The 115,343-nt window shown below is 37.1% G+C and carries 112 protein-coding genes and 1 riboswitch (1 of these 113 running past the window's edge); of the genes, 39 read left to right on the forward strand and 73 right to left on the reverse strand.

Going from position 1 to position 115,343, the window contains the following annotated elements; all coding sequences use genetic code 11:
- The 9 genes from sdhA to DM558_RS08260 form a co-directional block, all read right to left on the reverse strand.
- On the reverse strand, nucleotides 1-734 hold the 5' end (the start) of the coding sequence (sdhA, locus tag DM558_RS08220) for a succinate dehydrogenase flavoprotein subunit (protein ID WP_127163387.1). Its footprint begins 1,039 nt before the window's first position; the window shows 734 of its 1,773 coding nt (coding positions 1-734); its start codon is at nucleotides 732-734; its stop codon lies off the left edge, out of view.
- Nucleotides 735-740: 6 nt separating this feature from the next.
- Entirely contained in the window at nucleotides 741-1,109 is a 369-nt protein-coding gene (gene sdhD / locus DM558_RS08225; RefSeq protein ID WP_127163389.1) for a succinate dehydrogenase, hydrophobic membrane anchor protein, read from the reverse strand.
- On the reverse strand, nucleotides 1,103-1,480 hold the full coding sequence (gene sdhC, locus DM558_RS08230; RefSeq protein WP_109704298.1) for a succinate dehydrogenase, cytochrome b556 subunit: 378 nt from the start codon (nucleotides 1,478-1,480) through the stop codon (nucleotides 1,103-1,105). Before sdhC ends, sdhD begins: the two co-directional genes overlap by 7 nt.
- A gap of 315 nt (nucleotides 1,481-1,795) precedes the next feature.
- Nucleotides 1,796-2,725 carry a protein translocase subunit SecF gene (gene secF, locus DM558_RS08235; RefSeq protein WP_177412519.1) on the reverse strand — a complete coding sequence of 310 codons (930 nt, stop codon included), beginning with the start codon at nucleotides 2,723-2,725 and terminating at the stop codon, nucleotides 1,796-1,798.
- 14 nt (nucleotides 2,726-2,739) lie between these two features.
- A complete protein-coding gene (gene secD, locus DM558_RS08240) occupies nucleotides 2,740-4,614 on the reverse strand; it encodes a protein translocase subunit SecD (protein ID WP_127163393.1) in 1,875 nt (624 codons plus the stop codon).
- Between the two features lie 64 nt (nucleotides 4,615-4,678).
- Nucleotides 4,679-5,017, reverse strand: a complete 339-nt coding sequence (gene yajC, locus DM558_RS08245) for a preprotein translocase subunit YajC (RefSeq protein WP_109702170.1) — start codon at nucleotides 5,015-5,017, stop codon at nucleotides 4,679-4,681.
- Between the two features lie 30 nt (nucleotides 5,018-5,047).
- Nucleotides 5,048-6,163 (reverse strand): tRNA guanosine(34) transglycosylase Tgt, encoded by a 1,116-nt coding sequence (gene tgt, locus DM558_RS08250; protein WP_127164843.1) that lies wholly within the window; start codon nucleotides 6,161-6,163, stop codon nucleotides 5,048-5,050.
- Between the two features lie 22 nt (nucleotides 6,164-6,185).
- Complete coding sequence (queA, locus tag DM558_RS08255) at nucleotides 6,186-7,214, reverse strand: tRNA preQ1(34) S-adenosylmethionine ribosyltransferase-isomerase QueA (protein ID WP_127163395.1); 1,029 nt, start codon at nucleotides 7,212-7,214, stop codon at nucleotides 6,186-6,188.
- A gap of 95 nt (nucleotides 7,215-7,309) precedes the next feature.
- Nucleotides 7,310-8,851 carry an alpha/beta hydrolase gene (locus DM558_RS08260; RefSeq protein ID WP_228411716.1) on the reverse strand — a complete coding sequence of 514 codons (1,542 nt, stop codon included), beginning with the start codon at nucleotides 8,849-8,851 and terminating at the stop codon, nucleotides 7,310-7,312.
- Nucleotides 8,852-8,961: 110 nt separating this feature from the next.
- Between DM558_RS08260 and DM558_RS08265 the strand changes: the two genes are divergently transcribed.
- Nucleotides 8,962-10,245 carry an MFS transporter gene (locus tag DM558_RS08265; RefSeq protein ID WP_127163397.1) on the forward strand — a complete coding sequence of 428 codons (1,284 nt, stop codon included), beginning with the start codon at nucleotides 8,962-8,964 and terminating at the stop codon, nucleotides 10,243-10,245.
- 37 nt (nucleotides 10,246-10,282) lie between these two features.
- On the opposite strand, the gene DM558_RS08270 is transcribed toward DM558_RS08265, so the two are convergent.
- The 3 genes from DM558_RS08270 to DM558_RS08280 all read right to left on the reverse strand — a co-directional run bounded on the left by DM558_RS08270 (nucleotide 10,283) and on the right by DM558_RS08280 (nucleotide 12,511).
- Nucleotides 10,283-11,056, reverse strand: coding sequence for a toxin-antitoxin system YwqK family antitoxin (locus tag DM558_RS08270; protein ID WP_127163399.1), 774 nt, complete (start codon nucleotides 11,054-11,056; stop codon nucleotides 10,283-10,285).
- A gap of 153 nt (nucleotides 11,057-11,209) precedes the next feature.
- Nucleotides 11,210-11,815: an OmpA family protein gene (locus tag DM558_RS08275; protein WP_127163401.1), complete on the reverse strand. Its 606-nt coding sequence runs from the start codon at nucleotides 11,813-11,815 to the stop codon at nucleotides 11,210-11,212.
- 114 nt (nucleotides 11,816-11,929) lie between these two features.
- A complete protein-coding gene (locus DM558_RS08280) occupies nucleotides 11,930-12,511 on the reverse strand; it encodes a DUF1287 domain-containing protein (RefSeq protein WP_228411717.1) in 582 nt (193 codons plus the stop codon).
- A 116-nt stretch (nucleotides 12,512-12,627) separates the two neighbouring features.
- Between DM558_RS08280 and miaE the strand changes: the two genes are divergently transcribed.
- On the forward strand, nucleotides 12,628-13,242 hold the full coding sequence (gene miaE / locus DM558_RS08285; protein WP_407644311.1) for a tRNA-(ms[2]io[6]A)-hydroxylase: 615 nt from the start codon (nucleotides 12,628-12,630) through the stop codon (nucleotides 13,240-13,242).
- 60 nt (nucleotides 13,243-13,302) lie between these two features.
- Here the strand turns inward: miaE and DM558_RS08290 are convergent, their stop codons facing one another.
- Both DM558_RS08290 and DM558_RS08295 read right to left on the reverse strand, forming a co-directional pair.
- Nucleotides 13,303-14,274 (reverse strand): L,D-transpeptidase family protein, encoded by a 972-nt coding sequence (locus DM558_RS08290; RefSeq protein WP_109704295.1) that lies wholly within the window; start codon nucleotides 14,272-14,274, stop codon nucleotides 13,303-13,305.
- Between the two features lie 147 nt (nucleotides 14,275-14,421).
- Nucleotides 14,422-15,039 carry an arylesterase gene (locus DM558_RS08295; RefSeq protein WP_127163405.1) on the reverse strand — a complete coding sequence of 206 codons (618 nt, stop codon included), beginning with the start codon at nucleotides 15,037-15,039 and terminating at the stop codon, nucleotides 14,422-14,424.
- Nucleotides 15,040-15,050: 11 nt separating this feature from the next.
- Between DM558_RS08295 and DM558_RS08300 the strand changes: the two genes are divergently transcribed.
- From DM558_RS08300 to cydB (DM558_RS08350), 11 genes are all read left to right on the forward strand, one after another.
- Nucleotides 15,051-15,731 (forward strand): ABC transporter ATP-binding protein, encoded by a 681-nt coding sequence (locus DM558_RS08300; RefSeq protein ID WP_127163407.1) that lies wholly within the window; start codon nucleotides 15,051-15,053, stop codon nucleotides 15,729-15,731.
- A complete protein-coding gene (locus DM558_RS08305; protein ID WP_127163409.1) occupies nucleotides 15,728-18,235 on the forward strand; it encodes an ABC transporter permease in 2,508 nt (835 codons plus the stop codon). The genes DM558_RS08300 and DM558_RS08305 overlap by 4 nt, the downstream gene beginning before the upstream one ends.
- Before the next feature lie 3 nt (nucleotides 18,236-18,238).
- A complete protein-coding gene (gene greB / locus DM558_RS08310; RefSeq protein ID WP_127163411.1) occupies nucleotides 18,239-18,733 on the forward strand; it encodes a transcription elongation factor GreB in 495 nt (164 codons plus the stop codon).
- A complete protein-coding gene (locus DM558_RS08315; protein ID WP_127163413.1) occupies nucleotides 18,733-19,473 on the forward strand; it encodes a ComF family protein in 741 nt (246 codons plus the stop codon). Before greB ends, DM558_RS08315 begins: the two co-directional genes overlap by 1 nt.
- Nucleotides 19,474-19,548: 75 nt before the next feature.
- Nucleotides 19,549-20,520 (forward strand): septum site-determining protein MinC, encoded by a 972-nt coding sequence (minC, locus tag DM558_RS08320; RefSeq protein WP_127163415.1) that lies wholly within the window; start codon nucleotides 19,549-19,551, stop codon nucleotides 20,518-20,520.
- Nucleotides 20,521-20,606: 86 nt separating this feature from the next.
- Nucleotides 20,607-21,422, forward strand: coding sequence for a septum site-determining protein MinD (minD, locus tag DM558_RS08325; protein WP_109702155.1), 816 nt, complete (start codon nucleotides 20,607-20,609; stop codon nucleotides 21,420-21,422).
- Complete coding sequence (gene minE / locus DM558_RS08330; RefSeq protein ID WP_109702154.1) at nucleotides 21,419-21,688, forward strand: cell division topological specificity factor MinE; 270 nt, start codon at nucleotides 21,419-21,421, stop codon at nucleotides 21,686-21,688. Before minD ends, minE begins: the two co-directional genes overlap by 4 nt.
- Before the next feature lie 46 nt (nucleotides 21,689-21,734).
- Nucleotides 21,735-22,370 carry an RluA family pseudouridine synthase gene (locus DM558_RS08335; RefSeq protein WP_127163416.1) on the forward strand — a complete coding sequence of 212 codons (636 nt, stop codon included), beginning with the start codon at nucleotides 21,735-21,737 and terminating at the stop codon, nucleotides 22,368-22,370.
- 188 nt (nucleotides 22,371-22,558) lie between these two features.
- On the forward strand, nucleotides 22,559-22,909 hold the full coding sequence (locus DM558_RS08340) for a multidrug transporter (RefSeq protein WP_127163418.1): 351 nt from the start codon (nucleotides 22,559-22,561) through the stop codon (nucleotides 22,907-22,909).
- 73 nt (nucleotides 22,910-22,982) lie between these two features.
- Nucleotides 22,983-24,524 (forward strand): SEL1-like repeat protein, encoded by a 1,542-nt coding sequence (locus DM558_RS08345; RefSeq protein WP_127163419.1) that lies wholly within the window; start codon nucleotides 22,983-22,985, stop codon nucleotides 24,522-24,524.
- Between the two features lie 492 nt (nucleotides 24,525-25,016).
- Nucleotides 25,017-26,150, forward strand: a complete 1,134-nt coding sequence (cydB, locus tag DM558_RS08350) for a cytochrome d ubiquinol oxidase subunit II (protein ID WP_127163421.1) — start codon at nucleotides 25,017-25,019, stop codon at nucleotides 26,148-26,150.
- A 132-nt stretch (nucleotides 26,151-26,282) separates the two neighbouring features.
- On the opposite strand, the gene cydX is transcribed toward cydB (DM558_RS08350), so the two are convergent.
- The 8 genes from cydX to clpA form a co-directional block, all read right to left on the reverse strand.
- A complete protein-coding gene (cydX, locus tag DM558_RS08355) occupies nucleotides 26,283-26,396 on the reverse strand; it encodes a cytochrome bd-I oxidase subunit CydX (protein ID WP_127163423.1) in 114 nt (37 codons plus the stop codon).
- Between the two features lie 12 nt (nucleotides 26,397-26,408).
- Nucleotides 26,409-27,545 carry a cytochrome d ubiquinol oxidase subunit II gene (cydB, locus tag DM558_RS08360; RefSeq protein ID WP_127163424.1) on the reverse strand — a complete coding sequence of 379 codons (1,137 nt, stop codon included), beginning with the start codon at nucleotides 27,543-27,545 and terminating at the stop codon, nucleotides 26,409-26,411.
- A 21-nt stretch (nucleotides 27,546-27,566) separates the two neighbouring features.
- On the reverse strand, nucleotides 27,567-29,111 hold the full coding sequence (locus DM558_RS08365) for a cytochrome ubiquinol oxidase subunit I (RefSeq protein ID WP_127163426.1): 1,545 nt from the start codon (nucleotides 29,109-29,111) through the stop codon (nucleotides 27,567-27,569).
- Nucleotides 29,098-29,292 (reverse strand): cytochrome oxidase putative small subunit CydP, encoded by a 195-nt coding sequence (gene cydP / locus DM558_RS08370; protein WP_127163428.1) that lies wholly within the window; start codon nucleotides 29,290-29,292, stop codon nucleotides 29,098-29,100. The genes DM558_RS08365 and cydP overlap by 14 nt, the downstream gene beginning before the upstream one ends.
- 144 nt (nucleotides 29,293-29,436) lie before the next feature.
- A complete protein-coding gene (locus tag DM558_RS08375; RefSeq protein WP_127163430.1) occupies nucleotides 29,437-29,916 on the reverse strand; it encodes a DUF2946 domain-containing protein in 480 nt (159 codons plus the stop codon).
- Between the two features lie 155 nt (nucleotides 29,917-30,071).
- Nucleotides 30,072-33,821, reverse strand: coding sequence for a pilus assembly protein (locus tag DM558_RS08380; protein WP_127163431.1), 3,750 nt, complete (start codon nucleotides 33,819-33,821; stop codon nucleotides 30,072-30,074).
- A gap of 449 nt (nucleotides 33,822-34,270) precedes the next feature.
- Complete coding sequence (locus tag DM558_RS08385) at nucleotides 34,271-34,879, reverse strand: hypothetical protein (RefSeq protein ID WP_127163432.1); 609 nt, start codon at nucleotides 34,877-34,879, stop codon at nucleotides 34,271-34,273.
- Nucleotides 34,880-34,898: 19 nt separating this feature from the next.
- Nucleotides 34,899-37,163 carry an ATP-dependent Clp protease ATP-binding subunit ClpA gene (gene clpA / locus DM558_RS08390; RefSeq protein WP_127163434.1) on the reverse strand — a complete coding sequence of 755 codons (2,265 nt, stop codon included), beginning with the start codon at nucleotides 37,161-37,163 and terminating at the stop codon, nucleotides 34,899-34,901.
- A 381-nt stretch (nucleotides 37,164-37,544) separates the two neighbouring features.
- Here clpA and DM558_RS08395 point away from each other — a divergent pair, with 381 nt between their 5' ends.
- Entirely contained in the window at nucleotides 37,545-38,762 is a 1,218-nt protein-coding gene (locus DM558_RS08395) for an MFS transporter (RefSeq protein WP_109702141.1), read from the forward strand.
- 24 nt (nucleotides 38,763-38,786) lie between these two features.
- On the opposite strand, the gene DM558_RS08400 is transcribed toward DM558_RS08395, so the two are convergent.
- The 7 genes from DM558_RS08400 to DM558_RS08430 form a co-directional block, all read right to left on the reverse strand.
- On the reverse strand, nucleotides 38,787-39,221 hold the full coding sequence (locus tag DM558_RS08400) for a hypothetical protein (protein WP_109702140.1): 435 nt from the start codon (nucleotides 39,219-39,221) through the stop codon (nucleotides 38,787-38,789).
- 158 nt (nucleotides 39,222-39,379) lie between these two features.
- Nucleotides 39,380-40,711, reverse strand: a complete 1,332-nt coding sequence (locus DM558_RS08405; protein ID WP_127163436.1) for a deoxyguanosinetriphosphate triphosphohydrolase — start codon at nucleotides 40,709-40,711, stop codon at nucleotides 39,380-39,382.
- 101 nt (nucleotides 40,712-40,812) lie between these two features.
- Nucleotides 40,813-41,241: a hypothetical protein gene (locus DM558_RS08410; protein ID WP_109702138.1), complete on the reverse strand. Its 429-nt coding sequence runs from the start codon at nucleotides 41,239-41,241 to the stop codon at nucleotides 40,813-40,815.
- A gap of 149 nt (nucleotides 41,242-41,390) precedes the next feature.
- Nucleotides 41,391-41,795 (reverse strand): hypothetical protein, encoded by a 405-nt coding sequence (locus DM558_RS08415; protein ID WP_127163438.1) that lies wholly within the window; start codon nucleotides 41,793-41,795, stop codon nucleotides 41,391-41,393.
- 809 nt (nucleotides 41,796-42,604) lie between these two features.
- On the reverse strand, nucleotides 42,605-42,898 hold the full coding sequence (locus DM558_RS08420) for a hypothetical protein (protein WP_127163440.1): 294 nt from the start codon (nucleotides 42,896-42,898) through the stop codon (nucleotides 42,605-42,607).
- Nucleotides 42,891-43,268, reverse strand: coding sequence for a phage holin family protein (locus DM558_RS08425; protein WP_127163442.1), 378 nt, complete (start codon nucleotides 43,266-43,268; stop codon nucleotides 42,891-42,893). The genes DM558_RS08420 and DM558_RS08425 overlap by 8 nt, the downstream gene beginning before the upstream one ends.
- Before the next feature lie 17 nt (nucleotides 43,269-43,285).
- Complete coding sequence (locus DM558_RS08430; RefSeq protein ID WP_127163444.1) at nucleotides 43,286-43,627, reverse strand: DUF883 family protein; 342 nt, start codon at nucleotides 43,625-43,627, stop codon at nucleotides 43,286-43,288.
- A 417-nt stretch (nucleotides 43,628-44,044) separates the two neighbouring features.
- Between DM558_RS08430 and rpmB the strand changes: the two genes are divergently transcribed.
- From rpmB to dacB, 4 genes are all read left to right on the forward strand, one after another.
- Entirely contained in the window at nucleotides 44,045-44,281 is a 237-nt protein-coding gene (rpmB, locus tag DM558_RS08435) for a 50S ribosomal protein L28 (RefSeq protein WP_109702133.1), read from the forward strand.
- An 11-nt stretch (nucleotides 44,282-44,292) separates the two neighbouring features.
- Entirely contained in the window at nucleotides 44,293-44,448 is a 156-nt protein-coding gene (gene rpmG / locus DM558_RS08440) for a 50S ribosomal protein L33 (protein WP_003253507.1), read from the forward strand.
- Between the two features lie 191 nt (nucleotides 44,449-44,639).
- Entirely contained in the window at nucleotides 44,640-45,398 is a 759-nt protein-coding gene (locus DM558_RS08445) for an SDR family NAD(P)-dependent oxidoreductase (protein ID WP_127163446.1), read from the forward strand.
- Between the two features lie 170 nt (nucleotides 45,399-45,568).
- Nucleotides 45,569-47,014, forward strand: coding sequence for a D-alanyl-D-alanine carboxypeptidase/D-alanyl-D-alanine endopeptidase (gene dacB / locus DM558_RS08450; protein ID WP_127163448.1), 1,446 nt, complete (start codon nucleotides 45,569-45,571; stop codon nucleotides 47,012-47,014).
- Between the two features lie 42 nt (nucleotides 47,015-47,056).
- On the opposite strand, the gene DM558_RS08455 is transcribed toward dacB, so the two are convergent.
- Nucleotides 47,057-48,019 (reverse strand): magnesium transporter CorA family protein, encoded by a 963-nt coding sequence (locus DM558_RS08455; RefSeq protein ID WP_127163450.1) that lies wholly within the window; start codon nucleotides 48,017-48,019, stop codon nucleotides 47,057-47,059.
- Between the two features lie 110 nt (nucleotides 48,020-48,129).
- Between DM558_RS08455 and DM558_RS08460 the strand changes: the two genes are divergently transcribed.
- Nucleotides 48,130-50,313 (forward strand): heavy metal translocating P-type ATPase, encoded by a 2,184-nt coding sequence (locus tag DM558_RS08460; protein WP_127163452.1) that lies wholly within the window; start codon nucleotides 48,130-48,132, stop codon nucleotides 50,311-50,313.
- A gap of 170 nt (nucleotides 50,314-50,483) precedes the next feature.
- Here the strand turns inward: DM558_RS08460 and dsdA are convergent, their stop codons facing one another.
- The 5 genes from dsdA to thiI all read right to left on the reverse strand — a co-directional run bounded on the left by dsdA (nucleotide 50,484) and on the right by thiI (nucleotide 57,975).
- A complete protein-coding gene (gene dsdA / locus DM558_RS08465) occupies nucleotides 50,484-51,842 on the reverse strand; it encodes a D-serine ammonia-lyase (RefSeq protein WP_127163454.1) in 1,359 nt (452 codons plus the stop codon).
- Between the two features lie 16 nt (nucleotides 51,843-51,858).
- On the reverse strand, nucleotides 51,859-53,196 hold the full coding sequence (locus DM558_RS08470; RefSeq protein WP_127163456.1) for a GntT/GntP/DsdX family permease: 1,338 nt from the start codon (nucleotides 53,194-53,196) through the stop codon (nucleotides 51,859-51,861).
- A gap of 200 nt (nucleotides 53,197-53,396) precedes the next feature.
- A complete protein-coding gene (gene dsdC / locus DM558_RS08475; protein WP_127163458.1) occupies nucleotides 53,397-54,419 on the reverse strand; it encodes a DNA-binding transcriptional regulator DsdC in 1,023 nt (340 codons plus the stop codon).
- A 174-nt stretch (nucleotides 54,420-54,593) separates the two neighbouring features.
- On the reverse strand, nucleotides 54,594-56,411 hold the full coding sequence (typA, locus tag DM558_RS08480) for a translational GTPase TypA (protein WP_109702125.1): 1,818 nt from the start codon (nucleotides 56,409-56,411) through the stop codon (nucleotides 54,594-54,596).
- A 112-nt stretch (nucleotides 56,412-56,523) separates the two neighbouring features.
- Complete coding sequence (thiI, locus tag DM558_RS08485; RefSeq protein ID WP_127163460.1) at nucleotides 56,524-57,975, reverse strand: tRNA uracil 4-sulfurtransferase ThiI; 1,452 nt, start codon at nucleotides 57,973-57,975, stop codon at nucleotides 56,524-56,526.
- 132 nt (nucleotides 57,976-58,107) lie between these two features.
- Between thiI and DM558_RS08490 the strand changes: the two genes are divergently transcribed.
- The gene (locus DM558_RS08490; protein WP_127163462.1) at nucleotides 58,108-58,506 is read left to right on the forward strand and encodes a PA3611 family quorum-sensing-regulated virulence factor; all 399 of its coding nucleotides are present in this window, start codon (nucleotides 58,108-58,110) and stop codon (nucleotides 58,504-58,506) included.
- Nucleotides 58,507-58,509: 3 nt separating this feature from the next.
- Here DM558_RS08490 and DM558_RS08495 read toward each other — a convergent pair whose 3' ends face one another.
- Together DM558_RS08495 and xseA are read right to left on the reverse strand one after the other, a co-directional pair.
- Complete coding sequence (locus DM558_RS08495) at nucleotides 58,510-58,821, reverse strand: Nif3-like dinuclear metal center hexameric protein (RefSeq protein ID WP_127163464.1); 312 nt, start codon at nucleotides 58,819-58,821, stop codon at nucleotides 58,510-58,512.
- 258 nt (nucleotides 58,822-59,079) lie between these two features.
- The gene (xseA, locus tag DM558_RS08500) at nucleotides 59,080-60,462 is read right to left on the reverse strand and encodes an exodeoxyribonuclease VII large subunit (RefSeq protein WP_127163466.1); all 1,383 of its coding nucleotides are present in this window, start codon (nucleotides 60,460-60,462) and stop codon (nucleotides 59,080-59,082) included.
- Nucleotides 60,463-60,594: 132 nt separating this feature from the next.
- Nucleotides 60,595-60,775: riboswitch (yybP-ykoY riboswitch) on the forward strand.
- On the opposite strand from xseA, the gene DM558_RS08505 reads away from it, so the two are divergent.
- Nucleotides 60,739-61,353, forward strand: coding sequence for a TMEM165/GDT1 family protein (locus tag DM558_RS08505; RefSeq protein ID WP_407644289.1), 615 nt, complete (start codon nucleotides 60,739-60,741; stop codon nucleotides 61,351-61,353). Its footprint overlaps the riboswitch before it by 37 nt.
- Nucleotides 61,354-61,396: 43 nt before the next feature.
- On the opposite strand, the gene DM558_RS08510 is transcribed toward DM558_RS08505, so the two are convergent.
- On the reverse strand, nucleotides 61,397-62,233 hold the full coding sequence (locus DM558_RS08510; RefSeq protein WP_127163468.1) for a M48 family metallopeptidase: 837 nt from the start codon (nucleotides 62,231-62,233) through the stop codon (nucleotides 61,397-61,399).
- Nucleotides 62,234-62,394: 161 nt separating this feature from the next.
- Nucleotides 62,395-62,604: a cold-shock protein gene (locus DM558_RS08515; RefSeq protein ID WP_109702119.1), complete on the reverse strand. Its 210-nt coding sequence runs from the start codon at nucleotides 62,602-62,604 to the stop codon at nucleotides 62,395-62,397.
- Nucleotides 62,605-62,916: 312 nt separating this feature from the next.
- On the opposite strand from DM558_RS08515, the gene DM558_RS08520 reads away from it, so the two are divergent.
- The 3 genes from DM558_RS08520 (at nucleotide 62,917) to DM558_RS08530 (ending at nucleotide 66,415) form a co-directional block, all read left to right on the forward strand.
- Entirely contained in the window at nucleotides 62,917-63,951 is a 1,035-nt protein-coding gene (locus DM558_RS08520; RefSeq protein WP_127163470.1) for a quaternary amine ABC transporter ATP-binding protein, read from the forward strand.
- Nucleotides 63,941-64,972, forward strand: coding sequence for an ABC transporter permease (locus DM558_RS08525; RefSeq protein ID WP_228411718.1), 1,032 nt, complete (start codon nucleotides 63,941-63,943; stop codon nucleotides 64,970-64,972). The genes DM558_RS08520 and DM558_RS08525 overlap by 11 nt, the downstream gene beginning before the upstream one ends.
- 168 nt (nucleotides 64,973-65,140) lie before the next feature.
- Nucleotides 65,141-66,415 (forward strand): mechanosensitive ion channel family protein, encoded by a 1,275-nt coding sequence (locus DM558_RS08530; RefSeq protein ID WP_127163472.1) that lies wholly within the window; start codon nucleotides 65,141-65,143, stop codon nucleotides 66,413-66,415.
- 33 nt (nucleotides 66,416-66,448) lie between these two features.
- Here DM558_RS08530 and DM558_RS08535 read toward each other — a convergent pair whose 3' ends face one another.
- The 6 genes from DM558_RS08535 to recQ form a co-directional block, all read right to left on the reverse strand.
- On the reverse strand, nucleotides 66,449-67,789 hold the full coding sequence (locus tag DM558_RS08535; RefSeq protein WP_127163474.1) for an OprD family outer membrane porin: 1,341 nt from the start codon (nucleotides 67,787-67,789) through the stop codon (nucleotides 66,449-66,451).
- Between the two features lie 10 nt (nucleotides 67,790-67,799).
- Nucleotides 67,800-68,966 (reverse strand): DUF1624 domain-containing protein, encoded by a 1,167-nt coding sequence (locus tag DM558_RS08540; RefSeq protein WP_407644312.1) that lies wholly within the window; start codon nucleotides 68,964-68,966, stop codon nucleotides 67,800-67,802.
- A gap of 551 nt (nucleotides 68,967-69,517) precedes the next feature.
- Nucleotides 69,518-70,078 carry a hypothetical protein gene (locus tag DM558_RS08545; RefSeq protein ID WP_127163476.1) on the reverse strand — a complete coding sequence of 187 codons (561 nt, stop codon included), beginning with the start codon at nucleotides 70,076-70,078 and terminating at the stop codon, nucleotides 69,518-69,520.
- Nucleotides 70,079-70,189: 111 nt separating this feature from the next.
- The gene (locus DM558_RS08550; RefSeq protein WP_127163478.1) at nucleotides 70,190-70,666 is read right to left on the reverse strand and encodes a DUF2726 domain-containing protein; all 477 of its coding nucleotides are present in this window, start codon (nucleotides 70,664-70,666) and stop codon (nucleotides 70,190-70,192) included.
- Between the two features lies 1 nt (nucleotide 70,667).
- Complete coding sequence (locus DM558_RS08555; protein WP_127163480.1) at nucleotides 70,668-71,375, reverse strand: tyrosine-protein phosphatase; 708 nt, start codon at nucleotides 71,373-71,375, stop codon at nucleotides 70,668-70,670.
- A 9-nt stretch (nucleotides 71,376-71,384) separates the two neighbouring features.
- Nucleotides 71,385-73,502: a DNA helicase RecQ gene (recQ, locus tag DM558_RS08560; RefSeq protein WP_127163482.1), complete on the reverse strand. Its 2,118-nt coding sequence runs from the start codon at nucleotides 73,500-73,502 to the stop codon at nucleotides 71,385-71,387.
- Nucleotides 73,503-73,655: 153 nt separating this feature from the next.
- Here recQ and DM558_RS08565 point away from each other — a divergent pair, with 153 nt between their 5' ends.
- From DM558_RS08565 to DM558_RS08605, 9 genes are all read left to right on the forward strand, one after another.
- Nucleotides 73,656-74,231, forward strand: a complete 576-nt coding sequence (locus tag DM558_RS08565; RefSeq protein ID WP_407644313.1) for a UPF0149 family protein — start codon at nucleotides 73,656-73,658, stop codon at nucleotides 74,229-74,231.
- Nucleotides 74,232-74,378: 147 nt separating this feature from the next.
- Complete coding sequence (locus DM558_RS08570; RefSeq protein ID WP_109702111.1) at nucleotides 74,379-75,338, forward strand: AAA family ATPase; 960 nt, start codon at nucleotides 74,379-74,381, stop codon at nucleotides 75,336-75,338.
- Nucleotides 75,339-75,344: 6 nt separating this feature from the next.
- Nucleotides 75,345-76,283, forward strand: a complete 939-nt coding sequence (locus tag DM558_RS08575) for a DUF58 domain-containing protein (RefSeq protein WP_127163486.1) — start codon at nucleotides 75,345-75,347, stop codon at nucleotides 76,281-76,283.
- 11 nt (nucleotides 76,284-76,294) lie between these two features.
- Nucleotides 76,295-76,792, forward strand: coding sequence for a DUF4381 domain-containing protein (locus DM558_RS08580; protein ID WP_127163488.1), 498 nt, complete (start codon nucleotides 76,295-76,297; stop codon nucleotides 76,790-76,792).
- On the forward strand, nucleotides 76,785-77,780 hold the full coding sequence (locus DM558_RS08585; protein ID WP_127163490.1) for a VWA domain-containing protein: 996 nt from the start codon (nucleotides 76,785-76,787) through the stop codon (nucleotides 77,778-77,780). The genes DM558_RS08580 and DM558_RS08585 overlap by 8 nt, the downstream gene beginning before the upstream one ends.
- Entirely contained in the window at nucleotides 77,777-79,702 is a 1,926-nt protein-coding gene (locus DM558_RS08590) for a VWA domain-containing protein (protein WP_127163492.1), read from the forward strand. Before DM558_RS08585 ends, DM558_RS08590 begins: the two co-directional genes overlap by 4 nt.
- 1 nt (nucleotide 79,703) lies before the next feature.
- Complete coding sequence (locus DM558_RS08595; RefSeq protein ID WP_164731428.1) at nucleotides 79,704-81,332, forward strand: BatD family protein; 1,629 nt, start codon at nucleotides 79,704-79,706, stop codon at nucleotides 81,330-81,332.
- Nucleotides 81,333-81,480: 148 nt separating this feature from the next.
- Nucleotides 81,481-82,218 (forward strand): spermidine synthase, encoded by a 738-nt coding sequence (locus DM558_RS08600; protein ID WP_127164849.1) that lies wholly within the window; start codon nucleotides 81,481-81,483, stop codon nucleotides 82,216-82,218.
- An 86-nt stretch (nucleotides 82,219-82,304) separates the two neighbouring features.
- A complete protein-coding gene (locus tag DM558_RS08605) occupies nucleotides 82,305-83,876 on the forward strand; it encodes a hypothetical protein (RefSeq protein ID WP_127163496.1) in 1,572 nt (523 codons plus the stop codon).
- A 26-nt stretch (nucleotides 83,877-83,902) separates the two neighbouring features.
- Here the strand turns inward: DM558_RS08605 and DM558_RS08610 are convergent, their stop codons facing one another.
- The 3 genes from DM558_RS08610 to DM558_RS08620 are packed head-to-tail and all read right to left on the reverse strand — an operon-like array spanning nucleotide 83,903 to nucleotide 86,200.
- Nucleotides 83,903-84,313, reverse strand: a complete 411-nt coding sequence (locus tag DM558_RS08610; RefSeq protein WP_127163498.1) for a roadblock/LC7 domain-containing protein — start codon at nucleotides 84,311-84,313, stop codon at nucleotides 83,903-83,905.
- Between the two features lie 5 nt (nucleotides 84,314-84,318).
- Entirely contained in the window at nucleotides 84,319-84,846 is a 528-nt protein-coding gene (locus DM558_RS08615) for a GTP-binding protein (protein WP_127163500.1), read from the reverse strand.
- Between the two features lie 7 nt (nucleotides 84,847-84,853).
- Nucleotides 84,854-86,200 (reverse strand): hypothetical protein, encoded by a 1,347-nt coding sequence (locus DM558_RS08620; RefSeq protein WP_127163502.1) that lies wholly within the window; start codon nucleotides 86,198-86,200, stop codon nucleotides 84,854-84,856.
- A gap of 290 nt (nucleotides 86,201-86,490) precedes the next feature.
- Between DM558_RS08620 and DM558_RS08625 the strand changes: the two genes are divergently transcribed.
- Nucleotides 86,491-86,985, forward strand: a complete 495-nt coding sequence (locus DM558_RS08625; RefSeq protein ID WP_127163504.1) for a pilin — start codon at nucleotides 86,491-86,493, stop codon at nucleotides 86,983-86,985.
- An 11-nt stretch (nucleotides 86,986-86,996) separates the two neighbouring features.
- Here the strand turns inward: DM558_RS08625 and clpS are convergent, their stop codons facing one another.
- Complete coding sequence (gene clpS / locus DM558_RS08630) at nucleotides 86,997-87,359, reverse strand: ATP-dependent Clp protease adapter ClpS (RefSeq protein WP_127163506.1); 363 nt, start codon at nucleotides 87,357-87,359, stop codon at nucleotides 86,997-86,999.
- Between the two features lie 75 nt (nucleotides 87,360-87,434).
- Nucleotides 87,435-88,310 carry a 50S ribosomal protein L11 methyltransferase gene (gene prmA, locus DM558_RS08635; RefSeq protein ID WP_127163508.1) on the reverse strand — a complete coding sequence of 292 codons (876 nt, stop codon included), beginning with the start codon at nucleotides 88,308-88,310 and terminating at the stop codon, nucleotides 87,435-87,437.
- A 224-nt stretch (nucleotides 88,311-88,534) separates the two neighbouring features.
- Here prmA and DM558_RS08640 point away from each other — a divergent pair, with 224 nt between their 5' ends.
- Entirely contained in the window at nucleotides 88,535-88,801 is a 267-nt protein-coding gene (locus tag DM558_RS08640; protein WP_127163510.1) for a hypothetical protein, read from the forward strand.
- A gap of 87 nt (nucleotides 88,802-88,888) precedes the next feature.
- Here DM558_RS08640 and accC read toward each other — a convergent pair whose 3' ends face one another.
- From accC to DM558_RS08705, 13 genes are all read right to left on the reverse strand, one after another.
- The gene (gene accC, locus DM558_RS08645; RefSeq protein WP_127163512.1) at nucleotides 88,889-90,235 is read right to left on the reverse strand and encodes an acetyl-CoA carboxylase biotin carboxylase subunit; all 1,347 of its coding nucleotides are present in this window, start codon (nucleotides 90,233-90,235) and stop codon (nucleotides 88,889-88,891) included.
- 18 nt (nucleotides 90,236-90,253) lie between these two features.
- A complete protein-coding gene (gene accB, locus DM558_RS08650; RefSeq protein WP_127163514.1) occupies nucleotides 90,254-90,709 on the reverse strand; it encodes an acetyl-CoA carboxylase biotin carboxyl carrier protein in 456 nt (151 codons plus the stop codon).
- A 17-nt stretch (nucleotides 90,710-90,726) separates the two neighbouring features.
- The gene (aroQ, locus tag DM558_RS08655) at nucleotides 90,727-91,173 is read right to left on the reverse strand and encodes a type II 3-dehydroquinate dehydratase (protein ID WP_127163516.1); all 447 of its coding nucleotides are present in this window, start codon (nucleotides 91,171-91,173) and stop codon (nucleotides 90,727-90,729) included.
- 195 nt (nucleotides 91,174-91,368) lie between these two features.
- A complete protein-coding gene (gene dsbD / locus DM558_RS08660; RefSeq protein WP_127163518.1) occupies nucleotides 91,369-93,198 on the reverse strand; it encodes a protein-disulfide reductase DsbD in 1,830 nt (609 codons plus the stop codon).
- Between the two features lie 105 nt (nucleotides 93,199-93,303).
- Nucleotides 93,304-94,200 carry a GTPase Era gene (gene era, locus DM558_RS08665; protein WP_109702093.1) on the reverse strand — a complete coding sequence of 299 codons (897 nt, stop codon included), beginning with the start codon at nucleotides 94,198-94,200 and terminating at the stop codon, nucleotides 93,304-93,306.
- The gene (rnc, locus tag DM558_RS08670; protein WP_109702092.1) at nucleotides 94,197-94,889 is read right to left on the reverse strand and encodes a ribonuclease III; all 693 of its coding nucleotides are present in this window, start codon (nucleotides 94,887-94,889) and stop codon (nucleotides 94,197-94,199) included. The genes era and rnc overlap by 4 nt, the downstream gene beginning before the upstream one ends.
- 6 nt (nucleotides 94,890-94,895) lie before the next feature.
- Nucleotides 94,896-95,888 (reverse strand): signal peptidase I, encoded by a 993-nt coding sequence (gene lepB / locus DM558_RS08675; protein WP_127164850.1) that lies wholly within the window; start codon nucleotides 95,886-95,888, stop codon nucleotides 94,896-94,898.
- Between the two features lie 191 nt (nucleotides 95,889-96,079).
- Nucleotides 96,080-97,879, reverse strand: coding sequence for a translation elongation factor 4 (gene lepA / locus DM558_RS08680; protein ID WP_127163520.1), 1,800 nt, complete (start codon nucleotides 97,877-97,879; stop codon nucleotides 96,080-96,082).
- Between the two features lie 194 nt (nucleotides 97,880-98,073).
- Entirely contained in the window at nucleotides 98,074-99,036 is a 963-nt protein-coding gene (locus DM558_RS08685) for a MucB/RseB C-terminal domain-containing protein (protein ID WP_127163522.1), read from the reverse strand.
- 89 nt (nucleotides 99,037-99,125) lie between these two features.
- The gene (locus tag DM558_RS15950) at nucleotides 99,126-99,632 is read right to left on the reverse strand and encodes a sigma-E factor negative regulatory protein (protein ID WP_323368253.1); all 507 of its coding nucleotides are present in this window, start codon (nucleotides 99,630-99,632) and stop codon (nucleotides 99,126-99,128) included.
- 36 nt (nucleotides 99,633-99,668) lie between these two features.
- Nucleotides 99,669-100,247: an RNA polymerase sigma factor RpoE gene (gene rpoE, locus DM558_RS08695; RefSeq protein ID WP_109702088.1), complete on the reverse strand. Its 579-nt coding sequence runs from the start codon at nucleotides 100,245-100,247 to the stop codon at nucleotides 99,669-99,671.
- A gap of 135 nt (nucleotides 100,248-100,382) precedes the next feature.
- Nucleotides 100,383-100,820, reverse strand: coding sequence for a protein YgfX (locus DM558_RS08700; RefSeq protein WP_127163523.1), 438 nt, complete (start codon nucleotides 100,818-100,820; stop codon nucleotides 100,383-100,385).
- Nucleotides 100,804-101,061, reverse strand: coding sequence for an FAD assembly factor SdhE (locus tag DM558_RS08705; RefSeq protein WP_127163525.1), 258 nt, complete (start codon nucleotides 101,059-101,061; stop codon nucleotides 100,804-100,806). The genes DM558_RS08700 and DM558_RS08705 overlap by 17 nt, the downstream gene beginning before the upstream one ends.
- Nucleotides 101,062-101,216: 155 nt before the next feature.
- Between DM558_RS08705 and ygfZ the strand changes: the two genes are divergently transcribed.
- Nucleotides 101,217-102,158 carry a CAF17-like 4Fe-4S cluster assembly/insertion protein YgfZ gene (ygfZ, locus tag DM558_RS08710; protein ID WP_127163527.1) on the forward strand — a complete coding sequence of 314 codons (942 nt, stop codon included), beginning with the start codon at nucleotides 101,217-101,219 and terminating at the stop codon, nucleotides 102,156-102,158.
- 43 nt (nucleotides 102,159-102,201) lie between these two features.
- Here the strand turns inward: ygfZ and DM558_RS08715 are convergent, their stop codons facing one another.
- From DM558_RS08715 to DM558_RS08745, 7 genes are all read right to left on the reverse strand, one after another.
- Complete coding sequence (locus DM558_RS08715; RefSeq protein WP_177412506.1) at nucleotides 102,202-102,987, reverse strand: penicillin-binding protein activator LpoB; 786 nt, start codon at nucleotides 102,985-102,987, stop codon at nucleotides 102,202-102,204.
- 10 nt (nucleotides 102,988-102,997) lie between these two features.
- Nucleotides 102,998-103,591, reverse strand: a complete 594-nt coding sequence (gene lpoB, locus DM558_RS08720; protein ID WP_109702083.1) for a penicillin-binding protein activator LpoB — start codon at nucleotides 103,589-103,591, stop codon at nucleotides 102,998-103,000.
- 28 nt (nucleotides 103,592-103,619) lie between these two features.
- Nucleotides 103,620-103,982 carry a YcfL family protein gene (locus DM558_RS08725; protein ID WP_109702082.1) on the reverse strand — a complete coding sequence of 121 codons (363 nt, stop codon included), beginning with the start codon at nucleotides 103,980-103,982 and terminating at the stop codon, nucleotides 103,620-103,622.
- Nucleotides 103,983-104,035: 53 nt separating this feature from the next.
- The gene (locus DM558_RS08730; protein ID WP_127163529.1) at nucleotides 104,036-105,358 is read right to left on the reverse strand and encodes a COG3014 family protein; all 1,323 of its coding nucleotides are present in this window, start codon (nucleotides 105,356-105,358) and stop codon (nucleotides 104,036-104,038) included.
- Nucleotides 105,359-105,413: 55 nt separating this feature from the next.
- On the reverse strand, nucleotides 105,414-105,902 hold the full coding sequence (locus DM558_RS08735) for a C40 family peptidase (protein WP_127163530.1): 489 nt from the start codon (nucleotides 105,900-105,902) through the stop codon (nucleotides 105,414-105,416).
- Nucleotides 105,903-106,020: 118 nt separating this feature from the next.
- Nucleotides 106,021-106,641, reverse strand: coding sequence for a C40 family peptidase (locus tag DM558_RS08740; RefSeq protein WP_109702079.1), 621 nt, complete (start codon nucleotides 106,639-106,641; stop codon nucleotides 106,021-106,023).
- A gap of 199 nt (nucleotides 106,642-106,840) precedes the next feature.
- Nucleotides 106,841-108,118 carry a bifunctional O-acetylhomoserine aminocarboxypropyltransferase/cysteine synthase gene (locus DM558_RS08745; RefSeq protein WP_127163532.1) on the reverse strand — a complete coding sequence of 426 codons (1,278 nt, stop codon included), beginning with the start codon at nucleotides 108,116-108,118 and terminating at the stop codon, nucleotides 106,841-106,843.
- 183 nt (nucleotides 108,119-108,301) lie between these two features.
- On the opposite strand from DM558_RS08745, the gene DM558_RS08750 reads away from it, so the two are divergent.
- Both DM558_RS08750 and DM558_RS08755 read left to right on the forward strand, forming a co-directional pair.
- Complete coding sequence (locus DM558_RS08750) at nucleotides 108,302-109,312, forward strand: AI-2E family transporter (RefSeq protein WP_127163534.1); 1,011 nt, start codon at nucleotides 108,302-108,304, stop codon at nucleotides 109,310-109,312.
- A 48-nt stretch (nucleotides 109,313-109,360) separates the two neighbouring features.
- Complete coding sequence (locus tag DM558_RS08755; protein ID WP_127163536.1) at nucleotides 109,361-109,897, forward strand: toxin-antitoxin system YwqK family antitoxin; 537 nt, start codon at nucleotides 109,361-109,363, stop codon at nucleotides 109,895-109,897.
- Nucleotides 109,898-110,023: 126 nt separating this feature from the next.
- Here DM558_RS08755 and pepN read toward each other — a convergent pair whose 3' ends face one another.
- Genes pepN through DM558_RS08770 form a run of 3 tightly spaced genes read right to left on the reverse strand, consistent with a single transcriptional unit; the run spans nucleotide 110,024 to nucleotide 113,835 of the window.
- Nucleotides 110,024-112,672 (reverse strand): aminopeptidase N, encoded by a 2,649-nt coding sequence (pepN, locus tag DM558_RS08760; RefSeq protein ID WP_127163538.1) that lies wholly within the window; start codon nucleotides 112,670-112,672, stop codon nucleotides 110,024-110,026.
- Nucleotides 112,673-112,729: 57 nt separating this feature from the next.
- The gene (locus DM558_RS08765) at nucleotides 112,730-113,578 is read right to left on the reverse strand and encodes a DUF2797 domain-containing protein (protein WP_228411720.1); all 849 of its coding nucleotides are present in this window, start codon (nucleotides 113,576-113,578) and stop codon (nucleotides 112,730-112,732) included.
- The gene (locus DM558_RS08770) at nucleotides 113,578-113,835 is read right to left on the reverse strand and encodes a YeaC family protein (protein ID WP_127163540.1); all 258 of its coding nucleotides are present in this window, start codon (nucleotides 113,833-113,835) and stop codon (nucleotides 113,578-113,580) included. Before DM558_RS08770 ends, DM558_RS08765 begins: the two co-directional genes overlap by 1 nt.
- Before the next feature lie 200 nt (nucleotides 113,836-114,035).
- On the opposite strand from DM558_RS08770, the gene DM558_RS08775 reads away from it, so the two are divergent.
- Nucleotides 114,036-115,322: a citrate synthase gene (locus DM558_RS08775; protein WP_127163542.1), complete on the forward strand. Its 1,287-nt coding sequence runs from the start codon at nucleotides 114,036-114,038 to the stop codon at nucleotides 115,320-115,322.
- The last annotated feature ends 21 nt before the right edge of the window (nucleotides 115,323-115,343 follow it).

The following is a 115,343-nucleotide window of genomic DNA, read 5'->3' on the forward strand; positions in this document are numbered from 1 at the left end:
TGGAATTGCCACATTTCAATATCTTGCACAGGAACACCCGCACGTAATGCCATACCAATACCATCACCTGTATTGATGTGAGCATTGGTGGTTGATGCATAGATACGACCAGCACCACCTGTCGCTAATACCACAGCTTTTGAGCGGATATAAACTGTTTCACCTGTTTCCAAGCAGATGGCAATAATTCCAACAATAGCACCGTCTTGGTTTTTTACTAAATCAACTGCATACCATTCAGTTAAGAAGGTTGTTTTATTTTTTAAATTATTTTGATAAAGCGTATGCAATAAAGCATGACCAGTACGGTCAGCTGCTGCACAAGTTCTGGCTGCTTGACCGCCCTCACCAAAATTTTTAGACTGTCCACCGAAAGGACGTTGATAAATGCGACCTGTTTCTGTTCGAGAGAAAGGTAACCCCATATGCTCTAATTCAAAAACAGCTTCAGGGCCGACTGAACACATATATTCAATAGCATCTTGGTCACCAATATAGTCTGAACCTTTTACAGTATCATACATGTGCCAACGCCAATCGTCATTAGGGTCAGCAGAACCTATTGCACAGGTAATTCCACCTTGCGCAGACACCGTATGAGAACGTGTTGGAAATACTTTTGTTACAACGGCTGTTTTATAGCCTGAACTTGATAATTGTAACCCAGCGCGCATACCCGCGCCGCCGCCACCTACAACAATGGCATCAAAAGAAAGAGTGCGTATAGTAGACATAGTTTATTAGAAACCCCACAGAATCTGTATTCCCCAGACAAAAATCACAAACATTAACATACCGCATAGTGCTTGCACGAGAAAGCGAACACCTGTCGCCCACTTACCTAAAGCCATACGTGTTAAATAGTCTGTTGTAATTGTCCACATACCAACCCAAGCATGGATACTTAAGCAAAATAGTGCAAGTAAACTATAAATACGCATCCATTTGTTATTAAAAAGGTTATGCCATTGCGCATAATCTAGGTTGGGATGAAAAAGCACAAATCCTATTAAAAAAACAAAATAGGTGGCTAAAATAACGGCTGATACACGTTGAGCCATCCAATCAAATAAGCCTGAGCGCGAGAAGTTTGTTACATTGGTTACCATATGATCCAGACTCCTGCAATAAGGATAAGAACAGCAGAGACAATAAGTACTACTTTAGCGCCTAAACGGCCTTTTTCTAATGTCTCACCAATACCTAGATCCATGATTAAATGGCGTGTACCTGCTACAAAATGGTAAATCAAAGCAGAGAGCATGCCCCATACAATAAACTTCACAAAAAAGTTAGACATCCATGATTTAACTATCGCAAAGTCTTCAGCAGAAGAAAGCGATTTACCTAATAAAAAAAGTGCAATGATAAGGGATACAAAAAGAATTACACCCGTTATACGGTGTAAAATAGACGCATAAGCGGTAATTGGTAGCTTAATTGTCCTAAGGTCAAGATTGACAGGTCTTTGGCTATTCACGTTTTTATTCATCTTTATAAGCTCCCAATAGTGGAGCGGTTATTGGAAAGAATTAAACTAATTAAAAGTTAATTGTTATTAAATTTTGCTAAAATTACTATTTTACAGAGAACCTAATAGCTAATTATGCAATAGTTAGCTGCTTTTTATTATTGGCCACTAAATGCATCACTAAGTTCAAGATATTTAATATTACTAATGTTCCTCCTTAAATTATTTTATTATTTTCAATTCGGACAGGAAGCATTATAAACTAATTAGGAAATAATGAGAAGAAGCTTCCTTGCATTTTCTATGCAAGGAAGCTTTGTATTACTAGGAATTTGTATCTTTAAGCTCTGTATTGGCAGGAGGTAATAAATCTTCTCTAGAAAGTTTTAACCACACAAGTACTGGGCCTGCAATGTAAATAGATGAGTAAGTTCCTACTACCACACCAATTAACATAACCAAGGCAAAACCACCCAATGAAGGACCACCAAAAATTAATAAAGCAATCAATGCCATAGCAGTTGATACTGAAGTAGCAATTGTTCTCAATAGCGTTTGAGTAACTGACTTATCAATATTTTCAATAAGGTCTGCCTTTCTTAATACCCTAAAATTCTCACGAATACGGTCATAAATAATAATCGTATCATTAAGAGAGTAACCAATCATTGCTAATAATGCAGCAAACACCGTTAAATCGATAGGAATTTGAAAAAAGGCTATAATACCTAACGTTACTACTAAGTCATGGAATAACGAGGCAATTGCCCCAATACCAAACTTCCACTGAAAACGAAAGGCTAAGTAAATTAAAATACCTGCCAAAGCTAATAGACAAGCTATACCACCCTTATCAAGTAATTCTTTACCTACTTGAGCCCCTACCGTTTCAGCACTAATTAACTCAAACTTATTATTAGGGTCGATACTGTGTAATTTAGCAGCAACCACATTACCTATATTAGGTTCATCATTTTTTAAGCGAATTAACACACTTTCACTCGAACCAAAACTTTGAACAATCGCGTCCTCAAATTCAGACTTCTTCCCCGCCTCACTCGCAACAAGCTCTGTACGAATCTTGTCTAAATCTGCGGGATGCTCATAACGCAATTCAATCGAGGTTCCCCCCGTGAAATCCAAACCTAAATTTAGCCCTTTATGGAACAAACTAAATAGGCCAATAACCGTAATCAAAACCGTAATGGCAAATGCTATATTACGGATTTTCATAAAATGAATGGTTGATTTAATCATAATGATTCACCTTATATCCATAATTTCTTAACATTACGACCACCAAACAACAAGTTTACAATTCCGCGAGTTACCATAACGGCTGTAAATAAGGAGGTAATAATACCGAGTGAAAGGGTAACAGCAAAACCTTTGATAGGCCCTGTTCCCATTTGGAATAAAATTGCACCTACGAGCAATGTCGTCAAGTTACTATCAATAATAGCAGAATAGGCACGGTCGAAACCTTCATGTATGGCACGTTGTATTGACAAGCCATTACCCAACTCTTCTCTAATACGTGAGTAAATTAATACGTTAGCATCAATAGCCATACCCAGTGTCAACACAATACCCGCAATACCTGGTAAGGTCAGTGTTGCCCCAATAATAGACATCAACCCTGTTAACAGTACTAAGTTAAAGGCTAAAGCAACTGTTGCGATAATACCAAAGAACTTGTAGATAATGACCATAAAGATAGCAATTAGAATCATTGCCCAAATAGTCGAATCAATACCCATTTTGATATTTTCTTCACCCAAACTTGGTCCTAATGTGCGCTCTTCTACGAAATGCATAGGTGCAGCTAAACCGCCCGCCCGTAGCAATAAGGCAAGTTCTGAAGCTTCTTTGGTCGACTTAGAACCAGTAATTACAAAACGACTACCTAACACACTTTGAATTGTCGCTAAACTGATGACCTTTTTGTCTTCAATATAACCTTGAATAGCTTTCTCTTTATCACCACTTACAGCGCCACCTGTTGTTGTGTTATCACTTTTGTTAACAATAGGTCGTTGTTCAATAAAGATTACCGCCATGCCACGCCCAACATTCCCTTGGGTCGCTTTAGTCATAAGATCACCACCATGGCCATCAAGCTCAATCTCAACTTGTGGTTTATTGCTTCGTTGATCAAATCCAACTTTAGCACTGGCCACTTGATCACCGGTTAAGATGACCGAACGCTCTAACGGAACCTTACGTCCTTCATAATCAAATCGTTCAGTAGTAGCTTCAGGGCTATCAGCCATCGCAGCTAGGCGAAACTCTAAGTTTGCTGTTTTACCTAAAATACGCTTTGCTTCAGCTGTATCTTGAACCCCAGGAAGCTCTACAACAATACGGTTAACGCCTTGTTGCTGTACAACAGGCTCGGCAACACCTAACTCATTAACACGATTACGAACCGTTTGTAAGTTTTGAGTAACAGCATATGCTTCTAAATCAGAAATAACGGTAGGTAATAAGCTAAGCTGTAATATTTGCTTATCCCCTTCTGTTAAGTTTTCAATATTAAATTGATTAAATTTAGTAGTAATCGCTTTTTGTGCTTTCGCAGCTGTTTCTGGGTTATTAAAACTAAAAGCAATGACTTGATCATTCTTTTTATTTGTTACACGACGATAAAGAATGCGATTTTCACGTAACAATGATCTAATTTCACTGTCATAAATGCTAAGGCGTGTTTGTATTGCCTTATTAATATCAACTTCTAGTAAGAAGTATACACCCCCAGATAAGTCAAGCCCCAACTTCATGGGTCGGGCACCAATACTGGTCAACCAATGAGGAGTCGTCGGTGCTAAGTTTAGTGCTACCACATAATCATCGCCCAAGGTTTTTTGTAATAACGCCTTTGTCGGTAATTGACTTGATAACTTATCTAAACGAACCAATACAGCACTATGTTCTATAGCAACAGATTTAGCATGAATATTAGCATCTGCCAATATGCCTTTAACTTTCTCTACTGTCGTATCATTAACTGTTGTATTGATGTTAGTACTTGTAATTTGAATTGCTGGATCATCAGGGTAAAGATTAGGTGCAGAGTATAATAACCCTATCACTAATACTACCAAGATTAAAAGGTATTTCCATAATGGATATTTGTTAAGCATGCTGCCAACCGTCTATCAAAAAAATAAATAATCACTCTTAGGCTAAAATAAATAAGTGATGTTCTTACTCATCATCAATTGCTTTGATTGTGCCTTTTGGTAAAGTAGCTGCAACCGCCGCTTTTTGAAACTTCAACTGTACACTTTCTGAAATTGACAACACAACAAACTCATCAGTTACCTTTGTCACACGCCCTACAATACCACCTGTAGTGACTACTTCATCACCTTTTTGTAAAGCACTTAATAAATTTCGTTGCTCTTTACCACGCTTCATTTGCGGACGCAAAATCATAAAGTAAAAAACAACAATAAATCCACCTAAGAAGATCCACGTTACCATTGTATTAGGCTGGGCAGCGGCCGCTTCTTGAGCATAGGCAGCAGAAATAAAAAAACTCATAAATTACAACTCCTTATATTAAACTTTAATTTAATTTAGTGGGGGTGTTATTAAACCGCGCTTATTATAGAATTCATCTACAAAAACGGTCAATTTACCCTGTATAATAGCATTACGCAAATCATTCATTAACTTTTGATAAAATCTCAAGTTATGGATACTGTTCAACATTGCACCTAACATTTCGCCGCATTTATCCAAATGATGTAAATACGCTCTTGAAAAATTCTGGCAAGTATAGCAATCACAAGTAGGATCTAATGTTGTATCATCATGTTTATGAGTAGAGTTTCGAATCCTGACTACTCCTGTATCTACAAATAAATGACCATTACGCGCATTTCGTGTCGGCATAACACAGTCAAACATATCGATACCACGCCTCACCCCTTCAACCAAATCTTCTGGTTTACCTACGCCCATCAAGTAACGTGGCTTATCCGCTGGAATTTGAGGGGGTAAAAAATCCAACACTCGAATCATTTCTTCTTTAGGTTCGCCTACTGATAAACCGCCAATAGCTAAACCATCAAAACCGATATCACATAGCCCTTCTAATGAACGCATTCTTAAGTCTTCATACATACCGCCTTGTATAATTCCAAACAATGCAGCAGGGTTATCAGCATGGGCTATTTTTGAGCGTTTTGCCCAACGTAAAGAAAGCTCCATCGATTGCTCAGCAGTTTTTTTATCAGCAGGATAAGGCGTACACTCATCAAAAATCATGACAATATCAGAACCTAAAGCACGCTGAACCTGCATAGACTCCTCAGGACCCATGAAAACTTTAGCCCCATCAATTGGTGAGGAAAAGGTAACACCCTCTTCTTTAATTTTACGTAAAGCGCCAAGGCTAAAAACCTGAAAACCACCCGAATCGGTCAAAATAGGCTTATCCCATTGGATAAAATCGTGTAAATCACCATGTTCTTGGATAATTTTTGTACCGGGTCGCAACCATAAATGAAAGGTATTACCTAAAATAATCTCGGCACCTATTTCTTTAATATCACGAGGTAACATACCCTTGACTGTACCATAAGTACCTACGGGCATAAACGCAGGCGTTTCAACAGTTCCTCTTGGAAATGTCAAGCGGCCACGTCTAGCTTTTCCATCAGTAGCTAATAATTCAAATTGCATAAAAGACATTAAGTTTTTTTCCTCATGCCAATGGGTTACGCGTAATAAACATCGCATCTCCATAACTAAAAAAACGATACTGCTCAGCAACAGCCACTTTATAAGCATTCATTGCATGGTTATAACCAGCAAAAGCAGAAACTAACATTAATAAGGTGGATTCTGGTAGATGAAAATTAGTTACTAACGCATCCACAACATGAAAAGACTTCCCAGGATAAAGAAAAATTTCTGTATCTCCTGTAAAAGGCTTTATCTCACCCGTTAATGCTGCCGTTTCTAATGAACGAACACTGGTTGTACCTACTGCAATCACTCTTCCACCACGCTTCTTACAAGCTTTCACTGCTTCAACGGCGGCAGGTGAAACTTCAAGCCACTCTTTATGCATATGATGCTCTTCGATAGTTGAAACGCGAACAGGCTGGAACGTTCCTGCGCCTACATGGAGCGTTACAAATGCAGTGTCTATGCCTTTATCTTTAAGCATAGCCAATAGTGTTTCATCAAAGTGCAAACCAGCCGTAGGTGCTGCTACTGCCCCCTCACTTTTAGCATAAACCGTTTGATATCGCTGTTTATCTTCTAGCTCGTCACTACGATCAATATAAGGAGGCAAAGGAACATGCCCTATTTTGTTTAGAACATCAAGCACAGGTAAATTAAAAGATAACTCAAATAACGTATCATGCCTCATCAGCATAGTTGCTGTTACTTGCTCATCAAAAATAATGACATTACCTTCTTTAGGCGCTTTACTAGCTCGCACATGAGCAAGTACTTTATAAGTATCTACTATTCTTTCAACTAATACTTCTACTTTACCACCCGTTTCTTTTTGTCCAAATAACCGCGCAGCAATCACTTTTGTATTATTAAACACCATTAAATCACCTGCTCTCACATAGTCGATCAGGTCTGAAAAATGTTTATGCTCAAGCGCCCCTGTTTTTCCATCAAGCACCAATAAACGGCTCGCCGTCCGTTTCGCTAGTGGATAACGTGCAATTAAATGATCGGGTAAGTCAAAATTAAAGTCAGCAACTTGCATGGATAAAGTAGTAGTTTAGAAAATAAGGCGCAATGTTAACGATGATTGTTTAGAACAACAAGCAAAGAATAATTATTTTACAAATAAAATCTAATTTATTGTATTTTTTTATTTAATGTAGCCTCTACTCTTTGGTCTATTTGCTGAATTAGAAATGAATAAAAGGGATTATATGACGCCCTTAACAAATTATCTAAAGAAGTTACTAGCACCTCCCTTTCTCCACGAATCGCTAATGCCCCTATGCTGATACCAAACTCATTTAACAGCATTGGTTTTTCTCCATACAAAGAGTCAGTCACAGGAAAGGGTAAAGCAATATGAGATAATGAATAAAGATCTGATGGATAAGCCGTGTTTAAAGCCTCTTCAGTTGCTTTTATTTGCTGTGCTTTCGTTATATAAGCTACGGCCTCTTTGCTATCAGGGGAACGATTTGTTACAACAATGGTTTCATAATTTCTAGGTAATTTCGGAAGCAAATCCTCAATCGCGTAATACGCTTTATCTTTCAATAATGGCCCAAGTTTAACATTACGATTCACATCAAATACCACAAGCTCATGATGATGACTAGGAAGAAGATTATAAAATTCAATGGCCGAACGAGTATTAACCGTACTATCAACAACTGATAAAAAAGTGAGAATGGAGGGTAGCTTTGTTAGCTTCTGTTTCTCTAGTGAGACGACTTTTTTTTGCAAAGCGACTGTTAATTCATAAGATTGACGGGCACCATTAATAGGAAAAGAGTTATATTTAAACGGATTATATTCAGGAATGATATTAACCCATGCGGCTTTTGCAAAAGGAGGAAAAATAGCTGGCAAACCTGCTAATCCTGCAAAGCGGGCAAAACTTGTGACCCCAATCATAGGAGAGATTAAAATGACCTGATCAGGTTTAGCTAAAGCCGAATTATCTATAGAATCTAGTGTATACATCAAAGCTAAAGCACTACCATTAGAATAGCCCACAATATGTAATGGCTGTTCTTTTTCTATATAGCTTGATGCTGTTCTCACCGCCAAATACGTTGCTGCAAGCCAATCCTCCCATTTTACCGAAACTAATGCAGAGGGGGTTGTACCATGGGCAGGCATACGAATAGCAACGACCACAAAACCTTTTTTCTGATAATATAATGCAATATGTCTTAAACTATAGGGGGAATCAGTTAAACCATGAAGTAAAACAACTGCTCCCAACGGTTTATGATCAGGTTTTAATATAAAAGAGCGATTCCAATTGGTCTTAAAATTATCAGGATTGGTCGGACTGTTAATAGCGTAACGATTTAAGAGTTGTCGCTTATCTTTTGTTAATTGGTCTGTTACCTTTTGCTTTAACTCATCAAATAGCGCTTGCTCGGCTAATAAGTAGTCATCCCAATTAGCGTTCTCGATTTGTTTCGATGCTAACTCATTAAGATGAACCGTATGCCATAACTCTAGAGGTTCACCTTTTTGACTGTCATAAACCCTAATAGCAAGTAATGTTAACGCAATAATGGTAACAATCTGCGATAACCGCTTTATCCACTTTTTTGACTTAGCCCATACTAGCACGTCATACATCCCTAGAAACATCATATTCATTTTATAAGCAAGATTAATATCATAGCATTTATTTTCCATACATTATAAATACACAAACGTAAAATAGCAGAGATTGAATTCTAGACAAACAGATATTGACTTTTTATACTGCCAAACTAATTAAATACAGAGCCTGCTATCCACTCATTATGTCAAAACCATCACCACTTACTAGAAATGATGTTAAAACCCTCGCGTTAGCTAGCCTTGGTGCTATGTTAGAGATTTATGACTTTGTTATTTTTATATTCTTACTCAATGAGTTAGGGCAGTTATTCTTTCCCTCAGACATACCAAATTGGATTGTTCGACTGCAAAGTATAGGTATTTTTGCAGCAGGTTTTTTAGTACGCCCTATTAGTGGAATTATTATTGGTCATTTTAGTGATAAACAAGGCCGTAAAAAAATGTTTATCTTTACTATCTTACTAATGGCACTCCCTACACTAGGCATCAGCTTATTACCAACCTATCAAGCAATCGGCATTGCAGCACCATTATTATTACTTACAATGCGTATTATGCAAGGTATCGCCATAGGAGGGGAAATACCTAGTAGCTGGGTATTTGTTGCGGAGCACAGTGCAAAACAACGCCATGGCTTAAGTTTGGGATTATTAACTTGTGGTATCTCGGGTGGTTCATTATTAGGGGCTTTGGTATTGCTTTGCCTAAAATCAAGTTTAGATCAACAGCAAATTCTAGCTTATGGTTGGCGAATTCCATTTATGATAGGTGGTTGTCTAGGGTTAATCACTTTTTATTTACGCCAACATCTTGCAGAAACACCTGTATTCCAAGAAATTTTATCTAAACGCCAATTAGCTAAAGAGTGGCCATTAAAAACTGTCTTAAAAAACTATCTTCCTGCCACAGCACTTTGTGGTGTAATGACATGGAGCACAGCATCAGTTGTTATTATTATTATCTTATTACTTCCTGCGCAGCTTCAGCAGTTAAACCTATCAAGTACTCTTATATTTAAAGCCAATGCGCTCGCCACACTAATGATGGTATTTGGAAATATTTCGTTTGGTTGGCTGAATGATCGCCTCAACCTACGTAGCACTTATCTTTTTAGCTGGGGCGGTGTAATTGTTGCAGGCTACTACTTCTTTAGTCAACTTAGCCCAGCGATTAGTAATGCGCAATTAATAATAAACTATATGTTTATTGGCTATTTTGCTGGGGTGACTGTAACGATGCCTATCTTAGGTATTACACTCTTTCCATCAACAATAAGAGTCAGTGGTATATCCTTTGCCTATAACCTGACTTTTGCAATAACTAGCTTGATTACGCCTGTTATTATCACTCTATGGGGCCACTATAACAATATGGCATCTGCTTATTATTTAATTATTGCATCCGTCGCATCAATTGCTACAGGTTTAATTGCTTATAGGGTAAAAGGATCAGCTTTATATGAATGATATGTATCTTAAAAGATACATACTTGATTAAAACTTTTTATAAGGTTGCGTTGCCCTCTGCATCCGTTTCTTTAATTTCACTTTTCACTAAAGAACCTTTATCATTCCAATAATTCCAACGCTCGACTCGATAATCGTCATTATAACGCCCAGCTTCTTTCTTTTTCCCATTAATATCATACCAATAGATCCACACGCCTTCCCTTCTATCTGCTTGGAAATAACCCTTTTGCATTCTATTGCCTGATTGATACCAAACAGTCCATGTTCCTTCTTTTAGACCATTTTTATAGTGACCTGAGGATCTCTTTTGACCATTATCGTACCACGTAACCCATAACCCTTTACGTTTGCCTTGATCAAAAACCCCTTTTCTCTCAACTTGTCCATTATTAAACCAAGTAATTAACAAGCCGTTAATAGCCATTTGATCATAGCTGAGTAGATCAAAATTATCTTGTTTAGCTTTTTCTATATCAGAGACTAAAAAAGGTTCTGTTCTTTTTTCACCAGAAGCATAAAAATCTTGCACAATAAAGAACATTCCCTTTGGACCTTTACTAACACGGTAAAAATCTTTATCTCTTGCTAAAATGGTGGATTGTGAAGGGCTGTTATTTTTTTCAGTAGCAGTATTTTTCTCATCCAAAGGTAGTGTTGCTTCAGAGAACTCAGCTATATTACAATTTGTTTCAGCACGTAGACTATTAATTTGAATATCAGCTAATGTTGTACTATTAAGTGATTCTTGTGCTGATGAAAAGCCAATAATAAAATAAGAGATAGAAACAGTGACTAATAATTTATTCATATCACCCGTTTCCTATAGTCGCCTATCTATTAAACAGCAAGATTGTTCTAACATATTGATATCATATAAAATTAAAATAACAAGCACTGATAAAGACCTTTCAGTACTAAATTCGATGCCAATTAATAATAAACCAAAAAAATACTTCTGTTCTTAATAATTTGTTACGGCATATAAATTAGGTAATGTATCCATACTTCTGGAAGAACGAGGAGCAATAATTAACTCAACTCGTCTGTTTTGTTCACGCCCTTTTGCTGTTTTAGCGGAGGAGATTGGCTGATTAGAACCAACACCTGTTGCATACATCCTACTGCGTGGTAATCCCGCAACAGAAAAAACAGATCCAACACTTTTAGCTCGTTGAGCACTTAGGGTATTATTAGCCAGTGCGGTTCCCGTTGCGTCCGTATGCCCCACAATGATCATCACTTTACTTGTATCTTGCTTAACCAACTTAGCTATTTTAGTCAAAGGGGTTAATGTAACAGGCATCAAAACATCCGGTCTTTTAGGATTAAAACTCCCTTTAACCGGCATAATAACAACAATGCTATCGCCTCTTTCTACAACCTCAAAGTTTGACTCTGCTACCGCTTGTTTAACCAATATAGTATTTAAACCTATAGAGGTATAAGTTACGTTGCCCCTTTTAACTTGGACAATTTCTTTAGGCTTTTGCTCTGAGTTAGAGCAAGCTACCAATAAAAAAGAGACAGTGCTGATAATTGCGTATTTAGTAAAATTTAATTTAATCATGATATCTTATACAAGAAAGAACAAATGGCCATAACATAAGAGGGCTATATTATCATACAGGAAAAATGTGCTTAAGCTTTGTAAGATTATTTTTGTAACAAAGCGTGCTTTACTCTAATTTTTATAGTAGCGATAATGCCCTATCATTTTCCACTCAAAAAGCACATCCTCTTCTCGAACTCCTGCCCCAATATTATGGATGACCAATGGCCTTTTAGTATTTGCCACTTTATTCATTGAAACGATACCAATATGCGGTAATCCATTATCTAGGCGCCATGAGATAATATCCCCTGCATGATAGCTTTTTCCATCTAGTGTAACTGGCAGACTTTTGCCTTGCCGCTTGAAAAAAACTTCTAAATTTGGCACACGTCTATGATCAATATTTTTATCTGTTCGTATAAGCCCCCATGAGTTAGGGTACTGATTAAAATGTTGACTCATATCCTCATGTACCAATACTTGTAAGTCAACCTGATTTACCCTTAGGGCGCGAATAACCACATCGGAGCAAACCCCTGCAACCTCAAGGACATCTCCCATAGGGTAAGCTAATTTAACATAACGGGGGTCATATTGTATGGTTTTACCTATTTGCTTTCTAGCCGCTTCAGCAACTTGTAAATTATTTGACCATGCAGCACCAGAAACAAAAAACACACCCAACACAGCTACTTTGATAATTTTTAACACGCTCCCTCCGGTTGATATACATTATCCTACATTAATAAATAGCCATGAAAACTACTTATTTTTCATTAGTTAACATGTTAAACTTCCGACGTTTAAATAAACGTTATTTTTATACCATGAAAGCACAATTACTGCCAGAGATTGAAACGTTTTTACTCTGCCCAACACCAGAGGGCTGGATAGAACAAGCGAAATTAAAAGAGAATGAATCAATCCTTTTAATTGACCATGCTAACTGCGAAAAGAAAGCAGCCTTTACTGCACTTAATCTTATTGTTCGTTACACTGAGCTTGGAGATTTACAGTACAAACTATCTCGCTTAGCCAGAGAAGAACTCCGTCATTTTGAAAAAGTCGCAGCAATCATGAAAAGGCGGGATATACTCTACGCTTATTTAGAGGCTGCACATTATGCAAAACGGCTACGTCATCATTTAAGAAAACCTGAACAGGAACGCTTAATCGATACGCTCATTATCGCCGCGTTCATTGAAGCACGCTCTTGTGAACGTTTTTACCGTGTAGCACCTTATGTTGATGAAGAGTTATCTACTTTTTATTTATCATTATTAAAATCAGAAGGGCGTCACTATCAAGATTACCTGGCACTAGCCGCACAATACTCCCCTACCCCTATTGATGAACGTGTTACTTTTTTTGCTGAAATTGAAAAAGAAGCCATCTTAACGCCTGATGATGAGTTCAGGTTTCATAGCGGTGCAACTGCTTAGTTAGCAGTTAATAAAAAAGCGGTTATTAATAACCGCTTTTTTTAATTATTTACTCATCTCTTAATTTTCATGAGATATTTCTGTGCCTGTCTGCCCAGCAGTATCGACTTGGTCATTGGCTTGCGTTGTCGCTACTTCTTTGACAGGTTGTTTTACAGGAATACCTTCTGTATTACCAATTTGAACTGGAATACCATCATGATGCTCAGCAACTAATTGAGCAACCGAGTAATCGATAATAAATTTAGGATTATTACCATGCTTTGCTAAGAAATCATTAAGAAACTTATGCAAGTCTGGCGCAGGATGTTCGTCTAACGCTTGATGCGCCTCAAAATAAATTTTACCATCCTCAATCCCTATCTTATAAGGTTGTGTCACAATATTAACATTGGTTCCCATTGGTAAAATACTGTACAAGAATGTCACATCAGGATTTAACATTCTGAAACAACCATGGCTTGTACGTGTACCAACGCCGAACTTTTGATTAGAACCATGAATTAAATAGCCACTAAACCCTAATTGCATTTTATAAGGCCCTAAAGGGTTATCAGGACCAGCAGGAACAACTGCAGGTAAAATATCACCATCTTTGGCATGCTCTTTACGTATAGAGGCAGGTGGTGTCCATGTAGGGTCTTTAACCTTTCCTACAATTTTAGTATTACCTAGTGGAGAACTCCAACCTTCGCGCCCAATACCTAAAGGAAAGGTATAAACCGTTTTTCCATCTTTAGGGTAGTAATAAAGTCGATACTCTGGCAAGTTAATGATAACACCTGTACGTGGAGCATCAGGTAAAATATAACGTGTTGGTAATAAGATATCTGTCCCAGTGCCTGGCAACCAAGCATCGACCCCTGGATTTGCCGCTACTAATTGACTATAACCTAAACTATAAGTATCACCAAGATCAGCAAAGGTATCTTCATACTTTGCTTTAATCACCTGCATACGTCCAATGAGATCATTTCCACCACGGGGCGATGTATATTGTACAGCTAACGCATTAGTCACTAGCCCAAACATCAAAAAGCCACCAACAGCTACTTTCAACAAACGCACTATAAAAACTCCACGCCAGCCATAATTAACCAGCCATCTAAATTTAATTTTAAAAAAGTCGCCTATTCTAACGGTTTTATCATGAACCATATAGTAAAAAATCGTAATAATCTATAATTTATTTGGCTTACCTAATAAAGGAACTAACTTTTCCCAAATATCATTAAGTATGATAGGTTGTCCTTTCTCATTTGGATGAACACCATCTGATTGCATCAAGTCGGGATTGCCTCCTGTGTTTTTCACAATTGAATCTAGCAAGGCTACTTGTTGTTCATTTGCAATGGCAGGATACATGGCAGTAAACCGCGATAAATACTGCTCGCCATAATTAGGAGGTAATTGAATACCAATTAATAACACATTACTATGCTGTTTTGCTTGTTGAACCATCTGGGTTAAGTTTTGTTGAATAAGCTTAGGCGATGTCCCCCTTAAACCGTCATTTCCTCCCATTTCAATAATCACAACCGCAGGGTGATACTTCTCTAACAATGCAGGTAATCGTGCAGCGCCATTACTGGTCACATCGCCTGAAATAGAAGCATTAATCACTTCGTAGTCATAGTGCTTATCTTTTAAACGCTGCTCTAGTAGCTTGACCCAACCTTTTGATATATCAACACCATACCCTGCACTGATGCTATCGCCAACAATTAATAACGTTTTTCCACTAGCAACAGATACAGCAAATAATGCTATGATAACGAATAGGATTTTTTTAAACATTTAGGCACCTTATGAAAAATATTATCATAAATGTACAGCAAGTTGGAAAAGTTGTTAAGGGTGAAGAGGATCTCATCATTTTGCAAGATATTACATTTGCACTCGATGCAGGTGATAGCCTCGCCATCATCGGTAGTTCCGGCTCTGGAAAATCCACGTTACTTGGTTTACTCGCTGGCTTAGATACCCCCACGTCGGGCAATATTATACTCGCAGAGCAACCACTTAATCAGCTCACTGAGGATCAGCGTGCAGCCATTAGGGCTGAACATGTAGGGTTTATATTTCAGTCATTTCAATTACTAGATACCCTTACAGCTTTGGAAAATGTCATGCTTCCTCTTGAATTAAAAGGCAATACACAAGCTATAAAAGAAGCACAACAGTTATTAGAACGTGTTGGTTTAGAAAAACGTTTACGACACTATCCAAAACAACTCTCAGGAGGAGAACAACAACGTGTCGCGATAGCAAGAGCCTTTGCCTCCCATCCTAAAATTTTATTTGCAGATGAGCCAACAGGAAATTTAGATACACACACAGGGGAACACATTAGCAACTTATTATTTGAGCTAAACCAAGAGCAAGCAACAACACTCGTCCTCGTTACTCATGAGGAGCGTTTAGCCAAACGTTGCCATCGCCAAATTCAAATCGAAGCGGGCAAAATTGCCAATGAGAGCGCTCAATGAAACTCTCTCTCAATAAACTGGCTAGCCTAGCCCTACGTCAAGTCATAAGGGACATTAAAGCCGGTGAACTACGCGTTTTATTTTTTGCTTTAATGATTGCCGTTATTTCAAGCACAGCCATTAGTTATTTTAGTACGCGCTTGCAAGTATCAATGGAAACACGAGCAGGCGATTTTTTAGCAGCCGACCTAGTCATTCGTGGCACATCACCGGCTAGCCCAGAACAAATTGATATTGGCGAAAAACTGCACTTAAAACAAGCAAAAACCATCTCTTTTAGTACAGTCGTTATTAATGAAGAAGATATGCAGCTGGTCAGTATTAAAGCTGTCGACCATAATTACCCATTGCGCGGACAATTAAAATACAAAGAAAATAATGAATCCCCCGAACAATTCGCACTAAAAGCGCCTGCTGAGGGAGAAGCATGGGCTGAAAATCGCTTATTCGTTGCATTAAATCTAAAGCCCGGCGATACCATTTCTATTGGTAATGCTAAGATACGCTTGACCAAAATATTAACCTACGAACCTGATCGTGCGATAGACTTCTATACACTTAACCCGCATATTTTAATGAACATCGCCGACTTGCCTAAAACCAATGCCATACAAGCAGGTAGCCGTGCGAGTTATCGTCAACTTTGGGCGGGAACAACGAATGCAATTACACAATACAAAGCGGCCATCGAAAAAACATTGGCGCCTAATCAAAAAATACTGACAGGCAAAGACGGCAATATTCAACTCAACAATACCCTTAACAAAGGAGAAAACTATCTTAATTTAGCGAGTCTTGTAGCTATTCTTTTAGCAAGTGTTGCCGTTGCATTATCAGCCAATCAATTTGCGACAAAACGCTTTGATAGTAGTGCTATGCTGCGCTGCTTAGGGCTTTCTCGCAATCAAGTACTCAGTGTTTACACCTTGCAATTAGCCTATATTGGCCTAATGGCAACTATTATAGGTGCGTTTATTGGCTGGCTCGTTCAAATAGGGCTTTTTAAGCTACTGTCTGGTTTGGTTAATGACACGCTTCCATCGGGAGGAGTTAAACCAGCCCTAGCGGGGATCATGACAGGACTTATTACTTTAGCAGGTTTTGCTATCCCTCCACTGGCTAGTTTAGGTAATACCCCACCGATCCGTGTTTTACGTCAGGACATATTTCCAACCCCTATTCATAGTTGGTTTATTTATGGTCTGTCACTTTTAACGCTCTCTATTATTATGTGGAGACTTAGCCTTGATATTAAGTTAACTTTGTCTCTCATGGGCGGTGGTATTATTGCCACACTTATTTTAGGTAGCCTACTCTTTTTAAGTCTAAAAGGTTTACGAAAATTATTGGCTAAAGCCCCTTTACCTTGGCGACTTGGATTAGGCCAGTTATTACGCAATCCAATACGCGCTATCGGACAAATTCTTGCCTTTGGTATTATCTTAATGGCAATGTCAATGATTGTCCTCTTGCGGGGTGAATTACTAGACACTTGGCAAAAACAACTTCCGGAAAAAGCACCTAACTTTTTTGCCATGAATATTTCAGAAACAGAGCTCTCTAACTTTAAAGAAAGTGTTGCTAAACTTTCTGACAACATGGCACCCTACTATCCGATTATTACAGGACGATTGGTCGCAGTCAAAGGGACACCCATCAATGAACTAGCACTTAAAGGACGTGGAGAAAATGCGACCCAGCGTGATCTTAATCTAACATGGTCAGACCAACTCCCCAATGAAAACAAAATCATTCAAGGACAATGGTGGCAAAAAGACAAGCCATCCCCTGAAGATCGTATTAACATTTCAATTGAAGAAGAACTCGCCAATAGTTTAGGTGTAACCGTTGGTGATGAGCTAACATTTGTTATCAGCGGCGTTGTGTATAAAACCATTGTCCATAATACTCGCAAAATAAACTGGGATAACTTTCAACCTAACTTCTTCGTTATCTTCGAGCCCAATAGCTTAAATAAAATACCTACCACTTACTTAACCAGTTTTCATATCCCCCAAGGAAATGATAAAGAAATTATTCAACTCGCTAAAAACTTCCCAACCATTACCTTGTTAGATATCGATGGTTTATTAAAACAGCTAAATCAAATTCTTGGGCAAGTCACCATTGCTGTTGAATATATTCTATTTTTTGTATTATTAGCAGGGATCACCGTATTACTCGCAGGGCTGCAATCCACACTGGATGGTAGAATTCGCCAAGGAGCATTACTAAGAGCACTAGGAGCCAATCGTCGCCTATTAAAACAAACACAACTGGCTGAATTCAGTTTGCTTGGCTTTATGTCTGGCTTACTTGCCGCTATCGGTTGTGAGTCAATTAGTGCGCAACTTTATCATTATGTGCTCGATATCCCTTGGTTTTTCCACCCTAACTTATTAACATTACCTTTTATTGGTGCAATACTCATTGGTAGCATAGGTATATGGGGGACTCGGCGCACAATTAACACCAGCCCATTACATATTTTACGCGAAGGTTAACCTATGAGCCGTTATCGCCCTCCTCGCAAAGCAGGAACCGCACTAATCACTCCTGAAGGAGAAGCAAAGTTAAGAGCAGAATTGCATGAGTTATGGCATGTTAAACGCCCTAAGATTACTCAATCTGTGAGTGAGGCAGCAGCACAAGGTGATAGATCAGAAAATGCTGAATACATCTATGGCAAAAAAATGCTTCGTGAAATTGATAGCCGTGTTCGCTTTTTAACCAAGCGTTTAGAAATTCTTAAGGTTATCGATCAAGTACCTGCTGACCAGTCTAAAGTCTACTTTGCCGCCACTGTTTATTTAGAAGATGAAGAAGGCACAGAAATGTGCTGCAAAATTGTTGGCCCTGATGAACTAGATTTAAAGAAAAATCATATCAGTATTGACTCACCATTAGCTCGGGCATTAGTAGGCAAACCGTTGGACGCAGAGATCACCGTACAAACACCTACGGGAGTTAAGCGTTGGTATATTACAGGCATTGATTATTAGTGTTTACCTCCTTTGCTTCTTTACTACAAAAAATACCCCCCACATGGTTAACACCACCAATACACTGTTTGTTATGCCTAACAATCATCCCCAAGGGGAAAATAGCGCTGTGCGATGATTGTAGAGCGGACCTCCCTGTAATAAACCAGGGTTGCCAACACTGCAACCTACCCTTACCCTACGATGGCATTTGTGGGCAGTGCTTACAAAAAACACCTGTCTTTTTTCAAGCCATCACACCTTATCGTTATGACTTCCCTATTGCACAGCTAATCACGCTATTTAAACACCACAAACAATGGCCTACAGGCCATTCACTTTCACAACTACTTAGCCAACACCTATCTTATCGCTATCAACAAGGGCTTAAAAAGCCTGACTACTTAATCAGTGTTCCTTTGCCGGGAAAACGGCTACGAGAGAGGAGTTTTAACCAAACCGAAATGATGGTGAAATGGCTTGCAAAAGAGCTTAAACTCGACTACCAAACAAACCTCATCAAACGTATTACCAATACTTTTCCCCAACAACAATTGTCTGCAAAAGAGCGCGCTAAAAATCTAGCCAATGCATTTACTATTGATTCTAAGATAAAATTAACTAACCATCACATTGCTATCATCGATGATGTTATCACCACAGGAACCACAGCAAATAAATTGGCTGAACTTCTTTATCAGCAAGGGGCTAAACGGGTAGATATTTATGCTATTGCCAGAACACCACAACGAATTAAATAAAGCGTAACGTTGTTATCAAATACAAAGCAATTTATACTATAATTTGCAATTATTTTTTATCAAAATGGATGGACTATGAGTACCCTGTTGTCGAATGCCTCTAAACAGCCAACTTTTCAGTTAAAAGGTACAATGCTGGCTATCACTGTATTTGAGCTTACTCATTTCAATATTGAACGCCTGACGCAAGAGCTTGAAAAAAAAGTAAAAGAAGCCCCTGAGTTCTTTGGTACAATCCCTATGGTATTAGGTATCGACAAGCTAGAGATCCCATTAACTAGAGCTGAACTAAAAGGCATCATGAATATTTTTCAAGAATTTAATATTCAACTGATGGCAATACGTACTGATAACGAAAAAATTATCGCAATAGCACACAAGCAAGGCATTGTGGTACTCCCTCCCACAGGTGCACGCGAAAAACTGATTGAAATTGCTATTAACCGACCAGAGCCAATCCAAGTAACAGAGGAAATGCCCTCACCAACTGATACAGAGACACCTACTCAAGTATTAGAAGAGACTCAACAGCAACTTCTCATCGATGAAATCAATCCCCCTCTACTTGAAGCACAAGAAACACAAAATAATGATATTGTCTCAGAACAGGTCGTATCGGTGACTGATGATAATGCCATTGAAAATACACTAGATACAAAAGAACAGGCAGCTGAAGCACCAGAAAAAAACAAACCAACAATCAAACACCAAACAACACAGGCGCTTGTTATTTCTACCCCCGTACGCAGTGGCCAACAAATAACTGCATTTGATACAGATCTTATCGTCACATCAAATATCAGTACAGCAGCAGAACTTATGGCCGACGGTAATATTCATATATATGGCAACATGCGTGGCCGTGCCATGGCGGGGTTTCGTGGCAATAGTTCTGCACGCGTATTTTGCGCTAAACTAACAGCGCAACTTATTTCAATTGCAGGACAAATGATAACAGAAGAAGAGTTGAGGCATCACCCATTGTGGGGTAAGCCTGCACAACTCTCATTGGTTGATAATCAACTCGTGATATCCCCATTAAGCTAAGTATAATTATAGCTTTAAAACCTATACGTAAAAGGTTATTATAGTAAGCATTTTAAATCTATAAATTAACAAATTGAGGTGAGAGCTTGGCCAAAATTATTGTAGTCACTTCTGGTAAAGGTGGTGTAGGCAAAACAACTACAAGTGCAGCAATGGGTACAGGATTAGCCCTGCGCGGTTTCAAAACGGTTATTATCGACTTTGACGTAGGCTTAAGAAACCTTGACTTAATTATGGGTTGTGAACGCCGTGTCGTTTATGACTTTGTTAATGTTATTAATGGTGATGCATCTATTACTCAGGCATTAATTAAAGATAAACGTATAGATAATTTATACATTCTAGCAGCAAGCCAAACACGTGATAAAGACGCTCTAACACAAGAAGGTGTTGGCAAAGTTATTGATGAACTTAAAGAAACTTTTGACTATATTATCTGTGACTCTCCTGCGGGTATTGAAAAAGGCGCCTTCCTTGCTATGTACTTTGCAGATGAGGCCATCATTGTAACAAACCCTGAAGTATCTTCTGTGCGCGACTCTGATCGTATGCTAGGCATTTTATCAAGCAAATCTCGTCGTGCTGAACAAAATGAATCGCCTATCAAAGAACATCTTTTAGTCACCCGCTACTCACCTGAGCGCGTAGCTAATGGTGAAATGCTAGGCATTGAAGATGTTAAAGAAATATTATCGATTGAACTTATCGGTATCATTCCTGAATCAAAAGCTGTGCTCAAAGCATCTAACCAAGGTATTCCCGTTGTTTTAGACGACCAAAGTGATGCAGGACAGGCTTATAATGATGCTGTTGATAGACTCTTAGGTAAAACAGTGGCTTATCGTTTCTTAGATTTACCCAAGAAAGGGATTCTACAACGCTTATTTGGAGGTAACGAATGAGTATTCTTGATTTCTTTAGAAGCAAGAAGCAAAACAGTAGCGCCTCCATTGCGAAAGAACGTTTACAAATTATCGTTGCTCATGAAAGAGGCCAACGCTCACAACCAGACTATTTACCTCAATTGCAAAAGGATTTACTAGACGTCATTCGTAAGTACATCCCGATTGATCAAGAACAAATACAAGTTGAGCTAGCGAATCAAGGCAATTGTTCTGTGCTTGAATTGAATATTACTCTTCCAGATCCAGATTCTGACGGGCGTTAATCATTAACGCCTTTTAAAATACCAGCCCTCTCTATAAAAGATATATATGCCGTTATCCTCCATTGAAATTATTCATGAGTGTGAACACTTTCTCATCGTTAATAAACCACCTTATCTACTGTCTGTACCAGGTAGAGCTGAAGATAATAAAGATTGTCTCATTACTCGCCTCCAACAACATAGCTATCCTGAAGCACTCATTGTACACCGTCTTGATTGGGAAACATCTGGCTTACTAGTCATTGCTAGAGATCCTAATACGCATAGAGAACTTTCTAGGCAATTCCAAGATAGAGAGACACATAAATCTTATACAGCTTTAGTTTGGGGCTCTCCTAATCTAAATAGCGGTTATATTGACTTGCCTCTACGCTATGACCCCGAACATAAGCCACGCCATATTGTTGATCATAAGCACGGACGACAAGCATTAACGTTTTGGAAAGTATTAGAACGATTCGATCACTATACACGGCTTGAACTCACACCTATTACAGGAAGATCCCATCAACTCAGAGTTCATCTCCTCAGTATAGGCCACCCAATTTTAGGTGATAAGCTCTATGCTCATGAAGCAGCACTAGAGGGTCAAGAACGACTTTATCTACATGCTACAAAACTATCCATCAATCATCCCATTACCGAAGAAACATTATTTTTTGAAAATCAACCGCCCTTTTAAAAAAAGGGCTACATAGTTTTGCATGTATCTCAACTATAAAAACAATAAATTGATGTAAAATATTGACTTGTATACTATAATCGAATCTAAGTCATCCTCTAAACGAGGATAAAAATAGTTACTTAATATTAATTTATGTTATTATATATGAAAGGTTTCTGAATTATTCTTAAAGAAGGATCGAGTTAATGAATACTCTTCGCCAAATTGCTACAACACTCACACTTGCTTTCACTATGGTGGTTACACCTATTGCCATGGCATCTCAATACACGAATGATGAAAATTATGATGACCCACGTTTTGATGTTAATGCTCCTCCTGCCTACGCAATGGTTGGGGACCTTCTTATCGCTAGACCTTTAGGACTTATTTTCACTGCAGTTGGCACAGGTGTTTTTGTTGTTACATTACCTTTTTCAGCATTAGGCGGAAACGTTGGCGAAGCTGCTGATGCACTTGTTGTAACTCCAGCAAAAACAACTTTCGTTCGTTGTTTAGGTTGCACAGAAGGCAGAAAGCGCTCTAATGAAGAATAATTTTATTATTTTTAAAAAAAGCTGTTTATGAATAAACGGCTTTTTTTATACTTCTTTTTCTATTTTAACTATTATGATTTCTTTACTTTTATCACCACTCAAAGAGTTATTGATTTGCCCTAAAAAAGAAAGACTAGAACTTAATATATCATCTTCCTTATTAAAACAAGCAAAACTTAATGATAGCTATGCCCAACTAGAGATAGCCAGTCGTTACTTTTCTAAGGCTAAAAAGCACTATGCGAAAAAGTCAATTTACTGGTTTACACGTTCCGCTGAAAATAATAACAAAGAGGCAATGTTTGTACTAGGAACTTTGTATTTGAAAGGTAAAAATGTACAACAAAATTTACAGCAGTCTATCGCATGGTATGAAAAGTCGGCATTACTTGGGCATACCAAAGCTATAAAAATACTTGGTCGTTTGATAAATAAACTATTACAACAAAAAATTGCACAGCAAGATCATGAGGCAATGTATCAGCTAGCTAATTATTATGTAAATGGAGAACTCGGCTTTGTTGATCACCCAAAAGCTTGTATGCTGTATCAAAAATCTGCAGACTTAGGCAATACTAATGCACTTGTTAACCTTGCTTCGTTATATGAGAAAGGACTAGGAACAAATAAAGACCCCCAAAAGGCAGCGAATCTCTACTTACAAGCAGCAAAAAAACAAAATGATACGGCTATGTTAAACATAGGTATTCTTTACTTTACAGGAGAAGGGATTGAGCAGAGTTTTGATCTTGGCATTGATTGGCTCTTAAAATCAGCTCAATATGGCAATAGTAAAGCAAGTTTCAATTTAGGTGTTTTTTATTATAAACAAAATAATACTAGCGAGGCTTTAAAGCATTTTACCCATGCGGCTAATAATGGCCATCTAGAAGCCATGTTTAATTTAGGTATTCTATATCAAACAGATACAAAAAATCCTGAGCATATTAAGAAATCAAATTATTGGCTTAACAAAGCAAGCACTTTAGGGCATAGGCAGGCCAGTAAGTCTTTAGCTATCAATCAACTTAGTTACTTAGCAATTGATGCTTCAGCAGGTAATAGAGACGCAATTAAAAACTACACGGACTTATGCATAACCCATCATATAAAAATAGATAATAATCTTCTAATAAACTGGCTATATAAATCAGCAGAACTAGGAAACAGTGATGCTATGGTAGATATTGGTAATTTTTATACCTATGGTACGCCGCCTGTAACTCAAGATTATCAACAGGCTATCCATTGGTTTACCAAAGCAAGTGATTTAGATAATGATCAAGCAATGAACCTACTGGGTCTTATCTATTTAGAGGGTCGCGGCGCTACCATTAATAAACAAATAGCTATTGACTGGTTTACAAAATCGGCAGCTTTAGGCAATGATAAGGCCATGGTTAATATGGCTAACATCTATTTGGAAAATACACCAACAGATATAAACTACCAACAAGCTTACCAATGGCTCCTACCCGCAGCAGAAAAAGGTAATCAGCAAGCAATACAACTCATTATCAACTTTTATAAAGTTGGTCTAGGTATAACAAAAGATTTAGAGAAAGCAACGTATTGGCAACAACTACTTAAATTGAAGAACGAAACTAAAAAATAAATATTATCTTCCATTTGCAGCACTAATAAATTATCAAACGACCATCCTGTTGCCTAAAATAAAGATTAAATAATAACGATTTCTTTTAAAGTGACACAGCGCACAAATTTTTATACTACCGTCTAATACTCTTTAAAATACATTAATAGAATAATGTTTCCATTGTTATTGATATTAAACCGTTGGAAAGCAGTCTACAAAGTTGAGGATAATGTTTTTCACTACCCATTGTTTATTTTGTCTCTGTCTCATGTAAGTCCAACCTTATTGCTACTGAAAAATTCTATAGTGTATTGTTACTTATATCCTCATAGAAGTTTTTAGAAAAGATAATAATTTATAGAAACTAGTTTCGTTTATATTAATTTCATTTTTTACTATTAGATTAAGCTACCTATCTTATCAATAGTGGTGTTTTATTTAATATTTAAATATACAAACTTAGATTCGGCTGCACTTACAAAGTACATCGAGTAGGAAGCAAAAGAAAATATGTTCGATTATGAAACACTCAGGCTCATTGCATGGTTAGCAATAGGATTCTTAATTATTGCCTTTATCATCATTGATAGCCATGATATGGGGGTTGGGATTTTATTACCATTTTTGGGTAAAGCAAATGATGAGCGGCATATTATAATAAATTATATTGCAAGCCATTGGAGCGGTACTCAAGTCTTGTTAGTTTCCTCTGTTGCTACCATTTTTGTTATTTGGCCAACCGTTTATGCTATTGCTTTCCCTGAACTTTACTGGGCTGCTTTAATTTTATCGGTAGCCCTTCTTTTAAGACCTGTCGCATTTAACTATCGCACTCAAATAACCACATCTAAATGGCGCAAATGTTGGGATTGGGGCATTTTTTTAGGCAGTGCAACACCTTCAATATTAATCGGTATCGCCTTTGGAAATCTCTTGCTCGGTATTCCATTTCGTTTAGATGGTACAATGCAAGCAACTTATGAAGGTGATTTTTTCAAGCTTTTACACCCTTTTGCATTATATTGCGGTATCATTAGTTTAGGCTTAGTGATATTACAAGGCACGAGTATATTAGCTTATAAATCGCTGGGGCAATTACAACGGTATGCGATAAAAGCAGGACGTATTATAGGCATTCTGATGCTTATATTTCTGAGTATAGCGGGCTTTTGGGTTTGCTCCCTCAAAGGGATCGTTATAGATGTAATGCCTGGTTATAATGGAATAATGACAACATTAATGAAAACAGCTTACTCAGAACAAGGGGCATGGTTGAACAATTATAGGCAACTTCCCATTTTATGGTTAATACCTGCCTTAACCTATGTCATGATTATTTTAACACTTTACCTACAATCAATTAAAAATACTGCATGGGCATTTGTTGCATCATCAGCAACAATAGCCACAACCATTCTCACCGCCATTATTATTCTTTTTCCTTTTGTTCTTCCTTCAAGCATTGATCCTGCGATGAGTATAACTTTATGGGATGGATCTACGAGTTATTATATCTTAGTGCTTATTCTCATTATTGCATTGATATTCATACCAACCATCTTTACCTATGCCGCTCGTTCATATGGCATGTACAGTAAATTAAATCGGAAATACCCCCATACAAATAATAAAAACTTATATTAAAAAAATTTATTCCAACCAACAATTAAAAAAATAATGTAAGTAGTTTCTCGAATACTAACTAGGTATATAAACGATTTGTCCAGGCACTGTATCTAAGCCATAATCGACTTAGATACAGTAATTTTATATCAGTTAACTTTCATCCTTAATATTTTTACTATCCATACGTGCCTCGTACCATAAGGCATTAACAACAGCCAATAAAACAGCGAAGCCAACACCTAAAAACCAAGAAAAGTACCACATAATGCACCACTCCTAATATAATAATTTATCATTGGACTCAATATAGCTTTCATTTAACTTACCGCGCATAACATAGTATGACCAAGCGGTATAAGAAAGGATAAGAGGAACAAAAATGAGTACCACAATTAACATAATTGTTAACGTGTAGTAACTTGCAGCACCATCCCACAAAGTTACACTCATTGCAGGATCAATATTAGAAGGCAATACAAAAGGAAATAATGCAATTCCTGCCGTTAAGATAGTACCTGTCACTGCAAGCGATGAGCTGATAAAAGCTATGGCCGTGCGTTTAGCTGCTTGTAAAACAAGTGTTAAAATAACCATAGCATAAACCAGTACAGGTGCCAGCCATAACCAAGAATAATGCTTATAATTATTTAACCAAGCCCCTTGCTCTACATGCACAGTCTTCATTAAAGGATTCATTGCTTGATTAGTATCTGCAATCGTATCAATAGTAATACCTTTTAAGAAAAATACCCAAATACCAGCAATAGAAAAACAAATAAGCATCACAATGCCTACCACACGAGCGACCTTTATAACGCGTAATTGTAACTCCCCTTCTGTTCTATGGATTAGAAATGTGGCACCTTGCAACACAAGTAATGTAAAACTCACTAAACCACAAATTAATGCAAAAGGATGTAACAAATCAAAAAAATTACCATCAAATTGAGCACGCATTGTTTCATCAAGATGAAATGGTATACCTAGCAGTAAGTTACCAAAGGCAACACCAAATAAAAATGAAGGAATAGCACTGCCTATGAATATTCCCCAGTCCCAATTCCTACGCCACCGCGTGCTCACTATTTTTGAGCGATACTCAAAACCTACAGGGCGAAAAAACAACGCTGATAATAAGAGTAGAATAGCCCAATAAAGTCCAGAAAAAGCAATAGAATAGACTATTGGCCATGCGGCAAATATTCCCGCACCAGCAGTAATAAGCCATACCTGATTTCCATCCCAGTGAGGCGCCACACTATTTATAATGATACGGCGCTCATTATCTGTTTTTCCTAATAATGGAAGTAATGTACCAACCCCCATGTCATGTCCATCCATAATAGCGAACGCTATTAATATGATACCGATGAGAAGCCACCAGATCAGTTTAAGTGTTTCATAATCAAACATAAAATTCTCCTAGACTTCCGCTTATTTAACTGGTTCAATAAGAACAACAGGGCCTAAACGAGCATATTTGAACATTAAATAAAGTTCAACGATTAGCAATCCTGTATAAAATGCAATAAAACCAATTAATGAGGCAAGTACAGAACCAGCACTAACAGAAGAAGCTGACATATGAGTAGGTAATACACCAAATACTGTCCAAGGTTGACGACCATATTCAGCTAAGAACCAACCACACATAATGGCAATCCAAGGTAATGGGATACAGTATAAACAGGTTCTAAGAAACCAAGGTTTCGTCTGCATTGTTCCTTTAATAGATAAATAGAACGCGTACACAAAGATAAGAACAAAAAGCCCCCCTAGTACAACCATAATTCTAAATGAGAAGAATAGCGGAGCTACCCTAGGGACAGAATCATGGGCGGCTTGCTCAATAACTTCAGGAGTCGCCTCATTGAAATTTTGAACATATTTTCGTACAAGCAATCCATAGCCTAAATCATTCTGATGAGTCTTTAATAATGACATAGCTTCATCATGCTGATCCTTTTTTGATTTATTTTTTAAAGTATCTAATGCTTGAGCAGCAATAACACCATTTTCAATTCGTTTGACATTTTCAGCTCTTATTTCCTTAATGCCTGGGATTTCCTTATCAAGAGAGTGCGTAATTAAAATACCTAAAGCATAAGGTATTTTAATTTCAAAATTATTCTTCTGCTCTTTTTCATTAGGTATCGCAAACAAAGTAAAAGCGGCAGGTGCTGGTTCTGTTTCCCACATCCCCTCTAATGCAGCCAACTTAGATTTCTGTGTTTCAGCCACAGAAAGGCCTGATGAGTCCCCTAATATAATCACGCTAAAAACAGAGGCAATCCCAAAAGCAGCCGCAATAACAAAAGAACGTTTCGCAAAATCGATAAATTTACCCTTGAGTAAATACCAAGAAGAAATACCAAGCACAAACATCGAACCTGTAACATACCCCGCCGAAACGGTATGAACAAACTTCTCTTGAGCCATTGGGTTAAATACAATATCAGAGAAACTGGTTAACTCCATACGCATCGTGATAGGGTTAAATTCAGAACCAATAGGATGTTGCATCCACCCATTAGCAATTAAAATTAACACAGCCGATAAGTTAGAAGCTAAAGCCAGCAAAATAGTAACAACTAAGTGCTTTCCTCTTGAGAGCTTATTCCAACCAAAAAAGAACAAACCAATCATCGTTGACTCAAGGAAGAAAGCCATTAACCCCTCAATAGCCAAAGGCGCACCAAAAATATCACCCACGTATTGAGAATAGTAAGCCCAGTTTGTTCCAAACTGAAACTCCAAGGTAATGCCTGTTGTTACACCAAGGGCAAAGTTAATTCCAAATAACTTACCCCAGAACTTCGTCATTTCTTTATAGATTTCTTTACCTGTTACAACATAGACAGACTCCATGATAACAAGAATCCACACAAGCCCTAATGTTAAGGGAACGAAAATAAAATGATACATTGCAGTCATTGCAAACTGCAATCTCGCCAAATCCACTGCACTACCGTCTATCATCACTTAACTCCTTCTGATTAGACACTTCTGGCTGTACGTTATATATTTGCTCAATATCAACCTTAACTTTGTAAGGTTTAATTAGTACAAACCAAAGGCAATAAAGAATCACTACTTTAATTATGATAATTAAAAGTAAATGCTTACCTAATGGTGAAAATCTTTTTGCTCGATTATTCATAAGACTCTCCAATCGAGTACCGATAACACAAAAACTATATTTGCATGTCCACTGAATAAGTGTAAAGGCAGAGCCATCACGCCACTCATGAAGCATTCATATATTTAAATAAAATGTGCTAACAAATAAAAAAAAATTAATAGATTAACTCATTAGAAGTGTTATAGGAGGGGCTCGGGTGAGAGTAGACCAAAAGTTAGGTGAAAAAACATAGGGATCTGCCGTCACTAAAACGACATCAGAACTAGGTGCATTAAATATTACGACATAAAAGGCAACAAGGATAGTGGCAGTATGAATTAAGTCACAATAGCCACAAGATACTATTCTTCCATGATCCATATCATGGTGCTCATTCATATCTACTTGGCTATAATCTTCATCATGAGAAGAAGCTTTCATGGACTCAGGATTAAAATCATTAGGATCTAAATTATTCTCTTTAAAAAACTGCGAAGCACACTCAAAATGACTTAAGGAGGGGGGGGGGTATAGATGCTTAATTGTAGATGGCTTAGCCATTAAGGCTATCGTTTGAGTGATTAACGGGCAAACAACTATCAGCAATATTGCAAACAACCCACAATATGCATAAAAGCGTGATAATGCCTTTTGCCTTAACATTAACCTATATACCTAAATAATATATACTTATTCACAATATAATAGATAAGTATCATCACATAATCAACCTCTAATTTGTCGCACTCCCAATTAAACGATAAGCCTTATAAAAAAGCAGCATAACTTAACAGTCATACTGCTTGTCGATTGATAATCTATAAAGAAAATAGATCGGTCCAACCTGTTTTTATGTATATTCCTCCAGGCTTACTACCTGTAAAAGGAAATTCACACACACCATTTTCACATCGCCCTTCATACTTAGATGAATCACCATCCAACATATTAGTACCCGTGACAAGAGAACAGAAAGAACTACCACAATAAACTGTAACATCGTTAGGAATAGTCGATATTGATGTTTCAACATACTTATCTTTTAATAAGTTTTTACCTGTTACAACATTCACTGAATAAGATCTTTGTTTACCTGTATTTGGGATGCAAGTTTTAGGATTAAATGTATTATCTGGAATATACGTATTAAACACTAAACGATCAGAAAATACTGCTGCATTAGAGATAACTTTCTCTCCGACTTGACTATCAAGAATAACCATAAATCCTTTAGCAATACTCTGGTTATTTTTAACATAAGTTGTCCCTTCTGTATCCAATGTCAATTCAGCTAGATCACTTTCTGTTGTAACTATACTATCCGTTGATTTGTAATCCTTAGGAAATCTGAGAGAATAAAATCTATCCTGATTATTTTGTACCAATGGATGCTCTTTATACCCTGAACCAATATTAATTGAGATCATATTTTTTGTTTCGTTTTGAGCATTACTTAAATCATAAATCACAGGCTTCTGATAAAAATAACGAGCACCTATACGCGCAACAACCCCATTACTATTTCCAGCAGGCTTAACTAGATTTGATATATTTTGGCCATTATTAATATGAAAGCGCCATATTTGACCGCCTAGATCACCAAAGAAAATATCAGAAATAAGCCCATCTGGATTATTATCTTTATCCACATAAGCTGTAACCCCACCAGGAACACTATAAGTCATATTACTACCGCTCCAAATAATAGTGCCTGTCTCAGCATCGACCATATAAACGCCATTTCCTTTATGGTCTTTATTATGAGGGTCTTGATTACCTGCACCAAATATAACAACAGGAGTAACAGTTCCACTTATATCAACCTTACCCACTATAGGCTCTGACCATGCAGCGCCTAAATTAGAAAAACTCGAAGAGGTTGAGGTTAGTGTCCACATTGGTTTGAACATCTTTCTATTTTCATATGAAATATCGAAAGCATAGATATAACCACCACCTCGACCTGCCGCTAAAAAGGCATAAGCTTTATCACCGGATCTAATAAAACCATCCTTATTTTCTTTTTTCGAAGGTTCGTGGTAAATAATAACCTTGCCATCTAAACCATAGGTTTTTACTACTTTCTTGGTTGATAATAAATTATTGTTTTCATCTTTTATTTCTTCCATTAGCGTTACAGGCTTTTGAAGATGTTTAATTATAGGCAACATTTCTTTCGGCATAAACTCATAAAGGGCTTTACCTGTTTTTAAATCATAACTACGTAAAACACCGTCATTACTAGCCAACAAACCTACTAGATTAAGATCATTAAAGTCACACTTTGTAATATCATTTCCACTCTTTGCGCAACCGTAACTGATCATACTGACACCAGAAGCAATCGAATCACCTATCTTTTTACCGGCTGCAGATTTACTTCCCCCGGCTTGGTAAACGTAGCCACGCATAAAATCTAATAATCCTTTTTTTACATCATCCTCGTCATTAGCCAGATCTAAATCTTTTGTTGATAAATTTGCTGAAGAGTTAATTGCTACCTGTGTACCACTAACAAAAGTAAAAAGGGGACGATTTGGAAGTTCATCTTGCTCAGGTAACTGTGCTACGACACCACCTGCCTTAACATTCCCACCATCTCCCATTCCTTCTGACCATGCACTGTCAACCCCTGATTTAAACTGCCCATCAGAGTTAATAGCTTTTTGCCCTTCATTCCAGCTATAAAGAACAGGTATTTCAATAAGCTTACCATCTACCATCTCTTTGTTATAAACCATCTTAAAGCCTTTTAAATTGCCGGGCCAATAATCTTGTAACTGACTTTGGTAAATGGAATAAAAGGCTTCTCTACGTTGCTCTAAAAAATCAACTGAACTTGTAACAACCTGACCACTTACAGCAGACACGTTAACTGATAATGCTTCATTAATAATGCTTTTAAATGCATCAACTAACCCATCAATATCTTTTGCTGTATGAAATTGTCCATTGCCATTAGAGGCTAAATCCCTTAAATATTTTACAGGATTTGAATCAGGACCAAATTGAACATCATCACTAGCTTCATCATCATTATCACTTACCATCCCAAAACCAATGGTATGTGTCCAAATATAATTAGGCCCTGCAAAACTTGACTGGCTTGTTTGAGCTAACCAGTTGGTTAAAGCACGTCCACAGCGTTCATTTGCATCACCATAACGCTCCTCAATACCATTGATAGAACATGATTTTTTTTGCCCCATATAATCTCTAATCGTAGCATAATAATTATTGGTTGGCTGACCATCAGACATAAGAATAAAATGTGTTAACTGACAACCCGCAACTAGCGGACTAGCCGTAGAAATACTCTTTGAAGAAGTACTATAGGCATTATCTGAGTGGAAAGGTCCAGGATTTCTACTGCCTGAAATATTACTAATGTATTGCGAAGCAGCAAAAATAGCTCTATTTGTATACGTGGCACCACTGGTTTTTAAAGCAAAAGCTGTATCAATTAGGGTTTCTTTACGAGTCCTTTTATTTTTAGCAATAACATTTTTATTGGCTGTAATAATTAATTTTGCTTGATATTGATCACCCCTTTCTTTAAATGAAAGAGAACCACCATCCCTAGCAGTTGCTGGATTATTGGCACGATAAGAAGAGTTTACAATAATAAACGTCATTGCATAACCATCTTGCCAATCATTTTTAGCTAATTGCGTTCTAACGAGTTTCGTTACATCACAGGTGTATGTTCCCGATCTATAACTTTCAATAGCACACTGTATTTTATGAGAGCCTAGATTTGCATTATTTGCATTATTTGCAGCAAGAAATCGAGAACTAATATCATTTTTGGTCCGGGGTCTTAGATAAACTGAATCAACTTTAGGGTCAATATAGACATCTAATTGTCTCTGCGTCGTACTAGCAGCAGCACTATAAAAGTTTAATGATAACTTAGCACTTTTCACGCCATAATCTGAATTAGTATAACCTGAATCTTCCCTATCTTTTTTAGATTTTAAAAGAACGTTATCAAATCGATAAGCAAAGTACCGACCTGTTGTGGTATTAGTAATTAATAATCCGCCTATAGTAAAATCTAGCCAATTATTTTGTGTACTTTTATTCTGATAACCATCATCGGTAGATAGCCATATAGGCTGTTCAAACGTAATTTCATCCCCATTAATCTGTTGATTTAAATTCTCTATATTTCTCGTTTCGTCAATTCCATCAACATCAATGACTTCTTTTGCTAGATTAGGTTTACCTGAACCATAGTCCATAACCCCTATTCTTAGTCCACTAATAGTAGGATCGGAAAATATAAGTTGGAATGACTCTTTTAATAAGTTAAGTTTGGATATCGTTTTTAAATCTTGATTTTCATCTTTTTTTATTGTCTTTCCCTCAGGGTCTTTATCCATTGAGAGGGATCTATCTAATATAAATAAAACATTGGGTTTTATTGTTGTTTGCTTATCATTAAAATAAATCTCGGTATCATCTGCATAGCACGACATATAAAAAGTCGAAAGAAATACCATTGAGAAAAGGCTAAAGTATCTTGCCTTCCGTTGATTACAGTCTATAAAAGGTAACTTAACCATCTTTACATCCCTACTATTAACGACGTTTTTTTATAAAACATAATGGTAAGGATTATATAATCATTTACAAGATATTAATACTAAGTTCAACTGCCTAATACTAAAGATTAGATATGCGTCAAAAAACACAAAAAAAAAATTGTAAAAATTTTTATATATATATTTTATGTTGGCCATTAATAATAGTTAAAGCTACGAGTTTACCTATATGAAATATTAAATAACCATTACTAAGCTATGTTTACCCATTTTTTACATAGGTACTACTTATCTCATAAACCATTCTCAGATAAAAATTTAAGTTTAGAAACAAATAACACTATCGATTAACCACCATAAATCTTTTAGCGATAAATTTCTAACTTACTATAAGCTATTCCAATCAAGTCTAGGTATGTATAAAAATTAACCTACAAAAACTATCTTTTTACACTCACGATGGATGGTAACTAAAAATTCTGTTTGGTCACCTTAACCATTTCAATTCCTTTTTTACCCCGTTGTACTTGTACTTTCAACTTTTCTAATTGTAATAACTGAAACAAATAAACATTTGTCGTTCGGTTTTCATTTAACGGTTTACCCAATAAAGGCAACAGCATTTCAGGATTAGCACCTAAACGAATATTATTATTAAATTTAGGATAGATTTCTGAGGTGACCAATGGACAATACTCTGTAGGTAACGCATCGCCCATTCGAATAACTACTTCATTAACTTTATTATCAAGGCTTGTACCTTTGGTTACAAACCATATTTGATAAGAGTAGCGAGGTAAACTATAACACTGATAATAACCACTCCCATTATAAAGCGGAGTTCCCGCTTTAAACTTTTGCAATACTTCATTCAGCGTGGTTTCACCAACAGATACCTTAAAACCACCTAACAATAAATCTGTAGGTAATGCTTTTTCATTAAGTTTTATTGCATTATCAGATAGCCGCTCATCAAAAGGCATGACTGGAATACGGATGCTTTCTGGCGGCCTTGGTATTTGGGCATTAACTTGTGTAGCACTTAATAGCATTAACGCTATTATAGGTACTTTGCGCATATTGCTTCCTTTATTAAAATTAAGCAGGTTCTACAAATTGTTCTACCACATCAAAGGTTAATTGTTCATCTTTAAGATCCACATGAACACTACCTCCATGATCTGCTAATTTACCAAATAAAATTTCTTCTGCAAGGGGGCGTTTTAATTTTTCTTGAATTATACGCCCCATTGGCCTTGCTCCCATTTGTGGATCATAGCCATTTTTAGCTAGCCAAGCACGTGCAACCTCTGAAACATCAAGCTGTACTTGTTTTTCTTCTAATTGAACCTGTAACTCAACCAAGAACTTATCGACAATACTATGTAATACATTATCAGTTAACTGACCAAACTGAATCACTGAGTCTAAACGATTACGAAACTCAGGTGTAAATACTTTTTTCACAGCTTCCATCGAATCTGTCGAATTATCTTGATGTGTAAATCCTATCGATGTACGTGAGGCGTCTTGCGCACCAGCATTAGATGTCATAATTAATACAACATTTCTAAAGTCCGCCTTGCGGCCGTTATTATCCGTTAATGTTCCATGGTCCATAACTTGTAGCAACAAGTTAAAAATAGCAGGATGTGCTTTTTCAATTTCATCTAACAAAAGAACACAATGTGGTGTTTTAGTAATGGCCTCAACCAACAGACCACCTTCATCAAACCCAACATACCCCGGAGGAGCGCCAATCAACCGAGACGCCGAATGCTGCTCCATATACTCTGACATATCAAAGCGAATTAGTTCGATCCCCAATGCCTTGCTTAACTGTTTGGCTACCTCCGTTTTACCAACGCCTGTTGGACCAACAAATAAGAATGAACCAATAGGTTTGTCTGGTGCTTTTAGTCCTGCACGAGATAACTTAATTGCAGCACTCAAAGAGCTAATCGCTCTATCTTGTCCAAAAACTGTCATTTTCAAATCGCGTTCTAAATTACGCAATAGCTCTTTATCTGAGGCATTAACACTCTTTGATGGTACACATGCCATTTTAGCAATAATTGCTTCAACTTGGGGAACATCAATACGCTCAGCTCTATTCTCAGCTTTTTGTAACTGTTGATAAGCACCAGCCTCATCAATTACATCAATGGCTTTGTCAGGCATATGGCGATCAGAAATATGACGAGCTGCTAACTCAGCAGCAGCTTTAAGCGCATCATCAGTATAGCCAATATGATGATGTTCTTCAAAACGGGACTTCAGCCCTTGTAAAATTCGAACAGTATCGGTTATGGAAGGCTCTACAACATCTATTTTTTGAAAACGTCGAGATAACGCATGATCTTTCTCAAATATACCACGATATTCTTTAAATGTGGTCGAACCAACACAACGAATTTGCCCACCACTTAATGCAGGCTTTAATAAATTAGAAGCATCCATTGCTCCACCAGTAGTAGCACCTGCACCTATAATGGTATGGATTTCATCAATAAATAAAATGGCATTCTTAGATTTTTTCAGCTCTTTCAAAACCGCTTTAAAACGTTTCTCAAAATCACCACGGTACTTCGTGCCTGCCAGTAAAGCACCTAAATCTAATGAATAGATAACACTGTCTTTTAAAACTTCTGGCACTTGCCCATCGACAATGCGTTTGGCTAAGCCTTCAACAATTGCTGTCTTACCAACACCCGCCTCTCCAACTAATAGAGGATTATTTTTACGGCGACGAGCTAATACCTGTGCAACACGCTCTACTTCGCTCTCTCTTCCAACTAAAGGGTCAATCAGGCCTTGTTGTGCTAATTCATTTAAATTAGAAGCATAACTTTCTAACGGATTCTTTTCTACAGCACTGTCTGACGAATTAACTTCATTAGTATCAATCTCTAAATTTTCCTCACTACCTTCTTTAGCGATACCATGAGAAATATAACGAACAACATCTAAACGTGATAAACCATATTTTTTTAATAAATAAACTGCTTGGCTTTCTGTTTCACTAAATATAGCCACGAGGACGTTTACACCTGTCACCTCTGTTTTTCCAGAACTTTGCATATGGAATACAGCACGTTGTAACACTCGATGGAACCCTAATGTTGCATCAGTTTGTGTGTCTGTATGGATGGTCGGGATAATAGGCGTTGCTTTTTCAATAAAATTAGTCAGTTCAGTAGCTAAATTCTCAACATGTATATTGTAGGCACGAAAGACTTGCAACGCCTCTGAATTTTCTAGCAGTGCTAATAATAGGTGTTCTACTGTGATAAATTCATGACGCTTCATACTGGCTTCGCGAAAAGCGGCATTAACTGTTTCTTCAAGGGCTTTATTTAACATAAACCACCGTTACCTAACATAAATACATTTACAATACTGATCGAACGTATTGTATCTCTTTAAAAATAATATTTGTCGATTTATTCTTTATAAGGCCGAACATTTTATTTTCAAGCAAATTAACTTAATTTGTTTCATTAACAGTAATATAAGTCACAGTGTTGGTACATCACGTAATTAAAACTACAGACATCTGCTAAAATATTCATCATGCCTTTTAAAATCTATAAAATCCCACTGTATTGTTATTAAAATATATTCCGAACTTTATACTTATTAACGCATAACAAATTAGCAATATCATTTTTTATTTTGTTAAGAGTTATGTATGATAGGAATAAATAACTATTAATATCACCAGCAATAGCATTAGTAAACATTATGAGCATTCAACAAACAAACAATAATAAGCTATACATTAACATTATGCTAATGGTCGCAGGGGCACATTTAGTCAACGATCTTATTCAATCGATGCTAACAGCCACCTACCCATTATTAGAGCAAAAATTCGCTCTCTCTTTAGCACAAGTAGGCTGTATTACACTGGTATACCAAATTACGGCTTCTATATTACAACCCGCTATTGGTCTATACACAGATAAACATCCCAAGCCCTATCTACTTCCCCTAGGAATGGCAGCAACAACTTTGGGGCTCATAATGCTTGCGCTAGCAAATAGTTTTCCATTATTACTAGTCTCGGCAGGACTTTTAGGGGTTGGGTCATCTACCTTCCATCCTGAAGGCTCCCGCGTAGCTCGTAGTGCATCAGGAGGACGTTTTGGCCTTGCACAATCTACTTTTCAGGTCGGTGGTAACATCGGTTCATCACTAGGCCCCTTATTAGTGAGTTTGGTCGTATTACACTACAATAAACAGGTCTATATTTTATGGTTTGTTGTTATTGGGCTTATCGGAATCACATTACTAAGTCGAATCAGTGCTTGGAGTACAACCCATTTAAAAGCAAGTATTAAACGCACACCTTTAGATCTAACGCTTCCTTTTAGTAAACAAAAGACTATTCTGGCATTAGCTATTTTAGGTATTTTGATTTTTTCTAAATATTTTTACATGGCAAGCATTACTAACTATTATTCTTTTTATTTAATTGAAAAGTTCCATTTAGAAAATAGTACAGCCGTCCTATTTTTATTTTTGTTCTTGTCTTCTGTCGCATTAGGTACCTTTTTAGGTGGTCCTATTGGCGATAGAATAGGCCGCAAATACGTTATATGGTTTTCCATTTTAGGCGCAGCACCATTTACGTTAGCTCTCCCCTATGCCAATCTATTCTGGACTGCTGTATTTAGTGTTTGCATTGGTTTAATTCTCTCTTCGGCCTTTGCTGCTATTGTGGTTTATGCACAAGAGCTAATCCCTGGCAGAGTCGGAATGATTGCTGGATTGTTTTTTGGTTTTATGTTTGGCATGAGCGGTATCGCTGCTGCAGTTTTAGGCTACGCAGCGGACCAAACAAGCCTAGAATATATCTTTAAATTTTGCTCTTTCTTACCCTTGTTAGGAATTATTACAGCTTTCTTACCTGATGTTGAAAGTAGTCTAAACACAGCTATTAATCATTTTAAGAAATAATTAAAAAGCCATTTAAATGGCTTTTTAATTCCAGCGCAATGTATAAACAAAATATCCTGGAGGAACGGAAGGGGCTGAAAGAGGCATCGAGTCAATCCACCCATCATAGGCCTCACAAGGTAATCCAATGATCCATTGTCTAACAACTTTTATGGATGCCATCGTATAAATATAAATGCTCTCAGAAGCGGGCCATATCTCTGAATTGTCTAAAGACATTTCCCAGTCATCATGAAGATCAACCAGTACAGTGCAAACATTAGGAAGCTTTTCGATTTGTTTTAGCTTTTTATAGATCTCTTCAATAGGCAGATCTTCTTCAGTACGCATTCCAGTACCTAGACTCCCTTCATCACTATTACCTTGAAAAAAATCATCCAGCGTTACAAGAGGTAACTCCCCATCATTCTCTTCGATTAACACTTGAATCATATCTAATAAACGCTCGCGTTCTTGCATAGCTTATTTTTCCCAAATATAATTTTTATTAAAAATTTTATTGTATAAGTTGATTAAAAAAATCTGTGTATCATATTATTTTAATTAGTATAACAAATGTTCACACTAACGGATTAATAGCTTCTTTAAATTCATACGTCAAACTTACACTATAATACTCATACAGGACTTGAACGCCCAGTCATTTCTTTGGCCATTTCAGTAGCATAGTTATCGGTCATCCCCGAAATAAAATCAATCATCCTCATTACTGATTGATACAATGACCAATCCTCTCTTGGTACATCATGCCCTAACAGATCAAAAATACGCTTATTTTTGAAGGATAAAGTTCCTTTACTATGGAGTTCAATAGCAGCCCCACAAAAATTATTCAATAAAACCTCAAGCGTTGTATAGGCACCAATTTCATGCAATGTTTTTTGTTTATCTTGGAAAATTTTTTCACGAGCTATTTTTTTAGCTTTCAAAATACATTCTTTACTTGCACTGTCCATATACTCTGCTAAATCACCTACCAGCTTACCCTCCAACAGCATAGCCTGTTGGCTAACAAAAGCGTCAGCAGCGGCATTCGTCAAATGGTGTATCGCTTTTCCACGTAAAATAGCAAGCTTACGGCGAGGGCTACTAATAGCATCTAGTTGCTCCATTAGTTTTGGTGTTTTTACTCCCACTAAATCAAGCAATAATGACTCAACTTCTTTATAAGACAATAAATCCATTTCTATGCCGTCTTCTAGATCAATTAAACCATAACAAATATCATCTGCCACCTCCAACAAATAAACGAGGGGGTGACGTTGCCAACGCTCTACATCCACTTGAGGTAATCCTAACTTGGTGACAATCTGCTCTAACAGTGGTAACTCGCTTTGGTAACAACCAAACTTACACTTTTTATAACCTTCTGCCTGTGCATAGCGTGATGTCCAAGGGTATTTGAGATAGCTACCTAAGGTGGCATAAGTTAAACGCATGCCCCCTTCATATTGGTGATATTCCAATTGCGTTAAAATACGTAAACCTTGGGCATTTCCTTCAAAATTTAAAAAGTCTGCCAACTCCTTATCGGCCATTTCATCAAACCATCCTTTACCTGCTGCCTGAAGAAACCAGTAACGAAATGCATCCTCCCCTGAGTGTCCAAAGGGAGGATTACCTATATCATGAGCAAGACAGGCTGACTGAACGATCACCCCTAAATCAACAGGCAAACACCAATGAGGCAACTCATCGCGTAATAACTCTCCTACCAAGATTCCCAGAGAGCGGCCCACTGAGGCCACTTCCAAACTGTGGGTAAGACGAGTATGAATAAGATCATTACTCGAAACAGGATGTACTTGCGTTTTTCGTCCCAAACGACGAAATGCACCTGAGAAAATAACCCGATCATAATCCTTATGAAACGGACTGCGACCTAACTCATCAGGACCTAACACAGTCTTACCCAAACGCTCAGGAGATAATAATAGTTGCCAGTTCAAAATTAACCTTCGATTGTATCCAATTTTTAAAACGAATCATATTGCTCCTATTATCACCTAAAATATCACTAATGACTAATCCTCCTCATATCAAAAAAAAATTATGATGGTTCTTGATAGCAGGCAATACTCGTAACAGCCTTAATATATTGCTTAATACTTAAAATAACCTCAACAATCTGTTCCAATGGCTGTACCAGTTTATTATTAACACCATATGACATAATAATTTCAGTTGCTTTTTTTCTGGCAGCAACAATTAAATTAGCACATAATCGCTGTTGCTTTTTAAGATAGAGATCTATAAACAATGTTAAACAATCCATATTTGCCTGTAATTGCCAAGTTACGCTACATAACACATGGCTTTTAATTAAATTACATTGAATACTCTCCACTAACAAGTCACAAATGGCCTCTGTTCTGTCATTAATTGCTGTAATAGCATCTATCATAGCTTCTCGATCTACGCGCTTATCAATAACTAATGCTTCCTCAGGACTAGCCAATACCGTTACTCTTTGCTGCATACATCCTCCTTGTCATACTGCTTTTGTTATTATGAAAACACTTGAAACTGCTCTTAAACCCAAACACTTTAAAATAAACTAACGATCCACTAGATTGATGCGATGCTATTCAAACAGGCTGAATTCAATCGAACTTATTAAAGTAAATTTTAATGTGCAGTCAGATAATAACGGTATCTTTGTTGCTTAGAATGTAAATCTTGGTAATCAAATGCTGACTTTACATTGAAATTACGCCCACAATAATTGTATTTTAACGATTTTAGTTCATCACTAAACTGACTCAAAACTCTCCCTGTTTTTACTTGATGAGATTGTTGATAATTTAATAAAGCTAATGCATTAATAGGTTTTACTACAAAGTAGAAAGTGATTTGTTTTTGTTTTTTTTCAACATAAGTCGAATAGATAAAATACATTGATAGTACTAATTTACTTGTAATAAGTGACTTATAAATATCATTACAATTTACTTTTTGATTCAATCCTTTTGAAAGAAAGTGATCTAATTTTTTAATAGTCAAACACTCTTTAAAATAAAATAAATTACTCATATGCTTCTCTTAATTTGCTGTTGGTGTAACAAGACTAATTCTAGGAGTCACCGCAAAATAATTTAATCGTGCCTATGTGGCATTTAATGGAAATTTAAAAAAGCGTTAAATAGACTATTTTTTTGTTTAAATAGTAGAAGAAGATTTGCAGAATATGAGATATCTATTTGTTTTTTATAAGACATTAAAGATAATAATCAATACTAACGAAAGATTTTATAAAATACTTCGCTTATAAAGTAACCATTAATCAATAAAAACGAATATCAACACATAAAAAAATTATAATATACGCGTATTACATTATACTTTTCGCTAATATAGAAAATTAATCATGAAGCCATTCATCCAAAAACTAGACTAATGTCTATAAAAACTATATTCAACAGTGTACTCAAGAAAACTTATAACTGTTTCCCCTCTGTTATGCACTATTTAGAGCATATTTTAAAATATAATTTTGGCATCCGCTTTCAGTGAAAATTAAGTTTATGCTAATGATGATGAAACTAAATATAAGTTTTAATCTGGAAAATAAAAATAAAAATAAAAATAGAAAAGATTTAGTTGTTAGCAACACTTGCTCTTTGCATCAAATTATAAATAAGATACAAATATAATAAACAATTCAAATTTTTTTATACTTTTGAATAGTAGGAAGGAGTTAAAACAATATGAATACTGCTGTATGTTCAATATACTAATATGTTAGTAAATGGATACTTCACTTACTAAAAAAACTATCCGCCTTTATTACAAGGCGATAAGTCATCTTTAGTAATACCAATATTTTGCTGACTCATTTAATATTACATAAATCTACGTAATAAGCCTGGATAATTAATGATTAAATAACGCGCTGTTTTACCTAACAAGCCAGCGTGCCGCCTACCCAGAACAGCTAAAAATAAAGCCATACCTGTCAGTATTACAGTTTTTCTTGTTTGAGGCGTTTTCTGATCGGGGGGATTAAATAAATTACTTAAACGCCCACCTATTTTAATAATAGGTTGAATTTCTTGTTTCAACACTCTACGCTGCAAAACCATCTCTTGCTGAATCAATGCCTTACGAACAGAAATAGCTATCTTTTTATTACTCATAAAAAACAACCTTATCTTTTATAAGCTCTTCTCTTGTAGCGGAAAATAGTTTAGTTTTTTTCCTTAAATACAGAAGGCTAAAGCCTGCGGCAATCATCAATAAAAAACAGACCGATGACAAACAACCAAGGGTAAATATACGATGTGTTTCCCAAAAATAAACAATAATGCCTATTGAGAAAAACACTAAAAATAACATGCCAAAAACCACTAAAATAGCCATACGAATAAAACATTGCCAATAAAATCTTTTTGCTTCTTCAAACTCTATAGACAACAAATCCATATGGCTATTTAGTAAATTAATAGCCGCTTGGCTTAACCCTTTTGAGGCGTTTACCGACTCACTAGAAGCTTCTTTAGCATCCATAACGGCCCCAAAATTTATTAACGTCTACGTAATAACTGAGCTACAACAACAGCTGCTGCTGCTGCAATTCCAACAGAAGCCCACGGATGTGATTTAACATAGTCATCGGTTGCCTTAATCGCCTCTTTACCTTTTTTGCAAATAGGCTGTACATGATCATCCAAAGTTCCACGAATATCATGAATTTTTGTAGCTAAACGCTCACGAAGTTCTTGCGTCTTTTCGTCAGCCTCATGGGTGGTTTCTTTTAACAAACGCTCTGCACCATCGATGATTTCATTAAACTGTGAAACTAAATCATCTTTAGCTTTTTTAGCGACTGATTTAATATCTTTTTCTTGTTCATCTGTTGTTTTCATAGTAATTCTCCTGACTAAATAAATTAACAACTAACTCAATAAAACCTTACTTATTGCTCTATCTTAGCTTATTAACCATTTACTTTTATATGATACATTAGGACACTATATTTATTTAATAATGAATTAAGAAATAGCTTCTTTCCAATTTCACTTCCTAAAGTCTAACAGATATTAATTATTTTTTTACTATCAACTTGTGACTAAAAATGTTATGCTACACGCCTGTATTTATACACAATCCTATTATTTTTTAACTAAAAATAGTTGCAAACCGAGCGTTTTCTTGGTATAAAGCGCACCTATTTTTATAAAGGTTCTTCTTTAAAAGAACTTTTGCAGTTAATTTATAATTACTTTATGTTGAGTTTATAGCCAACCCATGCCGGGTTTGGCATGAGGTTTAGAGGGCTGAAAATGTCAAGAGTTTGTCAAGTAACTGGTAAAGGGCCAGCAGTAGGAAACAACGTTTCCCACGCACAAAATAAAACGCGTCGTCGTTTTTTACCTAATCTTCAACATCACCGTTTTTGGGTTGAATCAGAAAATCGCTTTGTTCGTTTACGTGTTTCAGCTAAAGGCATGCGTATGATCGATAAATTAGGTATCGATGCAGTATTAGCAGATATTCGTGCTCGTGGCGGCAAAGTTTAAGGAGTCTTAAAATGCGTGAATTAATTCGTTTAGTATCTAGTGCTGGAACAGGTCATTTTTATACAACTGACAAAAACAAACGTACTACACCTGATAAAATTGAAATCAAAAAGTACGATCCTGTTGTACGTAAGCACGTAGTTTACAAAGAAGCTAAAATTAAATAATTTTAGTTTCTTTAAAAAAGCCCACTTTATGTGGGTTTTTTTATGACTAATCGTATGTAGTTTCATAGATAAAAACAAATAATAACAATTTAATTATTCATCACCATCGCCTGCGCTATAAAATAACCATAAATAGCTAATTATGGTATATGATTGTTATTATATTCTCACTAAAAACTAAGGAGCAAAAAATGACGGATACTGTTTTTATTACAGGCGTCACATCAGGTTTCGGTTATGCTACTGCCTTACGTTTTGCCAAGGCTGGCTGGAAACTTATCTTAACAGGCCGCAGAACTGAACGCTTAGAAAAGTTAAAAGCTCAACTTTCATCAGTACCTGTTCACATTATTACCTTAGATGTACGCGATGCTAATGCTGTAAAACAAGCAGTTGCAACACTTCCTGAAGAGTTTAAATCCATAAAAACATTGGTCAATAATGCAGGACTTGCATTGGCACCTGATCTTGCACAAAAAGTGGCGTTAGAAGATTGGCATACCATGATTGACACCAATATTACAGGGCTCGTTAATGTCACACACGCGCTACTTCCTTCGCTAATCGCCACAGGTAAAGGCGCCACAATTATTAACCTTGGATCAATTGCCGGGCAATGGCCTTATCCTGGAAGTCATGTTTACGGAGCATCAAAGGCCTTTGTAAAGCAATTCAGTTACAATTTACGTTGTGATCTATTAGGTACAGGGGTTAGAGTAACAGATATTGCGCCAGGAATGGCTGAAACAGAATTTACTCTCGTGCGCACAGGGGGCAACCAAAAAGCCTCAGATGATTTATATCAGGGAACAACGCCCCTTTCTGCAGAGGATATTGGTGAGCAGATATATCATATTGCTACCCTACCTGATCATATTAATTATAATCGTGTTGAAATTATGCCTGTACGACAAGCATGGTCAGCCTTTGCAGTTGATCGTGATAAATAATATACAGCATTGTCTACTTTATAAAATAAGTAGACAACTCTATAATACTAATGATGTAAATAAACTGTTGACTGTGCCGTTATTAATCCATTACTCAAACCCTAATGAATTTTTCTTAAGTTAACACCACGCATTAAAAATATTACTCACATTAAAAATAAGTGTTTCCTATGACAAACCTATTTCGTACAGTTGTTCTTGCAGCTTCATTAGTCGTTTCTTTTTCCGCTATTGCAGCACCAAACAATAATGATAACCTTGCACAAGCTATCAAAAAATCTCTCGAAGCTAATAAAATAGCCCCAGATACCTTATCACTGGCTATTATCCCTTTAACAGGAAATGGTAAGGCAACTTATATTAATGCTGATACCCCCATGAATCCAGCGTCTACCATGAAGCTATTAACCACCTACTCTGCCCTCGAACTATTAGGTCCAGGTTTTCGATGGAAGACAGCCTTTTATACCGATGGCGAAGTTAAAAATGGTATTGTTCATGGCAATCTTTATCTAAAAGGTAATGGCGATCCCAAGCTTAATATGGAGCGTCTCTGGCTATTACTAAGAGACTTAAGAAATAATGGTATTACTGCGATTCAAGGTAACTTAATACTTGATCGCAGTTACTTCAATATGCCTGAAGAAAAAGTATTTTTAGATGACAGCAATGAAAGTTATCGCCCCTACCTCGTATCGCCTGATTCTCTTCTCATTAACTTTAAAGTAATTCGCATCATTAGTCATACAGACAATAAACAGGCAAAAATCGTTTCAGACCCTCTATTAAAGGATCTACAAATAGTCAATGAATTACAAGTCGTAGCACCAAGAAAGAAAAACCATTGCCCGGTTATGCCTGACATCGAATACATCCCTGTAACACAGCAGAATGGCACGATTAAACTCACTGTATCAGGAAATATTGTTGAAGAATGTAGCGTTCAGAAATATATCTCACTGTTTGACCATGACCGCTATGCGGCAAATATCATCCGCTCTTTCTGGAAAGAACTAGGAGGCCAAATATCTGGACAAAGCAGAATAGGCGTCATGCCAAAAGACGCTAAGCTATTGGCCGTTACATGGTCACCTGACCTCGTTGAGGTTATACGTGATATCAATAAATTCAGTAATAACACCATGGCCAAACAACTCTTTTTAACCATTGGTGCTAGGAATCGGAAATCAGGCGATAAAGACGATGCAGAAGCTGCTTACCGTACTATTTATAATTGGCTACTAACCAAAGGCGTCAGCCCTGAACAACTCAAAATGGAAAATGGTTCAGGTCTATCACGAGAAGAACGTATTACAGCTAAAGAAATGGTAGGTTTATTACAAATGGCGTGGAAAGGCAACTATTCTGCTGAATTTATTGCATCTATGCCTATTATTGGCGTTGATGGAACCATGAGTAAACGCTTAAGAAAAACCGAAGCTCGTGGACGTGGTCATATTAAAACAGGTACGCTCAATAACGTACGCGCCATTGCAGGGTTTATTAAAGACAAGAATAATAACGTATGGGCTATTGCCGCCATTTTAAATGACAGCAAGCCTTGGGGATCAAGTGATGTTTTAGATGATATCCTACTAGATACCTATAACCAATAACTTCCTAAAAAAGGGCAACCTAATTTATTTAGACTGTCCTTTTTATAACCATTTTTTAATCTTAAACCAAACATAACAAATCAACGCAGACAATATCATCAGTATCAAACTTAATGGATAACCAAAGCGTAAATCCAACTCTGGCATATCATGGAAGTTCATGCCATAAATAGTACCAACCAGCGTGGGGGGTAAAAATAAAACGGCTGCAATAGAAAACACTTTGATAATGCTATTTTGCTCAATATTAATTAGCCCTAATGTCGCATCTAATAAAAAAGTGATCTCGCTGGACATTCTCGTATGGTACTCCGTAAGAGAACCGATATCTAACTCAATTGAACGTAATAAATCCTTAGCCTCTTTCGTTAACCAACTCACCGACTGCTTACAATAAATTAACATACGGCGAATACTGAGCATACTGTCACTTAGCTTTGCCAATAATGAATTGTATTTACCTAATTTCTTAACCGTGAGCTGTAAGTCTTTAGTATCTAATTTATCATTATCAAAAATATTTCTAGATAAATCATTTAGATTACTCTGTAACTTCTCTAAAATGTCTGCAATGCGATCAACCACAGCATCCATTAATGACATCATCAAAATATCGGGGCTTTTAAATAACTGTGTTTGGCGGGCACATTTGTTTTCAAATGTTTTAAAAGAAACTAACTCACCATAGTGCGCACATACCAATCGTTTTTGATCTAAAATAAATGAAATTTCTGTTAAGACAGGGTTCATATTTTGACTCCCTGTTACCACAGATACGATCATACAAAAACCATCTTTGGTTACAAAGAAACGTGACGAATCCTCAATCTCTGACATTTCTTCAGGTGATGGCACTTCTATATCTAGGTTATCCTCAATAAAGTGCTCTTCATCTTGGGTTGGATGAAGTAAATCAATCCATATAGTATCCTTAGGAATACCTGCCACCTCATCAGAGGTTACCGTCTTCAACATACCATTTTGAAGATAATGATAAGTAATCATAATTCCATCTTTCTCATTAACATAACATTATAAAAACTTGACCCTATAGTTACTATAAGCTTTCTAATAAGCATTAATAAATGAACGGTCTATTCTATTGAGGAAAGCTCATGAGCGAAAAAAAACACGATCATTGCTGTAGCCATCAAGATAACAATGTACACAATACAGCAAAAATCAATGAAAATATAGATTTCTCTATGGGAGACTCTCGCTGGGATAGCTTACTAATTGAAGACATGGACTGCCCTACCGAAGAGCGTCTTATTCGTGAAAAATTCAAGAATATAGAAGCCATTGAAACACTAGAGTTTAACCTAATCAAACGTGTACTCAAAATTAAACATCGTTACACTCAAATAGAACCGCTGCAACAAATGATTAGCGAACTGGGTATGCAAGCTGTTCCTTATAATAACCAAATATTGCATGAGTCTATTTCAGCTAAGTCAACAGCCATGCTGATTATTGCTGGCGTTCTTGCTTTTAGTGCTGAACTCATGCACTACCTTTCTGCCCCTAGTTTTCTAATCATTATCGCTTCTCTACTGGCTATTTTATTGGTAGGTATGCCAACCTATTACAAAGGGTTCATTGCATTAAAAAATAAAGCATTAAATATCAATGCACTCATGAGTATTGCCGTAACAGGAGCACTGCTGATTGGCCAATGGCCCGAAGCCGCCATGGTTATTGTTCTCTTCACGTTGGCCGAATACATAGAAACACTGTCACTGCAAAAAGCACGTAATGCTATTGGTGGTTTACTTAGCCTTGCGCCAACCACTGCTGATATCCAACAAATCGATGGTTCATGGCAAACTGTCAATGCTGATGCCGTACTACTCAATAGCATTGTCCGTGTCAAACCTGGTCAACGTATTGCACTCGATGGTGAAATAACCAGTGGACAAACCACTATCGACCAATCCGCCATTACGGGTGAAAGTATGCCCATCGAAAAGAACGTTGGAGACCCCGTCTATGCAGGAACAGTCAATGGTAACCAAGCATTCACATTTAAAGTAACACGTATTACCTCTGACACTACTTTAGCACGAATTATTCAACGGGTTGAAGAAGCTCAAAGTAGCCGCGCCCCGACACAACGCTTTGTCGATCAATTCTCAAAATACTACACTCCTATTGTAGTGGGTCTTGCTTTATTAGTCGCATTAATAACAATCCCATCTTGGATAATGACAGGGGTATTCTCAATTGATTGGATTTATAAAGCTCTTGTTTTACTAGTCATTGCATGCCCTTGTGCACTTGTTATTTCTACCCCTGTAACTATTGTCAGTGGCCTTGCAAGAGCTGCTAAATTAGGTATGCTAGTTAAAGGTGGAGTCTATTTGGAGCAGGCTAATAAACTACAATGGCTCGCGGTTGACAAAACAGGTACGTTAACCGTAGGAAAACCCTCACAAACTGACTACCTTTCATTAGACGAAACAGTTCAAGCACAACAAATTGCTGCAAGTTTAGCTAGCCATTCAGACCACCCAGTATCATTAGCTATTGCTCAAGCAGCGTCTGAAAACTTATTAACTGTTGAAAATTTTGAAGCATTGTTAGGGCGGGGAACCAAAGGTACTATCAATGAACAAACTTACTACCTTGGTAATTATCGCTTAATGGAAGAAATTGGTGTAGCGTCTACAGCGCTTAGTGATACCATTAAACCATTCGAACAACAGGGTAAAACTATTACATTGTTAGCAACCTCAGCCAATGCGATTGCTTTATTTGCAGTAGCTGATACTATTAAATCAACCTCCAAACAAGCAATTGATGAACTCCACCAACTAGGCATTAAAGTACTCATGCTAACAGGCGATAATGCCTATACGGCAAATTCAATTGCCAAAGAAGTTGGAATTGATGAAGTAAAAGCTAATCTACTACCCGAAGACAAACTCACTATTATTGAAGAAAAAATAAAGCAACAACAAACTATCGGCATGGTCGGTGATGGTATCAATGACACTCCAGCCCTAGCTCGTGCAGATATAGGCTTTGCCATGGGGGCAATAGGCACTGACAGTGCCATTGAAACGGCAGACGTTGCCTTAATGGACGATGATTTACGAAAACTTCCTCAATTTATTCGACTTTCGAAAGCAACACGCCAATTACTTATTCAAAATATTAGTTTTGCAATTATCATTAAACTATTGTTTATCATACTGACCATCGTGGGATATGGTACATTATGGATGGCTATTTTTGCTGATATAGGCGTCAGTTTATTAGTAGTATTTAACGGATTGAGATTACTACTTTTTAAATAGTCTTATTTAAAAAGCCATTAATCTAAAGTTGTATAGAAAAATATCTATAAAAATAATAGCATAAGGGCAAGTTAGTATAACTCATGGACGCAGTAATATATCGACTTTCATACTTTTGATTATTATCCAATATACAAAACCCCCTGTTCAAACAGGGGGTTTTTATTTGGCTAAACCGATTCGCTTAAAAATTTTTCACCCTTGGCAATATACTGATTCATCTCTGTATCAGGAACCATACTCCCCCCAGTCACCCATGCAATATGTGTTGCTTGTTGTAATTGCTTCTGACTAAATGCCATACGTTGTAAGTATTGCTTATCTTTCAACACTTCATAAATACCTGGAATTCCTGCAGCGGCTGATGGCTCAATATAAATTTTTTCACACCGTGCAAGCAAAGCAAGTAGCTGATACATTTCGTCATCATCTAATGTAAAATAACCATCCAGTAAATGCTGCATCGCTTTACCTACAAAACCAGATGGTCGACCGACTGCCAACCCATCAGCCGCTGTTAAATTATCAATACTAAAATCTTGTACAGACGTCTTATCATGCAACCCCGTATATACACCTAAAAACATACAAGGCGCATGAGTGGGTTCACTAAAAATACAGTGAACATCATCACCAAATTGTGCCTTTAAGCCAAAAGCCACGCCACCAGGTCCACCACCTACACCACAAGGTAAATAAACAAATAAAGGATGTTCTGAATCAACTTTAACTGATAATGCTTGCAACTGCCCCGCTAAGCGATAAGCGGCTACTGCATAGCCAAGAAATAAACTTTTTGAATTTTCATCATCAACAAAATAACACATTGGATCATTTTCAGACTCTTTACGCCCTTTAGCCACCGCTTCAGAATAATCGGACTCATATTCAACAACTGTCACACCATGAGCTCTTAACTTGTCTTTTTTCCACTGACGCGCATCAGCAGACATATGCACACTGGCCTTAAAACCTAGTTGTGCACTCATAATGCCAATAGACAAACCTAAATTACCTGTTGACCCAACAGCTACAGAATACTGAGAGAAAAATGCTTTAAACTCAGGTTCTGCCAATAAGCGGTAATCATCTGTTAGTTTTAATTTACCAGCAGCGATGGCTAGCTCTTCTGCATGTTTTAATACCTCATAAATACCACCGCGTGCCTTAATAGAACCACTGATAGGTAACTGGCTATCTAATTTTAACCATAAGCTCCCTATAGAATGTGAGTGATAATGCTTATCTAAACTCTTTTGATATTCTGGTACTGCAACCAATGGTGATTCCAATATACCTAATTGATGCCGAGTCTCAGGAAATACTTCTGCCAAATAAGGGCTAAAACGTTTTAAACGTGCAGCAGCGTCTTTAATATCATCAACAGTAAGCCCTACTTCGGGTAATGCAAGATCAGTTTTCTTAACGAAAGGATTAAACCAAGTAGCCTCTCTTAACTTGACTAAATCCTCAATCAATGGATGGGTTTCATACCACTGCCCTAGTGTTTTTCCATGAATTAATTGCACTTTATTGCTCCTAATCTTACAAAATCATATTTAAAATTAAAGCTCCACACAAACCAACGATAGAAGCTAACGTTGTTGCTACGGTTAAACGCTTAATTGTTTCCGTCATGGTTAAACCTAAATACTCCTTTACTAGCCAAAAATAGCTGTCTGTTACCTGTGTTAACGCAATAGCACCTGCACCTATAGCAATAGCCATAACTTCTGGTTTTAATTCTGGATGCCCCGTCATCATAGGTAACACAATCCCTGTTGCACTGATCATTGCAACTGTTGCAGATCCTACAGCAAAATGAAGTAAAGCTGCAATTAGCCATGCCAAGATAATTGGACTAATCGGTAAAGTAGAAAGCGCTTCTTTTAAACCATTACCAACACCACTTACACTTAAAATCTCACTAAAAGCACCACCCGCACCAATAATTAAAAAAATTCCTGCAATCGGTGTAAAAGCTCTTTCGGATACACTTAATAACTCTGCCAAATTAAGCCCTCTTGTCAAACCTAAACTCCAATAAGCAAAAAAAACAGAGATAAGTAATGCAGTGATAGGATTTCCAATGAATGAAATATAAGACATAACAATAGAGCCCTTATCGATGCTAATCACCAATAAAGTTTTTCCCACCATAATCAATAAAGGCAATAGAATAGTAAAAAGGGTAATCCAAAAACCAGGCAATGTCTTTCTAGCCGTAATAATACTTGGCGTAGTATCTAATAGTTCATCATCAGTAGGAATATTAGCGCAAAAGAATTTAACAAAAAGTGGGCCGCCTATCATTGCACAAGGCAGGCCTACCAACAAACCAAGTACAATAACCTTACCCACATCCGCTCCCAGCTTTGCAGCAATAGCCATTGCAGCAGGATGGGGAGGAACAATACAATGAACGGTCATTAAAGAAACAGCTAATGGCAGGCCTACTTTCAAACGAGGAATACCTGCATCTTTAGCAACAACCAATACAAGAGGAATTAGTAATACAAATCCAACTTCAACAAAAACAGGAATCCCTGCAATAAAACCAACCAGCATCATGACCCATGTGGCACGTTCTTTACCTAGCTTATCAAGTAAAGTACTGGCAATACGCTCTGCTCCACCAGATACCTCAAGCATTTTACCTAAAATAGCACCAAAACCGATAATAAGCGTTAGAAAACCTAATGTACCCCCAACACCTTTTTCAATAATAGTAGGAAGTGTATCGATCGGCATATCGGTTGTAATACCTACAAAAAAAGCAGCTAACACCAATGCAATAGATGCATGTAATTTACATTTAACAATCAGTAAGACAATTAATATAATAGAAATGATTAAGATGCCAACCAGCATAGCTGTTGTCATAGGCCTGCTCCTCAGTGATTTAATTATTATTTATTCCTTTAAAATAATCATACTGAGTAACTATGGAACTAACAAAAGATAATTTCTAATCTTATAGATGAATATAAATAATCCATAAAGCTATACAAATAAAGTAACAGATAAACCCCTAATGATATATTTATCAGTCTATCATTGCTTTTTTAAAAACGATTAAACGATTACTGCGTAGAAAGTAAAGAAAAATGATAATCGGCTTGTTGACTCATTTCACCCTGTTGCTTAATCCACGCCAAAAAAACTTCAAGACGCGGAGGGATATATTGCAAACGAGGCCAGACCAAATAATAATTAAAACTCGTCCTCAATGGCGCAAACTTAAAAGGGCTGATAAGAATACCTGTATCAAGCCATTTACGAACTAAATGTAAACGGCCTATAGCTACACCCATACCATAAATAGCAGCACAGGCAGAGGACCTTGAGCTATCAAACGTGATCATAGCATGGTGTTGAGGTAAATCTATTTTCATTTGTTTACACCAGACGTGCCATTCTGCATCCACAGCAGAATAGTGCCAAGCTTTCGCATCATGTAGTAAAGTACAACTCACTAAACTTTCTGGCTGATTAATTAACTTGTTTTGCTCTGCATAGGCTTTGGTACAGACAGGTAGTATTCGCTCTTCCATCAAACATTCACTATTAAACCCTGGGAAATAACCGTTACTGTAATAAATTGCTAGATCAATAGCTTGCTCTTGAAAACTAGCTTGTTCATTACCCATTCGAATATTAATCTGAATAGAGGGGTAACAGCTTACAAAATCGGCAAGTCTTGGAAGTAACCAATTTTCAGCAACGCTTGGATGAGAAAAAATATTTAAAGACCCTGATAACTCACAACCACGAATATCATGAATCTCTGAATTAATCTTACTAAAACTATTTTTCAATACACTATATAAACGCTCTCCCTCAGTAGTTAATTTTATTTTTCGGGTAAAGCGATGAAACAATTGAAAACCAAGCTGTTTTTCTAATTTATTAATGCGATGACTCACAGCACTAGGGGACAAACATAATTGATCAGCCGCTAACTGAAAACTTAATAAATTAGCCGCATAAATAAATGTTTGCAAATTAACCAAATGCTGGTCATTTAAAATAGTTTTCTGATTTAGATATTGTTGGTAAAAGCTATCCTGTTTTTGCTTAGTTGATAAAAAAGGTCCTTCCATCATGAAACCTAACTATAATTAAAATGTTGTAACAAACTATTTTTCTAGTATTAAGTCTAACGCCTTATACAATATTAGGTTATACGACCTTGGTAGCCATTAAAGAATTTTATGAAAATTTGTTTAGAAATAAAAAATCCCCAGCAAGCTGGGGACTCACAAAAAGTCTAAAAAGGACTAATCTTTACTGCGCTCAGAACGCTTACGGTCTTGCTCATTAAGAATTTTCTTACGTAAACGAATCGATTTAGGTGTTACTTCAACTAATTCATCATCATCAATAAACTCAAGCGCTTGTTCTAAAGTAAATTTAATAGGTGGAACTAACTGAATGGTTTCATCGTTACCTGAAGCACGCATGTTATCTAGTTTTTTACCTTTGGTTGGATTAACCACAAGGTCATTACCACGGGAATGAATACCTACAATCATCCCCTCATAACATTCCATACCTGGTTCAACAAATAAACGACCACGATCTTGCAATGTCGTTAAAGAATAAGCCAAAATCTTACCACTTGCCATGGCAATTAATACACCATTAATACGATGCTCAACCTCACCTTCTTTCACTTTACCATAATGGCTAAAGGTACTGGTTAAAATACCTGTTCCTGATGTTAATGTCATGAAGTTATTACGGAAACCAATTAAACCACGCGCAGGAATCGTATATTCTAAACGAACACGACCTTTACCATCAGGCATCATATTGGTTAAATCACCCTTACGAAGCCCCATTTGTTCCATAATCGTGCCTTGGTGTTGCTCTTCAATATCAATGGTTACATTTTCATAAGGCTCTTGCTTTTCGCCATCAACGTCTTTAATAATAACCTCGGGACGAGAAACCCCTAGCTCAAATCCTTCACGGCGCATACTTTCAATTAATACTGAAAGATGAAGCTCACCACGGCCTGATACTTTAAACTTCTCAGCAGAGTCGCCATCTTCTACGCGTAAAGCCACATTATGCAATAATTCCTTCTCTAAACGCTCTTTAATATTACGGCTAGTTACAAACTTACCTTCTTTACCCGCAAAAGGAGAATCATTTACTTGGAACGTCATACTCACAGTAGGTTCATCCACTGTTAAAGCAGGCAATGCTTCAACGTTTTGAGGGTCACACAATGTGTCAGAAATAAAGAGTTGATCAAAGCCGTTGATACAAATAATATCACCCGCTTGCGCATCTTCTTGGTCAACACGGTGTAAACCATGATATCCCATTACTTTCAAAATACGACCATTACGTTTTTTGCCTTCAATATCAATAGCAACAACGGGAGAGTTGGCTTTGATTTTACCGCGAGCAATACGACCAATACCAATCACACCAAGATAGCTGCTATAGTCTAATGCCGAGATTTGCATCTGGAATGGGCCATCAATATCCACACTCGGAGAAGGCACACGATCTACAATAGTCTGAAACAATGGTGTTAAATCTTCTGCCATATCTGCTGGATCTAAACCAGCAATCCCGTTAATAGCGCTGGCATACACGAAAGGAAAATCTAGTTGATCTTCAGTTGCACCTAAATTATCAAATAGGTCAAACACTTGGTCAATCACCCAATCAGGACGTGCACCCGGACGATCGATTTTATTAACAACAACAATTGGTTTTAAACCCGCTTGGAAAGCTTTTTGTGTTACAAAGCGCGTTTGTGGCATTGGGCCATCTACCGCATCAACCAACAACAGAACAGAATCCACCATCGACATCACACGCTCAACCTCACCACCGAAGTCGGCATGCCCTGGCGTATCCACAATATTAATGCGGTAACCATTCCAAGAAATAGCGGTATTTTTTGCTAAAATAGTAATGCCACGCTCTCTTTCCTGATCATTACTGTCCATCACGCGCTCAGAATCTAGTTCTTTACGCTCAAGGGTACCTGATTGTCTTAATAATTTATCAACAAGGGTGGTTTTCCCATGGTCAACGTGGGCAATAATAGCAATATTACGTAGTTTTTCGATCACAATAACATCTCAAATATAAATAGATTAATAAAAAATTTCTGCTAACAACGACTCTTTGTTTACTCAATCGGGGGGGTGATGACGATCACTACCGGCAAAATACATCGCGAATTTACGGACGATATACACGCACATTGACATGTCCCTCGCTTAATAGATGGTGAGCATGTAAACGACTCATCACACCTTTATCACAGTAAAGCAAATACTGACGACTTTCATCCAGCTTATTAAATTGCTGATTAATTGCATAAAAAGGGATTTGCTTGATTTCTATACCCTCAAGTACAAGAGGATGGTCCTCTGCTTGATCAGGATGACGAATATCAATCACAACTTGCCCGGCTAATACCTCAGACACTTGCTCAACATGGATATCTTTTCCTAACTCTTCCATAATTTGATCTACCGTCACCCATTTAGCTTGAGCAATGGCATTGTCTAATATAGAAAAGTCAAAGTTTTCTTCTTCTCGCTCAACTCGATCAGCCTTAGCACGGGTTGTCGGATTCACTGAAATAACACCACAATACTCTGGCATATGGCGCGCGTATCCAGCTGTACCGATTTGCTCAGCTTGAGCAATAATATCCTCTTTATGGCTAGCAATCAGAGGACGAATCACTAACATATCTGTGACTTGATTAATTACATTCAAGTTGGTTAATGTCTGGCTAGATACTTGAGAAATAGCTTCTCCCGTCACCAGTGACGTTAACTCAAACCGCTTCGCCAGTTGGGTAGCTGCACGCAACATCATACGTTTTAAGATAACGCCCATTTGGCTATTATCTACTTGTGTAAGAATTTCTCCTACCACTTGTTCAAAAGGCACACTAATAAACATCACCCTTTGTGAACTCGCATACTTTTCCCATAAAAAGTGAGCAACTTCCATCACCCCTAGCTCATGAGCACGGCCACCTAAATTAAAAAAGCAAAAATGAGGTAATAAACCACGACGAATCATTTGATAAGCGGCGACCGTTGAATCATAACCACCTGACATCAAAACCAATACTTGGTCTAATGAAGCAAGAGGATATCCCCCAAGTCCTTTATAAGCACGTTCAATTAAATACAAATGCTGATCACGAATTTCTAGGCGAACCTCCACCTCAGGCTTATGCAGTGAGACACCTTTAGGTGAGCAATCACGAATCAAACCTGCACCAATCTCACGCTCAACTTCTACTGAAGAAAAAGGATGCTTACCCGTACGTTTACAGCGTACACAAAAAACCTTATCGTCAATTTGCTTGGCAAAATGCTGTTTACATTTGTTTAAAATATCACTCATGTCTCCTAAAGGATATTCTACAACTTGTAGAAATTGCCCTACTCCAGGGATACATTGTAATCTTTCAATAATCTGTGCTTGCAATACAGGCTCAGTCACCGCCGAATTAACTTCGACATGGTCCCACTGTGTCACTACACTAACCGCAGGGTCAATTTTCTTTAACACTGCACGAATGTTTTTTGTTAGTTGGTTAGCAAATTGCTTACGTACTGGGGTACTTTTAATCGTAATCTCAGCAAAATATTTAATAATAAATTTCATGGAATCTAGTCGAAGCGGGGCACACTGAAAAATAAAGTAGCAAATTATAACAAAACTTACGTCGCTATACACGCGCTTAATTTATAGAATAGAGTACAATTACTACAAAATTTATTTATAAGGAGTTCTTTAATGTTAGGTAAATGTAGCCTTCTTCTAGTTAGCCTCATGCTCCCATCATTAGTACAAGCGGCCTCGTTAAAAGATTATAATATTCATCAAACCCTGCAAACAGTAGCTAAAAAAAGTAATGTAGGGGTACCCAGAAAGATTAACGCAGATTTAACTGATAATGGTTATACTGTACAAGATAATACCTTGATTAATCATATTATCGTCTCAAGTAAACAAGCGGCCGAAATGCGTAAGTACCCTAAAACAATGCGCCATCAACTTACACTTAGTGTTTGTACTAACCAAGGGTATCGTGACTTATTGCAAAACGGTGCTATTTTAAACTATCAGTTTACTGAGAAAAACAAAAAACCTATTGCAGAAGAATTATTTTTCGCTTCTGATTGTGGTTTATAAACATTAAAAATCTGCTAGCTTCCATACATCATAAGCTGGCGTTTCATAAGGGTGTGCTGCTTTTAAAGCAGCAACTGCCTTAGTGATTAAAGCATCTACGACGACCAACTCTACCCTCCACTCGTCAACAACGGCTAATTGCTGCGCTTCACCGATAAAAGGATGACTCCCCTCTAGCGGCTTAAATTGCCCTTTTCCTAGCACTTGCCAACAACACTCAGCATAATCACCGATCTGACCACCACCTGTAGTAAATAAAGCCTTTTTTACTTGTTCAAGGTGTGACTCTGGTACATAAAAACACAACTTATACATTTATCATCCCCCTACCAATCACTTATAAAAATCCTAATCATCACCTAACTCTATAAAAAATATTTATTCAAACAAGGCCAAATCTTCTATTGTCCTAATGTACACTTACCGTTTCACCCCAAGCAGTACCAACTATTTTCTTCAAAAACAATACCTTAACCATAACTCAGCAGACTAACTAATTTATAAGCACTTTAGTTTTAATACTGCCGCCACTAAATAAACGAGGTAACTAAAGCGACACTAATTCGTTTCGAACTAACCATCAAGCAATGATAAATTAACAGGGTCTAACTGATTATCGATTACTCTGACTTTTAGCTCTCCCTTACTGAGCTTAACGGTCAAGTCCTGCCCTACAGTAGTTTGGTTTGCTGATTGTATCACCTCTTTACGCTCACTCAGTACAATGCTGTATCCACGCTCTAACGTCGCCAACGGGCTGATAATCTGTAGAGCTTGCACTTGTGTGGTTAAATGAATTCGTAAGTACTTCAACTTCTCTTGCATTACTCGTAATAGCCGCTGTTCTGCTGTATTAAGCTGTTGCGCTATTGTTTGTAACCGTTTTTGAGGGTGCTGTGCTAGCAGCCTACTTTCAAGTTGATTCAACGCACTCTGACGGGTTAAACGCTGCTGCTGAAAACTTCTAACTAAACGTAACTCTAAATCATCTACTCGCTGTGTTTGTTGTTGTAACTGTTGGCTAGGAGAACGTAAGCGTTTTAATAACCCCTCTATTTTAATTTGGTACTGAGTAAGACTTTGCCTAATACTACGCTCTAATCGTTGTTGCAATTGCTTTAGCGTAAAAAGCCAATCTTGATGATGAGGCGCCAACAACTCAGCCGCAGCTGAAGGTGTAGGTGCGCGAACATCCGATACAAAATCAGCAATAGTTACATCTGTCTCATGCCCAACCCCACTGACAATCGGTGTTTCACAATCAGCAATAGCTCGTGCAACAGCTTCCTCATTAAAACACCATAGATCCTCTAATGAGCCCCCTCCTCTGGCAAGAATAATAGCATCAAACTGCTGTTTATCTGCTAAAGCCAGCGCTTTAAGAATTTGAAAAGTAGCTTCTTTACCTTGCACAGCTGTAGGTATTAGTACTAGCTCTATATGAGGGGCACGACGCTTAAAGACACTAATAATATCACGTATTACCGCACCAGTTGGTGAAGTCACAATTCCTATTCGCTTAGGATGAGCAGGTAAAGTTTTTTTGATCTCAGCAGCAAACAAGCCCTCTTCCGATAATTTTTTTTGTAGTAGCTCAAAAGCTAACTTCAGTGATCCATCACCTGCAGGTTCTAAACGCTCAATAATAAGTTGATAATCCCCACGCCCCTCAAAAAGGGAGACCTTACCATAAGCTTTTACAGAGGAGCCATCTCGTAAAACTTCCCTCACTCTAAGCGCATTTTGTCTAAATAATGCACAACGTATTTGTGCATCATGGTCTTTTAGTGTGAAATAAATATGCCCTGAAGCGGGTTTAGCTAAATTAGAAATTTCCCCCACTACCCACACGCCAGAAAATACTTCTTCTAGCATTGTACGAGCACAACGATTTAACTGGGTAACTGTTAAAACTTCTTGATTAACAGATAAACGACTAAAAGGATCATTGGTCATAGATAAACACTTTATGTTTTAAAATCGACCGCACCATTAAACCACGAATGGGAATACTCTCTCAAATATCATGAGTAAATAATTTAATTCAAAATTAATACTTGCCAATTAAAGTTTATTTAAGGCAGAATACGAACCGTCTTAGGGGAGTAGTCTCCAGTTTTACAAAACTGGGTTTGCATCAACATACTTGATCAACTTGATCATGGTGTAAACGACCAATTGGTTTGACAAGACCTATGACATGAATAATCTGACTTTTTGGGTGGGCAGATTATGCGTGTCATAGAAAAATTGCCCCACCCTTTTGGATATCACATGGAAGCCTTTCTTGTTTCTACCGGTGTTGTTGCACTAGCTGAGATCGGTGATAAAACACAATTACTAGCCTTAGTTTTAGCCGCTCGTTTTCGTGCACCTCTTCCCATCATTCTAGGTATGCTCGCCTCTACGGTAATCAACCACTTAATGGCGGGTGCAATTGGCCATTTTTTAACAACCTTCTTAACTCCTTCTATCGTTAGTTGGATTTTAGTGGTTAGCTTTTTAGCAATGGCTATTTGGATTTTAATTCCTGATAAACTAGATGATGAAGAAAATAACTCTATCATGAAAAAATTTGGCCCGTTCCTAACTAGCTTTATCGCATTTTTTCTCGCAGAAATGGGTGATAAAACTCAAATTGCAACAGTGATGTTAGCAGCTCAATACCAATCGTTATTATGGGTTGTTTTAGGTACAACAGTTGGAATGATGATCGCCAATGTGCCCGCGGTTCTCATTGGTAACTTCAGTGCTACTAAACTACCCTTAAGAGCCATACACATTACAGCTTCTTTAATATTTATCAGTATGGCAGGGTTTGCAGCTTACAATGCATTGACAGCATAAAATACAAAAAGGCTCAGTGATGAGCCTTTTTATAACCAATTCATTATTTTTTTGTTGTAGTTGAGTTAGTTTTTTTAGCCGCCTCATAAAGTGGTAACACTTTAGGTATCGCTGCTTGTAATGAAGCAATACGATTATCATTAGATGGATGAGTACTCATAAACTCTGGGCCAGAACTTCCTAGCTTGTTCATCTTTTGCCACAAAGTCACCGCAGCCTCAGGGTTATAACCAGCTCGTGCAGCCAACTCTAAACCAATTAAATCAGCTTCATTTTCATTGGTACGGCTATTAGGTAAAGTCATTAAATAATTAACACCCGTTTGTGCTAAGTTAACATTGGTGGTATCAACACCAAATAAGCCAGCCACCTCACTTGCAGCACTAACACCATAAGCCTTTGACATTGCTTCGCGTCCATGTGAACGTAGTGCATGAGCAATTTCATGCCCCATGACAGCAGCAATTTCATCATCTGTTAACTTTAAGGTGTTAATAATACCCGTGTAGAAAATAATTTTTCCACCAGGGCCACAGTTTGCGTTAACTTCATCACTATTAATTAAGTTGACTTCCCATTTCCAGTTTTTAGCATCTGGACGGAAAGTTCCTACTTGTGCAATCAAACGATCAGCAATAGCTTGTAATCGCTTCATTTGTTTATCATTTTTGCTTATAAGTGCATTCTGGGCTTGAGCGTCTTGTAATGTTTCTGCATAGGCTTTAGCATAGGTATTGTTGACCTCCTCCTCTGAAACCATACTAAACATATATTGTTTTCTATCGACTCCAACAGCACCGCCATTGGTTGTATTAGTAGAGGTACAACCCGTAACGCCCAAAGCAATAGCTAAAACAGAACAACTTAATAACTTTTTCATCCGTATCCCCTATTAAACCTTTTAAAAATCATTAGTACTCAATAATTCACTTTATGAGCTGGGAACATTATAGTTTCTTTTTAACTTTGTAACAAATAATTGCCTTACAAATAAAAAATCTTCACCTAATTAAGTTAAGTGAAGATTTTTAAATGAAAAACTTATACTTTTACTACATCTTCTGCTTGAAGACCTTTTTGACCTTGAGTTACTGAAAATTCAACTTTTTGACCATCAGTTAAAGAACGATGGCCGTCGCCTCGAATCGCCTGATAATGAACAAAAACATCTGCTCCATTTTCACGTACAATAAATCCAAAACCTTTAGCATCGTTAAACCATTTAACAGTACCAACTTCACGCTCTGCCATAAATGACTCCATTTTTTTATAATTAATATACCTTAATAGGCCTAAGTGGATATTTCTAGGAAAAAATGACCTCACCAACTTTACTGCAATTTAATTCAGGAAAAACTAGCTGCGTCGTACCCTTCAAAAATAACCCACGTATAGTATAAAAAATGTTACACAATAAAATAGCTACTGAGATCAAGAAAAATGCAACTATTTTTAACTTAGTGTCTTTATCTAAACAATATCAAGGACAATATCTATTTTAGATAAATTCAGTATAATAAACTGATTGTAGTTTATTAATATTAAAAAGGTGCAAAGTAATTAATGCATTCTCCCAAAATACTGATTCGTAATCTTTATAAAATTTTTGGTAATCGCCCAAGCGATGCAATACCACTTTTACAGCAAGGTTGGTCAAAAGAAAAAATCCTTGAAGAGAAAGAACTATTAGTTGGAATTAATAATGTTTCCTTTGAAATTAATGAAGGGGAAATCTTCGTTATCATGGGATTGTCAGGTTCAGGGAAATCTACACTCGCTCGTTTAATTAATCGCCTATATGAACCGACAGTAGGCGAAGTTTTAATTGATAATCGTGATATTTTTAAATTAAGTACAAAAGAAATTATTCATCTACGTTGCAATGAAATGAGCATGGTTTTTCAATCTTTTGCTTTACTTCCTAATCGCACAGCTTTGGGTAATACTGCCTTTGGATTAGAGGTGGCTAAGGTCAAGAAAAAAGAACGACTAAAACGCGCTATAGAAGTATTAGAACAAATGGGGCTAGCCAATTTTGCACAAAAGTACCCCCACGAGCTTTCGGGAGGAATGCAACAACGTGTGGGTTTAGCAAGGGCATTAGCATTAAACCCGTCTATTTTAATTATGGACGAAGCTTTTTCTGCCTTAGATCCTTTAAAACGCCGTGAAATGCAGGATTTACTCCTTCAATTACAAAAAGAGCATCAAAGGACTATAGTTTTTGTTTCTCATGACATTGAGGAAGCATTACGCATAGGTTCTCGTATTGCCATTATGCAAGATGGCTGCTTAGTACAGGTGGGCACACCTCAGCAGATTATTACCAATCCAGCCAATGAATATGTTCGTAGTTTTTTTGATACCATTGATACAACACGTTTTATTAAAGCCATTGATATTGCTATTCCATTACCTAATAATACTCCCATACCCAATGCAACAATTGCTGCCCAAACTTTATTATCAGAAGTTATTGAAAACTTAGTCATGAATAAAAAAGCACTATTAGTAGTAGACGAACACAACAAGCACTGTGGCTATATTTCTGAAGCAGAAGTTCTCAATACATTATATGGAGCGAGCAATGATCATTGAGTTTGACTTAGGAGAAGCTGTTGAACATGGCATTGACTTTCTACGAAATAATTGCAGTGCTTTTTTTGACAATGTAGGGAACTCATTGGAATATATTGGCAAAAGCATGGAAGCTTTTTTGTTATTTATTCCTCCTTGGCTGATCATTGCTATTTTTGTAGGCTTTGCTTTTTGGCGTGTAAGTTATCGGTTTGCCATTTTTACCGCACTGTCGCTGTTACTAATTCTATATGGATTTGCCAATGGCTTTTGGGAGCTAACTATTTTAGCGATTTGGCTAGCCTTGCTTAGTTTAAAGCGAAACAAACTAACCTATGTGCTCTCTGCAATTTCATATCTTTACCTCCCCTATGTTTTATATGAACTAGGGAAACCTTTAGGTTATTGGGATGACACGATGATCACCTTAGGGCTTATTCTGAATTCTACCCTTATTAGCTTAATTATTGGTATTCCTCTAGGAATTTGTATGGCCAAAAGCCGATATGTTGAATACATTATACGCCCAGTACTTGACCTGATGCAGACTATGCCAGCATTCGTATATCTGATTCCTGCCACTATTTTATTCAATATTGGCTACAGTGTCGGCATTATTGCAACAATCATTTTTGCAATGCCGCCAGCAGTAAGGTTAACACATTTAGGTATTCGCCAAGTAAATAGGGAGTTATTGGAAGCTGGTCGCTCTTTTGGTTGTACATATTGGCAGCTGCTATTTAAAGTACAACTGCCTAATGCAATGCCTTCCATCATGACAGGGGTTAATCAATGTCTAATGATGTCATTATCTATGGTTATTATTGGCTCAATGGTTGGTGTTGAGGGTTTAGGCCAGCTAGTTAATAAGAGCTTAACAACATTAAATATAAGCTTAGGATTTAAAAGTGGCCTAGCCGTTGTTTTATTGGCAGTTATTCTTGATCGTATTACTGAAAGCTTTGGTCGATCACAATTAGATAAACGCAAAAGCCGTATTGAGTGGATTAAAGAAAGACTCCATAACTTACAGGATAATTAGTTCCTTACATTTAAAGTTACAACACTTGCCACAGAACAAAAACAAAATAAGTCAATAAATTCATTGCACTATAAAAACCCTAATATTGCTATAGGGTTTTTATATCATCCCCATTATGCTAAACTAGATACTCGCATTAACTAGATATTAAGAAAGAAAAGGATCAATATGCTTCAATACTATAATGACATGATTGCGTGGTTAAAAGAATACCCAATTATTTTTACGATCATTTGTTTAATATCTCTCATTATTATCTCGTGGGTTGCTAACTTTGTTGTTAAGCGTATCCTCGTCAAAGGTATAAAAAAAGCACTTAAAGCTACAGTTTTGAGAAACGATGATATTCTTATAAATCATGATGTTGTTGCTCGGTTAGCCAATGTTGTCCCTGCTATGGTTCTTTCTCTGGGTATCAAAGCTATCCCTGGTTTACCTGAGGCATTGATTTCAATCGTACACAATATTTGCTCTGCTTTCATCATATTAACTTTAGCACTTGCTGTTGGTAATATTTTAGATATTGTTAACACTCTTTGGCAAAGACGCCCTGATGCAGTTAACAAACCCATAAAAGGCTATATACAGATTATTAAAATCTTTATATATGCCGTTTCTTCTATATTAATGATTGCAGCATTAATTGATAAGTCACCTATTATTCTATTATCTGGTTTGGGTGCAATGGCTGCTGTACTCATGTTGGTATTCCAAGACACTTTATTATCTTTAGTTGCTAGCGTACAAATTTCATCTAACGGCATGATCCGTGTTGGTGACTGGATTGAAATGCCACAAGTTAATGCTGACGGCGATGTCAAAGATATTGCATTACATACCGTTACAGTACAAAACTTTGATAAAACTATTACCACTATTCCAACCAAAAAATTCTTATCGGAGTCTTTTAAAAACTGGAAAGGAATGCAAGAATCTGGTGGACGGCGCATTAAAAGAAGGCTTTTTATCAATCAAAACAGTATTCACTTTTTAACAACTGAAGAGGAAGAGCATTTAAGACGTTTTAACTTGCTCAAAAACTATTTATCAGATAAAGACAAAGAAATTGAAGAGTGGAACAAACAATACGGTGGAGACTTAAAACTAAACTGTAGACGCATTACCAATTTAGGTACCTTTCGGGCTTATATTGAGAAATATCTACATGATCACCCTAGAATTCATAAAGGTATGACACTTATCGTTCGTCAGTTAGAACCAACAACTGAGGGTGTTCCTTTAGAACTGTATTGTTTTACAAATACGGTCGTGTGGAAAGAATACGAAAGTATTCAGTCTGATATATTTGACCATTTATTAGCTATCTTGCCTGAGTTTGGTTTACAGGTGTTCCAAAGTTCAAATGGATTAGATACTACATCTATTCGCTTTGTTAATGCATTGCAAACGACAGCTACAATGGATACCCCACCACAACATTAAAATGCTCAAAGGGTGATTCATTTCACCCTTTTTTTACCAAACCAAAGGATACTCAACAGCAACCCTGATTTGATCAGTATTTAATTCTGCTTGCGCCCTATTTGCACGGTGCACATCATAGCGAAGAGATATTTTTAAATCTTTAGCAAAACCTTCAGACACTTTATATTGCAAACTAATATCGCGCTCCCAGTGCTGTCCATTTTTACCATACCCTAGCCAATAATAAGCGCTTTGTTTACTCATCCGAGTACCATCAATATGATCACCTTTAATATAAGCAATATTAAATAAAGCACCATTTAAATCCCATATAGCTAAATCTAATTGATAGGCTAATTGCCAAGAACGCTCATGAGGTGCATTGAAATCAGATAACTGGGCGGCATTATTTAACCAAATTGCACCACGACTCACATAATCAAAGGGCGTATCACTATTAACTCGTTGATAACCAATAGAAAATTGATGGTAGCTCACTACATAACTCGTCATAAAGCTCCATGTAGTATTACTAATTTTACCTGCATTAGCATTACCATAGTCTTTACTATGATATAAATTAAAATCAAATTTTATCGCCTGAGTCTCATTAAGAGGCAACCGATAACCGCTACCAATATAATATGTGTACCAATTATTTTGATAACGACCTACATAACTCAATAGGTTAAATTGATCCGTTAACGCATAATTCCCTCCTACAAAATCAAAACTTTTTCCTTTTTTCATCGCGGGATTTGCATAATTAATAACTAAATCATTCGTTGAAGAAGATGCATTACGATCAGCTGCAGCAGTAAAATGCCCCAACTGTAGTATTAGTGGGCGTATTTCTTGGCTTGTCACCAGCCATCCTGTCGCGGACTCGGGTAACAAGCGGCTATCTGATGTACTAAAAATAGGGGTTTTAAGCTGTTGAATCCCATATTTTATTACTGTAGAGGAAAACCGTAACTTGCCTGCAGCCCCAAACCGCTCAAAGCTACTACGAACATGCCCATCGTTTTTTACCGCTAAAAGCCTTGATTTGCCAGCACGCCCACCACCACTGTCTAGCTTTAAACCAAAAAAGCCAAATGCATCCATCCCCACGCCCAAAGTACCCTGAGTAAAACCTGACTCAAATTTTGTCATCAGGCCATACCCCCACTCCTCAGCATAGTCATTTCGATGACTTTTTAGCTTATATTTATTACGAGCGGCACTATTCGTATCTCCATGCCGATAATTTCGATAATCATAAACAGTACGATTTAAAACAGATACCGTACTGTCCTCCAAAAATCCCGAACTTTCTTGCTGTGTAGCATTGGTGGCTAGGCTATGGCAGCCTAGCAATAATCCACACGAAAATAATATCTTATTTTTCATGGTAGACCAATTAAAAATACTTTAACCAAGTAATATCTTTATTATTCGCCTTATATCTTGAGAATGCTAATACCAGAGGATATAAAGCCACTAATAAGATTATGGTGCAAATCCAAATAGACCACCAGTGCGCAAATCCAAAGTAATCCCCTTGGTTTTTTCCAAACAATGCCACCGCACCTAGGTATAAAAACTTTAAGACATACAGATGTAACAAGTAGAAAAACATTGGTACACTACCAAATATAGCCAAATACTTTAGATATTTACTGTCCTGGTGGCGCTCAAATAAGCGGAGCAATAACAACCCTACCCCCAAGGTTAAGCTTATAAATAATAATGAGGGTGGATATTTAGTAATATTGAAGAAACTCATCGAAGTTTCTAAGAAGTTGTTACCAACTGAATAAGGCTTATCACCATAAATATTCATAAAACGTAAAACAATAAAAAATACAATAGCACTCCAGCCTATTAATTTGAGTCGGTATTGACGCACCGCCGCCACTGTTGTTTTTGTAAACCACGGTCCAAAAGTGTAGCCTATGGCAATCACACCAATCCAAGGCAATACAGGATAAGTAGTCCTAATCCTCAGACTACCGCCTATTTCTATCCAGTTTTTCTCATGAATTATAGCCCAAGGGATATACCAGCTAGAACTAGACTGCACATGAATACTATCCAGTAAATTATGGCCTAAAATAATGACCATACCTACAATAAAAAGTAGTCCCCTTGGCAGATAAAGAAGCCCTGCCAAAGCAATCATGCTAATGCCAATAGCCCAAATAACTTGTAAATATAACGTTGTAGGGGGAAATTGAAATGTCCATGCGAAATTCACCAATGTTAACTCTAAAATAATTAAAAATATCCCTCTTTTTAATAAAAAATTGGCAGCCATATATTTACTTTGATATTTTTGACCATAGAGAAAAGCGGACAACCCTGTTAAGAAAACAAATACAGGCGCACAGATATGAGCCAACACTCGACTAAAAAACAAGCCTGGTTCAACTTGACTAACGTCTACAGGATCACTCATTTGATGGTGTAAATAAAAAGTTTCTCTAACATGATCAAGTAACATGATCATGATCACAAGCCCCCTTAGCATATCAATTGATAATAGGCGTTGCATTGGTTTAGCAGTCACATCTATTCCTCCCTCTATAAATTTTTATTATGTTACAATATAACATAACAAAAAAGAAGATAAAAAATATAAAACACTTTTAATCTTTTTTTTATAAAAATAAAATGTATAAAAACAAAACTCTGCAATAAAAATAATATATTTAAACCCATATTATTTGACGAACATCACAATTTCAAAGAAAAGACTTTACCAACATAAAATACATTGGTATTATAAACACAACTAAGAGTTACAAGGCATCTTTAAAGTATTAGGATTACGGGATGCCAAAGGATTGTCGTTACTCTAGTATAGTACTTCTAAACAGGGATTATTTGCTTAGGATAGCAAAAGCGAGGCCTGCATGGAAACAGGAGTTAAGGCGTGGTATGGATGTCAAGGTCTGTTTACAGGGATTAAGTAGACAAAACAGTCTGAGACTGTTTTAAAGCAAAGAGATTATTATTGGGAGTATCTTGAGAGTAACGACATTTTTTTATTATTATATAAATATGTTTTATTATTTAAAAATAACCTTTTATAAGGTTATTTTTTTTTGCTTAATATTTTTAATCCCATTATATCGCTTACTCTTCATTCGTTCTTATAAAACTATCCATTGGTGATGTCGAATAAGATGTAAACACAAAACTAAAAAAATAGTAACTACAACTACTTGGTAAAAAAACATTATGCATTAATGAAAATGTATTTTTATTAGTATCATTAACCTTACTAAAAATACACTTTTTACCAATTGGTAGCACAGAGATACGGTGCCAAGACCGTGTAGAAAACTCGACATAATGATCAAATAAATAGCTTTTTACTTTTAAAGATGGGCTAAAAATAAATAGCAAACTAATAAATAATATGATTGATGTTAAAACTTGTACTACAAAGTTGACCCAAGCTCGATTTATTGAAATAAATAATAGTGACAAATAACACGCCGCCATTCCTACGAAAAATATAAAATCAAGCCGGCTTGATTTTATTTGAAAGATATAACTGTCTAATGAGTCAATTCTTAACAAGCTGACAACCACCCCAAAACCGATACAAATACACATCGCTGTAAATAAAAATAAATTTCGCGTAAGCACATCGATAAAAGAGAGAGGTTTTTGTTCTGTAGGTTGTTGCAAAACTAAACATTCCTTAATCAAGCAAAAAATGAATATAACATACAATTATAATGTATTTATGCCAATCATAGTAACTCACTAATTATGACATCTTTTTTAAAATATAACATGCTAGCCACGGTTAACCAAATATTTCAACTCATCAAGAGTTGGTATACTATTAGTCCTGATGCGGATTAGGCGCAGACCTGCTGCTTTTAATGCTTTACTTTTTCTTTCATCTGCCTCTTTTCTCTTTTGAGTTAAATGGGTACGATCATCTAACTCAATAACAACTAATGTATCTAAATGGCTGTCTAAAATCACATAATCTAAACTCATCCGCCATATTTTATTTAACCACTTATATTCATGTCTATTTTTTGGAGGACGAATAACTCGAGATAATTGTACCTGTGCCAATATGTGATAATGAGGAAAAGCTTTCACTAATTGGTAATAAAACTTCTTTTCTATATTCGACATAACAGGCACAGCATAATATGGCCATTTTTGTACTTTCTTTACTAAAGCAAAAACAACCGCTACTACCAATACTGCTACCACAATAGATGACAATAGATGGATGCCGTCAAAATGTATAGTCAATTCAATTCTCTAAATAATGTTGACGAATTGCTTTAACATCTATTGCCAGCGTATGCTGTAAATAGTGTTCAACATTGCCATAATTTTTATTAATGACAGCTAATGCATTGTCTAAATATTCTGGTGTTACCTCAAGAATAGCTTGAAAAGCTTCTTCGCTAATTCGATTATCAGCAAAGCCAACAACCTGATTTTTTAACCCACTAATTGCTTCATTTGAAAACAAGTAATCTTGTAAAATAATATCAAATCCAACACCTAGCGCTGACAGCAATAACAGTGCAGCACATCCAGTGCGGTCTTTACCCGCTGTACAATGAAAAAGTAATGTCTTACCAGACTCTGCTTGCTTTAATAAATAATGAAACTGCGGTTGAAAATCTATCGGAAAACGCCGATAAATATTACACATTGCCTGACTAGCCATTTCTCGAGTTAAGTCATGACTTAATAAACCTTCTAAGTTTCCTGTAAAAATCGGCTGCGCAATCCAATTAAATTGCTGCGCAAAACTTTGCTCTGACGGTTTCTTTTCAACATCACTCCGAAAATCAATAATTTCATCAATGGCTTGTTGTTTTAATACTGCACAATCGGAATCACTAGCAACACTGGGGTTCCCTGATCTAAATAATTTATTGTATTTTACTTGCATACCTTGTTGATTAACAAGACCACCCAATGTACGCATATTAACAATTTTTTCCACACAAAACTCCTACTGAAACATATCAGCCAATGCCGATTGAACACAATACAAAATTCCCTCTTCAACTTGCCCGCCTAGTTGTTTATAAACTTTTGGCACAGAACTTAACTTTCCTTCATCTTCTAAAAAGCTAGTCTGAATTTTATCCAACAAATTTTCGGGTAGATCGATAGCTTGTTCTAACGAGAGTTGTTGCTGGCGGATTCCTGTCGCCAATGTACGATAAACAACTTTGCGTGAACAATTTAGCTGCTGTGCTATCTGTTGAACACTCATCCCTGCACGCGCTAATGCAACTACCTCATATTGAATATCCTGTGCTCTTGAATCACTAACTTCTTGCCCATTAATCACATCTAAGAACACCTTACCATAATTTTCTAACTTATGCGTTCCTATACCATTAATCATGGCCATATCACCCAAAGTTCTAGGCTTCATGCGCACCATTTCCAATAGCGTTGCATCATGAAATATAACATAGGGCGGCACATTATGTTCATCTGCGAGTTGACGGCGTAAGATGCGGAGTGCCTCCCAAAGCTCTTTCTCACCCTCTTGAATTTGATGAATCACAGTCCTTGGCTTATCAGACCTTTGCCCTGACTGATCTACACGTAACTGTAGATGCTCTTCACCACGTAAAACAGGCCTTGCCAAGGGAGTTAGACGTAATCCTGAAAAACCATCTAAATCTATTTCAACAAGTCCGCGAACAATCATTTGACGAAACAGTGTGCGCCAGGTTTTATCTGAGTGTAGCCGGCCAATACCAAAAACAGAAAGATGCTGATGCCCCAATGCAGTGACCTTCTCCGTATTATGCCCTAATAGCACATCCACCAGATGTCCTACTCCATAACGCTGTCCCGTACGATAAACAGCAGACAACGCTTTTTGAGCCGCCTCAGTAGCATCCCACGTTTCCACATTATCACGGCAATTATCACAATACCCACAGGGTTCAGCCAATGTTTCATCAAAATAGGCTAATAAGGCTTGGCGACGACAACGAATTTCTTCGCACAACCCTAACATAGTTTGCAACTTATAGAGCTCAACTCGCTTATGTTGTTCACTGGCCTCAGACTGTACAACCAGTTGCTGATTAAACAACACATCCTGTAGCCCATAGACCATCCATGCTTCAGCAGGCAAACCATCACGACCAGCCCGCCCCGTCTCTTGATAATATGCTTCTAAACTTTTAGGTAGATCTAAATGCGCAACAAAACGGACATTAGGCTTATCAATCCCCATTCCAAAGGCAATAGTTGCCACCATGATAATGCCCTCTTCTTTCAAAAAACGGTTCTGATTTGCTGCCCGAACACTATTTGAAAGCCCTGCATGATAAGGTAATGCTAAATATCCTTGATCTTGTAGATACTCAGCAGTCTCTTCGACACGCTTACGAGACATGCAATACACGATCCCCGCTTGGTCATGTTTATCACTTAAAAAATTTAATAGCTGCTTTTTAGGCTGATTTTTAGCCTGTATCTGATAAAAAATATTAGGGCGGTTAAAACTGTCTATAAAGGTTTTGGCTTGTTTTAGGTGTAAACGCTCAATAATCTCTTGCTGTGTTCGTGTATCAGCAGTAGCAGTTAACGCAACAAGGGGGATAGTAGGAAACAACTTAGCCAACTCACCAAGTTGTAAATATTCTGGTCTAAAATCATGTCCCCACTGAGAAACACAGTGTGCCTCATCAATAGCAAATAAGGCTAAAGGTAGCTGGCGTAAAAAATTTAGCATCCGTTCCTGTACTAAACGCTCGGGAGCGACATATAAAAACTTAATTTCTCCCGCTAACAACTCCTTAGCAATGGTTCGTTGCTCTTGGGCTGAAAGCGATGAGTTCAACGCAGCGGCCTTTACACCAAGCTCATTTAACGTATCAACCTGATCTTGCATTAACGCAATCAATGGGGAGACAACAACAGCTACTCCATCCCTTAATAACGCAGGCAGCTGAAAACAAATTGATTTACCGCCCCCTGTAGGCATTAAAACAAGAGCATCACATCCTTTAGCAACATGCTCAACAATAACACCCTGTTGTCCACGAAATGAGTCGTAACCAAAGGTATTTTTAAGGATGGATAATGCTCGTTTATACATAAATGCTCCACTATAACAACGAGATTATACAAATACCTCATGATTTAGGCTATAAATAACCATAAATTGAATAAAAGACATGAAAAAAATATGAATTTGTTCTACTATAGCTTGATTAAACCAATATATAACAGGTAAGGCTCTATGTCATTTATGATGAATACTAATACTTCATTGCAAACTTTTTTGGATCTAGATACTCATGAAGAAATGATGACCTACGTCCAAGCACATGGTTATCTGACAGCATTATGTATTTCTACAGAGACTATCCCTGATCAGGAATGGTTAGCAATTTTATTTGGTGAGAACCCACAGTTTCAATCAGACGAACAACGTCAAGAAATTGAAAAAGCACTCATTGGTTTAAAAGCACAAATTTCAAGAGAGCTTTCATCGGAAGAAGAGCTCACAATTCCCTGCGAGCTTGACCCAGGTGAAGACTTAGAAGACTCAGAAATTAATGGTTGGTGCATGGGCTTTATGGAAGGCGTCTTTTTAAATGAAGAAGTCTGGTTTTCTAAAGGCGAAGATGAAGTCAGCGAATTACTACTCCCTATTATGGTTGGTTCTACACTGTTTGAAGAACAACCTGAGTTTGCTGAAATAAGCCAAGATACTGATTTAATAGCGGATATGCTTGAGCGTATTCCTGAGCTTCTTACAGCGCTTTATTTACTTTGTAATGCACCCGATGAAAAGCCTGTATTACTAAAAAATAATCACTAACTTAACTAAAGGCTGGATGGCTTTCAACCAGTCTTTTAATAATTTGTTGCAAGATAACATCGATAAATACTGCCATCTTCTCTATTTTTATTGATAAAATCATTACCCATTTTACAGATACTCCTATATTGATTAAGGAAGTTATTCATGCAACACCGTGCTGCGATACTGGCACTTCGTCAGTTTTTATCCAATCAAATTTTGGGTCAAGAAAAACTTGTAGATCGTCTTCTAATTGCTTTATTAGCGGATGGGCATATCCTTGTTGAAGGAGCACCAGGACTAGCAAAAACAAAAGCAATCAAAGAGCTTTCAGAAGGCATGGATGCTAGTTTTCAGCGAATCCAATTTACACCCGACCTACTGCCTGCAGATATTACAGGTAGCGAAATTTACCGTGCTGACAATAGCACATTCGAATTTCAAAAAGGGCCTATTTTCCGAAACCTTATTTTAGCCGATGAAATCAACCGTGCTCCTGCAAAAGTGCAGTCTGCACTGCTTGAGGCAATGGCAGAAAGACAAGTTTCCGTTGGTAACAACACCTATTCCTTGCCCCCATTATTTTTGGTTATGGCAACTCAAAACCCAATAGAACAAGAAGGAACTTATCCCTTACCAGAAGCACAACTTGACCGCTTTTTAATGCATGTAAAAATTGGCTATCCCGAATCCAATGTTGAACGCCAAATTTTACACTTAATGCGTAACGAAACTTTAAACGGTGAAGCTCGCGCCGAACAAAAAGTCAACCAACAAGCTATTTTTGATGCACGTAAGGAAGTCATGGAGTTGTACATGGCTGATGCAGTTGAAGAGTATCTCGTTCAACTCATCATGGCAACACGTAACCCAGCTCATTATGATGCACAGTTAGCTGATTGGATCAGTTATGGCGCCAGTCCACGTGCAACAATTGCACTTGATCGCTGCGCACGTGCTCATGCATGGCTAAATGAGCGTGAGTTTGTTAGTCCCGAAGATATTCAAGCCGTTTTATTTGATATCTTACGTCATCGCCTAATACTTTCCTTTGAAGCAGAAGCGGAAGGTATTACGGCCGACCAAGTAATACAACGAATTCTTGAAGATGTTCCTGTAGCTTAAAAAAACATGCCACATTCATTGCATACGATCAACGAGCAACACATCCATGTTAGCTTGCAAGAGCTACTGGATATACGTTACCAATTAAAAGGGCTAAGCTTATTCGCCGCCAATAATCGACGCAGCCCTCTTGTTGGTTCACACCACTCGAAATTACGAGGCAGAGGAATCGATTTCGATCAAGTTCGTCTCTATTTACCAGGTGATGATATTCGCAGCATCGATTGGCGCGTGACGGCACGTAGCCAACAAGCACATACCAAAATTTTCCATGAAGAAAAAGAGCGCCCTGTTTTTATTTTATTAGAACAATCCAAGCCTCTTTTCTTGGGTACACAACACAGCTTAAAGTCTGTCGTCAGTGCCCAACTTGCTAGTTTGCTGGGATGGGCAGCGCTGGATAATAACGATCGAATTGGTGGCTTAGTCTTTAATGAGCAAAATCAGCGCTTAATACGCCCACGTTTAAGTAAACGTAGCTTGTTACAACTGCTGCACTACATTGAACAAATGAATACCGACCTGACAACAAATACACAAAGCTCATCTACTAGCAGTTTACTAACTGCTTTAAAACAAGTGAAAGAAGCCCTTCGTCCTGGTAGTTTATTATTTATTATTATTGATGAACGTAATCTTGATGAAGCTTGCCAACAAACACTTAAGCATCTATCTATTCATTTAGATATTGTATTGTTGCCTGTCTATGATCTCATTGATCGAGAACTCCCCAGAGCAGGATTATTACGTTTTGCACAAGGCGATCGTGAACTCATTATTGATACCAATAACCATCGATTACGCATGGCTTATGAAGCACGTGCTCAAGAACGTCAACTGATGTGGCAAGCATTAGCAAAAAAGATCACTGCACAGCTACTTCCCATCAATACAGCACAATCTGTCATTGAACAAATAAGACCATTATTAGGCATGCACTATTAGGAGTGAAAATAATGGACCCGCAGAAACTCCCCTTAGAACCTTTAATTGCTCCACCGCCTGTGAGTTGGTGGCCACTTGCTCCCATTTGGTGGATAGGAATTGCTATTTTACTGACTGTTTTCACCATTCTGCTGATTTACCTATTTCGCCATAAATTTCTCCGACAACAGCCAAAGCCTCCTGTCATTGATATTGACGTGAGAAGACAAGCAGCATTAAAAGAACTTAAATCATTTGAAAAACCTTATCAAAAACCAACAGAGGAATGGTTACAACAAATCAATGCACTATTAAAGAGGCTCTGTATTACCCATTACGCTAACGAAAAAATTCAAACTCTTACAGGACAGCCTTGGTTAAACTTTTTAGACAGTAAGTGCCCTCAAGCACATATAAAACAATTCCCAATGCTAGTAGACAATGCTTACCAAGCAAACTACTGCATGGATAACCAAACCATTGATAACCTTTACTCTTCTATAGAAACGTGGATTACCCATCATGTTTGATTTTGCTTGGCCCGGGATATTCTTTCTTCTACCATTACCTTTATTACTTAGATGGCTATTGCCCGCCGCAAAGCGGGATACAACGGCACTCAATGTAACGTTTTTATCCGAGCTTGAAGCTATTTCTGGTAAAACTGCCTACTCAACCAATTTTCCTAAACATAAACTGATTGTACCTTTTATTATTTGGTGTGCTTTGCTATTAAGTGCTGCACGTCCACAATGGATTGGCGAACCTTTACCTGTTGAACCAACAGGCCGAGACCTATTAATGGCTGTTGATACATCAGGTTCTATGCATGCAACTGATATGACCATCAACAATAAGCCAATTGATCGTTTAGAACTAATTAAAACACTATTTGGCCCTTTTATTGAAAACCGTATTGGTGATCGTGTTGGTCTTATTTTCTTTGGTACTAAAGCATACTTACAGTCGCCACTCACTTTTGACCGCAAAACGGTTAGAACTTGGCTAGATGAATCATTTATTGGCATTGCTGGAGAGCAAACGGCTATTGGTGATGGCATTGCCCTTGGTGTTAAACAGCTCTATAACCAAGATGAAAAATCTCGAGTTCTAGTTTTATTCACTGATGGCTCTAATAATACAGGAAAGACAACGCCTGAGGAGGCCATGCAATTAGCCAAAGAAGCTAAAGTTAAAGTCTATACCATTGGTATTGGTTCGGACAAACTCATCCGCGATGTTTTTAGTGTATACCGCGCCTCGGATGATTTAGATGAAGAAATCTTAAAAAAGATTGCTCAAGAAACGGGAGGTAAATATTTTCGTGCCCGCTCAGAAGACGATTTAGCCAAAATTTCCAAAGCATTAGACCAACTTGAACCTGTAAAACAAGATGCCAATGAGACTCGCTTTATTAAAGAGTATTATCCTTGGCCATTATCTTTAGCCGTATTACTCTGCATTCTATTAGTCATTAATCATTTATTTCCTAATATAAAAAATTGGAGGCCACAATGATATCCCTTTGGCCACAATGGCAACGCCCTTTATTTATAATATTATTACCAATTATCGTGTATTTGTTATGGAAACTATGGAAGCTCAACGCCCATAAAGGATCATGGCAAGCTATTATTCCCACTTTATTTCAGCCTTGGCTCCTGCGAGGCTCAAAAGCGAAAGAGTCCATTATTCCTAAACTACTAATTACACTGGCAAGCCTTTTTGCCATACTAGCACTACTGGGGCCCAGCTGGAAACATATTAAACAACCTCCATTAAAGTTAGATGCCCCGTTGGCTATTGTGGTTGATATGACACCTCGTATGCTCTCAAAAGATATTGCACCTAGCCGTTTGGAAAGTGTAAGGCGTAAACTCTTAGACATTATCAGTGCACGCAAAGATGCACAAACAGCAATCATCGCTTATGCAGGGTCAGCACATGTGGTTGCCCCTCTATCAGATGATAAAGAGACACTGGATAATTTAATTAAAGTACTCTCCCCTACCATTATGCCTAAATCAGGAGAAAATGCAGAAGCAGGCATAGCAAAGGCCATTAACTTAATCGATAATACACGCCAGAATAATAAGACGAAAAAAGCAGAAATCTTATTGGTAACAACAGGGCTTAACGAACAAGAAAAAGAAAATATCCGTAAACTACTGGCGGGCAAATCAATTAACTTAGATATACTAGGTGTAGGTACCGCACAAGGAGCCCCCATCTTAATCAATGGTGTCTTTTTAAAAGACTCATCGGGTAACATTATCAATCCCAAGTTAGACAGTGATAGCTTACAAGCTTTTGCTTACAGCGAAGGGGGTTATTACAGCACAATGACACTAAACAATGCAGATATTGATGCGCTACACTTATCAAACCCCACTGGTGACAAGCGTCTGGTTAATGAGCAAGACATGAGGCTAACAAGTTTTTGGGAAGACCAAAGCTATTGGCTAGTATTACCCATCCTGCTCATTGCTGCATTTGCAGGACGTAAAGGATGGCTTTTTTGTATTCCGCTGCTAGCGTTTACCTTTCAACCACAAACAGCCCAAGCTTTTGAATGGAATCAGTTATGGCTAAATAAAGATCAGCAAGGTCAAAAACTACTTAAAGAAAATAAACCTAAAGAAGCCATGGCCATGTTTAAAGATAAGCGATGGCAAAGCTATGCAGCTTATGAGGCAAAAGATTACCAAAAAGCTGAAAAAGCATTTATCAACGCTAAAACTCCTGAAGGCATTTATAACTATGGCAATGCTCTTGCTCGTCAAGGTAAATACCAAGAAGCAATTACTGCATGGGATAAAGCCATTAAAAATAAACCTGACTTTGAACAAGCCATTGTTAATAAAAAAATTGTTGAAGATTTATTAAAAAAACAAGCGCAACAGCAAAATAGTGATCAAAATAACCAACAACAAGATCAAAACCAACAGGAAAAGAATGCTCAAGAGAACCAACAACAAAACGATGGTTCGTCATCACAAAATAATGATCAACAAAATAGTGATTCGAAAGACGCAGCCCAACAAAATAATAGCTCACAAGCTAGTAATAACAACCAGCAACAAAATAATGGCGCTAGTCCATCAAACTCACAGAATAATAATGAGAATGAACAAGGCAAACCAAAATCATCAGGTGGAGCTGGTGAAAATAGCAATGTTATGCCAACAAAAGATCCATCTTCTGGTGAGCTTACAGAGCCAACAGATCAGCAACAGAGCAACACCTCTTCACCAGAACAAAAGCAAGACTCAAAAGAGCCTCAAGAAAATTCCAAAGGGGATACGGTAAGCGATAGCATCCCTGAAAACCAAGCAATAGATGATGAGTTCAAACGGCGATTACCAGAATCAGAAGATCCCTCTGAGCTTTTACGAAGAAAATTCTATTTTGAACAACGTTATAACAAAGGTGATTATTAAGATGATTAAGCGTTTATTAGCAAGCTTATGCTTATTCGGTATGATTATCCCCACGGCTTTAGCCGAAGTAACAGCCCGTGTTGATAAAACAGAAATTGTTCCAGGTGAAACGATTACATTAACCATTACAACAGACACTAACTCGGAATCACCCGATATTGAACCATTCAAAAACCTATTTGATGTGGTAGGCATGAACTCATCCACACAAACTGTTAATATCAACGGACAAATCAGCCGTTCAAGAAGTTGGATCATGGCTTTATCTCCCAAAACAACGACAAGTAGTATCGTTATTCCCCCACTTAATGTTGGGAACGAACAAACAAAACCTATTACGATTAAATTTATCGATACACCACAAAATCTCTCCGTTAATGGTCAAGATATTTTAAAAATCGAAACCGCTTTAGAACAAAAATCAGTTTATATCCAACAGCAACAAATCTTCACATTACGTGTTTATATTGATGCCCCTAAAATTTATAAAGTTAACCAGCTGATCAAACCAACAATACCTGATTTAAACTTCCAGTTCTTAACCGAACAAAACTACGAAAAACAAATTAACGGCATTCAATACGAGGTTATAGAACAAAAATACGCATTATCTGCATTAAAAAGTGGCAGTATTCACATCCCATCTTATGCATTAACCGCAACTATTAGAGACAAAAATAGCTTACAAAATAAAACTGTGACATCTAATGAGCTCACCCTTGAAGTTAAGCCAAGACCTGCTAACTATCCTGCTAATATGCCTTTTTTACCCGCAAAGGATGTAACATTATCTGAGCAATGGAGTAACCCATCTGACAACTTATTAGAAGGTGACTCAATATCACGTACTATCACAATAACTGCCACTGGGCTTACCAGTAAACAAATTGGTACTCTTTCTATTGCATCTATTACAGGGATCCGCAGCTATCCTGAAAACCCTCAGTTACATGATAACTGGTCACAATTACTTCCTATTGGAACGGTTATCCAACAACATGTTCTTATTCCTACACAAGCTGGGAAAATTACTATTCCAGAAGTTAAGATCCCATGGTGGAATACACAGACGAATAAACTAGAATACGCCACTTTACCCGCAAAAACGCTTGATGTTGCTACCAACCCTGCACTACATAATAGTAACAGCAATAAGGCCTCTAGTAATACAAACACGTTACCAACAATCCCCAATATTATTAGAAAGGTTGAAAGCCCTTACTTATGGGTATGGCAATCTCTCAGTGCTTTCTTTGCAGTTACAACCTTTATTTTCCTCGGTTTATGGCTTTATTCACGTCAACAACCCGCCATAATAAAGCAAGAGCAGCCCATTATTAACCCTAAAACATTACTTGATGATATAAAACGGGCCTGCCAAGAAAATGACCCTCAACAGGCACGAACTGCTCTGGATAATTGGGCAAAACAACAACCAGAAAACCTTACGGATATTATGATTCGCTATACTCCTCTAGCAGAGGCCATTGAGGAGCTTAACAAAGTGCTTTACAGTGAAGCATCCAGCACTTGGAAAGGTGATAAACTATGGCAAGCTATACAAACATTACCGCCTAAAGAACAGACTCAATCTAGCGAATCAATCATTCCCCCTCTATATCCTAAATAAAGGATTAATCCCAGCTAGTCTGGGATTAATTTTATAAAACATGAAACCTAATAAACAACTACTCGATAATAGTGCGCGTACATTTAGTTGGTATTTACGCAGCTTTTATAGCACAATAAAGCGCTTATTTTTAAAAAAGAGTCGTATAATGGTCATTGCAGAACAACAAGATAAGTACGGTATTGTACGTATTTTTGAAATGGGCAACTATCGCTTTCTTGAGTTTGGTCTACAATTTGAACAAAGCTGTGTTTTCATGCCTGACCCTAGTTGGTTAGAATATGATTATACCAGAGCTATGCTCATGGGAGCACTGATGCATGCTGAACCTAAAACAGCTCTTTTTTTAGGGCTTGGGGCGGGTACATTAACTACGGCATGCTTAAAGTACTTACCTCTAAAACAGGCAACAGCTGTCGAATTACGTGCCGCAGTCATCGAGCTAGCCCAACAATATTTAGCATTTCCTACAAATCCTAAACTAACCATTATACAAAATGATGCATTAAAATGCTTAGAAGAGCAAGCGCCTACAGACTTAATATTTCTTGACTTATACACTGATGATGGTCCTTCCGCTGGACATTCTGAATGGGACTTTTTAGGGCTATGCCAACAAAAACTTACACCTAACGGCTGGCTCATTATAAATCAGTGGGCTCTGCACGATGGGACCCCAAAAGATCATCCTACTTTAAAAGTACGCTTTAAAAAACACTATTGGGAATGCTTAGTCCCCTCTGGCAATGTTGTTTTATTTGTACCTCAAAATAAACAGCAACAACTTGATCTAAACACACTAGGACAAAAGATTACCTCTTTAGCCCCACAGCTTGGCTATTCATTACAACCTCTGTTTGATGTAATAAGACCCAACCAACCATAATAAACACAGGATTACTTAATGATTTATTTAAGCTGATTCGCTATGATAACGCCATTACTTACTTCACGACAAAGAGATTAAATTATATGGACATATTGAGATTTGCTATCACATTGCTTGTTGTAGGCACCCTAATCATTGGATGTGATAATCAATCAACGCCACAAGGCGTACAAAAAAATCAGCTCGTAGTCCAAGCAAAAGAAGGAATTAATAAAAAATATTGGATTCAAGGCTACAGCATGCTCACTCAAAATAATCATGTGGATTGGTCAACTAAAGATACTATAGGTATTTCTCTTTTAGCCAATTATCAAGTACAAAGCTATCATGATAAAGAAATTAAACTCAATGTATTAGCAGATTATACTGAGTTACAAGTAAGAGGGTTAGCGGCCTACCCTTCTACCAGCATACAAACTATTTTAAACAAAGGAATGTTATACCAATTTAATTTAGGTAGTAACCAACCGCAGACGATCTCTATACAAGATACAGCGTTACAACAAGGCATTGAAGCAACCGTGGCAATAAAACAAGAATATCAATACCTACAATTTATTATTGCACCGCCTTTTATTCCTGCCGCCATTCCACTGGCGAAGCAACAACAGATTGTACTTGACCATTTTATGGGCTTAAATAAAGTCACAGTCCAAGTCGATGAGATCACTGATAACAAACTGTTCATTACATTACTTTCCACAGAACAAGCTAATAAGCTTTATGGAAAAGCAATTATCAATAAAATGACAGGTTGGATTGAAAAAATGGCTTTGGTGAAAGATACGCAAATTGCAGGCTCTGTTAATCAAAGCATGCGAACACTCTTGTTAATGGGACCTGCACGCTGGTCTAATAATAGTCAGCACCAGCTGATTAAAGAAATCAATAACAATGACTCACGTTACTTACAATCATTTCCTATTAAGGGATTTGATAAAGTAATGTGGGGACAGCAGCAACAACAAGAAAGTGCACTAAAACCTAGCAAAGGTGAGCTATTTGTGCTCAATATGCCCAATGCGCCAAAACAACTGATGTTATTAATAACAAATAGTGTAGGCGCTACTAATAATCTAGGGCAATACAAAGTAGAAAATGCAAAAGTTGAACAACAAACTGAGCTAAAATTATTACCTGCACCTAGTTTAGACTTAAATACAGCTGCTGATAATAAAACAATTAATGTAGCGACTTATAAACCTATTCTCAACCCGACTACAGCGAATGAGCGAGTCGCTACTATAAAAGCAATTTCGGCAGATGTCAGTTTTACACCTTATCAATTAGAAACACTAACATTACCCATTAATAATAAAAAAGAGCAAACAGTATCCTCTGCAAAGAATGACTTCAGCATTAGCATAACGCCTATAAATAAATCAAAAACATTCCTTATTAGCTGGCAAAATAAAGAAAACGTTTATTTTGACATTAACCTAATCAATAGTGCTAGAAATGCTACAGTGCAAATGATTCAACCCACCACATCGGCATGGTTAACGCCTAGTGAATCCAATATCATTAATGGGCTTAACAACAATCAAGTTAAAGCACAAATTAACTTCGACGGTGAAGTTCCTAATTCACTTGAAATTAATTTGCTAAAACAAGGTAATAAAGCAATATATACTTATCCTGTTCTCTTTAAATAAGATCTATCCCCCTTTAGGGGGATAGCTTACAGATCTTTTGGTAATTGATCTACCAGTGTCATCGACACATTTTTGGCTTGTTGAATAACACGTGCTAATAGTGCCTGATCAGAAGCTACAACACAAAGAATCATTGGATAGTGTACATAAGGAATATCCATGACTATCAAAAAGCCACCGTCACTTTCAATCATCACATGTCGATATTGTTTACCCATTTCGGCTTCTAGTGTTGCCATGCTACCAATTGCAGATAACGAGCTAGATAGCGCAGAGAGCTTATTGATATTGGCTTGGTAAGTATATTTCGAAGACACTTCAAACCCATCCGCTGTTGAAATAATCGCAGCATTAACACTTTTTACATTAGTTAGTAATAAACTAAGTAGCTCTTCTGAGATATTTTGTACTATATCTGAAATACTATCATCTGACATTATTGTTAATCCTTAGTCTCCAATTGTGTTAGTAAAATATCTAACACATTCAATACTTCTTCCTTTTTTCGTACATCCACACCAATAATTGGACATATCACATTATAAGAAGCTGCCACATCAGCGAAATCATCTAACGATGGGGACTCATTCGGTTTCATTCTACCGACGCAAACAACGCTTCCAGTTGCCTTTATCAGATCAGCAAAATTATCTAAATAAATTTTTAAATCAGCAAGAGGATTAGGCCGTGTATGATCAATTAAAATAATAACGCCCATTGCCCCTTGAGCCAGAGTACGCCACATAAAAGAAAAACGCTCTTGCCCCGGGGTTCCATAAAGACGCAAACGTTCTGTTTCACTAATAGTAATCTGGCCATAATCAAATGCAACTGTCGTTAACTCTTTATCAAAAGACTTGTCTGTATTTTTTACATCTGTGGAAATAGGGGGAATTTCACTGATAGACGAAATCAGCGTTGTTTTACCTGCACCAACTGTACCAGTAATAATAAACTTATATTCAATCATAAAGGGATTACTTCCTTACGAGCCCCAATGCTGCACGTATCCTATACAAAATCCCTTTTCGTTTTGACGTATTAGTGTTTATTGGTTGATCGCTCACGTCTTCACTATTTGAAACTATTTGATCAACATATTCAGCAACATTAACAGAGACTACCGCATCAAAAAAACGCTGACAGACGGATACTGGTAAATCGGATTGCTTTGCCATATCACTTACAGACATTGGCATATTAATGACCATCGAAGCTAAAATGGCATTGCCGGGATGCTGTTGGATAAGGTCAGCCTTTGGCCAACGTAATAATTTTATACGAGGACTTTTATCCTCTGCTTGAATTGGCAAATTTTCTATTAAATCCTCTACCATATTTTGCCTAACCATTTGAAGAGCATTATCTTTAGAGAGATCATCATCAGAGGGGCTATTGATAAGACTATCTTTCTCATCTATAAGATTAACGTCTTTATCTTTAACGGACTTATTATTAAGTTGTGAATCATCTACTATTTTATTAACCATAACCTCTGGCATTTCAGACACCACATCCGTTAGTGTTGGTGGAGCTAAACGGATTTCCTCTTTTAGATTAACTGAATCAGAAATAGGTGAAAAAGTAGATATTTTGTTACTTAAAGGGTCACTTCGTTCGACAGTAGGATTAAGCTTCAAATTTACAACTTTTTTAGCATAAACTTGCTCTTGTTCAAGACTTTCCACCAGCTCTAATGAAAAAGGTTTAGCCTCTTTTTTTGCTTCTAATTTATTAGCTTCAAGTTCTAAATCAAGCGTTTTAAATAGTTCAAGATGGGTTATGACACCTTCATCATTCTTTTGATCATCTCGCTTATTTTCTTCGGCTAACGCTGTTGGCTTAGTTGTAACAAAATCAATCATTCCATCTCGATTTAATAAAGGATTAATAGAGGAAGCTTCTTCCGGCATGATTTGTTGCTTTGAACCATTAGGTTTAGCCAAATGGCTAGCTGCTACATAATTTAATGAAAACTCTGTTTGAATGTAATTTCTTTCAATCTCAGAGAGTCGATCAACTAACTGTAATGCCCTAATAGGCAAATCAATACGCACCAAAGCACGTGCATTTTTAGGATAAAACATATCCCCTAATACGCAAACAACTTGCTCTTTTGTGATTGTGGCAAAAGGATCAACGCTGGGATCACTCGATTTTTTTACATCACTACCTACCATAACAACGCGTGCATTGCTACCATTATTAATCCACTTAAAACCATCATTTGAGCTATACAACGCAATAATAGAATGAATAAGAATTTCTTCACGGCGGCTAAGATAAATAGTAGTGTAATGAATAAAATTATTTTCAATGGCCATTAACAAACGTATCCTGTTTATACCTTATCAATTTTTAATAAAACTATAAAACACCCAATCCTTATGAGAGAAAAGATAAAGTGCCTTGACTTAAACTAAATAAAGTTTACTCACTCCAATGGTGTTATTCTAACATCTCTAATGATCTAATTCCTTAAAAAATAGTGAACTTCAAGATCTTTTTCAGCATTTGATGCCAAATAGCACTTATTAATAGCTAAAAACTTATATTTTATATAAAATGGCTAAGTAGAATAATTCACTTCTTATTCAAATAATGTAGTTGAAACATGAGCAATATAGAAAAACAACAAACAACACCAAAAAAACAGCATATTGTCGTTGTAAAAGTCATCAGTGCAATGACACTTTTTCTATTGGGCCTTCCTTTTTTAATGTTTCTAGCGACAAGCTACTATACAACAAAAGGGTTAGCTATGGATGTCTACTTAATGGGACAAGAATATACCAATAAAGTGGACCAATTTTATAAAGAAAACAACGCTTGCCCCGCCAACCAAGACATTATATCCGTTATTACAGAACTAGATATTACTGAAAAGATCAACTTCCTAGCAGATGCAAAAGGCAATACCTGCTATATTGCATTGTCTCTCAAATCATTAAACGGAACATTTACTAATAAAGTCATGGTGCTAGGCAAAACATTTAATACACAACTAACAACCAACACGGCTTGGAATTGTTACTCGAATATTCATTCTATTTATTTACCCAAAAATTGCTCAACAGATATGCCAAAAAACACACAAATCAATAAATAATCGAAAAGCAACTATTCTTGACGTTCTACTTCACAAAGCAAAGGATGCTCATTATTTCTTGAATACTCATTAACCTGCATAGCCTTTGTTTCAGCAATATCTTTTGTATAAATACCGCATAATCCCTTTCCCTCTGTATGAACTTGCAACATAACACGGGTTGCTTTTTCATTGTCCATAGCAAAAAAAGTCTCTAAAACATCAACTACAAAATCCATTGGGGTATAATCATCATTTAAAATAATGACTTTATACATAGAGGGCCGCTTTAACTCAGGCTCAATGTACTGAGTAAACACATTATAATCAGCCTCACGCTCCCATTCATCATTACTCTGACAAAAAATCTGTTCCATTGATCGGTCACTTACCATTTTGATAACTAATTATAAAAAGGATTAATTCGCTTTATTATACTAAAAGCATTCACTCACAAGGTCAATATGCAACTATTTACGTTGCCCCGTTATACGAACCCATCCCTCTTTTACAACAACACGGGATAAATTAAAATAAGCTTCATAAGCATTACAAACCTCAATTGCCTGCTCTTCTAAAATACCTGATAAACAAATCCAGCCATTTGATCGTGTTAACATAGCTAACTGAGGCGATAGTGTCACAAGCGGCCCAGCTAAAATATTGGCTAAAACAATATCAGCAGTAACATCCGGCATTTTTTCAGGCAAATAAGTTTCTAAACTCTTTGCAGGTATATGGTTGCGTTTAGCATTCTCTATTGTTGCTTCCAAGGCTTGCTTATCAATGTCGGTCGCCACAACCTTGTTAGCACCTAACAGTAATGAGGCAATGGCTAAAATCCCTGAACCACAGCCAAAATCAATCACATCAATTCCCTCTGGCATATACTGATCCAGCCACTCCAAGCAAAGTGCAGTTGTTGGATGTGTACCTGTTCCAAAAGCAAGACCGGGGTCTAATAGTAAATTAACTGCGTTAGGATCGGGGGCATCACACCAACTTGGTACAATCCAAAGCCGCTTACCAAAACAAAGCGGCTTAAAGCTATCCATCCAACTGCGCTCCCAGTCTTGGTCAGACAGTATCTCTAACTCATATTCAGGTAACTCGCCCAATGTCTGAACAAGAGAAAATAATAGCTGATCAGCAGAAGTATCCCCTTCAAACAATGCTAATAAATGAGTATTTTTCCATAACGGTGTTGTTCCCAACTCAGGCTCAAAAATAGGTTGATCCTCAGCATCCATAAAAGTCACAGACACAGCACCACAACCTAATAAAATATCTTCATAGTTTGCTGCTTGCTCAGGTGTAATTGCTATCTTTAATTGTAACCAAGCCATAAACCATCCTAAATAAATTTTCAAAAAGTATTTAAGCCATACTTAATAAAAAATAGAAACTCATTATTTAATTTTTATAGCCGACTTAAAGAGGGCTATAGATTAATTTCTATTATAAAATAAACCTAAATAAAAAACGTCTATTCTTTCCAGTAAACTCTAAATCTTTTCTAATACTATGATAAATTCATTAAGTTATCCAACAAACTTTTAGATGCACTAACATGATAAGTATTGATTATATCACACTAACTGCAGGGAACTACGGTACAGGTAAAGGAAGCTTCTCCAGAAAAAGGTTTTATATGATAGGAGCAGGCTTTATAAAATCACTACTCGGCATTAAAATATCTGAAGTGGAAAATATTGAAGTTAAAGATAAATCAACGGAGGACGCTATCCTCGCTGTATATTTTAAGAATGGTAAAAAATTCTATTCCTCACCAATATATCAGCTTATACAAAAATTAGGGCAGACTATGAAGCACTGAAATTCTAATCTATGGAATATGCATCATAAAAAACCCCGCAAACCTAATGATTAAATTTGTGGGGCTTAGCAATAACGTATCAAACTATCATTTTTTTGAGCTTAACTTATGCTCTAAGTAATGAATATTAACGCCACCTCGACAGAATCCTGGGTCACAAACCAATGTTTTATGTAAAGGCGCATTACTTTTAATGCCATCAATCACTAATTCATCCAATGCATTACGCATGCGCGCCAGAGCTTCATCACGATCGGCCCCATAAGTAATCAATTTACCAATGAGCGAATCATAATTTGCAGGTACGCGATAACCATCATATAAATGAGAGTCAACACGAATGCCATTACCGCCTGGGGCATGGAAATAACGCACCAAACCAGGAGAAGGCATAAAGGTATCAGGATCCTCTGCATTGATACGACACTCAATAGCATGACCACGAATGACAATATCTTTTTGCTTAATCGATAACTTCTCGCCACCCGCAATACGTAACATTTCTTTTACGATATCAATCCCCGTTACAGCCTCAGTAACAGGATGCTCAACTTGAACACGAGTATTCATTTCAATAAAATAGAAATTACCATCTTCGTATAAAAATTCAAACGTACCCGCACCACGATAGCCAATATCAATACAGGCCTGAACACAACGTGCCTGTACTTCATGACGGGCCTTTTCATTAATATAAGGAGCTGGGGCCTCTTCAATCACTTTTTGATGACGGCGTTGTAATGAACAGTCACGATCACCTAAATGAATGGCATTGCCTTGTCCATCAGATAGTATCTGTACTTCAACATGGCGTGGATTAACAAGAAATTTTTCTAAATATACTACAGGGTTACCGAATGCAGCTTCAGCCTCTGTACGCGTTAAACGGGCTGACTTAATTAAGTCTTCCTCTTTATGTACAACACGCATACCACGGCCGCCGCCACCACCTGCTGCTTTAATAATAACAGGGTAACCTACTTCTCGGGCAATTTTTAAAGCTTCTGCTTCATCTTCAGGCAAAGGGCCATCAGAGCCAGGTACAGTAGGGACACCCGCTTTTTTCATCGCATGCTTAGCAGATACTTTATCACCCATTAAACGAATAACATCTGCCGTAGGGCCAACAAAAGTAAAACCTGAGTTTTCAACTTGCTCAGCAAAATCAGCATTTTCAGCTAAAAAACCATACCCAGGATGAATAGCCGTTGCACCCGTTACCTCTGCCGCCGCAATAATTGCAGGAATATGCAAATATGACTTAGCCGCAGGAGCAGGCCCAATGCAAACAGACTCATCAGCAAGACTTAAATGCATAAGCTCGCTATCTGCTTTTGAATAAACAGCAACTGTTTTAATGCCTAACTCTTTACATGCACGTAAAATACGTAAAGCGATTTCACCGCGATTAGCGATTAATACTTTCTCTAGCATGGCTAGTCCCCTTACCTATTAAACGATTGTAAATAGTGGTTGATCGTATTCTACAGGCTCACCATTTTCAACAAGAATTGAGTCAATAACACCACTCACTTCTGATTCAATATGATTCATCATCTTCATTGCTTCAACAATACAAAGAACATCGCCTTTCTTAACAGTTTGACCAACTTCTACAAACTTTGGTGCTGTAGGTGATGGTGAACGATAAAATGTTCCCACCATTGGAGAACGAACAACAGTTCCTTTGAGTGATTGAGAAGGTGCAACCTCTGGCGCAACTGGAGAAACGCTAACAGGGGCAGGAGCTACTGGGGCAGCTTGAACGGGTGCTGCAATATATTGTTGAGCACCTCTATTCATATTACGACTAATACGAACAGATTCTTCATTTTCATGAATCTCTAATTCATCAATACCTGATTCTTCTAATAATTCGATTAATTTCTTAACTTTACGTATATCCATTATATTTAACTCTCTGGTTATTTATGTTGTTTAACTTGTTCAATGGCTGATTGCAAAGCAAAGAGATAACCTCGGGCACCGAGCCCGCAGATAACTCCTACAGCCACATCTGAAAAATAAGAATGGTGACGAAAAGGTTCACGTTTATGCACATTACTTAAATGAACCTCTATAAAAGGGATATCAACCCCCAATATTGCATCCCTGATAGCAACACTCGTATGCGTGAATGCTGCTGGATTAATAATAATAAAGTCAATCGCCTCATCACGAGCAGCATGAATACGGTCTATTAATTCATACTCTGCATTGCTCTGTAAATAAGACAATTGATGACCATGCTCATGAGCATAAGCCTGTAATTCTGTATTAATTTGAGCCAGTGTCGTATAACCATACACACTAGGTTCTCGAGTACCCAATAAATTTATATTAGGTCCATGTAAAAGTAAAAAAGAAGCCACGGCTATCCCTTTATTCTATCTATTATCACAAGGCGTAATCCAACGGTTCATCTGCTACTTCAATGCTCTAGTTCTTGAAGATACAAACAGAATAACCGAAATTCGTCGCATTTTAACGTATTTATTTACAAGCCGCACTACTTTTTTTAGTATTTATTAATAAAATTGATAAGATCGGTGAATATCAACAATAGTTTACTGATTATACCGACTTACTTGGGACAAATGGCTTAAAAACTCTTTTTTTGATATTTCGCCCACTATACGTAAAGAAGATAACTCTTTTCCCTCTTTATCAAAGAATAAAATAGTAGGAGGACCAAATACTTTATATGCATTTTGTAACTGACGATGCAAAGAGGTTGTATTAGATAAATCAATGCGGATCAACTGATAATCAGATAATGCATTGATTATATCAACTTGTTGAAAGACTTCATGCTCCATCTTTACACAAGCAATACACCAGTCAGCAGTCCAGTCAACCACAGCTAGCTTATCTTGTGCTTGAGCTTGCTCTAATAGATGATTTAATTCTTGCTGATTATTAGCCACTTGCCAACTCAATGACTGCGTTACTCCTGAGGAAGTTACTACCGAATCAATATACAATGGCTGCAAAGGGTCTGTTTTTCCTTGAAAAGAGCCAACCCACGCTGCGATAGCATAAACAATCAAGAATAGCCCAATAAGCTGAGCACATTTTTGAGGTTTATTCTTCGTCTGAGAGAAGTCGAAAGTACCTATAAAAACAGCAATACCCGCGGCTAAACATCCCCATAAAGCCAATGCAATATAACCAAGGATAACACGTGATAAAAGATAAATAGCAACGGCAAGAAGCATTACACCAATAACATTACGCACCACCACCATCCACATGCCTGCTTTTGGTAAAAGCATGCTACCACCAGCTGCAATTACAAACAAGGGAACACCCATACCTAACCCAAGCGTAAATAAACTAATCCCCCCACCTACTGCATCACCCGTTGTACTAATGTGCAATAAAATACCTGCAAAAGGGGCACTCACACAGGGAGAAACCACAAGGCTAGAACAAACACCTAACACGGCAGCACCCAGAACTGAACCACCATGGGCTTTATCAGTAGCCTTATCTAATGCTTGAGTAATAAATGATGGCAACCTAAGTTCAAATACACCAAACATCGCTAATGCAAAAATAGTAAAGAAAATCGCAAAGGGAATTAATACCCAAGGTGATTGTAAACGTGATTGCAATCCAAGTTCCGCACCGAAAAGCCCAACCAACACACCAAATACAGCATAGGTTAATGCCATACTAACGATATAAACTAAAGCCAAGAAAATTGCTCTTACTCTGCGAACTTGCCCTCGCAACACGATACCAGCCAAGATGGGTAGCATTGGAAAAACACAAGGCGTTAAACTAAGCAATAAACCAAACCCAAAATAATACAATAAAGTTGTCCAAGAAATCACTGTACGATCTTGGTTAATAGATTTTTCACTAGTAATAGGTGGAGGAGTAACTGTGTCATGTGTATCTGCTGCTACTTTCACTGTCGAAATAATGCCATCAACATTAATATTTGCAGTTTCCATTGGGTAACAAAGCCCTTTTTCTGCGCAACCTTGATAGTTAACCTCGAGGTTAAAGCCCTGTCCTTTTGGATTATTCACAGGCACAACAATGTCTAAAACTGCGTGATAAGCTTCTATTTCCCCGAAGGACTCATCTTGTTTAATCTTTCCCTTGGGTAACTTGAGTTCACCAATAACTACTTGCGGGTTGTCTGTTTTAAAAGAAAAACGGTTTTTATAAAGGTAATAACCATCAGCAATAATATATTGTAAATGAACGCCTTGTTCATCAACCTTTTTCTTTTCCAAATGAAAAGCTTGCTCTGATGGTAAAAAATCCATTTGTGTAGCATTTGCCCCACCAAATACGCTATCCGTAGGAGCTGATTGTAAAAAACTGTCAGCAAATGCTGGAACCATAAAAATAACTAATAATAACGTTAATAATCTTTTCATTTGTAAAATCTAGTAAGTGAAACATAAACAAATCATAATAAACAAAACTGATTTAGTTTTGTTTATCTTTATGTTTAAAAGTATGACGAACTATTATTTTTGTAATTAATCTAAATAGCCTAAAGAGCGCATTGCACGTTCATCATCTGACCAGCCACGCTTAACTTTTACCCATAAATTAAGCATCACTTTAGAATCAAATAAAGTTTCCATATCAATTCTGGCCTCTTGCCCAATACGTTTTATACGCTCCCCCTTATCACCAATAAGGATTTTCTTCTGTCCATCTCGTTCAACTAAAATGAGAGCATGAATATGTAGGACAGCACCCTGTTGCTTAAACTGCTCTACTTCCACATTGACTTGATAGGGTAGCTCAGCACCAAGCTGACGTGTTATTTTTTCTCTCACAATTTCAGCGGCTAAAAAACGACTAGAGCGGTCAGTCAATTGATCCTCAGGATAAAAGTGTTCACCTTCAGGTAAGCATTGATTAATTAACTTCTCTAATGTTTCTAGATTTTGAGAATGTAACGAAGAAATAGGTACAATTTGCGCATCAGGAAGTTGTGCATGTAACCACTCTAGATGGGGTAAAAGCTCTTTTTTATCTTCCAAACGGTCTATTTTATTAACGGCCACAATGACCGGTTCTTTACTTAGCTTAACTTTATCAAGCACTAGTTCGTCTTCTTCAGTCCAACGGTTACGATCAACCACAAAAACGACCACATCGACATCACGTAATGCATTAGTTGCTGTTTTATTCATGTAACGATTCAGCGCTTTTTCGTTTTCTTTATGAAGCCCTGGTGTATCCACATAAACAGCTTGATTATCACCTTCTGTTTTGATCCCTAACATAGTATGACGTGTTGTTTGGGGCTTGCGTGACGTAATTGCTAGCTTTTGACCTAAAATATGATTAAGCAGTGTCGATTTACCCACATTAGGGCGTCCTACAATAGCCACATAGCCACAACGCTGTACTTGCTCTGTCATACTTTTTTACTCTCTAATAGTTCAAGCGCACGACCAGCGGCTTGTTGTTCTGCAATACGTCGGCTACTCCCTTTGCCACGTGTTTTTTTATCAATAATTTCAAGATAACACTCAATATAAAAGGTACGCTCATGCGGTTCACCCTCAATATTAGTAACCTCGTATTTCGGTAACTCTGCATTACGCGACTGAAGGAACTCTTGTAAACGTGTTTTAGGATCTTTGTTGGTGTCAACCAAAGTAAGATTCTTAAACTCATCTTCAAGCCAAACAAGTACACGCTCTTTGGCTTTTTCCATCCCGGCATCTAAATAGATAGCACCAATAAGTGCTTCTACGGTATCCGCCAAGATAGAATCTCGTCGAAAACCACCACTTTTTAACTCACCTGAACCTAAACGTAAATAATCGCCTAAGCCAAAATGACGTGCAATGATAGCTAACGTCTCACCTTTTACAAGCTTTGATCTCAAGCGTGATAACTGCCCTTCTTTTGCTTGTGGGAAACGCTCAAACAGCGCCTCTCCTGCCGCAAAGTTTAGGATTGCATCACCTAGAAACTCTAATCGTTCGTTATTTTTACTCGAAAAACTCCGATGAGTTAATGCTAATAGCATTAACTCTGAATCAGTAAATGAATGCCCTAGCTTCGTCGCTAGGGTCTTTAATGCTTGCTCATTTGTAGACATGTAATACTATTTTATAAGTCGATCATTAGAAAAAGAGGGTAAATGGCTTAATTTAGGATCAGGCCAATGCATCCAAACCATAAAGGCTTTACCCACGATATTATCCGCAGGAACCATATACATTTTGTCATCAAGTAATAAGTCGCTACAAGCTTTATTTGCCCAGCAATCACTTAGCGGTGCATCTTTAGCAATATAGCCCCGTTGTACTGCATAGTCTCTTATCCAGAAACGACTGTCCAACGAATTATCACGGTTATCGCCCATCATAAAATAATATCCTTCTGGCACAATCCATTCTTGATCTGGCTTAGAAGAAATACTATTGCGCGAAGGCATCTTATAGATCGCATGTGAAACGCCATCTAAATCTTCTGTATAAAGCTTATAATCAACAGCAATATCCCGTTGCTCTTCAGAACCTGAAATCTCATTACGAAGCTTAACTTTTTCTATAGTTTTAACAGTATCATCAAATGTTTCGCCAATTAGCTGACCATTGATGTATAGGCGCTTATCTTTATATTGGATACGATCACCTGGCACACCAATAACGCGTTTAATATAGTCGACATCAGGATTGGGAGGATAATGAAAAACAGCCACATCACCACGTTTTGGCTGACCAATAGGAATTATGACTTTATTAATCACAGGTAAACGTATGCCATAAGTGAACTTATTCACTAAGATAAAATCACCAACCTTTAAGGTAGGTAGCATAGAACCAGAAGGGATCTGAAAAGGTTCAACTAAGAAAGATCGCAATACAAAAACAACTAATAGCACAGGAAATATAGAACGAATAAACTCTAATACAGCAGACCCTTGTGATAACTCTTTAACCACTCTTTCATCAGGCGCTTCAACACTTTCTTTATAAGTTTTAACTGCTTCCTTACGTTTAGCCAAAAAAAACAAACGATTAATAACGACCACAATCAATGAGATGAGTGTAGCCAACGTTAAAATCAGCGTAAAATTAAAATAGCTGACCATTAATAGCACACTAAACACCATGATAACTAAAGGCCCCCATGAGTAAGTTAACTCAATATAAGCAGGTGGCTTTGTATTATTTTGTTGGCTATTTTCACTGATCTGTAATACAAATTTGTCCAACACCATCACAATAATAGCAATGACGGCGAGAACACCAAATATAACAAATAAATTCATTTCTTAATTCCTTAGCTATCTACTTTTAGTACAGCTAAAAATGCCTCTTGTGGGATCTCAACACTGCCCACTTGCTTCATTCGCTTTTTACCTGCTTTTTGTTTCTCTAAGAGTTTTTTCTTACGGCTTGCATCACCACCATAACATTTAGCTAATACATTCTTGCGCAATGCCTTTACAGTAGTTCTTGCAATGATCTGTCCACCCAAAGCAGCCTGAATAGCAACATCAAACATTTGCCTTGGGATAAGTTCCTTCATTTTTTCTGTTAATGCACGGCCTTTTTGCGCTGCACGATCTCGGTGAACAATCAGCGCTAAAGCATCAACTTTTTCACCATTAATTAGTACATCAAGTTTTACCAAGTTAGCTGCTTGGAAACGGTCAAAACTATAATCTAGAGAAGCATAGCCACGACTAACCGATTTTAAGCGGTCAAAGAAATCCAACACCACCTCATTCATCGGTAAATCATAGCTAACTTGTACTTGGCTACCCAAAAACTGCATATCTCGCTGGACGCCACGTTTTTCAATACACAAGGTAATCACATTTCCCAAGTGATCTTGAGGAACTAAAATATTAGCGCGTACTATGGGCTCGCGCATCTCATCAACCATCGAGGGATCAGGTAGTTTTGAGGGGTTATCTACATAAATAACTTCACCACTACTCATTACCACTTCAAAAACTACCGTAGGCGCTGTTGTAATAAGATCCAAATCATATTCGCGCTCTAAACGCTCCTGAATAATCTCCATATGAAGCATACCCAAGAACCCTATACGGAAACCAAAGCCCAAGGCATCCGAGCTTTCAGGTTCGTACTCTAATGCCGCATCATTTAGAGTAAGCTTTTGTAAAGCTTCGCGAAAATCTTCAAAATCATCTGAACTCACGGGGAATAATCCCGCATACACTTGTGGTTTAACTTTTTTAAAGCCAGGTAAAACAGCTACATCAGGTGTATTGGATAAGGTTAAAGTATCACCTACAGGTGCTCCATGAATGTCTTTAATACTAGCAATCACAAAGCCTACTTCACCCGCTTTTAATGACTCCGTCGCGGTATGCTTTGGAGTAAATACACCCACGCTATCTACTAAATGTGTTTTTCCTGTTGATTTGACAAGAATTTTATCACCCTTTTTAATCGAGCCATTTTTGACACGAACCAGAGAAACCACACCTAAGTAATTATCAAACCATGAGTCAATAATTAGTGCTTGCAGCGGCGCCTCAATTTCACCTTCTGGAGGTGGAATTGATTTAACTAATCTTTCTAATACATCATCGATACCTAAACCACTTTTAGCGCTGCAAACAACAGCATCCGTCGCATCAATCCCAATGACGTTTTCTATTTCTTCTTTGACACGTTCAGGCTCTGCTTGTGGAAGGTCAATTTTATTTAATACGGGCATAACTTCTAGCCCTTGCTCAATAGCAGTGTAGCAGTTCGCTACAGACTGCGCTTCCACACCTTGAGCAGCATCAACCACTAATAATGCACCTTCGCAGGCGGCTAATGATCGACTCACTTCATAAGTAAAATCCACATGCCCTGGTGTATCAATAAAATTTAATTGGTATTTATTGCCATCTTTGGCTTGATAATAGAGCGTCACACTGTGTGCTTTGATCGTAATACCACGCTCGCGCTCTAAATCCATAGAGTCTAGAACCTGCTCCTCCATTTCGCGATCAGCTAAGCCGCCGCACACTTGAATAAATCGATCTGCTAAGGTTGATTTACCATGATCAATATGGGCAATAATAGAAAAATTACGAATATGCTTTAAATCACTCACAGACTCTTACTCAAGAAATAGATTAATCAGAATAGTATAACTTAGTTTATTACAAGCTCGTTGTTTTATCATTTTACAAAACGCTACTGTAATAGTTGACTAAAAAATAGCGGCTAAGTGTAACCTATATCGATTCTACACACTAGCCACTATCCTACTTTTCGTACTTTTTATTCTGCGATCCTACAGATTACTCATTGATCATACTGCACTGATGATGCGATACGAAGCGCTGTAGAGGAAGGGATTTCTCCCACAGCAATAACCAAGTAGGGAAGTTTATTTGCGCCAATAACTTTACGAGAAATTAGTGTTGTTGCACCTGAATGTTTTTTTATATTGACCAATGCATCATTAGTTAATGGTTCAATAAAAATCGAGAAAGAAACAACACCATCACCATAGACTAAGTGATCATGCCCCTCTTTTTCATGAGCACTATAAACAAACATGAAGCCTTTAGGAATCCACCCTATTGTCCAGTTTGTTTTTTCACTATCTGTTTGCCTTTGTGCCACTCGTAGGCAGTTATTTAACGGTTTAACTTCCTCCTTACCTGCTAAATAAGTAAATTGCGAAAAGGCCCCTTGTTCTAAAAGCGTTTGGTTCTGGTCTAAGAAAACAAATTGTAGCGGTACAAATGTTTTTTTATCAAAAACCAACTTATATATATAGCGTTCCTTTTCTTTCGGCTTAAATATTAACTCATGCGTTGATAAACCAGCGGTTGTTGATTCATCCTTAGAAAGCGTTACATCGTAATAGTGAAGAATATTCTCTAGTTTATTTTCATCAATTGTTTGTAAAACGGTATTAGCACGGAACCGATTATTATAAGCTTTTGTAACACAACTAACCTTACCATTAACTTTTAGAAAACCTTCGTCCCTACCCTTTTCTCTCACCCAATGATGTACTTCACCATCGTCATTCAGTTGTTGATGAACATAAACTTCACTTTTATAGTCAGGCCGCTCATAATTAAAAACGCCACTGTAGGGATAAGTATTTTTCGCACTAATAATGCGCTTTATATAATACTGAGCATCAAATTCGTCATTGGCAAATGTAAAAGAACTTGTCACAAAAAAAACAATAAGACATAACTTCAAGTTTCTTATTGCAGGGGTTAGAGTTAACTGTTTAAAATCCCTCACACTACAAATTCCCCTTTACGTTAAAGTACTATAAAAAATAAAGCCCGTAATTACTTACTAGGCTTCATTATATCAATGCAGAATATAGATTATTGCTTACTTTGTGGTATTAAAGCCTTTTCTTCTTCGACAACAAGCCCTTGCCTTTCATGCTTTTCTAAAAGCTCAGTTATTTTTTTATCTACTTGTGGATCGGCTAAAGCCACATCCATTGCATTAAGAGAATCATCGCTACTTACATAGACCCTGTTTGCTCTATCTGAAGTGGAGTCATCACCAAAAAAATAAACTGAAGATAACGTAACTACTAAAATTGATGCCGCCACTGCAAACTTTCCAACATTTCGTCCCAAAATAGGCGTTTTTGGCTTAGCCTCATCAACTTCTTTTGCAATAGCTTCTGACACAGCAGAAACAATATCAAGTTTAGGGAAAACAGGTTCTTTATGCATTACAGAACGGGCTATTTGATAACGAGACCATGTAGCTAATAACTCTTCATCCGTACTAGTTAATACACGACGAATCTCTAACTCATCAGCCGCATTATCCATCATTGCTGATAATGAACTCTTTATTTTTTCATTACTCATCATGATACCTTTTTAAAATACTCATATAGCCTATAACGTTTAATTCTCTAATAGCGGTTGAAGTGCCTTATCGACAACTTCCCTTGCTCTAAAAATCCTAGATCTTACAGTCCCAACAGGGCAATGCATAACTTCTGCAATATCTTCATAACTCAAACCATCTGTTTCACGTAAAGTAAGTGCAACACGTAAATCTTCTGGCAATAAACTCACTGTTTTATGAACAACCTGTTCGACTTCATCTCTCAATAAATTGTTCTCAGGGGTATCAATGTCTTTAAAATTACTGCCAGCAAAATATATCTCAACATCCCCTGCATCCACATCTGTATCTGGTGGCCTGCGGCCTTTTGCAACTAAATAATTCTTTGCTGTATTAATTGCAATACGATATAACCAAGTATAAAAAGCACTTTCACCACGAAAGCTACTAATCGCACGATATGCTTTGATAAAAGCCTCTTGTGTAACATCTTGTGCCTCATGCATATCATGAACAAAGCGCAAAACTAAACTATAGATCTTATGCTGATATTTCAACACTAGCATATCAAATGCTTTTTTATCACCCTGCTGTATCCTCTCAACGAGTTGTTGATCTTGCTCTTGGGCTAACATGCATAATCCTCATTAACTGAGATATCAATGCATCCACTTAATCTATAATTATTAATTAGAAGATGCCATTTAAAAAAAGTTCAATTACCATATGAAATATAACAATATTTCTTTATAAATTTACCAAAACCATCGCTATCCCCCGTAGCGTAAATAAACTTTTAAACGTCGAAAATCATTCATAGGCATATTATCTGCCAATAAACAAAGCGTCTTAATACGCTTACTTTCCTCTACCCTAAACTGTAAAATAACCACCCACGATAAAACAACACAATGAGAAGTTAGCAGCTTAATAGGCTGCCATTGTTTTGTTGAGCTATAAATAAACCAATTATTTGAAATGCTACGCAGTGCTGTAAAAGATGAGGACATTTTAAATAATACAGACTTAACCGATACGGTCATTGAGTGGCAAGTGAACAGTATTATAAACAATACCTTCCACCCAATATTCCAAGATAAGTGCATAACAACCAACAAAGAAATACTATATAACATCAAAAAGATAATCAATAAATACGTTGAGAAACTCCAACGACACTCAAATAACGTATTATGACGGTTGAACACGGTCTAGAATTATCTTAACAATTCTTTTGAGGTCTGCATCCCCTGGTTCTTCACGTTGCATAAACCAACCAAATAAATCTTGATCTTCACACGTTAATAACTTCTTAAAGCTAGCTTGATCTTCTAGACTTAAGCTTGGGTAAACCTCTTGAACAAAAGGAGATAAAAGTACATCAAGTTCTAACATCCCCCTACGACACTGCCAATACAATTTTTTTAATTCTAATTCATTATCAGACATAATAAATAAAACCTTTTTAAACCATTATTATACACTTTTTATGAAATAAAATAGCCAACAAGATATAGCTCCTCATATAAATAACACATCGTTAACTATATAATCAGTGCTATACTTTATCATCATTATACTTTATCAATGAGTGGAATCGATTTATGCTAAACGCCTTTTTCTGTCTATTACCCCATGAATGTATTATCTCTATTAAAGGAGTAGATAGCAAAAAGTTTTTACAAGGCCAGTTGACATGTAATCTTGATTATCTTTCACCTGACAACGCTAGCTTAGCCGCTTGTTGTACATCTAAAGGACGCATGATTTCAAGCTTTAGAGTCTTAGAGGTAGAAACTAACCATTATTTATTGGTACTCGACAGAAACCTATTTGATAAACAACTCAATGAGTTTAAAAAATATGCCATCTTTTCTAAAGTTGTGTTCGAAGAAGCTAATCAATATTGGTCTCGCATAGGCTTAGAGGCCTCACTTCACACGCTGTCTTTTTTAAACATGACTATTCCAGAAGAAACTAATCAAGTTTCACGCAAAGAACAGCAACTACTTATTAAAATTAGTGAAAATCGCTTTGAACTTTGGATACAGAGTAATCGATTGCAACAGGTTTTAGAGGTGTTTCAGAAAAACATGGTCGAACAACCTTTAAACAATTGGTTACTAGGACAAATACAAGCGGGAATTGGCCAAGTTTTTTTAGAAACAACAGAGAAATTTGTACCTCAAATGATTAATTTACAATCATTAGGTGGTGTAAGCTTTAAAAAAGGTTGTTATATTGGACAAGAAATTGTTGCTCGTATGCAGTATTTAGGTAAGTTAAAGCAACACCTTTATCGTTTTACTACCGACCTTAAAGAGTTACCTTGTAAAGGTACTGCGCTGTATTCTAATGTACACCCAACCAGTGTAGGTGAAGTTGTGCTATCTGCTATAACAAGTGACAATAAAATAGAATTATTAGCTGTTGTAAGAGATGACGCGGCTATTGCTGATCTTTGGCTAGAAGGAAAGCCTGATTCATTACTGCAATCCCTGCCATTACCTTACACAATTAACTACGACGAAGAAATAAAACATTAATAAAAAAGGCCATAAAATGGCCTTTTTTATTACCTCACAACTATTATGGTCGTCTAATCACCGTTGGCGCTATATCGGCAGGAACATTATGACGAACAGGTGGATTATACTCTTCAGCAGGTGTTTGGCCTGTTAATTGCTCAACTACCTGATTAGTAACATCTTTACCCAATGCTTGTGAAACACTAGAAACTAACTTAGCTCGATTTAAAGTAACTTGTTTATCTAGACTATTAACCAACTTGAGGTCTTTAGCTTCACCCATCGCGGTAAAAGCAGCTTTAATTTCATAGGTACTTGCATTAATCAGGCTAAACTCAGCAACTACATTTAACGATAAAGATTTTGAATAGGTGTTTGTATGCTGAATATTCATCACATTATTATTGAATTGAATATCCGATATACGGCCAAACAACACATAGTCAGCACCTTTAAAATCACCCTTTTCAATACGCGCAATAATATCATTAATGTTTTCAAGCTCAGGGTCACCAGAATAAGGACGTCCTTGAATCAAATCAACTAGCCCTGTTTTTCTTAAATCACCCTTTATATCGCCAACAAATTTATGTAGCTCACGCTGCTCAATATAGGTATACGTACCTTCAACTTTATTATACTTCGAGTTTGAATTATCTGAATAATTACCGATCGTATTTCCATTATGAGAATTAACATTAGTATTATTATTAGAGTCAACAACATTAATATAGTCCTTTACCTGTTGCTCATATGCTAAATCCGTTACAGCAACCTTAGGCTTTGCCTCTTGAGCTAATACGCCAAAGGATAAAGTAGCCATCAATAATCCTGTTAATAGTTTCATAATCATTTACTCATCGATTTTCTGTTTTACGGATTTCTTTTTCATCCATCCACTCAGACAAGCCTGATTCTACATCAAATAACTCTAATGTAAATTTATAATAAACATCTTTAATCTTTTTTGACTTCTTGCTAATAGTTGTAATAGTTCCTTCTAAACGATATTTAGCTGCAATCATATTACCGGTTTTTGCAACTGTTGACTCTTTATATAAACCACTGTCATTTTGTAGTTTAAGTTGATCAACCTGGCTTTGCATACGTGTATTATCACTCGCAAAGCGCGCTACACCCGACTTCATTAACTGTGATTTAATTGAGTCAGTAATATTACGTGTATCAATGTACTGATCTGTTTTATTTTGTACATCATACACTTGTATCACTGGACGCCCACGTAATACACCCGATTGAGCAAGAGAACGCGCCATGTCAGTAGCAATCGTTTGTAAATCGGTTGAACCAAAATCGGTATTAACGACTTCTACTGCATTAGGGTCACCATAACTCACATCTCTCTCACCCCTAACCATTGGTGAGTTATCAGCACAACCTGCCACTATTAATGCAGCAGCTAAGAAAGAAATACTACGTAGTTTAAACATACACATACCTCATAAAAACATATAACAATTATGGCTCTTGAATTTCAATACGGAAATCAGTTGCTTCCATCATAGGGGCAATACTATTGATAAATGTTTTTTGTTTACCATAAATCAATTTACTTTTCCAATTTTCTTCATTTCCGACAGGAAACCCTTGATCATCTAGCCATTGAAAACGGTAATTAATATTTTGATTAGAGCTGGAAGTATTTTCAACGGCTACTTTAATCACTAAGAACCCATTTTGTCTGGATTTTTGAGCCTCCATCACTTCAATATTTTTAACCTTGCCCATTTCAACCAAGTTAGGATGCTTGTTATTAGAACAGCCCACTATCGTCAACAAGGCCATCAAAAACAAACCAACTAATTTTAATTGTGAACGCATCTTTCTTTTCCTTCAATTAAACAACCGTTTATATATAGAGTATAACAGGACTATCAAGGTCTATAAACTTTATTTCCTGTTTGTCTAAACTGAAATACATGATAACTATTACTAATCATTACATTAAACTGCTCGCCGTTTGGCAAAGTGATGGTTTGCGCCCCTTTCGGCAAGGTCAAGCGGGCAATAGAAATGCTGTCTGGCAATGTACGCCAAGTTCTTAAGTCTGGTTGCTCCAAAAACATACCAGCAACCCCCACGGCTAAGCCTGCCCAAGGGCTAACTTCCTTATTAAGCTGCTGCTGTGTTACTGCGCGAATTGTGGCTCGGCTCACCGTCCGTAAAATAATCATTGGTAACTCATCACGCAATGCTTTACGAGCCATTGCATTAATGCTAGTAATCTCGGTCAATGGATAATTACGCCCATTAATCATAATATTACTAAATGGCTGTGTATAACCAACATCTTCAATTACAGGCAATGAAATAGAAATTTGAATAATGCCATCATTCGTAGGAATCGGTAACGTCAAATTAAAGGCTTTTCTTCGTGGGGCAAAGCCAGATTCTACAACTACTAAGACATCGCTTTGATTAGCAGGGCGATCAATATTAGAGGTTAAGTTTTTTAATCCATCCTCTAACACTGGGATATTAGGTCGCAATTCAATAGCATTACGATATCCTGGAGCAGCTAAACTACGCTCACCTAATGCCTCATAAATAAAACCTGCTAAATAATGGCTAAACGCATTTTGGTAGCTATTTTTTAAATTGACCACACTGGGTGTATTCAGTGTCTCTATAGGATAACCATTTAAATCTTGAAATTTTGTGTTAATACCTTTTTCAGAGGCCAAGTCTTCTTCTTTCGAGTACAATAAATCATGTACTTGTTTTATCAGTGCCTCACGCTCATGGGTTTGAGTAATAGCAACACGGGCCGAAGCCCAATCATCCATGGCTAAAAAATTTAATGCCATCTGCGTTGTTAACATAACTTTTTCATAGTCATGGCCATCATAACGCATCACTTTGTCATTAACTATAAAGGCCATGACATTATTAACATACTGGGCTGGATTAATTTTAACTTGATCTTCCCACGCTTGAATTTGTTGGTTAGCATTCATCCAAACTGACTGGCTCGCCGGTAAGTCAGCTTTCAAGCGTAGCAACTCGCCTTTTTCAAAGAAAAACAATAAATCTTTATTATCTTTATTATTGTTGTCTAGGGTATTGATTGCTCCATCAATATTACCTGTATTAACTTGTTCAATAACAGCGTCTAGCTCTTGATTATAATTACGGAACGTAGCACAACTGGCTAAAAACAACAGTATTAAAAACACATAACTATTACGCCTTACCATGCTAGCTCACTTAATCTATGCCTATATCTTTTAATAGATGCGCTATTATAAACGATTAATTCTGAATAATACGTTTGCCTAACAAAAAAGTTTTACTCCAATAACTTTCATTTAAATTATTTAAACGTACAACACCACCAGAACTAGGTGCATGAACAAATCGGCCATTCCCTACATAAATACCAGCATGGGAAACTTTACGCCCACCACTGGTAGCAAAGAAGATCAAATCTCCGGTTTTCAAACTCTTTTTATTTACTGTTGGTTTTGTCAGACTACTCATTGCTTGAGTTGTACGTGGCAACTTAACGCCAGCCCCTTTATAGACATAGACAATAAGCCCACTACAGTCAAAACCAGAATCAGGTGTATTCCCTCCCCATGTATAAGGAGTACCTATTAAACTCATTGCGCTGATAGATACTTCATCAGCAGAAGCTGGAAAGCTTGCGGTCGTAGGATTCTTAGGTGTTTTTATATGGTTATTAGTGGAACACGCTGATAGTCCAAAAAAAACAATCAATAATAAAAACCTTTTTAGCATATAGCATGCCCCTACATCGTTCATTCTTTCAGTAAAAACTATACCTATAATATCATACGCCAATACAAAAGCCTAACTAGCTATTTTATATGGAGTATTTTAGTTTTATTTTGTCCAACTACTCGATTATGCGCTTAGCTTCTAAAAACTTAGCACTCCAATAACCGCTATTTAAACTATCAATACGGACACCTTTACGACTATTGGCAGCATGAACAAAAAACTTATTACCGATGTAAATTCCCGTATGACTCACTTGCCCCCTTTTACCTGTGGCAAAAAATAAAACATCACCGGGTTTTAATTTACTTTTTGACACAACCTTGGGTGCGTCGATCCTTATCATTTGGCGTGTCGATCTGGGTAGCTCAATCCCGGCTTCTTTACCATACAGATAACCGACAAAACCGCTACAATCAAATCCTTTCGTCAAAGACTCACTACCATAACGATAAGGCTTACCTACTAAGCTATACGCATGAGAAATAATATTATTAATAACAGGTGAGTTACTGGGCTTTTTAGCCAGATTCACATCACTTTCAGATCCGTAAAACACTTGCTTAACGCCAAATAATGACGTATTTATTACATTACCTTGCTCATAAAAAAGCTCACGATTAAGTGATACGTCAAACGGTGAGCTTGGCGTAGGATATGTAACATAAGATGGCGGTGGAGGTTTACTCGAACAACTCGCCAAACCCAAACAAACACATAATAGAAATAACTTCTTCATTTCACTCAAGCCCCTACAACAACAACTCTTTGAATCAAATGAGAGCAGCTGACAATGCTAAACCAATGAATTTAAAATGGCAATCATTATACCCAAACTTCGCATAATGCAAAGTTTTTAGTTCAGGAATTTGTTACGAAACAATATTAAAAGCGAAGAATTTAAATAAAAATAAGGAGATACAGATCTCCTTATTCGACTAGTTTTTTGTTGCAGCGAGAGCCTGCGTTAAATCAGCTAAAATATCATCAATATGCTCAATCCCCACAGAAAGGCGAATCATATCTTGGCTTACCCCAGCTCGCGTCAATTCATCTTCACTTAGTTGACGATGTGTTGTCGATGCAGGGTGACACGCTAATGAACGAGTATCCCCAATATTAACTAAACGCAATACAAGTTTTAATGCATCAATAAATTTTGCACCCGCCTCAAAACCACCTTTAATACCAAATGATAAAATAGCTGCAGGGGTTCCATTCATGTATTTCTTGGCTAAAGAATATTCTGGATTGTTTTCTAAGCCAGCATATTTAACCCAACCTACTTGCGGGTGTTGCTCTAAAAACTTTGCAACCTTTAATGCATTCTCACAATGGCGTTCCATTCTTAGTGGGAGGGTTTCAACACCTTGCAGTAATTGAAAAGCATTAAATGGCGAAAGCGCAGCCCCCATATTACGCAAAGGAATAACACGGCAACGAGCTATATAAGCTGCTTCTGCAAAAGTTTCTGTGTAACTTACCCCATGATAAGAAGGATCAGGATTAATTAACATAGAAAAGCGTTCTGGATACTGATGCCAAGGGAACTTGCCAGAATCAACTACCATCCCACCCAAACTGGTACCATGCCCTCCAATATATTTGGTTAACGAGTGCACCACAATATCTGCACCATGCTCAAATGGACGACAAAGTACAGGGCTGGCCACTGTATTATCAATCATCAACGGAATACCGTGGCGATGGGCAATAGTTGCTAAGGCTTCAATATCAACAATATTTCCTGATGGATTACTGATCGTTTCACAATAAACTAACTTAGTGCGTGCATCAATCAACCCTTCCAATGCTTTAAAGTCATCATGAGGGGCAAAACGTGTTTCTACGCCAAAACGTGGCAATGTATGCGCTAATAGGTTGTAAGTACCACCATAAAGCTTAGCAACTGAGACAATATTGTCCCCAGCCTCTGCGATAGTTTGAATAGCTGCTGTAATAGCAGCCATGCCTGAAGCTAAAGCTAACCCACCGACACCACCTTCTAATGCAGTCACCCGTTCTTCCAATACGGCGTTGGTAGGGTTAGTAATACGCGTATAAATATTACCCGGCACCGCTAGATTAAATAAATCAGCGCCATGCTGTGTATCATCAAAAGCATAAGAAGTTGTTTGATAAATCGGTACGGCAACTGCATGCGTTGTAGGATCAGGCTTATAACCCGCGTGAACGGCTAACGTTTCAAACTTCATGGTATTAATCCCTATGTAAAATAACCTTAATAACCTTCATTATTACAGCAACATGGATGAAAGTGAATAAAATAATGTTAAGAAATAAATAAACTCAACGTATAATCTATCATTATTATTTTATTTTCTAGATAATAATACCTTATCTGTGCTTAACTATTTTTTAAAGGTAAATAACTTTTTATGAACAATGCTCGCTTATTGTCTATTAACTTAGCTAGTGTCATCATTGTTGGGCTAAGCCTATTGCTTATATTGCCTTTAAAACTTCTTCCTTGTTTAATTGCAGGGCTTTTGACTTATGAAATCATTGTCTCACTTACCAATATTTTCAAGCAACGTATTGAAAGTAGAGTTGCCCGTATTCTAGCAGTTGGCCTACTGACGATTATTGTTATTACAGGTTTAAGTTTTGCTTTTATGAGTACTTTTTCTTTTTTAATGCATGAAGCTAATCACCCCGAACAACTGTTAAAAAAGCTATTGTTAATTATTGAAAAAGCTCGAAACCAATTACCGGAAAATATTGATCAATTTCTTCCTGCTACAGCTGAAGATATTAAAAGAAATATTAGTCAGTTCATTATGGGACATCTAGAGGAATTAAGAACTTTTGGTAAAGGCGCCGCCCACTTATTTGTCACCGTTTTAATTGGCATGATATTAGGCGCTATCATCGCATTGCAGCCTTCCCCTAATCCTAATACATTAAAGCCTTTAGCTGCCCGCTTATTTACAAGGGTTAATCGTTTAGCTAAATCATTTCACGACATCGTGTTTGCACAAATTAAAATATCAATGCTAAACACTTTTTTTACAGCAGCTTTCTTATTGATTGTGCCGCATATTTTTGGCGAACATCTACCCCTCGTCAAAACGCTAATCTTAGTTACATTCTTTGTTGGGCTAATTCCTGTCATCGGTAATCTAATTTCTAATACTGTTATTTTTATTGTGGCCCTTTCCGTTTCATTCTGGGTGGCAAGTTGCGTACTGGTCTACTTAATCCTCATTCACAAGCTAGAATACTTTCTAAATGCCCGAATTGTGGGTGGGCAGATTCGTGCACGAGCATGGGAGCTACTACTGGCCATGCTCGTATTTGAGGCTGCTTTTGGGTTGGCCGGCGTTATCGCCGCCCCTATTTATTATGCTTATCTAAAAAGTGAACTACGCGCTGAAAAACTGGTTTAATCATACTCCCCTCATTTATGAGTTAATTATGTAGATGATATTAAACAAGTGAAACGATTTATTCTTATTTTGATTTATTTATGTTCTAGTAGCCTGTATGCTCAAACAGATCAACAGCTATTACTATTACAAGCAATGTCTGCTGACTGGAAAGTAGGACAAGTGGTTGCCACTAAAACAATAACTCCTCGTAATAAATACACTGCAAATATTGAACGACGCTTTCTTGGAGTAACGCCAGAAGGTTACTATAAAGTACAAGAATTTTATATTGATATTGGGGCCCCTTTTTTCTATAAAAAATACCCTAAAAATACGCCTTATACTTCTGCTTATAACCTAATCAATATTGAAGATGTAATCCGTTCACAATTTTACAATGATTCCCCCAAACAGCATAAGCCATCTATTCAGGGCAGTTATATCTTGTACGATGACAATGGCAAAGTCGATATAGCTGGGCAATACGATCATGGAAAAAAGATAGGTTTTTGGCGCTATTACTTAGAAGATAAAATATATAGCACAAAACAATATAAAGAAGACCGACTCATCAAAACCATTGATCATCACTACTACGAATAAGATAGATAAAACACTAAAAAAATAAATTAAGACGGCTATTTATAATATTTTAATGAACGTAATTAATGCATCAAATAAAATAAAAAGCCCATATAAACAAGCAATATGGGCCCAGAAATCCAATAGTTAAACTAAACTTTTATTAACCACTTCATACACATCACTCGACAACTTATCGGCAGCCATAATACGTTCTAATTCAGCTTTCATAAGTTGTTGACGTTCTTCATCATACTTTCTCCAACGGGTCAACGGAGTAAGTAAACGAGAAGCAATTTGTGGATTCATCGTATTTAACGCCAACACTTGATCAGCTAAAAACTGATACCCTGCTCCTGTCTTCTGATGAAACCCTGTCAAATTATTATTAGCAAACGCACCAATTAATGAACGTACTTTATTAGGATTCTTAATCGTAAAAGCCTCATGTTTCATTAATTCAACAACACGCGCTAAACTATCCCCTGCTTGACTATTTGCTTGTACTGCAAACCATTGATCAATCACTAAAGGATCATTTGCAAATTGCTCATAAAAATCAACCAAAGCTTGTTGTTTTTCAGATTCATATGGTGAGTTAACTAAGTTAGTTAAAGCCGCTAACTGTTCTGTCATATTATCACTGTGTTTGAACTGATCTAAACACAATGTTAACACCTGAGGATCATCTGTTAACATCAAATATGATAAAGCCATATTTTGTAAACTACGGCGTGCAATATGATCAGCTGTTGCTCGATAGGCTTCTTGCTGAGAAACTGCTCTATTAGCTTGATAATGAGTTAAGAACTGACCTTTTAAATTATTAGCTAACTGCTGACGGATAAATTGGCGAGCAGCATGAATAGCATCAGGGTCAGCCACCTCACTAATTTCTACTAAGTAGTTTTCAGCAGGCAATGATAGCATTTCTGCCACCATCGCTTGGTCTAATGAGCTGTCGGCTAATAAAGAAGCATAGGCTTTTTCTAAACCACTATCCAATACCATTGGATTGCCCGCTTGATAATTCACTACCTGCTGTTGAATAGCCTCAATAGCTAAACGCTGGCTAGCATCCCAACGGTTGAAACCATCATTATCGTGCTGCATTAAAAATAATAAATCATCTTTACTGTAGGCAAATTTCAATTTAACTGGAGCAGAAAAATCTCTTAATAACGAGGGAACAGGCTTTTCACCTACATTAGCAAAGGTAAAAGTTTGCTCTGCTTCCGTAATCAATATTACATCACCAACTAATGTACCTTCACCGACTAACTGCAAAGGTAAATCTTGACCTTGTTTATTTAATAACCCCATCTTAACAGGAATAACAAAAGGCTGTTTTTCCTCTTGATTAGGTGTGGGTGGGCAAAATTGCTTAAAGGTTAAATGGTATTGTTTAGTAGCCGAATCATAACTTTCCAATACTTCAAGTTGTGGTGTGCCTGCTTGGCTATACCAACGTTTAAACTGGGTTAAGTCAATAGCATTCGCATCAGCCAAGGCTTTTACAAAATCATCACAAGTAACCGCCTGACCATCGTGGCGCTCAAAATATAAATCTGTTCCTTTTCTAAACCCTTCTTTCCCAAGCAAAGTGTGCAGCATACGTATAATTTCTGCACCCTTTTCATAAATAGTCACAGTATAGAAGTTAGAGATTTCCATATAAGCATCAGGGCGAATAGGATGTGCCATTGGCCCTGCATCTTCAGCAAACTGATGCGTACGTAAAAAAGCTACATCTTCTATGCGTTTCACCGTACGTGAATTCATATCTGCTGTAAACTCACTGTCTCTAAATACCGTAAAGCCTTCTTTGAGCGATAACTGGAACCAATCGCGGCAAGTCACACGATTACCTGACCAGTTATGAAAGTACTCGTGCGCCACCACACCTTCTACTCGTTGATGCGCCATGTCGGTTGCTGTTTCTGGGCGCGCTAATACACAACTGGTATTGAAGATATTTAGCCCTTTGTTCTCCATCGCCCCCATGTTGAAATCGCTGACCGCAACAATCATAAAAATATCAAGGTCGTACTCCCTACCGTACACTTCTTCATCCCAACGCATAGAGTTTTTTAGGCTCGTCATTGCATGGTTTACTTTATTAATATTTTCGGGCTCAACGTAAATACGTAAATCTACTTTGCGTTGATTCATGGTTGTAAAACTGTCTTCAACACACCATAAATCGCCTGCGACAAGGGCAAATAAATAAGCAGGCTTCTTAAACGGATCTTGCCACGTAGCCCAATGACGATCATCCTCTTGTCCACTTGCAATCTGATTACCATTAGATAATAAAATAGGATAGCTTTGTTGGTCAGCCTCAATGGTAGTCGTGAACTTACTCATCACATCAGGACGATCTAAGTAATACGTGATTTTCCTAAACCCTTCTGCTTCGCACTGCGTACAAAACATAGTATTAGATTTATACAGGCCTTCTAATGCCGTATTCGTCTCAGGGTGAATACGTACTGTAGTCTTTAAAATAAAACTATTTTTATTAGGTTGTAATGTTAGGCTCTTATCATCCACTGTGTAGCTATTACTATTAATAACTACATTATCCATTACCACAGTCAAAAGCTCTAACTCTTGCCCATCCAACACAAGCTCGGGTAATTCATCAGACTGTTTGTCTGGGTTACGACGAATATGTAACTCAGCATGAACCATTGTAAAGTTTTCAAACAATTCAAACTTTAAATGTGTTTCATCAATTAAATAGTCTGGTGCTTGATAATCTTTTAAATAAATAGTTTTAACCGAGTTACTCATTAAGAAATTCCCTCACAATTACGTGAATAATTTAATTTTTTACAATTAGTTTTCTATCTATTGTATAGAAACACTGACATGATAAGCCGTATACTTACGTATATTGATAGCACCTGTATCTAACAGTAAGTATTGCCCTTTTATCCCCTCTAACTTACCTTCCACCAATAATTGTTTATCTAAATTGTGGCTGATTATTTTAGTTGGATATCGTTCAACTGGGTAGCATAATTCTGTAACTAATTCAGTTTCTATAGGCTGTATCGCCTGAATACCAAATAACGCCTGTAGTTTAGCCACTATTTTATAAGTATTAGATAACAATCGATTACGTTCAGTAACTAAATCAAGAGGAGGAGCATCACCTTGTAATAAGGTACGCCAATTAGTTTTGTCTGCCACAAACGCTTTTAAAGAATCTTCAATTAAACCTGATTGTTGGCGCGTTGCAACCCTAAACATAGGTATTGCTTGTACTGCCCCTTGATCGATCCAACGGGTAGGGATTTGACTCGCTCGGGTAATCCCAACTTTTAAGCCAGAAGAGTTTGCTAAATAAACAATATGGTCTGTCATGCAAAAGGCTTCACCCCAAGCACTATCACGACAAGTCCCATCTAAATAGTGACACTTTTCTGGACTCACTATACAAAGATCACATTGAGGTAATGTTTTAAAACAATGGTAACAATACCCCTGCCCATAGCTTTTAGACGTTGTAGCGTCACACCCTTGGCAAACAATATCCCCTTCGAACTGAATTCTTATAGTTTTACCTAAACAGTCATTCAATAATATTTTTTGCACACCAACACATAAATGATAATAAACTGTTTTATTATCAGCGCTTAATGGAGCAACTTGCATTTTTTGTAATATCCCAGTGACTGGGTCAGTATAAGGCATCAATCTATCGTCTTACTTTTAATGATCTGCTCATCGTTATGATTATTCGATTTACAACCTGCACTATCAATAAATCCTGTGTGTTGCTCTTTAGGCAAGTTTTTTGTTTCCCATGCAATAATCGCCTGTAAGCAGTTTTCTTTCTGCTCTTTTGTGAGTGCAAGACCGTTAGGCCATTTACCCAACTCAACAGACTGCTTTAAATTTTGATAGATCTCCGGAGTGATTTTTTCAATCATTTGTGCATAGGATGTCATAAAAAATAGTACCTACGTTATATTTTGAATCATTATATTATTTATTAGTCTATTATGAGCATGCAATTTTAACAAATATAATATAGTATTTTAAAACTTTTATTTTATAATGATTTAAACAAAAATATATTAAAACGCTAAAACCTCTAATAATCAAAAACTAAAGTTTAATAATAAAAATTAAACGACAAGGAGATATTATGGCTGACCACAAAGCTACGCTGACCTTTGAAGACGGTTCAAACCTTGACCTACCTATCATTAATGGCACACTAGGCGCTAAAGTAGTAGACGTTAGAAGTCTTGCATCAGTTAATCACTATACGTATGACCCTGGTTTTATGTCAACTGCTTCATGTGAATCAAAAATTACCTATATTGATGGCGATAAGGGTATTTTACTTTACCGTGGTTATCCTATTGAACAATTAGCTGAACATTCTGAATACCTTGAAGTTTGCTATCTTCTATTAAATGGCGAACTACCTAACGCTGAGCAAAAGAAAAAGTATGAAGATATTATTCATAACCACACCATGGTTCATGAACAAATGAAAAGCTTCTTAAATGGCTTTCGACGTGATGCTCATCCGATGGCTGTTATGTGCGGATTTGTCGGAGCATTTTCAGCGTTTTATCATGACTCATTGGACATCAATAACGCGACTCACCGTGAAATTGCCTCTAATCGCTTAGTGTCGAAAATGCCAACTATTGCGGCAATGGCTTATAAATATTCCGTCGGTCAACCCATCATTTATCCTGATAACAAGCTTGATTATGCCGCTAATTTTTTACACATGATGTTTAGTACACCTTGTGAAAAAACCGAAGTTAATCCTATTTTAGCCAAAGCGATGGATAAAATATTTATTCTTCATGCAGATCATGAGCAAAATGCCTCTACTTCAACCGTTCGCTTAGCAGGGTCTACGGGGGCCAATCCTTTTGCATGTATTGCTTCGGGAATTGCTGCATTATGGGGACCTGCACACGGTGGCGCTAACGAAGCCGTTCTTTCTATGCTTGAAGAAATTGGTGATGTAAAAAACATTGAAAAATTCTTAGCCAAAGCTAAAGATAAAAATGATCCTTTTAAACTAATGGGCTTTGGGCACCGCGTTTATAAAAACTTTGATCCCCGCGCTAAAGTACTCAAAAAAGCGTGTGATGAAGTGCTTAATGAACTCGGTATTAATGATCCTCAGTTAGAACTTGCAATGAAACTTGAAGAAATTGCACGTAATGATCCTTACTTTGTTGAACGTAACCTTTATCCAAACGTAGACTTCTACTCAGGTATTATCTTAAAAGCTATTGGTATTCCAACCAGTATGTTTACCGTTATTTTTGCCATCTCGAGAACAGTTGGCTGGATTGCACACTGGAAAGAAATGCTATCTGAACCTTACAAAATCAGCCGTCCTCGCCAGCTGTATACAGGCCATACAGAACGCGATTACATACCTGTTAACCTACGTAAATAACTTAAACGCAAATAAAAAAGC

The sequence above is a fragment of the Entomomonas moraniae genome (genome assembly GCF_003991975.1).
Taxonomy (GTDB): Bacteria; Pseudomonadota; Gammaproteobacteria; order Pseudomonadales; family Pseudomonadaceae; genus Entomomonas; species Entomomonas moraniae.

Coding starts and splice junctions, on each gene's coding strand:
- DM558_RS08520 (WP_127163470.1), top strand. CDS start 62,917: ATGCATTCTCCCAAAATACTGATTCGTAATCTTTATAAAATTTTTGGT.
- DM558_RS08505 (WP_407644289.1), top strand. CDS start 60,739: ATGCGTGTCATAGAAAAATTGCCCCACCCTTTTGGATATCACATGGAA.
- DM558_RS08580 (WP_127163488.1), top strand. CDS start 76,295: ATGGACCCGCAGAAACTCCCCTTAGAACCTTTAATTGCTCCACCGCCT.
- cydB (WP_127163424.1), bottom strand. CDS start 27,545: ATGTTTGATTATGAAACACTTAAACTGATCTGGTGGCTTCTCATCGGT.
- DM558_RS08535 (WP_127163474.1), bottom strand. CDS start 67,789: ATGAAAAATAAGATATTATTTTCGTGTGGATTATTGCTAGGCTGCCAT.
- DM558_RS08585 (WP_127163490.1), top strand. CDS start 76,785: ATGTTTGATTTTGCTTGGCCCGGGATATTCTTTCTTCTACCATTACCT.
- dacB (WP_127163448.1), top strand. CDS start 45,569: ATGACAAACCTATTTCGTACAGTTGTTCTTGCAGCTTCATTAGTCGTT.
- xseA (WP_127163466.1), bottom strand. CDS start 60,462: ATGACCAATGATCCTTTTAGTCGTTTATCTGTTAATCAAGAAGTTTTA.
- DM558_RS08730 (WP_127163529.1), bottom strand. CDS start 105,358: ATGGTAAGGCGTAATAGTTATGTGTTTTTAATACTGTTGTTTTTAGCC.
- DM558_RS08735 (WP_127163530.1), bottom strand. CDS start 105,902: ATGCTAAAAAGGTTTTTATTATTGATTGTTTTTTTTGGACTATCAGCG.
- DM558_RS08395 (WP_109702141.1), top strand. CDS start 37,545: ATGAGCATTCAACAAACAAACAATAATAAGCTATACATTAACATTATG.
- DM558_RS08490 (WP_127163462.1), top strand. CDS start 58,108: ATGTTAGGTAAATGTAGCCTTCTTCTAGTTAGCCTCATGCTCCCATCA.
- DM558_RS08300 (WP_127163407.1), top strand. CDS start 15,051: ATGAAAAATATTATCATAAATGTACAGCAAGTTGGAAAAGTTGTTAAG.
- lpoB (WP_109702083.1), bottom strand. CDS start 103,591: ATGTTTAAACTACGTAGTATTTCTTTCTTAGCTGCTGCATTAATAGTG.
- DM558_RS08740 (WP_109702079.1), bottom strand. CDS start 106,641: ATGAAGAAGTTATTTCTATTATGTGTTTGTTTGGGTTTGGCGAGTTGT.
- DM558_RS08745 (WP_127163532.1), bottom strand. CDS start 108,118: ATGAAGTTTGAAACGTTAGCCGTTCACGCGGGTTATAAGCCTGATCCT.
- DM558_RS08495 (WP_127163464.1), bottom strand. CDS start 58,821: ATGTATAAGTTGTGTTTTTATGTACCAGAGTCACACCTTGAACAAGTA.
- DM558_RS08625 (WP_127163504.1), top strand. CDS start 86,491: ATGAGCAATATAGAAAAACAACAAACAACACCAAAAAAACAGCATATT.
- DM558_RS08510 (WP_127163468.1), bottom strand. CDS start 62,233: ATGAAAAAGTTATTAAGTTGTTCTGTTTTAGCTATTGCTTTGGGCGTT.
- dsbD (WP_127163518.1), bottom strand. CDS start 93,198: ATGAAAAGATTATTAACGTTATTATTAGTTATTTTTATGGTTCCAGCA.
- greB (WP_127163411.1), top strand. CDS start 18,239: ATGAGCCGTTATCGCCCTCCTCGCAAAGCAGGAACCGCACTAATCACT.
- DM558_RS08565 (WP_407644313.1), top strand. CDS start 73,656: ATGATGAATACTAATACTTCATTGCAAACTTTTTTGGATCTAGATACT.
- DM558_RS08400 (WP_109702140.1), bottom strand. CDS start 39,221: ATGCAAGAACGCGAGCGTTTATTAGATATGATTCAAGTGTTAATCGAA.
- DM558_RS08615 (WP_127163500.1), bottom strand. CDS start 84,846: ATGATTGAATATAAGTTTATTATTACTGGTACAGTTGGTGCAGGTAAA.
- DM558_RS08265 (WP_127163397.1), top strand. CDS start 8,962: ATGTCAAAACCATCACCACTTACTAGAAATGATGTTAAAACCCTCGCG.
- DM558_RS08595 (WP_164731428.1), top strand. CDS start 79,704: ATGATTAAGCGTTTATTAGCAAGCTTATGCTTATTCGGTATGATTATC.
- DM558_RS08605 (WP_127163496.1), top strand. CDS start 82,305: ATGGACATATTGAGATTTGCTATCACATTGCTTGTTGTAGGCACCCTA.
- DM558_RS08590 (WP_127163492.1), top strand. CDS start 77,777: ATGATATCCCTTTGGCCACAATGGCAACGCCCTTTATTTATAATATTA.
- cydX (WP_127163423.1), bottom strand. CDS start 26,396: ATGTGGTACTTTTCTTGGTTTTTAGGTGTTGGCTTCGCTGTTTTATTG.
- DM558_RS08365 (WP_127163426.1), bottom strand. CDS start 29,111: ATGATAGACGGTAGTGCAGTGGATTTGGCGAGATTGCAGTTTGCAATG.
- DM558_RS08380 (WP_127163431.1), bottom strand. CDS start 33,821: ATGGTTAAGTTACCTTTTATAGACTGTAATCAACGGAAGGCAAGATAC.
- DM558_RS08640 (WP_127163510.1), top strand. CDS start 88,535: ATGATAAGTATTGATTATATCACACTAACTGCAGGGAACTACGGTACA.
- clpA (WP_127163434.1), bottom strand. CDS start 37,163: ATGTTAAATAAAGCCCTTGAAGAAACAGTTAATGCCGCTTTTCGCGAA.
- pepN (WP_127163538.1), bottom strand. CDS start 112,672: ATGAGTAACTCGGTTAAAACTATTTATTTAAAAGATTATCAAGCACCA.
- DM558_RS08385 (WP_127163432.1), bottom strand. CDS start 34,879: ATGCGCAAAGTACCTATAATAGCGTTAATGCTATTAAGTGCTACACAA.
- DM558_RS08765 (WP_228411720.1), bottom strand. CDS start 113,578: ATGCCTTATACTGACCCAGTCACTGGGATATTACAAAAAATGCAAGTT.
- yajC (WP_109702170.1), bottom strand. CDS start 5,017: ATGAGTTTTTTTATTTCTGCTGCCTATGCTCAAGAAGCGGCCGCTGCC.
- prmA (WP_127163508.1), bottom strand. CDS start 88,310: ATGGCTTGGTTACAATTAAAGATAGCAATTACACCTGAGCAAGCAGCA.
- minE (WP_109702154.1), top strand. CDS start 21,419: ATGAGTATTCTTGATTTCTTTAGAAGCAAGAAGCAAAACAGTAGCGCC.
- DM558_RS08525 (WP_228411718.1), top strand. CDS start 63,941: ATGATCATTGAGTTTGACTTAGGAGAAGCTGTTGAACATGGCATTGAC.
- DM558_RS08470 (WP_127163456.1), bottom strand. CDS start 53,196: ATGACAACAGCTATGCTGGTTGGCATCTTAATCATTTCTATTATATTA.
- DM558_RS08335 (WP_127163416.1), top strand. CDS start 21,735: ATGCCGTTATCCTCCATTGAAATTATTCATGAGTGTGAACACTTTCTC.
- cydB (WP_127163421.1), top strand. CDS start 25,017: ATGTTCGATTATGAAACACTCAGGCTCATTGCATGGTTAGCAATAGGA.
- secD (WP_127163393.1), bottom strand. CDS start 4,614: ATGCTTAACAAATATCCATTATGGAAATACCTTTTAATCTTGGTAGTA.
- DM558_RS08305 (WP_127163409.1), top strand. CDS start 15,728: ATGAAACTCTCTCTCAATAAACTGGCTAGCCTAGCCCTACGTCAAGTC.
- DM558_RS08415 (WP_127163438.1), bottom strand. CDS start 41,795: ATGAGTAATTTATTTTATTTTAAAGAGTGTTTGACTATTAAAAAATTA.
- DM558_RS08295 (WP_127163405.1), bottom strand. CDS start 15,039: ATGTTTAAAAAAATCCTATTCGTTATCATAGCATTATTTGCTGTATCT.
- DM558_RS08610 (WP_127163498.1), bottom strand. CDS start 84,313: ATGTCAGATGATAGTATTTCAGATATAGTACAAAATATCTCAGAAGAG.
- DM558_RS08290 (WP_109704295.1), bottom strand. CDS start 14,274: ATGTTTGGGCTAGTGACTAATGCGTTAGCTGTACAATATACATCGCCC.
- recQ (WP_127163482.1), bottom strand. CDS start 73,502: ATGTATAAACGAGCATTATCCATCCTTAAAAATACCTTTGGTTACGAC.
- ygfZ (WP_127163527.1), top strand. CDS start 101,217: ATGCTAAACGCCTTTTTCTGTCTATTACCCCATGAATGTATTATCTCT.
- DM558_RS08455 (WP_127163450.1), bottom strand. CDS start 48,019: ATGATTACTTATCATTATCTTCAAAATGGTATGTTGAAGACGGTAACC.
- DM558_RS08705 (WP_127163525.1), bottom strand. CDS start 101,061: ATGTCTGATAATGAATTAGAATTAAAAAAATTGTATTGGCAGTGTCGT.
- tgt (WP_127164843.1), bottom strand. CDS start 6,163: ATGCAATTTGAATTATTAGCTACTGATGGAAAAGCTAGACGTGGCCGC.
- accB (WP_127163514.1), bottom strand. CDS start 90,709: ATGGATATACGTAAAGTTAAGAAATTAATCGAATTATTAGAAGAATCA.
- DM558_RS08275 (WP_127163401.1), bottom strand. CDS start 11,815: ATGATTAAATTAAATTTTACTAAATACGCAATTATCAGCACTGTCTCT.
- DM558_RS08570 (WP_109702111.1), top strand. CDS start 74,379: ATGCAACACCGTGCTGCGATACTGGCACTTCGTCAGTTTTTATCCAAT.
- rnc (WP_109702092.1), bottom strand. CDS start 94,889: ATGTCTACAAATGAGCAAGCATTAAAGACCCTAGCGACGAAGCTAGGG.
- thiI (WP_127163460.1), bottom strand. CDS start 57,975: ATGAAATTTATTATTAAATATTTTGCTGAGATTACGATTAAAAGTACC.
- minC (WP_127163415.1), top strand. CDS start 19,549: ATGAGTACCCTGTTGTCGAATGCCTCTAAACAGCCAACTTTTCAGTTA.
- accC (WP_127163512.1), bottom strand. CDS start 90,235: ATGCTAGAGAAAGTATTAATCGCTAATCGCGGTGAAATCGCTTTACGT.
- DM558_RS08345 (WP_127163419.1), top strand. CDS start 22,983: ATGATTTCTTTACTTTTATCACCACTCAAAGAGTTATTGATTTGCCCT.
- DM558_RS08260 (WP_228411716.1), bottom strand. CDS start 8,851: ATGGAAAATAAATGCTATGATATTAATCTTGCTTATAAAATGAATATG.
- DM558_RS08750 (WP_127163534.1), top strand. CDS start 108,302: ATGAACAATGCTCGCTTATTGTCTATTAACTTAGCTAGTGTCATCATT.
- DM558_RS08775 (WP_127163542.1), top strand. CDS start 114,036: ATGGCTGACCACAAAGCTACGCTGACCTTTGAAGACGGTTCAAACCTT.
- DM558_RS08770 (WP_127163540.1), bottom strand. CDS start 113,835: ATGACATCCTATGCACAAATGATTGAAAAAATCACTCCGGAGATCTAT.
- DM558_RS08530 (WP_127163472.1), top strand. CDS start 65,141: ATGCTTCAATACTATAATGACATGATTGCGTGGTTAAAAGAATACCCA.
- DM558_RS08410 (WP_109702138.1), bottom strand. CDS start 41,241: ATGCAGCAAAGAGTAACGGTATTGGCTAGTCCTGAGGAAGCATTAGTT.
- DM558_RS08340 (WP_127163418.1), top strand. CDS start 22,559: ATGAATACTCTTCGCCAAATTGCTACAACACTCACACTTGCTTTCACT.
- DM558_RS08600 (WP_127164849.1), top strand. CDS start 81,481: ATGGTCATTGCAGAACAACAAGATAAGTACGGTATTGTACGTATTTTT.
- DM558_RS08445 (WP_127163446.1), top strand. CDS start 44,640: ATGACGGATACTGTTTTTATTACAGGCGTCACATCAGGTTTCGGTTAT.
- DM558_RS08575 (WP_127163486.1), top strand. CDS start 75,345: ATGCCACATTCATTGCATACGATCAACGAGCAACACATCCATGTTAGC.
- era (WP_109702093.1), bottom strand. CDS start 94,200: ATGACAGAGCAAGTACAGCGTTGTGGCTATGTGGCTATTGTAGGACGC.
- DM558_RS08420 (WP_127163440.1), bottom strand. CDS start 42,898: ATGAGTAATAAAAAGATAGCTATTTCTGTTCGTAAGGCATTGATTCAG.
- DM558_RS08430 (WP_127163444.1), bottom strand. CDS start 43,627: ATGAAAACAACAGATGAACAAGAAAAAGATATTAAATCAGTCGCTAAA.
- lepB (WP_127164850.1), bottom strand. CDS start 95,888: ATGGTCAGCTATTTTAATTTTACGCTGATTTTAACGTTGGCTACACTC.
- rpmB (WP_109702133.1), top strand. CDS start 44,045: ATGTCAAGAGTTTGTCAAGTAACTGGTAAAGGGCCAGCAGTAGGAAAC.
- DM558_RS08620 (WP_127163502.1), bottom strand. CDS start 86,200: ATGGCCATTGAAAATAATTTTATTCATTACACTACTATTTATCTTAGC.
- DM558_RS08515 (WP_109702119.1), bottom strand. CDS start 62,604: ATGGCAGAGCGTGAAGTTGGTACTGTTAAATGGTTTAACGATGCTAAA.
- rpoE (WP_109702088.1), bottom strand. CDS start 100,247: ATGTTAGCCCAAGAGCAAGATCAACAACTCGTTGAGAGGATACAGCAG.
- queA (WP_127163395.1), bottom strand. CDS start 7,214: ATGCAAGTTGCTGACTTTAATTTTGACTTACCCGATCATTTAATTGCA.
- miaE (WP_407644311.1), top strand. CDS start 12,628: ATGAAAGCACAATTACTGCCAGAGATTGAAACGTTTTTACTCTGCCCA.
- DM558_RS08725 (WP_109702082.1), bottom strand. CDS start 103,982: ATGCGTTCACAATTAAAATTAGTTGGTTTGTTTTTGATGGCCTTGTTG.
- DM558_RS08375 (WP_127163430.1), bottom strand. CDS start 29,916: ATGTTAAGGCAAAAGGCATTATCACGCTTTTATGCATATTGTGGGTTG.
- rpmG (WP_003253507.1), top strand. CDS start 44,293: ATGCGTGAATTAATTCGTTTAGTATCTAGTGCTGGAACAGGTCATTTT.
- dsdC (WP_127163458.1), bottom strand. CDS start 54,419: ATGATGGAAGGACCTTTTTTATCAACTAAGCAAAAACAGGATAGCTTT.
- DM558_RS15950 (WP_323368253.1), bottom strand. CDS start 99,632: ATGATGAGTAATGAAAAAATAAAGAGTTCATTATCAGCAATGATGGAT.
- sdhD (WP_127163389.1), bottom strand. CDS start 1,109: ATGGTAACCAATGTAACAAACTTCTCGCGCTCAGGCTTATTTGATTGG.
- DM558_RS08270 (WP_127163399.1), bottom strand. CDS start 11,056: ATGAATAAATTATTAGTCACTGTTTCTATCTCTTATTTTATTATTGGC.
- cydP (WP_127163428.1), bottom strand. CDS start 29,292: ATGAATAATCGAGCAAAAAGATTTTCACCATTAGGTAAGCATTTACTT.
- DM558_RS08715 (WP_177412506.1), bottom strand. CDS start 102,987: ATGAAACTATTAACAGGATTATTGATGGCTACTTTATCCTTTGGCGTA.
- DM558_RS08460 (WP_127163452.1), top strand. CDS start 48,130: ATGAGCGAAAAAAAACACGATCATTGCTGTAGCCATCAAGATAACAAT.
- DM558_RS08425 (WP_127163442.1), bottom strand. CDS start 43,268: ATGGATGCTAAAGAAGCTTCTAGTGAGTCGGTAAACGCCTCAAAAGGG.
- clpS (WP_127163506.1), bottom strand. CDS start 87,359: ATGGTAAGTGACCGATCAATGGAACAGATTTTTTGTCAGAGTAATGAT.